This is a genomic window from Paenibacillus sp. 05T425 (assembly GCF_056396205.1).
Genome location: NZ_JBFTLA010000005.1, coordinates 1 through 115,343, shown reverse-complemented (window position 1 = coordinate 115,343; position 115,343 = coordinate 1). Strand labels below are relative to the sequence as shown.

The 115,343-nt window shown below is 39.4% G+C and carries 116 protein-coding genes and 1 pseudogene; 59 read left to right on the top strand and 58 right to left on the bottom strand.

What is annotated here, in order from left to right:
* Positions 1 to 5: 5 nt before the first annotated feature.
* The 30 genes from AC1DF0_RS11975 to AC1DF0_RS11830 all read right to left on the bottom strand — a co-directional run bounded on the left by AC1DF0_RS11975 (position 6) and on the right by AC1DF0_RS11830 (position 25,277).
* On the bottom strand, positions 6 to 230 hold the full coding sequence (locus AC1DF0_RS11975) for a hypothetical protein (protein ID WP_477574093.1): 225 nt from the start codon (positions 228 to 230) through the stop codon (positions 6 to 8).
* A 39-nt stretch (positions 231 to 269) separates the two neighbouring features.
* Complete coding sequence (locus AC1DF0_RS11970; protein WP_477574092.1) at positions 270 to 440, bottom strand: hypothetical protein; 171 nt, start codon at positions 438 to 440, stop codon at positions 270 to 272.
* A 390-nt stretch (positions 441 to 830) separates the two neighbouring features.
* Positions 831 to 1,025: a hypothetical protein gene (locus tag AC1DF0_RS11965; protein WP_477574091.1), complete on the bottom strand. Its 195-nt coding sequence runs from the start codon at positions 1,023 to 1,025 to the stop codon at positions 831 to 833.
* Positions 1,026 to 1,068: 43 nt separating this feature from the next.
* Positions 1,069 to 1,341 carry a hypothetical protein gene (locus tag AC1DF0_RS11960; RefSeq protein WP_477574090.1) on the bottom strand — a complete coding sequence of 91 codons (273 nt, stop codon included), beginning with the start codon at positions 1,339 to 1,341 and terminating at the stop codon, positions 1,069 to 1,071.
* A 258-nt stretch (positions 1,342 to 1,599) separates the two neighbouring features.
* The gene (locus tag AC1DF0_RS11955) at positions 1,600 to 1,857 is read right to left on the bottom strand and encodes a hypothetical protein (protein ID WP_477574089.1); all 258 of its coding nucleotides are present in this window, start codon (positions 1,855 to 1,857) and stop codon (positions 1,600 to 1,602) included.
* Between the two features lie 45 nt (positions 1,858 to 1,902).
* Positions 1,903 to 2,490, bottom strand: coding sequence for a helix-turn-helix domain-containing protein (locus AC1DF0_RS11950; protein ID WP_477574088.1), 588 nt, complete (start codon positions 2,488 to 2,490; stop codon positions 1,903 to 1,905).
* Positions 2,491 to 2,671: 181 nt separating this feature from the next.
* Positions 2,672 to 3,730: a DUF262 domain-containing protein gene (locus tag AC1DF0_RS11945; RefSeq protein WP_477574087.1), complete on the bottom strand. Its 1,059-nt coding sequence runs from the start codon at positions 3,728 to 3,730 to the stop codon at positions 2,672 to 2,674.
* 397 nt (positions 3,731 to 4,127) lie between these two features.
* Entirely contained in the window at positions 4,128 to 4,301 is a 174-nt protein-coding gene (locus tag AC1DF0_RS11940) for a hypothetical protein (protein WP_477574086.1), read from the bottom strand.
* An 80-nt stretch (positions 4,302 to 4,381) separates the two neighbouring features.
* A complete protein-coding gene (locus AC1DF0_RS11935) occupies positions 4,382 to 4,543 on the bottom strand; it encodes a hypothetical protein (RefSeq protein WP_477574085.1) in 162 nt (53 codons plus the stop codon).
* 141 nt (positions 4,544 to 4,684) lie between these two features.
* Positions 4,685 to 7,729 (bottom strand): N-6 DNA methylase, encoded by a 3,045-nt coding sequence (locus tag AC1DF0_RS11930; protein WP_477574084.1) that lies wholly within the window; start codon positions 7,727 to 7,729, stop codon positions 4,685 to 4,687.
* Between the two features lie 54 nt (positions 7,730 to 7,783).
* Positions 7,784 to 10,063 (bottom strand): hypothetical protein, encoded by a 2,280-nt coding sequence (locus AC1DF0_RS11925; protein ID WP_477574083.1) that lies wholly within the window; start codon positions 10,061 to 10,063, stop codon positions 7,784 to 7,786.
* Between the two features lie 198 nt (positions 10,064 to 10,261).
* Positions 10,262 to 10,570, bottom strand: coding sequence for a hypothetical protein (locus AC1DF0_RS11920; protein WP_477574082.1), 309 nt, complete (start codon positions 10,568 to 10,570; stop codon positions 10,262 to 10,264).
* A gap of 242 nt (positions 10,571 to 10,812) precedes the next feature.
* Positions 10,813 to 11,058 (bottom strand): hypothetical protein, encoded by a 246-nt coding sequence (locus AC1DF0_RS11915; RefSeq protein WP_477574081.1) that lies wholly within the window; start codon positions 11,056 to 11,058, stop codon positions 10,813 to 10,815.
* Between the two features lie 23 nt (positions 11,059 to 11,081).
* Complete coding sequence (locus tag AC1DF0_RS11910) at positions 11,082 to 11,246, bottom strand: hypothetical protein (protein ID WP_477574080.1); 165 nt, start codon at positions 11,244 to 11,246, stop codon at positions 11,082 to 11,084.
* A 39-nt stretch (positions 11,247 to 11,285) separates the two neighbouring features.
* Positions 11,286 to 11,513, bottom strand: a complete 228-nt coding sequence (locus tag AC1DF0_RS11905) for a hypothetical protein (RefSeq protein WP_477574079.1) — start codon at positions 11,511 to 11,513, stop codon at positions 11,286 to 11,288.
* A gap of 144 nt (positions 11,514 to 11,657) precedes the next feature.
* On the bottom strand, positions 11,658 to 11,861 hold the full coding sequence (locus AC1DF0_RS11900; RefSeq protein ID WP_477574078.1) for a hypothetical protein: 204 nt from the start codon (positions 11,859 to 11,861) through the stop codon (positions 11,658 to 11,660).
* Between the two features lie 191 nt (positions 11,862 to 12,052).
* Entirely contained in the window at positions 12,053 to 12,955 is a 903-nt protein-coding gene (locus AC1DF0_RS11895; protein WP_477574077.1) for a DNA cytosine methyltransferase, read from the bottom strand.
* A gap of 83 nt (positions 12,956 to 13,038) precedes the next feature.
* A complete protein-coding gene (locus tag AC1DF0_RS11890; protein ID WP_477574076.1) occupies positions 13,039 to 13,221 on the bottom strand; it encodes a hypothetical protein in 183 nt (60 codons plus the stop codon).
* Positions 13,222 to 13,317: 96 nt separating this feature from the next.
* On the bottom strand, positions 13,318 to 13,485 hold the full coding sequence (locus AC1DF0_RS11885) for a hypothetical protein (RefSeq protein WP_477574075.1): 168 nt from the start codon (positions 13,483 to 13,485) through the stop codon (positions 13,318 to 13,320).
* A 49-nt stretch (positions 13,486 to 13,534) separates the two neighbouring features.
* A complete protein-coding gene (locus AC1DF0_RS11880; protein WP_477574074.1) occupies positions 13,535 to 13,870 on the bottom strand; it encodes a hypothetical protein in 336 nt (111 codons plus the stop codon).
* A gap of 43 nt (positions 13,871 to 13,913) precedes the next feature.
* The gene (locus tag AC1DF0_RS11875) at positions 13,914 to 14,246 is read right to left on the bottom strand and encodes a hypothetical protein (RefSeq protein WP_477574073.1); all 333 of its coding nucleotides are present in this window, start codon (positions 14,244 to 14,246) and stop codon (positions 13,914 to 13,916) included.
* 42 nt (positions 14,247 to 14,288) lie between these two features.
* Positions 14,289 to 14,480, bottom strand: coding sequence for a hypothetical protein (locus AC1DF0_RS11870; RefSeq protein ID WP_477574072.1), 192 nt, complete (start codon positions 14,478 to 14,480; stop codon positions 14,289 to 14,291).
* 55 nt (positions 14,481 to 14,535) lie between these two features.
* Complete coding sequence (locus AC1DF0_RS11865; protein ID WP_477574071.1) at positions 14,536 to 14,835, bottom strand: hypothetical protein; 300 nt, start codon at positions 14,833 to 14,835, stop codon at positions 14,536 to 14,538.
* Between the two features lie 99 nt (positions 14,836 to 14,934).
* Positions 14,935 to 15,132 (bottom strand): hypothetical protein, encoded by a 198-nt coding sequence (locus AC1DF0_RS11860; RefSeq protein ID WP_477574070.1) that lies wholly within the window; start codon positions 15,130 to 15,132, stop codon positions 14,935 to 14,937.
* 542 nt (positions 15,133 to 15,674) lie between these two features.
* Positions 15,675 to 16,325, bottom strand: coding sequence for a hypothetical protein (locus tag AC1DF0_RS11855; RefSeq protein ID WP_477574069.1), 651 nt, complete (start codon positions 16,323 to 16,325; stop codon positions 15,675 to 15,677).
* A 231-nt stretch (positions 16,326 to 16,556) separates the two neighbouring features.
* Positions 16,557 to 17,180 carry a hypothetical protein gene (locus tag AC1DF0_RS11850; protein WP_477574068.1) on the bottom strand — a complete coding sequence of 208 codons (624 nt, stop codon included), beginning with the start codon at positions 17,178 to 17,180 and terminating at the stop codon, positions 16,557 to 16,559.
* Positions 17,181 to 17,213: 33 nt separating this feature from the next.
* On the bottom strand, positions 17,214 to 17,687 hold the full coding sequence (locus AC1DF0_RS11845; protein ID WP_477574067.1) for a hypothetical protein: 474 nt from the start codon (positions 17,685 to 17,687) through the stop codon (positions 17,214 to 17,216).
* 1,731 nt (positions 17,688 to 19,418) lie between these two features.
* Positions 19,419 to 20,390, bottom strand: a complete 972-nt coding sequence (locus AC1DF0_RS11840; RefSeq protein ID WP_477574066.1) for a hypothetical protein — start codon at positions 20,388 to 20,390, stop codon at positions 19,419 to 19,421.
* A 218-nt stretch (positions 20,391 to 20,608) separates the two neighbouring features.
* Positions 20,609 to 23,926 (bottom strand): AAA family ATPase, encoded by a 3,318-nt coding sequence (locus AC1DF0_RS11835; protein WP_477574065.1) that lies wholly within the window; start codon positions 23,924 to 23,926, stop codon positions 20,609 to 20,611.
* A gap of 295 nt (positions 23,927 to 24,221) precedes the next feature.
* The gene (locus AC1DF0_RS11830) at positions 24,222 to 25,277 is read right to left on the bottom strand and encodes a tyrosine-type recombinase/integrase (RefSeq protein WP_477574387.1); all 1,056 of its coding nucleotides are present in this window, start codon (positions 25,275 to 25,277) and stop codon (positions 24,222 to 24,224) included.
* A 649-nt stretch (positions 25,278 to 25,926) separates the two neighbouring features.
* Between AC1DF0_RS11830 and AC1DF0_RS11825 the strand changes: the two genes are divergently transcribed.
* The 34 genes from AC1DF0_RS11825 (at position 25,927) to AC1DF0_RS11660 (ending at position 56,512) form a co-directional block, all read left to right on the top strand.
* Positions 25,927 to 26,211 carry a hypothetical protein gene (locus AC1DF0_RS11825; protein ID WP_477574064.1) on the top strand — a complete coding sequence of 95 codons (285 nt, stop codon included), beginning with the start codon at positions 25,927 to 25,929 and terminating at the stop codon, positions 26,209 to 26,211.
* Complete coding sequence (locus AC1DF0_RS11820) at positions 26,211 to 27,299, top strand: FtsZ/tubulin family protein (RefSeq protein ID WP_477574063.1); 1,089 nt, start codon at positions 26,211 to 26,213, stop codon at positions 27,297 to 27,299. The genes AC1DF0_RS11825 and AC1DF0_RS11820 overlap by 1 nt, the downstream gene beginning before the upstream one ends.
* 25 nt (positions 27,300 to 27,324) lie before the next feature.
* Positions 27,325 to 27,474, top strand: coding sequence for a hypothetical protein (locus tag AC1DF0_RS11815; RefSeq protein ID WP_477574062.1), 150 nt, complete (start codon positions 27,325 to 27,327; stop codon positions 27,472 to 27,474).
* A gap of 291 nt (positions 27,475 to 27,765) precedes the next feature.
* Positions 27,766 to 28,158, top strand: a complete 393-nt coding sequence (locus tag AC1DF0_RS11810) for a hypothetical protein (protein ID WP_477574061.1) — start codon at positions 27,766 to 27,768, stop codon at positions 28,156 to 28,158.
* An 18-nt stretch (positions 28,159 to 28,176) separates the two neighbouring features.
* Complete coding sequence (locus tag AC1DF0_RS11805; protein WP_477574060.1) at positions 28,177 to 28,479, top strand: hypothetical protein; 303 nt, start codon at positions 28,177 to 28,179, stop codon at positions 28,477 to 28,479.
* Entirely contained in the window at positions 28,480 to 30,846 is a 2,367-nt protein-coding gene (locus tag AC1DF0_RS11800) for a type IV secretory system conjugative DNA transfer family protein (protein WP_477574059.1), read from the top strand.
* A 1-nt stretch (position 30,847) separates the two neighbouring features.
* Positions 30,848 to 31,078, top strand: a complete 231-nt coding sequence (locus AC1DF0_RS11795; RefSeq protein ID WP_477574058.1) for a hypothetical protein — start codon at positions 30,848 to 30,850, stop codon at positions 31,076 to 31,078.
* A 166-nt stretch (positions 31,079 to 31,244) separates the two neighbouring features.
* A complete protein-coding gene (locus AC1DF0_RS11790) occupies positions 31,245 to 31,409 on the top strand; it encodes a hypothetical protein (RefSeq protein ID WP_477574057.1) in 165 nt (54 codons plus the stop codon).
* 45 nt (positions 31,410 to 31,454) lie between these two features.
* Entirely contained in the window at positions 31,455 to 34,037 is a 2,583-nt protein-coding gene (locus AC1DF0_RS11785) for a hypothetical protein (protein ID WP_477574056.1), read from the top strand.
* A gap of 130 nt (positions 34,038 to 34,167) precedes the next feature.
* Positions 34,168 to 34,443: an HU family DNA-binding protein gene (locus AC1DF0_RS11780; protein WP_477574055.1), complete on the top strand. Its 276-nt coding sequence runs from the start codon at positions 34,168 to 34,170 to the stop codon at positions 34,441 to 34,443.
* A 94-nt stretch (positions 34,444 to 34,537) separates the two neighbouring features.
* Complete coding sequence (locus AC1DF0_RS11775) at positions 34,538 to 35,731, top strand: PhoH family protein (protein WP_477574054.1); 1,194 nt, start codon at positions 34,538 to 34,540, stop codon at positions 35,729 to 35,731.
* Positions 35,732 to 36,009: 278 nt separating this feature from the next.
* Positions 36,010 to 37,239: a hypothetical protein gene (locus tag AC1DF0_RS11770; protein ID WP_477574053.1), complete on the top strand. Its 1,230-nt coding sequence runs from the start codon at positions 36,010 to 36,012 to the stop codon at positions 37,237 to 37,239.
* Positions 37,240 to 37,281: 42 nt separating this feature from the next.
* The gene (locus AC1DF0_RS11765) at positions 37,282 to 37,521 is read left to right on the top strand and encodes a hypothetical protein (RefSeq protein ID WP_477574052.1); all 240 of its coding nucleotides are present in this window, start codon (positions 37,282 to 37,284) and stop codon (positions 37,519 to 37,521) included.
* A 73-nt stretch (positions 37,522 to 37,594) separates the two neighbouring features.
* A complete protein-coding gene (locus AC1DF0_RS11760) occupies positions 37,595 to 37,879 on the top strand; it encodes a hypothetical protein (protein WP_477574051.1) in 285 nt (94 codons plus the stop codon).
* 303 nt (positions 37,880 to 38,182) lie between these two features.
* On the top strand, positions 38,183 to 39,283 hold the full coding sequence (locus AC1DF0_RS11755) for a hypothetical protein (RefSeq protein WP_477574050.1): 1,101 nt from the start codon (positions 38,183 to 38,185) through the stop codon (positions 39,281 to 39,283).
* Positions 39,284 to 39,471: 188 nt separating this feature from the next.
* Positions 39,472 to 41,190, top strand: coding sequence for a terminase (locus tag AC1DF0_RS11750; protein ID WP_477574049.1), 1,719 nt, complete (start codon positions 39,472 to 39,474; stop codon positions 41,188 to 41,190).
* A gap of 27 nt (positions 41,191 to 41,217) precedes the next feature.
* Positions 41,218 to 42,810, top strand: coding sequence for a hypothetical protein (locus AC1DF0_RS11745; RefSeq protein ID WP_477574048.1), 1,593 nt, complete (start codon positions 41,218 to 41,220; stop codon positions 42,808 to 42,810).
* A 36-nt stretch (positions 42,811 to 42,846) separates the two neighbouring features.
* The gene (locus AC1DF0_RS11740; protein ID WP_477574047.1) at positions 42,847 to 44,307 is read left to right on the top strand and encodes a hypothetical protein; all 1,461 of its coding nucleotides are present in this window, start codon (positions 42,847 to 42,849) and stop codon (positions 44,305 to 44,307) included.
* Positions 44,308 to 44,332: 25 nt separating this feature from the next.
* Complete coding sequence (locus AC1DF0_RS11735) at positions 44,333 to 44,785, top strand: hypothetical protein (RefSeq protein ID WP_477574046.1); 453 nt, start codon at positions 44,333 to 44,335, stop codon at positions 44,783 to 44,785.
* A gap of 34 nt (positions 44,786 to 44,819) precedes the next feature.
* A complete protein-coding gene (locus AC1DF0_RS11730; RefSeq protein ID WP_477574045.1) occupies positions 44,820 to 45,809 on the top strand; it encodes a hypothetical protein in 990 nt (329 codons plus the stop codon).
* A gap of 62 nt (positions 45,810 to 45,871) precedes the next feature.
* Positions 45,872 to 46,573 (top strand): hypothetical protein, encoded by a 702-nt coding sequence (locus AC1DF0_RS11725; RefSeq protein ID WP_477574044.1) that lies wholly within the window; start codon positions 45,872 to 45,874, stop codon positions 46,571 to 46,573.
* A gap of 27 nt (positions 46,574 to 46,600) precedes the next feature.
* A complete protein-coding gene (locus tag AC1DF0_RS11720) occupies positions 46,601 to 47,089 on the top strand; it encodes a hypothetical protein (protein ID WP_477574043.1) in 489 nt (162 codons plus the stop codon).
* Positions 47,090 to 47,096: 7 nt separating this feature from the next.
* The gene (locus AC1DF0_RS11715; protein WP_477574042.1) at positions 47,097 to 48,065 is read left to right on the top strand and encodes a hypothetical protein; all 969 of its coding nucleotides are present in this window, start codon (positions 47,097 to 47,099) and stop codon (positions 48,063 to 48,065) included.
* A 534-nt stretch (positions 48,066 to 48,599) separates the two neighbouring features.
* Positions 48,600 to 49,346 (top strand): hypothetical protein, encoded by a 747-nt coding sequence (locus tag AC1DF0_RS11710; protein WP_477574041.1) that lies wholly within the window; start codon positions 48,600 to 48,602, stop codon positions 49,344 to 49,346.
* 18 nt (positions 49,347 to 49,364) lie between these two features.
* On the top strand, positions 49,365 to 50,159 hold the full coding sequence (locus AC1DF0_RS11705) for a hypothetical protein (protein WP_477574040.1): 795 nt from the start codon (positions 49,365 to 49,367) through the stop codon (positions 50,157 to 50,159).
* Between the two features lie 187 nt (positions 50,160 to 50,346).
* Entirely contained in the window at positions 50,347 to 51,027 is a 681-nt protein-coding gene (locus tag AC1DF0_RS11700) for a hypothetical protein (protein ID WP_477574039.1), read from the top strand.
* An 18-nt stretch (positions 51,028 to 51,045) separates the two neighbouring features.
* Positions 51,046 to 51,543 (top strand): hypothetical protein, encoded by a 498-nt coding sequence (locus AC1DF0_RS11695; protein ID WP_477574038.1) that lies wholly within the window; start codon positions 51,046 to 51,048, stop codon positions 51,541 to 51,543.
* Positions 51,543 to 51,851: a hypothetical protein gene (locus tag AC1DF0_RS11690; protein ID WP_477574037.1), complete on the top strand. Its 309-nt coding sequence runs from the start codon at positions 51,543 to 51,545 to the stop codon at positions 51,849 to 51,851. Before AC1DF0_RS11695 ends, AC1DF0_RS11690 begins: the two co-directional genes overlap by 1 nt.
* A gap of 7 nt (positions 51,852 to 51,858) precedes the next feature.
* Positions 51,859 to 53,283 carry a LamG-like jellyroll fold domain-containing protein gene (locus tag AC1DF0_RS11685; protein ID WP_477574036.1) on the top strand — a complete coding sequence of 475 codons (1,425 nt, stop codon included), beginning with the start codon at positions 51,859 to 51,861 and terminating at the stop codon, positions 53,281 to 53,283.
* Between the two features lie 19 nt (positions 53,284 to 53,302).
* Positions 53,303 to 53,854, top strand: coding sequence for a hypothetical protein (locus AC1DF0_RS11680; protein WP_477574035.1), 552 nt, complete (start codon positions 53,303 to 53,305; stop codon positions 53,852 to 53,854).
* Entirely contained in the window at positions 53,844 to 54,278 is a 435-nt protein-coding gene (locus tag AC1DF0_RS11675; RefSeq protein ID WP_477574034.1) for a hypothetical protein, read from the top strand. Before AC1DF0_RS11680 ends, AC1DF0_RS11675 begins: the two co-directional genes overlap by 11 nt.
* 21 nt (positions 54,279 to 54,299) lie before the next feature.
* Positions 54,300 to 55,301 carry a tyrosine-type recombinase/integrase gene (locus AC1DF0_RS11670; RefSeq protein WP_477574033.1) on the top strand — a complete coding sequence of 334 codons (1,002 nt, stop codon included), beginning with the start codon at positions 54,300 to 54,302 and terminating at the stop codon, positions 55,299 to 55,301.
* A 302-nt stretch (positions 55,302 to 55,603) separates the two neighbouring features.
* Positions 55,604 to 55,777 carry a hypothetical protein gene (locus AC1DF0_RS11665; protein ID WP_477574032.1) on the top strand — a complete coding sequence of 58 codons (174 nt, stop codon included), beginning with the start codon at positions 55,604 to 55,606 and terminating at the stop codon, positions 55,775 to 55,777.
* Between the two features lie 3 nt (positions 55,778 to 55,780).
* Positions 55,781 to 56,512 (top strand): type II toxin-antitoxin system VapC family toxin, encoded by a 732-nt coding sequence (locus AC1DF0_RS11660; protein WP_477574031.1) that lies wholly within the window; start codon positions 55,781 to 55,783, stop codon positions 56,510 to 56,512.
* 142 nt (positions 56,513 to 56,654) lie between these two features.
* Here the strand turns inward: AC1DF0_RS11660 and AC1DF0_RS11655 are convergent, their stop codons facing one another.
* The gene (locus AC1DF0_RS11655; RefSeq protein ID WP_477574030.1) at positions 56,655 to 56,813 is read right to left on the bottom strand and encodes a hypothetical protein; all 159 of its coding nucleotides are present in this window, start codon (positions 56,811 to 56,813) and stop codon (positions 56,655 to 56,657) included.
* A gap of 232 nt (positions 56,814 to 57,045) precedes the next feature.
* Positions 57,046 to 57,474 carry a hypothetical protein gene (locus AC1DF0_RS11650; RefSeq protein ID WP_477574029.1) on the bottom strand — a complete coding sequence of 143 codons (429 nt, stop codon included), beginning with the start codon at positions 57,472 to 57,474 and terminating at the stop codon, positions 57,046 to 57,048.
* A gap of 181 nt (positions 57,475 to 57,655) precedes the next feature.
* Between AC1DF0_RS11650 and AC1DF0_RS11645 the strand changes: the two genes are divergently transcribed.
* From AC1DF0_RS11645 to AC1DF0_RS11570, 16 genes are all read left to right on the top strand, one after another.
* Positions 57,656 to 58,090: a hypothetical protein gene (locus AC1DF0_RS11645; protein WP_477574028.1), complete on the top strand. Its 435-nt coding sequence runs from the start codon at positions 57,656 to 57,658 to the stop codon at positions 58,088 to 58,090.
* A gap of 127 nt (positions 58,091 to 58,217) precedes the next feature.
* A complete protein-coding gene (locus AC1DF0_RS11640; protein WP_477574027.1) occupies positions 58,218 to 60,017 on the top strand; it encodes a PDDEXK family nuclease in 1,800 nt (599 codons plus the stop codon).
* Positions 60,018 to 60,089: 72 nt separating this feature from the next.
* On the top strand, positions 60,090 to 60,446 hold the full coding sequence (locus tag AC1DF0_RS11635; RefSeq protein WP_477574026.1) for a hypothetical protein: 357 nt from the start codon (positions 60,090 to 60,092) through the stop codon (positions 60,444 to 60,446).
* 82 nt (positions 60,447 to 60,528) lie between these two features.
* Positions 60,529 to 66,354 (top strand): phage tail tape measure protein, encoded by a 5,826-nt coding sequence (locus AC1DF0_RS11630; RefSeq protein ID WP_477574025.1) that lies wholly within the window; start codon positions 60,529 to 60,531, stop codon positions 66,352 to 66,354.
* A 56-nt stretch (positions 66,355 to 66,410) separates the two neighbouring features.
* On the top strand, positions 66,411 to 67,427 hold the full coding sequence (locus AC1DF0_RS11625; RefSeq protein WP_477574024.1) for a hypothetical protein: 1,017 nt from the start codon (positions 66,411 to 66,413) through the stop codon (positions 67,425 to 67,427).
* 20 nt (positions 67,428 to 67,447) lie between these two features.
* Entirely contained in the window at positions 67,448 to 68,284 is an 837-nt protein-coding gene (locus tag AC1DF0_RS11620) for a hypothetical protein (protein ID WP_477574023.1), read from the top strand.
* Positions 68,281 to 69,396, top strand: coding sequence for a hypothetical protein (locus AC1DF0_RS11615; RefSeq protein ID WP_477574022.1), 1,116 nt, complete (start codon positions 68,281 to 68,283; stop codon positions 69,394 to 69,396). The genes AC1DF0_RS11620 and AC1DF0_RS11615 overlap by 4 nt, the downstream gene beginning before the upstream one ends.
* A 9-nt stretch (positions 69,397 to 69,405) precedes the next feature.
* The gene (locus tag AC1DF0_RS11610; RefSeq protein ID WP_477574021.1) at positions 69,406 to 70,890 is read left to right on the top strand and encodes a peptidase G2 autoproteolytic cleavage domain-containing protein; all 1,485 of its coding nucleotides are present in this window, start codon (positions 69,406 to 69,408) and stop codon (positions 70,888 to 70,890) included.
* Between the two features lie 22 nt (positions 70,891 to 70,912).
* On the top strand, positions 70,913 to 73,315 hold the full coding sequence (locus AC1DF0_RS11605) for an autotransporter outer membrane beta-barrel domain-containing protein (protein ID WP_477574020.1): 2,403 nt from the start codon (positions 70,913 to 70,915) through the stop codon (positions 73,313 to 73,315).
* A gap of 12 nt (positions 73,316 to 73,327) precedes the next feature.
* Positions 73,328 to 74,011, top strand: a complete 684-nt coding sequence (locus AC1DF0_RS11600) for a DUF4376 domain-containing protein (protein ID WP_477574019.1) — start codon at positions 73,328 to 73,330, stop codon at positions 74,009 to 74,011.
* A gap of 2 nt (positions 74,012 to 74,013) precedes the next feature.
* Entirely contained in the window at positions 74,014 to 74,478 is a 465-nt protein-coding gene (locus AC1DF0_RS11595) for a hypothetical protein (protein ID WP_477574018.1), read from the top strand.
* A 65-nt stretch (positions 74,479 to 74,543) separates the two neighbouring features.
* Complete coding sequence (locus AC1DF0_RS11590; protein WP_477574017.1) at positions 74,544 to 74,978, top strand: phage holin family protein; 435 nt, start codon at positions 74,544 to 74,546, stop codon at positions 74,976 to 74,978.
* Positions 74,979 to 75,041: 63 nt separating this feature from the next.
* Positions 75,042 to 76,487: an N-acetylmuramoyl-L-alanine amidase gene (locus AC1DF0_RS11585; protein ID WP_477574016.1), complete on the top strand. Its 1,446-nt coding sequence runs from the start codon at positions 75,042 to 75,044 to the stop codon at positions 76,485 to 76,487.
* Positions 76,488 to 76,504: 17 nt separating this feature from the next.
* Positions 76,505 to 76,903, top strand: a complete 399-nt coding sequence (locus AC1DF0_RS11580) for a hypothetical protein (RefSeq protein WP_477574015.1) — start codon at positions 76,505 to 76,507, stop codon at positions 76,901 to 76,903.
* Positions 76,904 to 76,975: 72 nt separating this feature from the next.
* On the top strand, positions 76,976 to 77,176 hold the full coding sequence (locus AC1DF0_RS11575; protein ID WP_477574014.1) for a DUF5659 domain-containing protein: 201 nt from the start codon (positions 76,976 to 76,978) through the stop codon (positions 77,174 to 77,176).
* 55 nt (positions 77,177 to 77,231) lie between these two features.
* Complete coding sequence (locus AC1DF0_RS11570) at positions 77,232 to 78,281, top strand: GIY-YIG nuclease family protein (protein ID WP_477574013.1); 1,050 nt, start codon at positions 77,232 to 77,234, stop codon at positions 78,279 to 78,281.
* Between the two features lie 228 nt (positions 78,282 to 78,509).
* Here AC1DF0_RS11570 and AC1DF0_RS11565 read toward each other — a convergent pair whose 3' ends face one another.
* The 4 genes from AC1DF0_RS11565 to AC1DF0_RS11550 form a co-directional block, all read right to left on the bottom strand.
* Positions 78,510 to 78,875 carry a recombinase zinc ribbon domain-containing protein gene (locus AC1DF0_RS11565; protein WP_477574012.1) on the bottom strand — a complete coding sequence of 122 codons (366 nt, stop codon included), beginning with the start codon at positions 78,873 to 78,875 and terminating at the stop codon, positions 78,510 to 78,512.
* Positions 78,876 to 78,901: 26 nt separating this feature from the next.
* On the bottom strand, positions 78,902 to 80,392 hold the full coding sequence (locus AC1DF0_RS11560; protein ID WP_477574011.1) for a recombinase family protein: 1,491 nt from the start codon (positions 80,390 to 80,392) through the stop codon (positions 78,902 to 78,904).
* Positions 80,393 to 80,899: 507 nt separating this feature from the next.
* Entirely contained in the window at positions 80,900 to 82,168 is a 1,269-nt protein-coding gene (locus AC1DF0_RS11555) for an ATP-binding protein (RefSeq protein ID WP_477574386.1), read from the bottom strand.
* A gap of 133 nt (positions 82,169 to 82,301) precedes the next feature.
* Positions 82,302 to 84,923: a GH116 family glycosyl-hydrolase gene (locus AC1DF0_RS11550; protein ID WP_477574010.1), complete on the bottom strand. Its 2,622-nt coding sequence runs from the start codon at positions 84,921 to 84,923 to the stop codon at positions 82,302 to 82,304.
* A 1,000-nt stretch (positions 84,924 to 85,923) separates the two neighbouring features.
* Here AC1DF0_RS11550 and AC1DF0_RS11545 point away from each other — a divergent pair.
* Positions 85,924 to 86,343 carry a hypothetical protein gene (locus AC1DF0_RS11545; RefSeq protein WP_477574009.1) on the top strand — a complete coding sequence of 140 codons (420 nt, stop codon included), beginning with the start codon at positions 85,924 to 85,926 and terminating at the stop codon, positions 86,341 to 86,343.
* Positions 86,344 to 86,812: 469 nt separating this feature from the next.
* Here AC1DF0_RS11545 and AC1DF0_RS11540 read toward each other — a convergent pair whose 3' ends face one another.
* The 6 genes and pseudogenes from AC1DF0_RS11540 to AC1DF0_RS11515 form a co-directional block, all read right to left on the bottom strand.
* A complete protein-coding gene (locus AC1DF0_RS11540; RefSeq protein ID WP_477574008.1) occupies positions 86,813 to 87,382 on the bottom strand; it encodes a manganese catalase family protein in 570 nt (189 codons plus the stop codon).
* 31 nt (positions 87,383 to 87,413) lie between these two features.
* The gene (locus AC1DF0_RS11535; RefSeq protein ID WP_442052919.1) at positions 87,414 to 87,677 is read right to left on the bottom strand and encodes a spore coat protein CotJB; all 264 of its coding nucleotides are present in this window, start codon (positions 87,675 to 87,677) and stop codon (positions 87,414 to 87,416) included.
* On the bottom strand, positions 87,658 to 87,906 hold the full coding sequence (locus AC1DF0_RS11530; RefSeq protein ID WP_442052903.1) for a spore coat associated protein CotJA: 249 nt from the start codon (positions 87,904 to 87,906) through the stop codon (positions 87,658 to 87,660). The genes AC1DF0_RS11535 and AC1DF0_RS11530 overlap by 20 nt, the downstream gene beginning before the upstream one ends.
* Before the next feature lie 124 nt (positions 87,907 to 88,030).
* Positions 88,031 to 88,198, bottom strand: a pseudogene (locus AC1DF0_RS11525) (L-arabinose isomerase); the annotation flags it as partial.
* 72 nt (positions 88,199 to 88,270) lie between these two features.
* Complete coding sequence (locus AC1DF0_RS11520) at positions 88,271 to 88,456, bottom strand: hypothetical protein (RefSeq protein ID WP_442052904.1); 186 nt, start codon at positions 88,454 to 88,456, stop codon at positions 88,271 to 88,273.
* Positions 88,457 to 88,472: 16 nt separating this feature from the next.
* Entirely contained in the window at positions 88,473 to 89,129 is a 657-nt protein-coding gene (locus tag AC1DF0_RS11515) for a phosphatase PAP2 family protein (protein ID WP_477574007.1), read from the bottom strand.
* 84 nt (positions 89,130 to 89,213) lie between these two features.
* Here AC1DF0_RS11515 and AC1DF0_RS11510 point away from each other — a divergent pair, with 84 nt between their 5' ends.
* Genes AC1DF0_RS11510 through AC1DF0_RS11500 form a run of 3 tightly spaced genes read left to right on the top strand, consistent with a single transcriptional unit; the run spans position 89,214 to position 92,054 of the window.
* Positions 89,214 to 90,080 (top strand): class I SAM-dependent methyltransferase, encoded by an 867-nt coding sequence (locus tag AC1DF0_RS11510; protein WP_475821638.1) that lies wholly within the window; start codon positions 89,214 to 89,216, stop codon positions 90,078 to 90,080.
* A complete protein-coding gene (locus AC1DF0_RS11505) occupies positions 90,080 to 90,796 on the top strand; it encodes an RluA family pseudouridine synthase (protein ID WP_442052907.1) in 717 nt (238 codons plus the stop codon). Before AC1DF0_RS11510 ends, AC1DF0_RS11505 begins: the two co-directional genes overlap by 1 nt.
* Positions 90,797 to 90,812: 16 nt before the next feature.
* Positions 90,813 to 92,054, top strand: coding sequence for a CapA family protein (locus AC1DF0_RS11500; protein ID WP_477574006.1), 1,242 nt, complete (start codon positions 90,813 to 90,815; stop codon positions 92,052 to 92,054).
* Between the two features lie 62 nt (positions 92,055 to 92,116).
* Here AC1DF0_RS11500 and AC1DF0_RS11495 read toward each other — a convergent pair whose 3' ends face one another.
* Both AC1DF0_RS11495 and AC1DF0_RS11490 read right to left on the bottom strand, forming a co-directional pair.
* A complete protein-coding gene (locus tag AC1DF0_RS11495; RefSeq protein ID WP_477574005.1) occupies positions 92,117 to 93,145 on the bottom strand; it encodes an NAD(P)-dependent alcohol dehydrogenase in 1,029 nt (342 codons plus the stop codon).
* 83 nt (positions 93,146 to 93,228) lie between these two features.
* Positions 93,229 to 93,633: a MarR family transcriptional regulator gene (locus tag AC1DF0_RS11490; RefSeq protein WP_475821634.1), complete on the bottom strand. Its 405-nt coding sequence runs from the start codon at positions 93,631 to 93,633 to the stop codon at positions 93,229 to 93,231.
* 234 nt (positions 93,634 to 93,867) lie between these two features.
* Between AC1DF0_RS11490 and AC1DF0_RS11485 the strand changes: the two genes are divergently transcribed.
* On the top strand, positions 93,868 to 94,035 hold the full coding sequence (locus tag AC1DF0_RS11485; RefSeq protein WP_477574004.1) for a hypothetical protein: 168 nt from the start codon (positions 93,868 to 93,870) through the stop codon (positions 94,033 to 94,035).
* On the opposite strand, the gene gyrA is transcribed toward AC1DF0_RS11485, so the two are convergent.
* The 10 genes from gyrA to AC1DF0_RS11435 form a co-directional block, all read right to left on the bottom strand.
* The gene (gene gyrA, locus AC1DF0_RS11480; RefSeq protein WP_442052912.1) at positions 94,016 to 96,478 is read right to left on the bottom strand and encodes a DNA gyrase subunit A; all 2,463 of its coding nucleotides are present in this window, start codon (positions 96,476 to 96,478) and stop codon (positions 94,016 to 94,018) included. The two genes, AC1DF0_RS11485 and gyrA, sit on opposite strands and share 20 nt — an antisense overlap.
* Positions 96,479 to 96,492: 14 nt before the next feature.
* Complete coding sequence (parE, locus tag AC1DF0_RS11475; RefSeq protein ID WP_477574003.1) at positions 96,493 to 98,463, bottom strand: DNA topoisomerase IV subunit B; 1,971 nt, start codon at positions 98,461 to 98,463, stop codon at positions 96,493 to 96,495.
* Between the two features lie 47 nt (positions 98,464 to 98,510).
* Positions 98,511 to 99,497 (bottom strand): ABC transporter permease, encoded by a 987-nt coding sequence (locus AC1DF0_RS11470; protein WP_477574002.1) that lies wholly within the window; start codon positions 99,495 to 99,497, stop codon positions 98,511 to 98,513.
* Complete coding sequence (locus AC1DF0_RS11465; RefSeq protein WP_477574001.1) at positions 99,490 to 100,443, bottom strand: ABC transporter ATP-binding protein; 954 nt, start codon at positions 100,441 to 100,443, stop codon at positions 99,490 to 99,492. The genes AC1DF0_RS11470 and AC1DF0_RS11465 overlap by 8 nt, the downstream gene beginning before the upstream one ends.
* Before the next feature lie 24 nt (positions 100,444 to 100,467).
* On the bottom strand, positions 100,468 to 101,292 hold the full coding sequence (locus AC1DF0_RS11460; protein ID WP_477574000.1) for a GDSL-type esterase/lipase family protein: 825 nt from the start codon (positions 101,290 to 101,292) through the stop codon (positions 100,468 to 100,470).
* 159 nt (positions 101,293 to 101,451) lie between these two features.
* On the bottom strand, positions 101,452 to 102,504 hold the full coding sequence (locus AC1DF0_RS11455) for an ABC transporter substrate-binding protein (RefSeq protein ID WP_477573999.1): 1,053 nt from the start codon (positions 102,502 to 102,504) through the stop codon (positions 101,452 to 101,454).
* 103 nt (positions 102,505 to 102,607) lie between these two features.
* The gene (gene yjfF, locus AC1DF0_RS11450) at positions 102,608 to 103,573 is read right to left on the bottom strand and encodes a galactofuranose ABC transporter, permease protein YjfF (protein ID WP_477573998.1); all 966 of its coding nucleotides are present in this window, start codon (positions 103,571 to 103,573) and stop codon (positions 102,608 to 102,610) included.
* Positions 103,566 to 104,594 (bottom strand): ABC transporter permease, encoded by a 1,029-nt coding sequence (locus AC1DF0_RS11445; RefSeq protein ID WP_442053396.1) that lies wholly within the window; start codon positions 104,592 to 104,594, stop codon positions 103,566 to 103,568. The genes yjfF and AC1DF0_RS11445 overlap by 8 nt, the downstream gene beginning before the upstream one ends.
* A 4-nt stretch (positions 104,595 to 104,598) precedes the next feature.
* On the bottom strand, positions 104,599 to 106,113 hold the full coding sequence (locus AC1DF0_RS11440; protein WP_477573997.1) for a sugar ABC transporter ATP-binding protein: 1,515 nt from the start codon (positions 106,111 to 106,113) through the stop codon (positions 104,599 to 104,601).
* Positions 106,114 to 106,200: 87 nt separating this feature from the next.
* A complete protein-coding gene (locus AC1DF0_RS11435; protein WP_477573996.1) occupies positions 106,201 to 107,211 on the bottom strand; it encodes an ABC transporter substrate-binding protein in 1,011 nt (336 codons plus the stop codon).
* A 283-nt stretch (positions 107,212 to 107,494) separates the two neighbouring features.
* Between AC1DF0_RS11435 and AC1DF0_RS11430 the strand changes: the two genes are divergently transcribed.
* Genes AC1DF0_RS11430 through AC1DF0_RS11420 form a run of 3 tightly spaced genes read left to right on the top strand, consistent with a single transcriptional unit; the run spans position 107,495 to position 111,924 of the window.
* Positions 107,495 to 109,294: a sensor histidine kinase gene (locus tag AC1DF0_RS11430; RefSeq protein WP_477573995.1), complete on the top strand. Its 1,800-nt coding sequence runs from the start codon at positions 107,495 to 107,497 to the stop codon at positions 109,292 to 109,294.
* A gap of 7 nt (positions 109,295 to 109,301) precedes the next feature.
* Entirely contained in the window at positions 109,302 to 110,945 is a 1,644-nt protein-coding gene (locus AC1DF0_RS11425) for a response regulator (RefSeq protein WP_477573994.1), read from the top strand.
* A complete protein-coding gene (locus AC1DF0_RS11420; RefSeq protein WP_477573993.1) occupies positions 110,926 to 111,924 on the top strand; it encodes a sugar ABC transporter substrate-binding protein in 999 nt (332 codons plus the stop codon). The genes AC1DF0_RS11425 and AC1DF0_RS11420 overlap by 20 nt, the downstream gene beginning before the upstream one ends.
* Before the next feature lie 143 nt (positions 111,925 to 112,067).
* On the opposite strand, the gene AC1DF0_RS11415 is transcribed toward AC1DF0_RS11420, so the two are convergent.
* From AC1DF0_RS11415 to AC1DF0_RS11405, 3 genes are all read right to left on the bottom strand, one after another.
* Positions 112,068 to 112,562: a DUF6933 domain-containing protein gene (locus tag AC1DF0_RS11415; protein ID WP_477573992.1), complete on the bottom strand. Its 495-nt coding sequence runs from the start codon at positions 112,560 to 112,562 to the stop codon at positions 112,068 to 112,070.
* Between the two features lie 108 nt (positions 112,563 to 112,670).
* Positions 112,671 to 113,321 carry a hypothetical protein gene (locus tag AC1DF0_RS11410; RefSeq protein WP_477573991.1) on the bottom strand — a complete coding sequence of 217 codons (651 nt, stop codon included), beginning with the start codon at positions 113,319 to 113,321 and terminating at the stop codon, positions 112,671 to 112,673.
* Positions 113,322 to 113,588: 267 nt separating this feature from the next.
* Entirely contained in the window at positions 113,589 to 114,068 is a 480-nt protein-coding gene (locus AC1DF0_RS11405; protein ID WP_477573990.1) for an AraC family transcriptional regulator, read from the bottom strand.
* Between AC1DF0_RS11405 and AC1DF0_RS11400 the strand changes: the two genes are divergently transcribed.
* Positions 114,061 to 114,288 carry a helix-turn-helix transcriptional regulator gene (locus AC1DF0_RS11400; RefSeq protein WP_477573989.1) on the top strand — a complete coding sequence of 76 codons (228 nt, stop codon included), beginning with the start codon at positions 114,061 to 114,063 and terminating at the stop codon, positions 114,286 to 114,288. The two genes, AC1DF0_RS11405 and AC1DF0_RS11400, sit on opposite strands and share 8 nt — an antisense overlap.
* A gap of 213 nt (positions 114,289 to 114,501) precedes the next feature.
* Here the strand turns inward: AC1DF0_RS11400 and AC1DF0_RS11395 are convergent, their stop codons facing one another.
* On the bottom strand, positions 114,502 to 115,146 hold the full coding sequence (locus AC1DF0_RS11395) for a DUF3885 domain-containing protein (RefSeq protein ID WP_477573988.1): 645 nt from the start codon (positions 115,144 to 115,146) through the stop codon (positions 114,502 to 114,504).
* Positions 115,147 to 115,343: the final 197 nt, after the last annotated feature.

Genomic DNA, 115,343 nt, shown 5'->3' with positions numbered 1-115,343 from the left:
TCAACTTATAGTAAGCTACCATCGTTAAGAAGAACACGCTTACCTTCATCGGTCAATTTTAGTGCACCATGTAGATAATTTTTGTAATGATACTTTTCTATAAGTTTATGCTTTATTAATGCTTCAACTGTTCTAGAATTGTATGCATCCATAGGATGATTCTTTTCATAGTCTTGGTAAGGCTTGCTTAATTGAAGTAAAAGTAAATGTTGGCTACTAGACAACTTCATATGATCTCACCCCTTAAAACATCCTTTTCAATAGCCTTGCTATTTCTTTCTGGTGTAAGTTTTCCAATAAAGTTTTCGATACAACTGAGCAGGAGAAAGCCATTTTGAATCAATCCCCTCTCGTTTCATCCAATTGCCATTTTGAGAAATTAAAATGACCACATTAGATTCTTCTGCCAACCTTAAAATAGCTTCCCTAGATGCACCCATGCAAATCATAACTCCTTTCAACCACCATCAGTTTTCGTTGGACTAGGGAGAAACAACTTCTTCGTGTTTTTCAAGCAGATTTACAAGCTTGCTTATACGTTCTCCACTTGAATATGAAACTATAACTTTTCTGCCAGCAGCTATGTAAATCTCTTGATTTTCTCTTTCATATTCCACCCAATAAAGTGTTCGAGGTTTTTAAACGTATCATCATTACATTCAATTATCAAACCACCCCAATCATCAACTTTATAGTTAAATCCACCAGAGTAGTAATTGTATTTCTCCTTGAGCATCGTTTTTTGAGCTGAATTAATTGTCTTTTTCCCCGAATATAATTCCTCGAATATCTACAAGATTTTTCATTAAAATGCCTCCTCATATTAGTGCTTACACTAAAACTATTTCAGCAGCAGAATACACATCTTCAAACTTACTTCTCATATTTACTGAGTACTTCTCTTTTATGTCCTCAATAGCATTGTTAATTGTCATAACTCGCCTACCATCTTCAGGCAGATTCCCTACAGGAACTCTTGCATCAACTGAAATCACTTCTTCATCAAGTTTAAATACAACTTTCATCTATACCGCGCTCCTTATAGGGTTGATGAAATCCAGTTTTCATCTACACTTCAGTTTTAAACTCAATTACCTTTGCTGAGTTTTCTACGATTTCAGATTCATCAAATTGAACAATGTCATGTTTCGCGTATTGTTTAATCCCTTTACTCACATTAATAATTTGCCCATAAAAATGTGTACCATCAAAGTACTCGATATTTACCTTAAGTCCGCTTGATAAGAATACTTGTTTATCAAGCCAGTGCTTACGCTTTACATCTGTCAATTCTTTTAGTGCGGTCAATCGATGCCATCCAATATCATATTTATTAATCATTTATATTTCTCCTCTCTTGTCTGTATAAAATGCCGTTTTTATTGCCACCTTACTTAGCTCATTCTTTTCAAAATCTCTTCACGTATTGCATGGATAGCAGCAAGAGAGTCTTCTGTATATTTCCCTGACATAGAAGCTTGTAAGTTTAACTTAAGAAAAGTCTTAAGAAGTTCCTCGTTGTTCATTTGAAGGTATTTTAACATTTCAGATCTGCCCCTTTAATTTATTATTTTCAGTAATGAAATACTTGTTTCATTGCTAAGTAATTCGATATCCATTCTCATCAAGTTTCACACCCATTTTTCGATATACATCTAAATTTCTTGGTATTGTGAATTGATCTCTATCGAATATTGGAGTGATATTGGGATTACTATCCAATGCGATTGATCCACCAGTTACATGAAAAACTTCTCCATCCCAATCAACAATAAAACCCCAATGTCTATAATAATTTGATTCTCTGTCTGATATACTTACCAACTTACCAATCAATTTCTCTGGTTGTTGTTTCATTTTTCCGTCTCTCCTTTCACAGCAATGGAACATGAAAGACTGGTTTTATTGTTCCTGATTCTTGAATTCATTCAAGGCCTTAAATAAATCGGAACTAACATCATTCTTTCTGAATTCAGCGTCGATAATGAACGAAAAGTCACTAAATTGTTTCCACTTTTCATCAGGCAAATCCTTGAAGAATACACCCTCATGTTTAAATTCATTAAAATAATAAGCATGGAGCGTCTTTAACCTTTTTGCCCCGTCCACTAGCCGATTATTAACGATTCGCATTCTCAAAAACTCATCATCAGTTTTATTCGAAAAAATGTCTTCGATCATCGGTGGCTCTATGTTTACTTTAGATTGTACTTTTTCAATTTCATCGACAAGTGCTATCAAATTTGTCCCGATAATATCTTTAATAGCTAAATTTATTTCCATTCTCCAATCGCCCTCCATCAGTGGTTTTCCAAATACCTTATTCATACCGCTCTCAGTAACTACCCATTGTTTCCCGAATTTTCGAATCGTACCTTTTGGGAAGTCATCAATCTTCTGTCTTAATCGTGAATCGTTTAATCCCCATCTCTTAGCTGCTTCAGATGCCGACATGATTTGAGGATTGTCTAAGTTGATGTCGTTCATCATGTATCACTAGCCTTTCTCTTTGCTTTTCATATTCCCATTATAATCCTAACGATATCGTTAGTCAAGCGCTGATTAGAATAAAATATAATAATTACTGTTAATATTCCGCAAAATGTAATATCTCTTTAAATACCCATTTAGAAGCCCTACAAAGCCATTTAAGACGTTGTAGGGCTTCTATTTAAAGATTCATTGTCACTTGGCCTTCTTGTTCCTCAGCTTCATTGATAATGAACTTATCAGCAACAGACTCAATAAGCAGATCTACACGTTTCTTCACTTTGTCAGGCTTACTTGTTCCACCGATCTTTGTATTTTTGTAATCACCGTTTGGCCTTACAACAATAAATCCAGTACGACCAGCGAACACTTTCGCATCAACTTTATTCACTCGTGCGACATTGGCTGCTCCTACAAGTGCCACGCAATCATTCTTCTTCAGGATTTTCTTTTTATCCTTTTCAGTGTACTCCTTAAATCCTTCTTGCATATAATCTATGGTCTCGTTCAAATTTATTTTCAATTCTTCTGATACACCGTTAATACGATATTTGAGTGCTAAATCTATTAAATCTGAACCACCCATCTTGCCATATTCCTTTTGAAGTATTGCAAGCATCTGTAGCACAATCTCAACGTCCAAGAACTTATCTCGACCATTTGCAGTTACGATATCGAAGAAGGGCTTAGAAGTAATTGTCCCAATCCACTTCAATATTTCTTCCCMCAGAATACTTCTTATTAATTCAATTTTCGTCAAAGGAGTACCGCTATTCAACTTCCTGAAAAATTTATCTCGCTGTGCTGCTGACAATTTTTCAAATTGATATACATTGATACGTTCTTCTTCTAAAATCTCTTGGAATTCTGGCGGCAAATCCTTAAAGTACATTCCATTTACGTCAACTCCGAAAACTGGTGACAAGCCGATTAACGGATAATCGTTATTCATATATGGAATAATTGCTCCTTCGACTCTCTGTTTCCCGTCTAATACCCACGTAATATTATCATCAGATTTTACAGCATAAATCGCTGGGATTGGATATCCCAATAGTGCTGATTCAATTAATTCTGACTTTTGTATCTCAGTCCAACGAAGATTCCGTTGAATTACCATTGAAAAATTAAGCGATTGTGGGTTGCGACCAAGTTGTTTAAAACTTCTAGGGTTTGCAGTTGCTTTTACAATGCGTTCAGCATCGATTCTTTCTTGCAATGTTTGATATTCACTCATCATTAACACGCTCCCATATAAAGTTTATTCGACAGTTCAATTTAGTTTCCTTTTCGTTCATTGAGCAATTCCATTGCTAACTCGAATGAAATCCAGTTCCCATTTCTTGTTTTTATGAACACCTTTCCATTCATGAATTTGGCTCGCATATAAACACCTTCCATCGATTCTATTTTTTATGTTTTATGTATTTGATGTTGAAACAATTATTTCATTACCACTTAAAATTGAAACTGTGAACGAAATTTCCTTCATGATCAAATGAGAAACCGAATTTATTAAATACTATTCTCTTCCCTTCATTATCACTTTTGATTGTGAATTCTTCTTTACCTTCGAGTACCGACATTAATTTTTCAAAATCAGTCATCCTTTTCACCCCTTAAAATAGATATTTTATTTACATTTTATTCATGCTCATATAAATTCGCAAATCCATCCAGTCATAAAAAACATCATCCCGTTCTTTGTCATACTTCCTTGCTAATTCATGCAATTCATCCTCATACACATAATTAACTGTTTGTTTCTCTCTTTCGTTTAATTCCATTAAATCCTTCTTATAATCGTCCATTTTCTCATTTCCTCCCTTTGAGATGGTCATTTAATTGGATTGCTCAGGCCGCAAGATTCTTTCCTTACGACCCGAACACATTACTTCTCTTCTGCATTTCTAAATGTTGAAGTTATTAGTTCGGCATGTTCGAAAGCTAAATCTTCACTCATGTTCATTTGTGAAACAAGTTCATTTTTCACTTTATTAAACAACTTATCGTAATTCAACTTTCCTTTATCAACGTTGCTTTGATTAACCATTCAACATCGCTCCGTTTCATCAACTATTTGATAATTTAACTTTATCACCGACCAATATAAAAGTCAATACTTTTTTATATTTTATTTATGATACTACATTGCCGTTAAAATCTTAGATTTATTGGATATGACAGAGGAGCATTAAGCCCCTCCTGATACCTTTTGATTGCCCCATGAAGATGTAACTAATTTAACTGAGCCGTTTTCATCATATTCTTTCGTTATGATCGAATTGAAGATATCCAGACTAATACCGAATTCATCAAATATGTCTGCATCCTCTTTATACTCACATTGTTTAACGAATTCATTAATCCTCTGTTTAGCCATCAACAAAGCTAAAATGTTCTGTTCTAATGTATTTAGATATGTTACAAAGTGGATCGTAGTTTTATTTTCGCTGTTTAAGCGCGTAAAACGACCGATGTACTGCATCATATTGGCGATATTGTATTGAAGTCCTTCGCAAATTACAACGTCACAGGATGGAATATTGACGCTCTCAGAAAGGCTTTGCTGAGTTGAGACCAAAATTCCGTTCTTAGTCGCCTCAAATTCTTCTATGATGCGTTCGCGTTTCTTAAAAGGAATATCTCCTAAGATCAAAAATACTTTTCGTTCAGGAAATTGTTTTCTTATTTTAATGTAATAATAATTCGCTGCTTCTATAAAAGTTGCACCTATCGCTATTTTATCATTATCCGATTTCTCTACTATATTAGCGATATGATTAAACTTGTTGGGTTCACTGTAACCTTTGTATTCCTTTAGCTTATGTGGGATCGATACACATTTCTGCATTAGTTGGATTTGTTGGATAATGCGCAACATTGCATCTTTTCTATAATTGCCAGTAGATCCGAAATACGTTCTAACCATCGAATGAAAATCTTCCATTATTAATTTATAAACATCAGATTCGTTGCTGCTCTGAGCTATTCTAAGAGTCTTAAACTCGACCATATCCTTGCTCAATACTTCAAACATACTTCGTACAATTATTGTCTTCTCAATGAGCCTTATAAGCTTAGATGCGTGTAAAATATCTTGGCTGGCCTTTTCCACGCCAAATACAGTTGCTTTCTTAGGAGAAAAACAAGAAGAAAACAAACTCTGCTTATATGCTGCAAAAGGTTTCATGTAATGTTTGTTATGCTCTTGCTTCCATTCACCAGTTTTCTTATCCTCTTTAAGAATTGTCTCACATTCACATAGTAAGTTCACGCTGCTGCCATACAGAATCATAAATTGCGAATACAATTCATTTGCATTATTCTTTGTAGGTGTTCCAGACGCTAATAATTTATATGGTACTTTCTGAAATACGCTTGTAACCGCTTTAGTCGTCTGTGTCGTAGGATATATACAACGGTGACTCTCATCGATTATTAAAGCAATTTTCCTTCCTTGTTGCCTGATATATTTTTTTATATGCTTTTGGTATTTCACCAGCATATTAAAAGACAGTATGACAATATCATCTACCTTAATCTTCGAAATATCGCTTAAACACTCAATCTTTATATACGGTATACCGTAAGAATCTAAACGATCTGTCCATGTCATCTTAATTGCAATGCTAGACGATACAATAAAGGTATTCCTAATGCTTTTGTGTTGTTGCATAAACCTAGCCCATGTTATCCCTGCTTCAGTCTTACCTAGCCCTACATTCCAAGCTAATAATGCCTTATCTTTTTGAAGTATCTTCTGTAAATCCTCTTTCTGAAATCCCTTTAACTTAATGACCTCATTTTTCTTGCTGTTATACAATTCAAATCCATCGAGCCATCGGGTTATATAATCATTTTGTTCCATTTCTTTAAATGGCTTAGATTGTAACTGAAATGAGTTATTCTTGCTGTTATATAGCCCTTTATATGACAAATCTTCAAATGGATATTCGCTCTTCATTACCATATCTGAAAATGGCATCTCTTTAACGCCTGTATATTTGGACAAATGTATTTTATTCTTTTGGGAATAGCCCTTAAGTTTCAAACCATGATTGGAATATACTAACCGAATTTCATCACGTTCAACTACGTTCTGACTGTTAAKAACACGTTTCAAAAAGGTCAATACTTTAGGCTTTGTTATACGAACCTTTTCCCATTCCTCATACTTCATTCCTTCAGGTTGCTTCTGATAATGAAATTTATTGATATACTCTAAGCACTTAGCGTATGACTTATTGATTTTTGGATTTCGCTTAATATCAAAAAGTAGTTTTTTAACCTTGCCTTGGAATTCTGTATCATCGCTGTTATCATGTAAATTCTCAAAAAACAATTTACCTTTAAGTTTATTCTTTTGTTCAATCACTGGTTGAATATATGTATTATAAATTTCATCGCTGTTCGCCTGCGTGAGTTCTGTTATAGTGGAAATTTCATGGCGATATTCAGAGGCTGTTGTTATATTTTCACTACGCTTTTGAAAAAACATGATTTTAGTTCGGAAATTTTCAACGCCGACATTCTCAAAACAATTTGAAGGCAATTCAACTTGATATATGAAGTTAAACATGGAGTTAATTTCTTTAATCATTCCACCATTTGAAAATCMATCAGCTAGGAATGAACAAGGAACGATAAGAGCCATTATTCCAGCAGGTTTCAGAACTTCATGAGTCTTAATGCAGTAGTATAACTGACTCAAGTAATCATCTTTTCCAATACGCCATGTTATATTGTAGGGTGGATTCCCTAAGATGAGATCAAAACGAACATCTGAATACCAGTTCCTAATATCATCGGCTGTTATAGTAACATCAGGATATAGAAACCTTGCAACCTTAACAGACTTCATATCTAATTCATTGCCGTACACATTTGAATGATTAGGAAGCCAATTAAAAAACGAACCATGCCCACATGTTAAGTCTGCAATTAAATCATGCTGAGAAGGCTTCAGACAGTCTACAATGAATTTAGATACATTAGAAGGCGTATAGAATTGACCGTTTTCTATTTGCTGCTTAGCTTTCGTGTAGGCATGGAATGAATCAAAGTCATCATATGAAAGACCGTGAAGCCCTCCGTCGCCTGTATAGCTGTTATATACGTCATTGGCTGTTATACCATAATTGATGCATTGGTTCGTTTCGATGAGGTGCAGGATCTTCTTGTTAATGTCTTCACGTTTATTCTGTGGTACTGTTATATTGTTAATTTGATATGTCACATTGTCACCTAGTTTCTGGGAGCTGGAATTTTGCCAGCTCCATTTTTATGCTGCTTATGCGCTAACTTTCTTAAAGCCTAGATATTCTTTTGCAAAAATTGTTGCTTGGTAATTAGATTTAAATTCAATTTCTAATTTTCCATTTTTGAAAAACTTTATTGATACAACTTTAGAAAGTGTAATAGGTTCGAATCTATCATAGTTATTAACATTTCTTTCATTCTGATAACCACAATATCTATTGTGTAGCTCAGTTTTTTCCTTCGGAATAGAACCAGTATCGAACAAGTATAAGGCCGAGAAAAGATCGTCAAAGCCTCCTCTTAATCTGTACTCATTCCAAATTGTATCTCTATAGGCAAATGATCCGTCAATAACAACTTTACTATTTTTAATGTCCATGTTAGAGTGTTTTCGATATTMGTTATAGTGATATGTATTTTTAGTTTTATTTAATAGTTCGCTAACCGCTTTTTCGGTAAAAGAAAATCCATCCAGCTGCAAGTATATATCATCAATAATATTTTCATATGTTATATTATAATCATGATTTTTGTGCATTCTTTCAGTTTTTATAGTGACATTATATTTATTCCTGAACCAATACACAATCTTATCTATAAAGCTCTCTTTCATTCCAACAGCAACTAATTTTATCTCCTTTAGCTTGTAATTATCTAGATATGGATTTGATGATTTTTCTCTGTGCCATTCTTTATTTAGGATATCCATGCCTGAAGCGATTTTTATTTCATTTGCAAGTTTGATTATTAATTCAATTGCTGCGTCATATTGTTCCTGTTCTCTTTTACAGAATTCGATATCTTCAACAGGGATTTTTGATTCAGTTGTAACTTCCACGTTATCAAACTTGCTTAGAATATCATCAAAGACCGTTGTCATAGGTTCGCTTTCCTCCTGTTCTATATTTACGTTGTTGTTAATGAAGTTGTGATAAATTACATTGTCTTGCGTTTCTGTTGGTTCGCTCATGCTGTCACTGCTATGGTTCGTTTCTTCTGTGTCTGTTATAGACTCTTGCATCATTTCCACTTCAGCTTTTTCTTGTGCTGGTGCTGGCTCTTCTGTTTTGATGCTGTTATATGCATCAACGAACATTTGAGCAAATTTTAGCCGATCCGCTGTCTGTTTAGTCCACCAAACTTTGGAGAATTTCGACCAGCGAAAACCGTTTTCTTTCAAAGCTTCAATAACATTTGTAGAAGGTTTAGAAGTGAATGCAATCTCAATTCCATTTTTATCATTGTTGATTGTCAATGTTGCCGTTCCTTCTGTTGTGCTTGTTACCGCTTCAGCGTTAACTGTTTCGCTTTTTACGGCTTCCGCTGCTTCTTCCGCATGTTCTTCTACTGGATCGTTAGATTCGATTTGCACAGCATTAGAAGCCTTTTGAGTGCGCTTAGTCTTTGTGAACACTGTTTTTTCTACATATTCCTTAACCTCTTGAATAGTGTATACTTTTACCTTACCTTCTGCCATTCCTGATTGGAGTTTATCCAGATATTGATAGTATCGCTTTCCGTTTTTGGTACGTTGATACCCTCTTTTTGCGCTGCCTAATTGCTCATAAACAACAGCTATTTTTCCGCTGCGGTCATAGACGGAATTAACGATCCAGAAACCGCCTTGATATGAGAAGGAAAGAATATCGCCCTCATTAATCGTGCTTTCTTCTTTTTGTACTGGCTTGACAACCGTTTTAGCAACTTTCACAACTTCCGCTTTAAGCGCGTCCGAATCAGTCAAAATCTTTTCAATTTTTGCAATAAACTTAGCAAGTTTTTCGGCCTTTTGTTCTGCTGCTGTTTTCTCTTCGTTTTCCCAGTCGTAAGAGTTAACCGCAAATGCTCCACTTCCTTTTGCTACGATTTGACCATCTTTCTCAATATGCCAATTGTTATGTTTAGGGTTTCCATGTGCGAATGTTGGATAAAATTCTTCAACTGTGTATGTTGGTGCAATACCCTGTTTTTGTTGTTCTTTCTTGATAAGTTCAGCGCAAGAAGCTTTTTCGTTTTCTGTGCTTGCTGCATCGTTCATCATTGCTTCTAATTTAACGATGCGGTCAGAAGCTTTATAAGATGTTTTGTTATAGTTATATTTTTTTACTTCATAACCGCTTAATCTTGTATTGTTATTATCAATAACGAGTACGTAACCGTTTTTAGAAGCGATCCCCTGCCAGCTCGACGGACTGAAATAATCGGTCATACTATCGGATTCATCAGCTTTGTATCCGAAAACCTTCCAACCTTTTTCAACAAGCTCAGACATAATCATAACTAAAGCTTCACGGTTTTGGTAGTAGCTCATTATTGATTCGCTCCCTTTGCGCGTTCTGCGCTATGTATTGTTGCTTCCTTCTTATTTTCTATTTTAATGTTTTATAGGTATAAAGTCAACATATGTTTTACCTTGTTTACATATTTACTTTTATTAATTACAGGCCATTGAAACCGCTATTTCATTATCCTAAGAAGAGAGAAAATCAAATCGGCTCTGCTTATTAATTTAATATGGGGTATTCATCCAATATTCTGCTTCTTCTTCCTCGGTCATTTCTTTTTTATTGTTTTTGATTTGTTTTCTTATTTCTTTGGGTAATTTGGTTACACCTTCCATACTATTCTGTTGGTTTGTTGCCGCTACTTTCTTCACGCATTCCGATCCAAGTTCTGATATTTGATCACCGTTTCTTATTTTGAATATATGTGTAAGAGTGTGACCGCATAATTTACAGGAGTGTCCACTTTGAACCATTTCATAATCGTATAACTTCCAGCCTTTCAATTCATCCAAGCGATTGAATGTAACTAACATATATATCAACCTCCACAAAATGAAATAACCTTATCTAAGTAATATTATACAGATAAGGTCGGCAGACTTCAAGTATGTTATTCTATTTTTCATTTATATAGTTGGTTCAAATTTAACGCTCTAGGATCGTCTATAGGGCTGTTTGTGTCGCCCTCCTCTGGTTGTGTCCTGCATCGCTTATAATCGATCCTGGAGGCATTCAACACCCAATTAAAACAGTATTTTAAGGGAAGTAATAAATATTAGGCTTCCCATATAATCCAACCTATAGAATCGGCATATGATGATTTCTTTTCTTTCCATTCCCATTGGATACCATCATTTTGCTTTGCAGGTTGTTTGTCTTTTGKGGTAGCACAATAATACTTTTCACCAATAGCATAAACCGCTTTATCTGTTCGTCCGTAATGATATCTATATTCTTCTAGTTCGCTTTGATCCCATCCCAATTGTGTAGCAATAACTTGCTTTGATGTGTATCTTTTCATATGTATCAACCTCCACTTTCTAATTAATAATCGCATCTATCGCAAACATAACTATTATCATCATGAAAACCTTTTTCTAATACTTCTTTAATGATTCTATCATTAACATGGTCTGGATGCATCATATTATCAGTGCTGCCACATACGCAACATTTAATCTTAATTCCGCTAACTTCTTTTTTAACCATTTTAACCGCCTCCTATGATATGGTAATGAAAGCAACCTTTTATTTGCTGCCCTTCTTATATTTCATCACAAACTTTTTCAATAATCGATATTGTGGACAGTCAGTGTCTTGATTAGCTTCTTTATAATGAATTATGTATTCTGCTTCTATTATAGCTATTGATAATGTAACTTTTGTACCTTCTTCGTCGTATCCTTCGAGTGAGTTTTCAAGCAACCTTGATCCGCTTGCATCTTTAAACCATTTAGTTTTTGTCCAAGGATACATGTAAATCCCTCCTATTTTAAATTGAACCAGACCAACATTCCCTTTTATATTTCTTATTATAACGATTTATATATGTAAAGTCAAACTATACTTTTAATTTTTTACTTTAACTCACCGCAAAACAAAAACCGCTTATTAGGCGGTTCAAGAGTACTTAGTAATAAACCTTTCACACTTTCTTTTTAATTTCAACAACTCATCTTTGGTTAAATGTTCAAAATGTGACGGCTCTTCTTTAATCAGATCTAATTCGTGCTGCACAAGATATATTAAATCTTCGATTGTTGTATGATTGAATGGATCATAAGTTATCCCATCAGGAAGTTTTTTAATGGCCTTTTCAAACATGAAATCATCTCCCTAGAGTCATTATATATTAATCTATTTGATAAAGTCCATGACATACCGTTTCTTGCTCACACACTGGACACGAGCATTCTTTATCGTCTGCATTCTCTTCTTGTATAAAAAATAATTGCCCACATTCAACATCTATACATTGAAATCCATATAAATTGTTCATAATCATATTACTACCTCTATGCATATATTTCATTTTTAACTTCTATGTATTTAAATATATGAGCTATTACATCAATTGTCCAGCCATTACCCAGCATTGACCATCTATGTGAGTCATTCACGCTTTCTGTGTATCCTTCTGGGACAGTCTGCATACGCTCATATTCAAGCGGTGTTAGTTTTCGTACTTTTCCTGTTTCGGGTATGTATACTTTCTTTTCTTGGTATCCTCCACTTACTGCCGTAAGTGTTCCACATTTGTTGTATGGATGGTATACCCTTTTTAATAAGTCTTGTGTATTTAATTGCAGTTTTCCACAAACCTTTTTATCGAGTCCATAAAATTCAAACGGTTTATCGTAATAGTACTTTTTATTTATTTCAATTTCTGACTGCATAATGTCCTTTATAACTATTCCTTTGTCTTCTGGTTGATCAATATTAGTAATATTAGTCCAATAATATCGTTTACGATCCGCTGCCGATACCCTTGCTGAATTAATCATAATTGGTTCGACATTTAAAAATTCTGTTATTATATCTTTATCTTCATCGTTCATACTTTCAACATTCTCAAGAAGGAAATTCTTAGGACAAACTATATTTTTCACTCTTATGTATTCATAAAATAGTCGAGATTCTGCACCGTCTAACCCTTGGTTATGTTCATCATTATTGATAACAATTCGGCTTAAATTCTTGCACGGACTTCCACCAATTAGCAAATCAATTTCACCAAGTTGTAAAAGCTGCTCATCGGTTAACTTCGTAACGTCTCCAAGTTGAATTGTTTTCGGATAGTTCTTTTGAGTTATTTTTATGCTATGTTCGTTTATTTCACTTGCATAATATGTATCAACTTTTATTCCTGCTCTTTCTAAAGCAATTTGACCGCACGACATTCCATCAAACAAACTCAATACTTTAATGAATAATCATCTCCCATTTTCATTTAATTTTATGTATTAAAAGGCAATGCGCTTACGCATCGCCTTAAAATAATTTACTTTTTAACTTTTTTGTTTATTTGGTTTTCCACTTTGGAATTGAATTTCATGTCAATATCTGTATCGAATTCTACCTCAGCTTCACCAATTGCCATGTAGAAAGCATCTTTAGTAGTAACTGTATTGTAAGATTGGAAGATGATTTGCGCTGCGCGTTCGATAACTTTAGTTTCTAACATATTTATCAATTCCCTTCGGTTTGTTTTCTTACTTTCATTATATGCGAAGTATACCTTAAATACAACTACTATTTAATATTTTGTTTATTTGATTTGTCAATATGACTCAATATTATCGATGGCCTCCTGTATATCTGTTCCACATTCGAATTCTGGATAACGAAAACCTTCCCCATAGTCCCATTCATCCTGTGTAAATACAAAATGATCACCCTTTTTATCTTTAGCAATTACAAAACTATTCATATCCTTTACCTTCTTCAATGCTCGTTCCTCCAGTCAATTAATATAATGAAAGTCGCATTTCAATGGCTTAATAAATGACAAGATGCCCTATTTCTGCTGCTCCATCTGCCTCATTGTCGATCCAATAGTGAATATCCATTTGACGGCCTAGAATGCCATTATTAAGCCTTTCAAGTGATATGTCTGCATCTTTATAGTCAACAACCCAGAAGCGACCAGAATCATCCTCATCAGTGTAGATGTAGTATGTATTATCTACCTCACTGTATGAAATTTCGCTAATGATTTCAGATGTTACATAAGTTTGATTATACGCTTCTTGGGCTGAATCTGGAGCATGGTCACCGAAAGCAAAGATAAAGATAAAGAGATAAACAATCGTAGCTGCACTTTTTATAATCATTTTTTTATCCTCCTTGTAGTTGAAAGTAACATTTCAACGGCTGCTAGGCCGTAAACCGTCTTACTACTACTTCACAATTAATTGAAGATACCTTTTTGCCTTTATCATTTCTATTCCATGCATTCGCCTGTTCATAATTTTTATCAATCAACATGCTGCCAGTTATCTTAATTACTGGATCTGCAACAATAGCAAGCGATGAAGCATAACGGATAATCGCATCTTTCAAGGATTCATAACCATAATTCCAATGCTCACCTTTACACTTAAAGCACCAACCATAATCCTCCTCTTTCCAAAATTCAACTTCTCCATTTTGCCATTTATCTTTTACCTTAATAACTTCTACAATAGCATGACAGTCAATATAATTCATTTTTCATTCCTCCATATCCGATAAAATTAAAATTTGATTGGGTTATTCTAATCCCCATACATAGTAACCAAAATTATTATTTAGCTCATTAAGGCCATTCTCGGTAACATCGCAATCATAAAACGTACAATCGTTTTCATTATAAAAACCTACTTTGATTCCATGCTGCTCTAGGTACTTTTGTTCCTCGTTTGTATCAACATCACATGGTACAGAAATCCACCCTTTTAGCATAACAGACACACTCCATTTTATTATTTAGGTTATAAAATCAATCTTTCAATGGCTTTCACAAGCCCATTTTGCTCCATTTAGCTTTTAGCTGCTCATAGCCTTTATCAATCTTTTGTGCAAACTTTTCAGATTCGCTCATTTTATTAATAACAGGCCACGAGAATTTAATAGGCTGGTTTTCCTCAACCTCATCGTAATTTACTAGGATACTGTCATAACTGGTAAAGTGTAAATGTTGCTCATGTTTACACTTTGGGCATTCAAGGAAATAAGAATTGATAATATCAGAATAAGAAGTTTCCACCATTTCATTATGCTTGCAACATTCACAAGTTATAGGGATAATTCTATTCATGATGACCTCTCCATCCAAAAATATGTATTTKATTTCCTAAGAACATCTTATCATTTACACATATAAAACGCAACATCTTTTTCCATATTTGATTTATATTTAGTTGCAACGGATCAAAGCATTGCACATCATATTCACTGTCAATGATCCGTCTTTTATTTCCTCTCTAACGTCCTCTATATCGCCTCCATAAGCGTCAGCATAATCAAGGTAACAGTCAATTAAATTAACTTCTGTTGGCTCTGAACCGTATCCTGCTGCGTTTAATGCACGTTTGATTTTCGATACATCAGCCATGATTAAAACACTCCTTTAGGTATATTGGATAATTCATTCATTATTGATTCATACGTACCACTGAAGTGCATTGCATCGGCCTGTAACGTGTAGTAAGCTGCTAACCGTTTTGGATACTTGATGTATTTATCGAACACCGCTGAACCCATTTTGAAGCCTCTGGATCGTGCAAACTCCTCCAGTGTGAATATGTCGACTGCTTGATCTGCTGGGAACAATTGAGCTGGATTAGTAGGTGTGTGAGTTACAATGTCCGTGTTACCTTCTGAATCGATAATATGAAGGTTAAACCATCCTGCGAAGTCCGAACCATTCACAGATTCACAGGACACAACAGAGACGATTCTGAGAGGTTTAGACGTGCATGGACATTTGATAAATTGATAAGGTTTGAACATTTGTATAGCCAACTTTCTATAAGTTATTTTAATTTAGGATTAGAGCACCATATACCAATTTATCCTTTAGTGCCTGTTTGCTTTTCCATTGTGACTGTAGAATGACTAGTTTAGATTTTGACATTTTATAAACCTCCGTTTTGGTTATTGGATGTAAACTAAAGGTTGTTGCTGAATGGCGTTTTTAATATCGATCATATAATTTTTATCGAAAGAGCAATATTTGCCTTGAGTAACTTTCATATGCTCATTCTCTTTTAGCGTTGTTTTCGTGATGTTATCTAAATCGATAACTAACCAACCATCATAAACCAAAATTTCGGCATATGGCATGATTCGATTCGAGTATAATGATTTTTTACGTTTAGGCTTATGAACAATGTAAAGTGTATCCTTATGTTGTGCATATGGTTTAATTTCGGCTGATTCAATGACAGTGTTAATGAGGACTGGGAAACCGAACTCAGATAGCTTGATTAGCGTTACTTTTAGGCCGTTTGTGAGTTGTTCAACGGCTGGATCGAATTTACTTGCTGGAGCTGGAACGTAGTAACCGTATTGACGAAGTAAGGAAGGCAATACAGAGTCTTGGTATTGCTGTTCCGCTTGATCGACAGTTTCTTTTGTTAGAATCACATTATTTTGTTTTAACAATTCGAAGAAGTTAACTTTTACTCTTGCTTGCTCAGACTCAGTTAGTTTTTGATAAGCAACCAAGCGAACCATTTCCACAGCTGTGAAAAAGTAATCTTCTACAGTATCCAGTTGAGTTAATTCGTAGTTTACATTTGTCATTTTAAAAATCTCCTTCGCGCGCTCATGCGCTATGTATTTTGTGTCCCTTTGTTACTTCTTATTCTAATGGTTTATATGTATAAAGTCAATAATAATTTTAGTAAATTTCCATATTTACTTTTAATTAATTTTGTTGTTTAATTGCTTCATATATTCTCAGAAACTAAAAAGTTGACTACTTGAATGTCCGTATATTATTTACATATACGAACTAATCAAGTGGTCAACTTTTTAATAATTTATTCTATTAGTTGCTCTTACATCCCAAACAATATTAGGAAACTCTATATTTATTAACGTATTTATTAACTGGTTATGTATTTCGGTATATTCTACTTGTGAGCGTCTAATTATGTTCTTATTCTCTTTCGAATTTTCTAAATCAATAATAGCTTTATCATGTCTATTGCTTGTATTTCTTTGAACCCTCTTTATGATTCCACTGTTTAAACTTCTTTGTTCTGCTTCTCTTTCTTCTTGCTTAAGATAATGCAATTTTAACTGTATATGTTCAATACTTGATCTTATTTTATAACATTCAAAATAGTATAATATGTTTCGCTCATCTTTAAGAATTTCAGCAACTCTTGCTTTGAATATGTGATACTTTCCGTATTTTATAAGAAGCTGCTTATCCTTATAGCCCATTTGATTCATGACTTCTCGTTCTGTCTTTCTTATATATTCGTCTTCATCATAGGAAGCCTCAACTATATGTTGAGTTGTATGATTGTTACTGATTGGTTTCATTACTCGTTCGCCGTATTCATTAAAATCATATTGAGTATCAACTTTTATTTTACCCTGCTTGTTTGTGTTAGTTGTTGCTTCACCATAGCAAATCATTCTAACCATTTTCCATCTGATCCAAGACTGTTTGTCTAATTTCTATAATGTTGCTTCTATGTTGCTTTCAAACATTTGCATGGAACGTTCATAAAACTCCCTTAATTCATCCTCATCTATATTCAAATAAGCACTTAGTTTTAATGTTTCGTATTTGCCATATTTATAATTATCATTAACCATTTTCAATAAAGCCAGCAACAACATTTTAGGTAAACACATTTCACCATTGAATTTTTTACTTGCTAACAAATCAAATAAAAGCTTTTCAATGTTAGGCAAATACTCTACAACGTTCCTATTCCCACCATGAGCAATAGTTTTCTCTTTTGGGATATCATAAATTTCTATGATAATAAATTTGTTTCCGTTTTTGTTCCATTTAAAAAACCTTTCCCATTCTGACAATTGAGCCTTTTTAGCTGATCCTCCTTTCACTGATTCGTTCAATAATCCGCACATGGCTTTATAATTATTTACGGTTAAGCCTTCTTTAATATTTGAGACATCAACCATTCATATGTTTATCCTCTCAATTAATTTTAATTCTCCCTGTTTCAACTGGTTCAATAACTTAATCTAAATTGTTATTTGCGTTTGTTCATGATTAGTCTGCTAGTGCCAATATAAACACATGCCAAGCCTGCAACAAGTAAGCCAACTAATGTTAGGCCATCGAATAGAAAAGCTGAGACGATGCTTAGAATGCCTACTATGCAGCATATGACGTTCATAAGGATTAGTTTAGTCATGGTTAATAACTCCTCTCTAATGGGATGTAATGGATTGTTAGACGTTGCATATAGTCAATATAAGCTGTATAATAGCGGATAAAGGAAGGTTGTGAGCCTTCCCTTATCCTTAGTGCATCAGCGTTTAGGACGTTTACTTCTTGGTGGGAGTGGAACGTCCTTTTTGCTGTCTTCCCTTAATTCCCTTTCGCGTCTCCGTTCGATCTCTTGTTTGTTCATTTTGTAAGTAAGATACGCTATGTATGCTGGAATCAAGGGTAGAAAGGTGGAGATTACCTTTAGATAATCCATTCTATGTTGACCTCCTTTCTATAATTTATTTTACCATTTTATATGTATAATGACAATAGGCTTGTACTCGAATTATAAAATAAATATTGAATTTTAGTATGTTTTTTTGTTGATTGAGTGAATTAGAGTGAGGATGGTTGAACATATGTTAACTTAGAAAGAAAGATGATCGGTTAACATTTTATTGATAAGAGTGGAATAGATTAGATGATTATTATAGCGAATAGGATTGAATAGGAAGATTGATTGTTAACCTAATGATGAACGGAAAAGTTAACATATAGAGTGAATAGAAATGATGTATCTAATAGTTAATGATTAACTTTAGATTTAACATATAACTCAGCGGCGTTATGTTACAATGGCGATTTTATCATAATGACAATATCAAATTTTTTTTTACAGGTCATCGACGTATTAGGTTGTACCGTCTCAGCTCGCTCGTTAGCCCCTCCTGCCTTATGAGCAGCTTAGTCTAGTTAGGTTGTCATGAGTGATGTTGATCCGCTTAGATGGTCACATAAAGGATAGAAACCGACTAATCGTTATTAGTTGGTGACTAATAAGCCAGTAGTAGCAAGGGTTTTAGGGTATAGGGGGGATAGTTTACATCAAGTTACTTACTAAAATATAGTAATGGGCGGCGAGGTGTTCATCTCCCACACTCGTCCTAATTTTCCACTCGATACTCTATCACCCTATTCCCACCTACATACTCACCTACCCTCTCCTCTCCACTCAATTTCACTCATAATTTCCAATTTTCCACTCACCTGCTATCGTAATTGTTATCGTACACGTATCGATCTATCTTCCCCAATATCCCTTATCACATCTAACTTTTCATCCTCCATCTTCCCTAACCTCTCAACTCACTTAATCAACTATTTGCCCATAATAATTTCCAATTTCACTCCGAATTCTTCAACTCTCCTTACCCATCAATCAAATTTTCCTTATTCTATCTATGTTTTTACGATACTCTACCTCTCTTAATACAACATCATTACTCAATCTTACCCTATATAATCGATAAATCCCTTATCACATCAACGTTTTAACATTATAGCAATGCCATCAATAAGCAACTCACGATACAACTTTTTATATCGATCGATAACAATTCTTTCTCACCCTAGAGGGGGTAGTTAAACATCAAAGAGCAGCCACCAATAATTTCAGATAGCTGCTCCTCATAATATTCTCATCCTTGTTTTTGTAAATTGTAATTTTTCTCGTACTCATCAAACTTGCTATTATATTCTGGATTGTATCTAAGTTTTTCTATGACTTCTTTAGTCTTGTATACTTTTTTCATACTAATACCATAATCCTCGCAAACTCTAAATATCTCATAGTCAGAATGATCGATTTCTAACCATAATCCATTGTTCTTCTTCCCCCAGTTTGAGTTATCAAATTGTTCCTTTATTTCCCACACTTGTAGTTCACCAATTACAGTATCTAAAACAGTCCCATTAGGATATTTTTTATCCTTCAGATTTGATTGAGGATTATCAAATGGAATCGTCCTATATGTATTTTTATCTTGATGCTGCGGATAAGCATATTCACCTGATTGTTTGTATAACATACCCTGATCAATCATCTCATTTGCATATTTCCTGAAAGTCGTCTTTGATACGCCTAGTAAATCAGCAAACTCTTTCTCGCTTATCCATCTTCCTTTACCTTTCCCTAACGTATCAACATTATTGTATCTCTCTACAGCTAATCTAATATATAGCTTATGTATATCGAGACTATTATCAAAATCATCATATGATAATTGAGTATATCCACTATTCTCAATAAACCTAACAAACTCAATTCTAAATGGAGTATTATTACCTTTCCTGCTCATCAGTTTATCCTCTAATAGCTCAAACGAAATAATCCCTCTATTCCTCAACTCAATTAAATATAATTTGATTACTTTCCTATTCTTACTCACCAACGAAGGATAATATTTTATCCTAGATTGGTAATGGATCATATCAACCGTAATCTCAGTTGTAAGATCAAACTTTCTACTCCTATATAGCAAACAATACATATACATCAATTCAGGAGTAAGTCGTAACTTATCATCACCATACAAGTCAGTAAATACATCATATACATAAATCATACTCTCACTATTTCTATTATCACTCAAATATTTCTCACCTCCCAATATCGACCCCTCCCCCTCCCATATGTAGTTATTGAATTATATGTGATTATTGTATATATGTTATTATTGTATATACTGGGCAAATTCTTATAGTTAAGTGATAACTTTTTACCCTACCCTAGGGTAATTTCTTATAGTTTAATTGAAACTTTTTACCCTAGGTAGGGTAAATTCTTTATGTTTAACTATAACGTTTTACCCTAGGGTAAATTCTTCTATTATCTCAGGTCAGTGTTGTTCCTTAAAAGATCACCCAAAAATGTATTTCGTCTCAAATTTTCAACCTTCTTCATTGCGCTGTTAATGACATCTGGTTGGCATATTACCACTACAAAGTCTGTTGCCCTTGTGATCGCAGTGTATAATAGGTTAGCACTAAGCTGCCATTTATGAGCCTTATCTGCTATCACCAAAACACTCTTCGCACTTCCTCCTTGACTCTTATGCATAGTCAAGCACCATGCGTGTAACAATTGAAATTTATCCTGTAATCCAATCTGGATATCGTCTAGATCAAATTTCACATAAATTCCATTGAGATCCTTTTCTTCTGAATCATCAACGCCACCATCCTCATCCCTGTATCTCTTACTCTTATCTTCTGGCTTCCAATCTGTAATCAGGTCATAAATAATTCCCTTATCACCATTTACAATTTCCGTATCGCAGTCATTAATATTTTTTATATTGTATGTATTTTTTATATTTATGATATAATCTCCAACACGTAAGTATCCATCTTCACCGAACTCAATTTCTTTCTTTATTCCATCGGCAGGATTAACAATACTCTGAATAACCTTATTAATCTCAACTGTTCCCAATTTACCTTTCTTAGTTGGACTGAGTACCATTATTTCTTCAGGTCTAAATTTCTTCAGGTATCCATTGTAATAATGCTTGTATCCGTCCTCCATCCATTCTTGTTCTACACAGTGAATAATCATATTGTCTCCAAATGTTATTCGCCCACTGGCTGAATTGTCGATGAATTTTTTATTCAAACGGATCTTCGTAGCTATATCTAGCACTCCGCCTTCACTCTGTCTGAAGACAATATCAAGCTTCGTAGTAGGTACGACTTCGCTTTCTAAAAGATCGTGTAGTAGTAGGCCGCTAGCGACACTCGGAATTTGAAACGAATCCCCTATGAATAAGATTCTGGTTGATGGATTTTTAATCTTTTGCAAGATAGAAGAAGCAATAAATACGTCCAACATCGACGTTTCATCAATGATAACGAAATCCTCATTAATCGTAATCAAATCCTTCTCTTCTTTTCTTTGACCATAACCAATTGCCCTGTGAGCAGTTAATGCTTTTTCGCCTATGTAACCACCTAATATCTTTGCAGCATTACCTGTTGGAGCCAACCATTTGGCCGTTAATCCTATTTCTAACAGCAGATCTCTGAGTAATTTTTGTAGCATTGATTTACCACAGTTTCCTGTAATACAAATCCTGTTTTCACGTCTCATTACCCACATACCTGAAGGAAGAGTAAAACAATACTTCAATCCATCTACAGGATAGTAGTCAACCATTTCAGTTCTTTTATCTGGATTTCTTGCAATTAGAGAGACAATATTCCCTTTAGAAATGATAACATTATACCCAACTGTCTTTCTGGTGTAATTGTTTTTTGTATACTTTTGTCCTACTCGATTATCAATCCCAATTGTTGCACGTTGACCAATTGATGAGAAAACGAATTGAATAAAATCAGCAGATTCTCTTTCATGAGTTGAAAAGGACAACCGCCCTCCCTTATGCACACATCCGTCCCAATAAAAAATTTCTTCAGCAATAATCTTTAGTTGCTTAGAATTACAGTTATACCAGTACGAATCAAATACCTTAGCTTTAATAGGCGAAATAAAATGATATGTATTATAACCATCATCTTTAACTTGTTTGGTAAAGTCTATATTGGCATTGTGGAGCAATATTTCCAAACGTTCCTTTTTTCTTTCCTTTTTTACATTTATTCTACATTTCTTAATTTTATCACTTTTCGGAAAATGTCCGTCTGCAATGACCATGACCATTACTCTGATCTCATCGTCTGTTAGTGCTATACCGTCACCACTATAATTAAAAGTGGTAATGAATCTCCCGTTAAATCCAGCAGCATTTGCTTGATGCCTTCTCTTTACTTCGTGGAAAGGCAATTCAGCCAAATGTCCTTTGCTTGTTCTATATATCACCCTATGTTCATCAGATAAACATTGATTTATCGAACCACTCTTATTTTTTATTAGTGTCATCTTATCTTCTTTTAGAACATGGTATCGCTCTGGGATTACAAGACTTGTTGATCCATCTCGGTTATATTGTAGTATTTTGTCTCCATCTTTATAATCAGATACTTTCTTCCACTCGAAACCATTGAAAAATTCGGTATCCTTGTCAACGCATCCAGCATAGCCAACTAGTAAATTAACATTGTGATCTTTAATGTTTACAAAAAATGATTTCTGTTGTTCAGAAAGTTTAATATCATGTTTTTTCTCCATACGTTCAATAAATTCATTAACATCGAACTTCAGCGTTGTTGTGCTACCTAGTCTTTCTTTAATCCATCTAGCTATGTTATCTTCAGTTTCAAATGTAGTCTTTAAAGCAATCTTAGTGTCTTCTATGTATAAGTCATCCATAGCATATACTTGTTTATTAATTAGGGACTCTTCGACCTGTAAAAGTTCAATACCATTTTTTATTAACTCGTCGTATTCTATGTATGTATGACCACTACCTTGTTCTAGTTCAATTATGTGTTTAATTCCACTTTGAATCCTAAATGGACTCTTGAACACCTTCTCAACAAACATCTTATTGGCTTCATCTCTTGTGATATCGCCTTGTTTAAGAAGTACTTCAATCTCTTCTTTAGCCATGTTTCTTGCTATCGCATCTGCTTTCTTAAACCCAACACCATGTATTTTGGTTAATGTGTACGGATTATTCTTTACCTTTTGAATGGCAAGTTCAGCAGATCCGAACTCCTCCATCAACTTTACAATTACTCCATATGTAACTCCATATTTCCCTAAGTTGCTAAATAGCTCTTGATAATCTAAATTGTCGATAATCTTTTTCCGTACTCTTTGATATGTGGCCTCACCAAATCCTTTAACCTTGCTGTAGTCAAAGGTGTTATTCTTAAACAGTTCAATTACGTCTTGATCTTTGTATGTATTGTATATTTCTTTTATTTGAGTTTCTGTGATGAGTGCTCTTAGAAAGTCCTTCTGGGCTTCTTGTGTCTTTGGCATTTCCTGATATATTGAAATCACATTATAGCTGACTCCGAATGTGGGGTGACTTTCACCAAATTCAATTTCCGCCGTATATTCTACATCGATGTCTAGCCGCTGCATTTTACCCTTGATTGTAAATGTACCGTACTTCGGATGAATCTCAACCTCTGGATTCTTTTCTGTAACACATGAATAGATGTAAAAATCATTTTCAGGGTTATAAACCTTTGGATGCACACACCTCTTTGGTGTCAGCTTTAGTTTAATTGTACTCATTCAACATCTCCTTTTAATAATCTGATCCATTTTTCATAAATATGAGTTGGGATAGACTGTCGCTCACTTTCAAGAATGCTTATGTATCCGTTTGTAACCCTAAGTTGCTCTGCTATGTATTTCGCTTTAATCTCTTTTGTCTGTCGTAGTAGTCTAAGTTGCTTTCCTTTCAGCATCACATTTCTCCCTTGTAGTTTTATAAATTTGTTTATAAGTTAAAAATAAAAAAAGCATCCGAAAGGACGCTTAAAATATAACATCAGTTTAATTACAGTGTCAAGATATATTAATTTGTTTATAAGCCAGCCATCTCTTGGATCTTCAAGGCCAATTGATCATAAGCGCTTTTATTGCTCTCTTTAAGTAATTGTAATAATTCTTCCTTACTAACTAAATCAAACGCCTCTTCTTTTACTTCACGATACATCTTAATGCCAGCCAATTCCTCAAAGTGTCTTGTTGGATCTACATAGTGCTCAATAAAGGTCTGTACGTCCTTGTGCCCTGTCTGCTTCATTCCAAGGTCAACATTACCTGTAGTCTTCATTTCATAGGTTGGAGCGACTTTCCTTAATGAGTGAGTAGTAATTCTTCCCTCAAAGCCTAATTCCTTCGCAGCTCGTGTGATTGCGTCATGCACATTGTCAGTAGATAAATTAGGGAACACTTTGTCTCCATTCCTACATTGGTGCAACTTATCCACCAACCATTGTTCAGCAGGCATCGAGTGTTTTTGATTTCTCTTACCTATGACAGTTATTGTATAGAACCTCGTGTCTTGTGGTTTCTTAATATTCTTTCGCCAATCTAGTTTTACCAATGTTTCTATTCGAAAACTGGTGACAGTAGCTGTATATATCAAGGCATTTAACTCTTGACCATTTTTATAGTTTAAGACATGGTTGGCAAGTTCTTCAACCTGTTCTTTACTCAAAACATCATAACTGTCTGGATTGTAGTCTAATGCTTTAACTGCAAAAATCAGAAAGTTTACTTCATATCCAACTGTTTGCAAATACTTGTATAAGTTTCGAACTCCAGCCATTTTTCTATTTACTGTGCCTCTATATCCTGTATAATCAGGATCTGAATTTTTCGCCTTAGCTTTATTGATTAGGTGTTTCCTGTACTCTATAGCATGAGACTTAGTTATCAAAGCGCCCGTTTTAGTTTTAATGATGTCATCATTAGTTAAAACGGATAGTGTTTTCCCATGCATGTATAGAAAAAACTCTTCAATGTCCCTTTTATATTCTTTTTTAGTTTTTTCATTTTCATATTCATTAAGAAACGCTTCGATATCTGTAAATGCAGATTCAACACCTATACGCTGCACATTTGCCATCGCCATTTCCAATCACCCTCTCCCCAACTAATTGATTTAATCATACATTAGTTGGTAAAACGAGTCAACTTGATTTAGCATGTTTTTCATAACTTATTTAATTGTGTCTCAAAAACGAAATATCTTTATAGTGTCTTAACCCTCACCATTTCCCATAATAGCCGTTTCCTATCTCCACTCATACAAATCAAAGCTCAAATTTGATTTTAGATCCTCACCAAAAGTCTCCAACACTTAAGTCGTCTACTACTTTCTGAAGAGCACTCACCACTTTAGACTTGGTACGCTCAGTTGGCCGATATTCGATGTCACCACACATCCTTCCAACTGTAGCTTCACCTAGCCCCGTATTCTTCTCCAGCCATCCTTGAGTGATTCCGTTTCTATCCAAGAATCTGCCTAACCTCGTTCTTTTCTTGCCCAAACCTAAGCCATGTGCTCCCATTTCTTATGCCCTCGCTTCCATTAGTGATTAATAGAAGTTTGGACAGGAATAGATAGATTTATACAAGCTTTTCGAAATTTATGTCGAAGTTGATGGAATATGGACAAATAACACCACCATATCCTTTATCATGCAGGAGCAAACAACGTAGAACAGCATCATTCAAGAACATCCACTACCATCTAGTATCTCGAAGGAGGTTATATGATAATGCAAGATTACTTCCAGCATGTCGCAAGCTGCTTAACTATGGATGATTTAAAAGTTTTAGGTGTTCTCTATGATAATGACGCTACTGCTGGATACAGCGCGATGAAAAATGCAGATGTTTTGTCGGCCACTAAATTGTCAGAAGCAACTTATCGTAGAATCGTCTACCGCCTTAGTGCCAATAAGTTTGTTGAAATTGTCACGCAACAAAAAATGCACATGTTATACATCACTCAATTCGGAACAAGTGCAATTAACACAACAATGAAGGGAATTGGTGCTTAGTGCTAGGAATAATCGGTTTAGGTCAGGCAGGTTCAAATCTTGCATCTGAAGCTGCTAAACGTGGAGTCTTAACTGGGGCTATTAACTTTAGTCAGAGGGACTTGGATGCAGTTGAAGTTAAACACAAACTTAGACTTCTTGGTTCAGAGGGGGTTGGAAAACAGCGCAACGAGGCCATTAGATTGTTTCAGGAACAATGGGAAACCGCTGTAGGTTTCGTTAGGGACAATTTTAGTAACTGTAAACTGATCGCCTTAACTTTCTCAAGTTCAGGTGGCTCAGGAAGTGGAATTGCACCAATATTACTAGACATGTTGATTCAGATGTTTCCAGAAAAAGTGTTCATTGCTTTAGTTATCATGCCAGAGATTAGCGAATCTGAAACAAGTCAAAAAAATTGTATTGCGACATTTGAGGAGTTATCTGGTCTAGATCTCGCAGTTTTCCCAGTAGATAACCAGCAAATACGCCTCCAGAACCCATCAATAGGTAAGAATCGTCTTTATGAAATATCAAATCTTCAATCCGTAGATACAATATGTAGACTCGTTGGATATACAGAAAAACACTCGAAAACAGGAAATTTCGATGAAAAAGATCTACTAACAACACTTAGAACAAGAGGAATTGCCATTATAACAGAAACCCCTATCTCTACTTCTCTGACTCAAGTAAACCTTACAGTTGACGGGATTTCGGAGAAGGTTAATAGCTCATGGGCTCACTCAGTCTTTGCTCCTCTCTCCTCTGACAGCATTCAAAGAGCAGCTATAGTATTTGACGGACAAGAAGAACTCATGAGCTTCCTTCAAGTGAGTAATTGGTTTAAAGATTTCAAGGTAAAACCACACGAAATTTTTGAGGGGTACTATCACGAACAAAGAGGAAATGTCATGACTCTCCTCACTGGTCTTAAATGGTCTTTCAGCCGCTTAAAAGATATTGAATCATCTTTGGAGCACAAGCATGATGAAAGTGAAGTTTCATTGGAGCAAGGCTATAAATCCAGTGTTTCGTTACGTCAGCCTATTAAGAAGCAAGAAAAGAAAGTATCAGTAATGGATATTTTGAACAAATACAATCGATAAAACAAATTATGAGGAGAGTGTAACTATGAGCAACAATCAAATTTTCGCATTATTGACTGGCCTACGAAAAAATGGTGTTCAGATTCATCTAACTGAGGACGGTTGGAGAGAGTTTATCAGAATTATTGAAGAGGATAATACTGAGGCTGAGGGGCAATCAAACCAAGCAGTTTGAGGTGGAGTTATGAAGAAAAGGAACGTATTGATAGCAATTGCAATGGTTACTGTATATGTAGCTCTTCCTGCTTATCGGTATTACGCTATTGGCAGCTACATCGGATACAAGATCCTAAGTGAAAAGCAATCATACAGGGTGGTAAAAAGAAGAGGAACAGGCTAAATTATCAGGGGTAGAGTATGGCCTATTCAGTAAGGGTGGTATTCCCTTACCTTATGCTAAGCCCTGCCCCAAATATTCCAAATATCCCTGTTTACCTAAAATATTTATTATGAGGTGGTTKGTTGTATGCAGGTTATGACCATAAGCGCTTTTTTGAATCGAGATTATGAATTGGAAACGAATATTAGACGAATAGCTCAGCACCTTAAGAAACACAGGATTAAGTATCAGATTATAGGGTTAACTCTCATCATTTTTGCTACAGGCGGATTAGATGGTTCGGTATTTGCAGCATCATCTGGTATAGATGCAGGAGCTAGTAAAATTTATCACAAACTGCTCTCAATAGGAAAATGGGTTATTGTAGTCAAAGGTGCGTTTGACACACTTCAGAACACCTTACAAGGCGATTTCGCATCTGCTAGAAAAGCTTTCCTCCAATATTTGATGGTATATGTACTCCTACTCGCCTTCCCTTTTGCTATGGATGAGGTTGATAAGCTTTTCGCTGAATTCTGATGGCGCGGAGGTTTTGTTATGCTCATTAAATTAAATCACATCCCTATACCTGTGTCTGAAATTGCAGAATCTATCTTCTTTCCCGATAAAGTCAAAATGACAGTTAAAGAATATGCTAAGGAAAAGGTTCAGGAGGCAATTATCGGATCACTTGAAGGCGTGGCTGAGATTCTTGTTGAGTTGATTGATTCAATTGCACTTGTTGGTGGCGGTCTTTGCATACTTTTCTGGGTAGCTGGATGGACTGATGCAAAGAAATGGCTTGGTGTATTAGTGTTGGCCGATGTGTTAGTAAAGTACCTGTTAGGTGGTGCTGCATAAGTGAAGATAAGTGAATATGTGAGGATTGTAAAGCCTGAGTATGTATATCTGAAGTTAAAGCCCAATAACTCTATACGAAATAATGGGACTCATAAGATATCAAGAGCTATTAGTGGCTTATACAAAAACATCCTAGAAAACATCAAGCGAGATGAGGAAAAACTGGTAAAGCTTTTTGGTAAGGAGTTCGTTATCCCAACTAAGTTAAGCATACACACGAGCAGCAAAGTATCATATTTCGTATACTTGGAAAAATCGAAAATCGAGTTTTACTTTATCGTCCCTACATCCCAACTACTCTTCTTGAAAGAGAAATTTAGTGATGCATGGTCGAATGTTACGATTGAACAGGTATCAGAACTCCCAACCTTTAGTAAGGAGGCAATGAAATATCAGCTTCATTATAAAAAGGAAGACGGTCTAAGCTTAGCAGTCGACAGGAGAAGTAACGATTTGCTAACCAGTCAGTTAAATGTTGTAGAAATGCTAGAAGATGATGATCGAGTCGGTATATTCTACAACTTCCTCCCTTCTACTCAGCATGGATGGCGTTTTAAGCATAAAGATACAATTGAAAAAGCGAAGAATGGTAAGCCTGTGGACAGAGACAAATTAGGGTGGGCATATTTGCTTAAATACGCTGTATCAGTAGTTGATGGTTTTCTAAATGTCTTTACCAGTACTCTAGTCGGAGAAGGAAAGAAGCAACCGTCATTAAGAGAAGACAGTGTATTGTCAAATTTACTATTTTCACTAAACGGAGGTAAAAGCATAACTGACTCGTCACTAAAGAAGGGTACTTCCATTCCCCTAGCTACTCAAATTGTCGTTATGAGTGAAAGCTCTAATAAAATACGTGAGCGTAATATTGCAAGAAGCATGAGCGCAAGTTTTGATACGGTAAGTGAAGATAATGAACTAATATTCAAACCCTTCAGACGTACATTTAGATACAACGATTATTCTATAGGATCTGACCGTAATATCATGGGCGACGAAGAAGTTCAAAATTTGATCTCGTTGGCTGGAAGGGACATTCTAGAGAAATACAATTTTATTGATCATGTTGAGACCAATGAGACTCAAGTAGCCGAAGATCTCCAACATGGGGTTTTATGTATCGGTGAAAGCACATATCGCGGTCACAAACAAAAAGCATATGTTAGTAATGATAGTGAGTTCAGGAATCTGATGTTGCTGCTCATAGCTCCTACAAGAGCAGGTAAGACAAACTTGCTATCAAATTTATCAATAGACGCAATATCTAACGGTGAATGTGTAATAATTTTTGATTACATTGAGAATTGTGAATTGAGTGATAGCGTAGCAGCTTGTTTTCCAAAAGATAAGGTTCTAGAGGTTCGATGTGATGATACAAACAGTATGCAGGGGTTGGGCTATAATGAAGTTGGCATTAGTTCTGATCCTTTCACCCAATATGATAATTCCAAAAAACAGACTGCAAATATGCTTGCACTGGTCAATTCTATTCATAATGATGAGAGCCGATTGAGTCCTAAGATGGAGCGCTATTTGGAGTCTGCCAGCCTTATCGTATTTGTTAATGGTGGAAGCATCAAGGATGTATTCGGAGTTCTTCAAAATCATACTCAGAGATTCGATTTTCTCAAACGCGTACAAAGAAATCAATATGAGTATTTAGAAGAATACATGGATAATTTGCGTGAGCTTGATGACTATGACGGGAAAACTGGAATATTAACAGGAACTAAAACGAATCTCATAACAGGAATCGTAGACAGATTAAATACTCTTAAACGAAATACGTTTATGGAGTTGATGCTCAAGAAAGATACAAGCATGAACTTCAATTTGTTTGAAGAAATGCAAAAATGCCAATTGATAACAGTAAAAATGCCTCAACACATGTTCCCTACTGAATTTGAAAAGGACACTTGTGTAACGTTTTGGCTAACAAAGCTTTGGATGGCCTTACAGATTAGAGCAAGTGAAATTAAAGATAAAACTAAACGTGTTAAAGTGAACCTGATTATTGATGAGCTGTATCAATGCCCTAATGCAGAGAAGTTTCTAACAACAAAACTATCGCAGATGGCTAAATTTATCGCGAAACCAATTGTAAGTTGCCATTACATTAATCAATTACGATTTATGAGGAATGAGCTCAGATCAGCAAACACCTCTTACATGCTAATCTCAGGCTGTGACAAAGCTAACTTTAATGAGTTAAAAAACGAACTTCATCCATTCACAGAAGAAGATCTAAAAAATTTGCCGAGATATCACTCATTGAACCTCATGAAAAGCAGCACTCAGGGATACTCAAAGTTTATTACCAAACTGCCTGAGAAAGTTGAAAGTAGAATTCGAAAAGGAGCGATTTGATATGTTACTTAAAATTAACAATCAACCTCTAAAAGAAATTCTTGAGGACGGTATTAATATCAAGCTCGATTTTATGGAGGCCTATGAAATAATTCAAACCCCTATCCATCTTGAAGTCGGATCTAATGCACACCACTGGTTCACTACTGACTTAAACATTTTCAATGTTCCTAATCATATCGTCGCTTTTGCAAAACCACATGCAGTTAAACTTCTTGATTTCATCTTCTAAAGGAGTCCAATAGGGCTTCTTTTTTATATCTAAAAAATAAATATTCATTGACAATAAATTGGATCTAATGTTACATTTGACTTGCAAACAAGAGTTGCTAATTCTTGGAGGCCGAATCTTTGTAGAGAGGGATGATAAATAATAAATATGAAAAAGGTGAGATATTATGGAGGATCAAGAGTTAAGTATCAGAGAGTTATTGTATGAGCATGGATACGATTTAGATGAGATTAACAATTTAATTTCTGAAGGCGGAAAGATGGGCAAGTTCATGTATCAGGTTAAAACAGAAATATTAAATGAGCTGTCAAGCTACATAGACATGGAGTAAAACAAATACATATGAAGTAGATCGATTTTGACTGGAGGATATTATTTGAATCTTAGTAGACCTGTATACATCCCCTCCATAGAGGGCTGTGACATATACAACAATATGTTCAGAGGTAGAGAGTTTGAAATTAAATACATAGGAATGATACCTTCAAGTTTAGAACTAAATAAATTAATTAATATCGGTCTAAAGACTGTTAAGAAAAAGACAAACAACAAACTTCTTTCGTTGGATATCATTAACGTGAAATTCAAACAAAAAGTTAATTCAGGCATTAGTATCATAACTAAATTAAAAGATAAAATTGAAAAATTGGATGATTCAAAGGACGAGTATCGAAAAAAACTTCAAGAATTCATTTGTCTTATCGAATCTGAAATTGAACAAGACAAATGGAACGAAGTAAAGAATAGTGAATTGCGTATGATGTTATATCAAGATGGATTCACCTATAACGGAAATGAATATGTAGTATATAAAAGATCAAGTGCGAAATCTAGAATTGGGCAATGCCTTTTTATTAAGAAGAGTCTTTATGAACCAATGATTAGATGGAGTCGAATGAATATTGATTTCAGGGAATGTAAAAGTGACTTAGAAGTTGATTTCCCTTCCCTACTTGCATATGAAAGCCTAGTTGGCTCTTCAATTGAAACTACCGTTAGAATAGACCCTAAAAATATCCTAATTATTGAAGATGTTGAAAGTGTTTTCACACAAATGGGCAATGTAGTGCGCACTGGCGAAAATGGATACTTAGACAGTTTTAAAGAAAAGACGGTTATTAGAAATAGTCTTTTTGACGGCGAATCGCTCTTAGATGCCAGTTACTTTCCCAAAGGAAAATCAATGATGCTTTTACGAAATCACATGTTTAAGAGTGCTGCTTTCAATTGCGAGATACAACAATTTCTACGAGATCACTGCCCAGAGAACACAGATTTCAATGACTGGCAGTTATCAAGCATGTTTAAACAAGAGAAGATTTTTGCCAAAGATATTCACCTAATTATCACACCAAGTAGCCTCAAAGCACTCAAGTTCTACAAAGTTATGGGTTCTGAATTAAAAATGTGGCGCTACTGGAAGAAGATCGTAACTAAGGATGGTTGTACATTCGGTGTTTGTAAAAGCGAGAAAAAATCAAAACTTGGATTCGACAAAGACGAAAAGGTAATACAACAGACTAGTTATCAAATGCTTAACTCATTGCCGATGACCAAAGAAGTAGTGTCAGAATTCACGCAGCTTGAGAAACAATTCATTGATAAATTAAAAAATGATGACAAGTTTTTTGTGAAGCACATCAGAGAAAACGCAAACGATATTAATTGCAATAATATGTTTGCCGATTTGTTTGATATCAATAATGATATCGCAAACACAAAACTCTTCAGGAAATTCAGGAAAGAAATTATAAGTGGACATGTAACGCATATTAAAAATGGGAAAGTCAGATTACGGGGCGATTATTGTGTAATGCTTGGAAACCCAATTGAATATTTGTATCATGCCATCGGTGAATTGAATACTAAAGATCCTTTAGAGCGCTCACTGATTAAAAATGAAGTTTACACTTCTATGTTCAAAGAGGTCGAACTTACAGGTTTTAGGAATCCACACACCAGTCCAAATAATGTGCTTTTAGCGAGAAACAAAAAGATCGTTGAGATTGATAAATACTTTAACCTCTCTGAGAATATTGTATGTGTAAATGCGATAAAGTTCCCTTTGCAAGACATTCTATCTGGGTGCGACTATGATAGCGATACCGTTCTCTTAATCGAGGATGACCGATTATTAAACATCACAAAAGGGATATTTGGCAGGTATGACGTTTGTATAAACCAAGTTAAGAGCAGTAAAAAGAAATACGTGGTCTGCAACGCTGATATGTCAGTTATTGACAACGAACTTTCCAATAGTCAAAAATACATAGGTAGAACAGTTAATACAGGCCAACTTTGTATGTCTCGATACTGGGACATGTATCATAACGGCAAAACTGAGGATCAACTCCAACACCTCATGCGAAAAATAGACGTTGTAACAGTACTTTCTGGGATATGTATCGATTTAGCCAAGAAAATGTTTGACATTAATATTAATAAAGAAATCGAGTTTATTGGAAAAACAAAAGAGTTAAAGAAAGAAAAGCCGCTATTTTGGAAGTATGTTAGCCAAGACAGTAATATCGTTACAGAAAGATATCAATGTCCAATGGATTTTCTATTTGAGGAAATGTCTGAGTTAAATTATGCCGCACCAAGAACAGATATCCCCTTCAACAACTTTCTTATTGAGTACAACTTGAAAGATAGTTCATACAGGCAAGAACAAAAAATTTTTAGTTATGTCGAAACTATGGTATCTAAAATCAATCATACATATTCGAGTAATTTAAATGATGAAGAAAGAGATAGGAGAATTGACGATCTAATTCAGTATTATGGATTCTACGTGGATAAATTGAAGATAAATAAAGAAACAATGTATGCATTACTTTATAAATTAACAAAAAACAAGAAAGATAAAATTGCCTCTAGGCTTCTAAATGTTATGTATTCTTCTCAAAAAACGTTGTTTTTACGAGCATTTTTAACCCAAAACGTCAGAAATCATTAAAATGAAACATGAAAAAACACAGTATTTATGTGGTTTTTTCCAATATCACAGAGTTCGCCATATGATAAGGGTTAATGAATCCTTATTTCTTCAAAAATATTAATCATTTTATCTAAGGGAGATTTAAATAATGAATAAAGAAAAACTTATTGCAAAAGTATTTGAAACGACAGACTTATCAAAGAGGGATGCTACTACTGCCGTTAACTCCGTGTTTGATTTGATCACTGAAACAATTGAATCTGGAGAAAAAGTTAAAATTATTGGATTTGGATCTTTTGAAGCTCGTGAGCGTAAGGAGCGTAATGGTCGTAATCCTCAAACTGGAGATCCAATTCATATTGAAGCAAGCAGGACGCCAGTATTTAAAGCTGCTAAAACCTTAAAAGAACGAATCAAACAGTAAAACTACACTCCTCTTACATATACTTATTAATCTGGGATGTGAACATGGTTCACCTCCCCTCCACTCTACCTTAAATGAGAAAGGTACATTGCCGATGAAAAAGGTTCTAGTCGATACTAATTGCCTACTAGATGGATTTGAGATACAAGACAATAATACATATATCCTACTCTCGTCCGTAAATAGAGAATTGGATAAGCATAAAGTTCACGGCGATAGTGAGTTAAAATTTAAAACTCGCAGAGCAGTACGGTTTATTGAAGATAATGTTGATTCATTCGAGTTTGATGTACGTGATTATAATGTTCAATTTGATAGTGGCTTTGATAATAATTATACCGACAACAAGATTATACAGGCTTGCTTAGATAATGTTTATTGTTTGATGACCAACGACTTGTTGTTGAAGCAAAAAGCTAAGATGTATGGAATAGAGTTGGTTAGCCCTAAAGAAGACAATTCAAAAAATAAAGATTATACAGGCATGATTGAAATTGAACTTACTGATTCCGAAATTTCTAAAATTTACGAAAATACAACAATAAATACATTCGAGTTACTATTGAATCAATTTCTTGTGATCAAGAACAAAAAAGGTGAATACATAGATAAACTTCGTTGGAATGGGAAAGAACTTATTAAGCCTCGATGGAAAAAGGTGTCTAGTCGCTATCTAGGTGAAACTAAACCTCGAAACCAAAAGCAAGAAATTCTATTCAATATTCTTCAAGACGACACGATTACGGTTAAGGCCTGCTTTGGGCGATATGGTAGCGGTAAAGACTATTGTATGATTTCACACGCCATTAGTTTTATTGAATCTCAGAAATTTGATAAAATTGTGTTTTGTCGAAATCAGATTCCTTTAAAAGAAGCACCTGAGAGTGGATTCAGAAAAGGTGATAATTTTGACAAGATGATTGAGTTTGCAATGCCACTTGCTGATGCAGTTGGTGGAATTGAAATGCTTCGTGTAATGGTCGAAAAAGGACAAGTTGAATTACAGGATCTTTCACGTATTAGAGGCAGAGACATTAAAAATGCGATTATTTATGTGACGGAATTTCAGAACAACACAAGTGAACACGCAAAACTTCTACTTGGTCGTGTTGGTGAAGGATCACAACTTTGGATCAATGGAGACCTACAACAAACCGATAAAGACATTTTCGCTGCAAATAGTGGAATTATTGCTATGACAAATTTAAGAGGTAACGAACTTTATGGTCAAGTTACCTTAGATAAGACAGAAAGAAGTAAAACTGCATCCCTATCTGAACTAATTTAAAAAAGCAATTCACAATCAATTTCAACCTCAAATGCATATATTCACTCATAGACAGGAGCCCTCTCCTGTCTATTTTGTTGTCTCAATACCAAATAATCATAGGGAGAAGATTCATATGTCTGATAATAAACAGAATGAATTAAACAAGATCAAAAACGACTTGTTCGCGTTGTATCCAAATGCTACTAGTATCGCAGTAACTGTCGAGGGAGACAAAATTCTTGTAAGTCCCAAAGAGAAGTACGTGGCCTCCTCTCCATCAGATGAGGAGTGATTGAATGGATCACTCCATACTCCTTCAGATAGGTATTCAAAAGCGCAACAAGCAGATAGATGCTAGTTGGCAGGAATTAGCTGATACTCATAGTAATGGACTCTTCCCTACTGGTGAATCGTTTCGTTGTTGGGTTAAGACTCGCTTGAAAAGTGATGATAAGATTTCTAATAGTAGTGAAAAGAAACTGACTTTAAAAGACGCTGCTGAGTTACCTAATTATAAAGCAACGACTGAAATACATAAAGATGGATCTCAAAGTAGTGACAAGTTAGTCAAAATGTCATTAGAGCAATGTATAGATGCAGACTATCTGCTTGAAGCTCATGGATATGACAGAGCCTCTTGGGAACTAATCACAGCCAAGAATAATATTTGGAACACATATTCCAAGACTGACGGTATTAGCACTCTTTATTCGAGTAAAATCAGTGTTCGCCMACTTAAAAGTATATTTAACTTTGAACGTTTTATTGAATCTATTAAAAATGTTAGTCCAGCTAAGATTTGTGTTGAAAAGCATCTTCTAAATGATAAGCGTTTACTGGAAATATCTCTCTTCGACACACATTTTGGTATTTCTGATTTCGAGTATTATACACCGACTCAGGAAAGAATTGCACTCAAGTTGGCGACTAGACATTGGGAAGAGGTTTTATTTGTTGTAGGACAAGATATGTTTCATAACGACAACTTCAGAGGACAAACATCCAACAACACTCCGATTGAAACAGTCAACATGGAAAAAGCTTGGGATGACAGCCTCAAGTTTTATCAGCCACTGATTAGTTTTGCGCTTGAGAACTCAAACAAGGTAAAGATTATGTATTCCAAGGGAAATCATGATGAATCTATGAGTTGGGCTTTTGTTCAACTATTGAAAGCACTGTATCCAAGCGCTGAGTTTGATGACTCTTTCATTGAACGCAAAGTACATACTTTTGGTGATAACTTTATAGGTATTACTCATGGCGACAAGGCCAGAAAAAATCTTCACAACATCTTCCCTATTGAATTCCCTATGGAATGGGCGAAAGCGAAGAACCGTGAAATACATATGGGGCATTTGCACGTTGAGGATGGCAAAGATCATTTTGGAATGATGGTTAGAACTCTTGCGACGAGGAACAAAACGGATGCTTGGCATAAAAATAACGGATTCGTGGGAGCACATAAACGTTTTATGTTGTTTGAGTTCAGCGCTACTGATTTAGAAAGTATCCATTATGTATAAGGTTAGACTAATCAAAGAAGTCAAATATTAACGGTGATGTGTATGAAGACGAAGGACAATGAACAAATCAATGTTATTATTCTCAGGAATCGTGTTCATCAATGCAAAGAAGAAGTTATCGAGGATTACATTGACATATTAAAGGGATGTAAGACAGCTCAAGATTTCTATGCCCTATTTGACCAGTTCTATGATGATGTATTTGAGTTGGCTGCTGAATTATTTATTGAAAAACAGATTCAGCAATCAGCAGAGACTCTTGAGAAAATTCGAAGATTTTAAAAGTTAAGAGTAAAATTGGTAAGCACACTCAATCGTGAGTAGGCCACTACCTCCATATTTAAGGAGGGATGTAATGGAATATGTAATCTTAKGACTAGCTGTTGGTTTTATTGTGGATCGGTATATTTTTCCAATGTTTGATATGCTATTAGAACTTCTTCAATACAAAATTACACAGAAATGCACTGAAGTGCAGATCGACACTAATCTACTGTCGTTAGAGTATGAGCAAATCATAAACAGCGGTAATGAATTAACTCCAGCGATTGGATTCGTCGCAGGAAGCAGCGCTGATGATTCTGAAGACTATGACGACGATGATGAAAACAGTAAGAAAATCGGATTTCAACTCACTTAAAAACCATTAAAAATCCAATTTCATTGTCTTAAACACCGCAATTTGCTCATGGCAATTGCTGCATTCAAGAGGCTCAATGCCTCAACCAACGATTTCCACGCTAAGTGGCGCAAGTTGAAGTGTTTGAATCCACTAACCTGAATTTCTAGAGTTCAGGTTATTTGGTTTGCGCATATTCATGTTGCAAAGACAGGTAAGTTGATGTCTGTTCTAAGACTCATAATGTTAACACGTAATTCTCCCTGAACCGTGTTTCTTACCTGTCCCCTTTCTGGGAGGAAAACTTTTTGGGAGAAGATAAATATGACTCAAAGACAAAAGTTTGCTAAGAAAATTGATGTTGAAGAATTGGCTGTCAAGCAAACTAAGAAAAAGTGCACCAGTTGTGAAAGAGAACAATATTCAGAGAAATCTTTTTATAAATMGAATAGTAAGTTTCATGCAGATGGTCGTGTAGGGATCTGTAAGAATTGCATCGGAGAAAATGTTGATTCAAATGACCTACAATCGGTAAAGGTGATGCTCCTACATCTGAACAGGCCTTTCCTTACTTCTTACTGGGATAGTGCAGTTATTGAAGGTGAAAAGAAAGGACAAGAACCTTTCGGATTATACCTAAAATCGATTCAACTAAATGCAGTAACTAAAGATTTAACATGGCTTGAAAGTGACCATGAATCTCATCAGAATAAACTACCAACAACATATTCAAGTTCAAATACCGATTTAAGAGTTTTAGGTAATTCGGAAGATGAGAAAAATCGTACTGATGTAATTAGAATGATCGGATACGATCCATTTTTATTTGAGAATGAGGATGATAAACGAGTCTTATACAATAAGCTCGTCGATTTTCTTGATGAATCAACTCTTGAAGACAGTTTTAAACTTCCCGTAGTTATCGAGATTGTAAAGGCATTTAGTCAAATTGAAAAGCTAAACTCCACTCTGGCACTCATGCTCACAGACACTAAATCGATGGCTACTAACACAGGTAGCATCAGTTCCCTTGTCGCCACCAAAGAAAAGATGCTTAAAACTGTCCTTGCTTTAGCCAAGGATAACGGCATATCAGTTAACCACAACAACAACAAGAGTAAAGGCGGCAACACTCTTAATGGAATTGTCAAAAAACTTAACGAGATTGGCTTAGAAGCAGCTACAGTAAATTTGTTTGATCTTGAAACTTGTGAAGCCATGAAGCAAATCGCAGACATTAGTCATAGGAGTATACTGGATCAGCTTGTGTTTGATGAAAATGATTATGCCGAAATGTTGAGTGAGCAAAGAGGCATGATTAAGAAGTTGGAAGATAAGGCCTCTTCATTTGAAGAAGACAACAGGCAGTTAAAAATAAAAATTAAAGTATTAGAGAATTCAATGCCAAGAACTGAATTGCTCTAAGCTTGGAGGTGATGACCCCCCAATGGATATTTATATGAAACAGACAGATTTACAAATCTCTCAGCGAAAACTTGAAGGTTATTTAAAGTTAGCAGAAATTATTCAATGGGGGCGTTAGCAAGTCTCCCATTAAATTTTGTGAAAGATTCTTCGGAATAGAATTTCTGGATGCACAGAAATACGCATTTATGAATACTTGGTTAAAACCTTATAATCTCTGGTGCATAACACGAAATGGTGGGAAAAGCACCCTGAGTGCCCCTTTCATTATGACTAAAGGGGTTTTGTTCAGTGGTCATAATTCTTACATCCTTTCCAACGTCTCAGCACAGTCACAAGATACATTCATGAAGATTGAGAAAATAGCTAAAAAGGAAATCAACAGTTTTACAGGACTAACTGATTTCTTTATTGGTGAGCTTGTTAAATCTGCTGCGAATACAGATGGTTTTACACATGCTCAGTCAGGTTTCAATTACAAACTTTATAATGGCAGTTCGGTAACTTCCCTTAGCGGTGACATCAATAACAACAGGGGTAAACGGAGTAGTCTCAATGTTTATGATGAATCTGGCTGGACAGATGAAGAATACGTAGTAGCAACAACCCCCTTCCTTCTTCAGAATTCAACTTTCAGGATGGGTGGAGATGTAGACGTAGACACTTTCCCCAAACAAGTTCCGAATCAACGATTATTTATCTCTTCCGCATCTAGCACAGATAGTTATTTCTATACCCTATACAAGGACTACTCTAAGCGTATGATGCTTGGCGATAAGGATTATTTCGTTTGTGATATTAACTGCGAAGTCATGATTAAACCTTTTTTCAATGGAAGGCTCTACCCTGTTCCTTTGATTGAACGTAATGAAATTGATGCAGAAATGAGAAAAAACAAAGAAAAAGCTCTACGCGAATTCTACAATAAGTTCTCAGTTGATGGTGGAGATAATCAGGTATTTAAACGAGCTACTGTCGTTAGAAACTCCAAAGTACGTTTGCCTATTATCAAGAAAAACACAGAAGGAAAACGTAGATTTGTTCTGGCATATGATCCAGCTCACCATTATGATAATTCCGTTTGTTTGGCTGCTGAAATTATTGATGATGAACGTGTTGGATTCAGGATGGAAATCGTTAATGGTGTAAGTTTCGTGGACATCGCCAAAAAAAAGAAGACTCCTATGAGAACTCCTGAACAAATGAAGGCTTTAAAAAAAATGATTCTTGATTACAATGGAAACAAAAGTCCCGACTATGAGAACATTGAATGTCTCTTGATAGATTCTGGTGCAGGCGGTCACGGAACTACATATTCTGACTACTTAATGGAAGATTGGGTTGATGAAGAAGGTATTACTCACAAAGGACTCATCGACAAAGAAGAAAATAAGGAATATGTATCACGTTTTCCTAATGCACTCGATAAGTTAAAACTAATGAGTCCACAAAAGTATAAGCGTGAGATGTATGACGCTCTTCTTGAGATGATGAATCTCGATCTCATCTCTTTTACAGCCGAATATGACGATAAAGGCTTTTTGATGCTTCCAAGAGAGACAGGTAAAGAAATCGAATTTGAGAATTCTGATGGAGAGAGTCAGAAAGAAAAAGAAATTTCCTATGCACAAGTTAAACTAGATTTCGAAGAGGAAATGGCCTTAAAGAATATTGATTTGGCTAAAGAAGAACTTGTAAATATCTACAGACACAAAGGTACTAATGATAATTACCGCTATGATCTTTCAACAGAAAAAGTGGGAAAAATGAATGATGACCGTGCCTACTGTCTCGCAATGCTAGGATGGTATTTGCAGCAAGTTCGTCGTGGATCAATAGTCAACAAGAAGAAAAATGATTTCGACTGGTCTACAGCCCCTCGCACAGTGTCTTCAGTATCGTTCTAATGTCATAAACGAAAGGATGGCGAACATGTGTCACATTCGGAAGATTTTCAAGTGATAATTGCTTCTAAGACTAAGGACGATGATACGATCATCTTAACTTCGCAGGAACAAACTCAAAAGTGGCTTGAAAATGCAATGTTCAATTTTAACAACAACTATCACCAGTATTCAACATACCTAAATGAAAATTCATTGGGAAAAGCCGTAATAACAAATGAAGAAATAGATTCTCTTGCAGACAATCCTCAGAATGATATACATAAAGTAAAAAGAATTAATGGTTTAGCTAAGTATTACATCAATAAGGACGATTTGATTGGAAAGATCTACGAGACTATTGAAAGTAATATTAATACAAACTTTAAATTGTCGTACAGTGATTTCAGTGGAAACAGAAACAAGTTAAGAACTCTTGAGAATGCCAAAAGTTTAATTAAAAATTTTAATCGTTCCATCAACCTTAAACAATTACTGAGAAAATCTATTCCAATTTCTTATGCAGAAGGAAACTTTATATCTTACCTTAGAACAAACACAAAAGGTAATTATGTAGTTGACCATTTTCCTCTAGGAGTAGCTGAGATAAGCGATTACGAAATTGACGGAGAGCCAATTGTATTAATAAACGTAAGCGAACTAGTGTCACGTTTAAAGAAAACGGTCAAAAAGAAGAAAAATGGTAGTAATCTATTCTTTGACAACATCGAGGATGAATTGAAGAATAACTATCCAATTGAAGTTTTTGATGCTTATAAAGCAAAAGATCAATATGCTAAATTAAACGTAGAAAACACAGGTGTTATAAGAGTAAATAACATAAACAGAAAATATGGTGTTACACCTATATTTAGAACATTTAAGTCAGCGGTAATGCTTGATACATTTGAAAACACTGATCGTATTAATGCAAAGGCAAAAGGAAAGAAAATAATCTTTCAGAAACTCAGGAAAGAACTACTTGGACAAGATGGTCAATCAAAGGCATTCGAAGAAATGGCATATGCTCACGATACTTTTATGCAAGCATGGAAAAGTGAGACTGTTATTTATACTGGAGCAGCTTTCGTTGAGGATATTAAATACATAGAGCCAACAGTAGAAACAACAAATATCAGTAACATTAGCCATTATAGAAGTAAAATTATGACTGCCCTTGGTATTGGATTTCTAAATCAAGATTCTAAACAGACATTCACTGTAGCTAATATAAGTATTCTAGAACTTATGAAAACAATTAATAAGATCTCAGAACAATTAGAAGACATTTTAGAAAAATGGTATTGTGTTCTACTACTTGAAAATGACATTCCTTTAGAATATTGCCCTGAAATTAATATTATAGATGCAGAAATGTTATCAAATGATATTAAACTTTCTTTAATTGATATTTTGTTTAGCAAAATGAATCTTAGCTACGAGACTTCGCTCGGTTTGTTTGGAATATCAGTAAGTGAAGAGAAACAACGTAGAATCAAAGAAAACAAAGAAGGATTTGAAGAGATATTTACACCACGTTTAACATCGTACACAAGCAATGGAGATTCAACAGGTGGAAGGCCTGTAGATAACAAAAATCCTGATAAACAAGTAGAAGATCAAGACCGTAGAGGATCAGAATAGAAATTCTACAGCGAGAGGTGGTGAGAAAACAAGAATATGGATGTTATTAAATTATTTAGTTCGCACAAAGTCATCATAAGTGAATCCGAGACTGACACTATAGATGCAAAGTTTATAATTTGTGATTTTGACCCTAACAAAAACGATGTTTCGCTCAATAGAGATACAATCGATAATTGGAAAAACACATTAGAAATTAAACCTCTCGTTGGAAAAGTAATAACAAAACGTAATGGTAAAAAAGACTTTTCAGGTCACAATGTCAAAATTGTTGAGAAACTTGATGAGAATGGCAAGAAATATCAAGATATTGAATTTGACACATCTGCATTTGGTAGTTTCTATAACGTAGCAATCGAAACAATTGATGATAAAGAACATATAGTTGCTTCGGCAAAAGTCTGGAAGAGATTTACTCAGGCGTATGAAGTCATTAAAAGTAGAGCAACTTCCGAGTCTGGAATCAAGACCTCGTGGGAAATACAAGTAATCGAAAGCCACTTGGAGACCATAAATGGTAAAGAAGTCAAGGTAATTGATAAAGGTATCTTCATCGGTCATGCATTATTAGGTGAAAATGTAGAACCTGCCTATGATAGTTCAGGGCTTCTCTCAGTTGCTACTAATCAGAATGAAGAGAGAGATGAACTTACGATAGCACTACTAAATGATATATATCAAATATCAACTAAAGAGGAGGATTCAAATATGGGAAAAGTAAACACTTCTGCACTTACTACTAGAGACCTGCATCAAAAAGTGCGTGAAGCGCTAAATCCAAAAGGTTGGAATAGTAATCCATACTATAGTGTGTGGGAGATATATCCTGAAGATCATAAGATTTTAGCCTACGACATCGAAAGAGATTCAGAGGACGATTATTTAGTTATTACATACTCTATTGCCGATGATGTTGTTTCTATTGGTGAAAGCACAGAAACAAAACTAAGTAAATTAATTTCGGAAAGAACAAATGTAAGCATTAGTCTTGATTTGAATGATACAGCAAAACTTCTTAGTGAAAAAGAAACTGAAATCAGACAAATCACAACTCAAAAAGAAACTGCCGAGAATGAACTTGCATCTAAAGTTGAAGCACTCTTGTCAGCAAGCGAGAAAATTGAGCAACTTCAATCAACAGTTGATGAACTCACTCCATTTAAGGAGCAAGTAGAGGCTGCACAACGTGTAGTGCAAGAGCAAGAAATTGCCGAGAAGAAAGAAAAATTAAAAGTGATCGCTTCTAAAGGTGGTTACATCACTTGCGATGAAATCGAAACCTCTGAGGAAATTAAAGAGATGATCGAATCTCTTGATGAAAAAGGCATTAAAGCGCTTATTGCTGAACGTTTCATTAAGAAACTTGAAGAGACCCCTGCTGTGATTGAAACTTCATCTAAAAACGAAGGTGAAGCAAGTAATGCTAAAAAAAATATAAACAATGACGAAACTACTTTTGATTATAAAGTTACCATGTCGTCATATCTAAAAAATTAAATTATTATAGGAGGATTTTATAATTATGTTGAGACGTTTACAAGTAGTATCTAATAAAAATGCTGATGCAGGTTTTAAAGCATCTGTTGCATCTGTTCGTGGTCGCCTTGTTCAAAAAGATTATACAAATGGTGTTGTTATTGTTCCAACTTCGCAGGTTGGTTTGTATTTGGTTGACAAAGGTCAATTCCCAACTGGATTAATGTCCCTTGAAGGTGAACTTAGCGACTATGATACACGCTACGAAACAATCAATGCTGGAGAATATGTAGTGCTTGAAACTCCATTGTCTGGTGAAAAATATGGCACTAATGAATATGTTTCTACAGGATTGGTTGTTGGAGATTATCTTGAGGTTGAAACTGATGCAGGTGCAAACCAAGGGAAATTGATTAAAGCTGCTGCTGCAACTGGTCTAAAATTTGCTGGCACAACTGTTGATAATGGAAAAACTCTTGCAATTGTTGAAGTAGTCTAATAAACACTAAAAATCGAAAGGAAGTATAAAATATATGTTGCATACAGAAGTTGCAAGTTTAATGAATGAAAAAGGTAGAGTTTATGAGTGGGCTACCAAAGTAGAAACCAAACGAGTTCTTGATACTGAAGATAAAGAAATCTCCTCGGTAATTGACGCATGGGCTAAGGAAATTGGTGAAAAGGGTTCTGACCCCAACCATGAAATCGCTAATTATATTATCAAAACGGTTCAACCAGAAGTTTATGACGTTCCAGATGAACTCTTGGACTCTCTCTTTGATCGAGGAGCAATTGGAGAGTTTGATGACAAAAAGAGTGTTGAAGCACCTAAGAACACACTTATTGCATACGATGCTGCAAAAGGCGGTTCGGTAAATAAATCTTATATCGATCCTAAAGCCACTACACCTGTATGGAAGCACAAACAGGTAGAAACAGAGATTACATACGTTGACCTTAGACGTAACGGATTTAAAACAATTGCAGGTCTTACTTTGTTCGCCAAAGAAGCACTTCAAAATAAAATGTTCTTTGATATTTTCAGTGCAATCGATACAGCAATTGCTGGAGGAGACCAATTGATTTCCGCAGGGGGTACTGCTCCGACACAAGCCGCTATGGATCAACTCGCGCTATACCTAATTGATCGTGGTGAAAATCCTATGACTGTTTCATTGTCTAAATACGCACAGGCAATTGCACGTATGTCTGGTCATTCGAATTTTATGAGTGACAGCATGAAAGACAAATACAATCGATATGGACTCGTAGACTTTTTCGGTGGAGTGAAAATTGGTACTATCTCTGGAGCAAAGCGCACTGGTGATGACAAAATGCTTCTGCCTGACAAACGCATTTTCGGTATTGCAGGTAAAATCGGTGAACTAGATATGCGTGGAGATTTGAGAGTTTATGAAACTCCAGACAACAAGCGTGAACTCATCGAGTTGAAAATCACAGGATTTGAGTTTGGTTATTCGCTCAGTCACATTGATAAAATCGCAAAAATCGTTCTTACATAGTCAATTTTTGAATTTGGAGAGGGAAACACCCTCTCCACTATAATATTAAGGGAGAGATTGTTATGGAAATTGTTGAAAGTACAATTATTAATGTTTTGAACTATTCGGATAGTTTTGCCTCGTTTCCCACTCAAATTAAGCCTGATGGATACCTTTTTGAACCTGCACTAGATTCTGATGGAGAACAACCATTTGCAATTCCAATCAGTTTTTCCGAGATTCGTGTAGCTAATAGCCAATCAAATATCTTTAGAGAAGGCATTCTTAGGTTTGATAAGGATTTCGAACAGGATGTGTATGTAAAACTGGGCATTCGAGATTGGGAAGAGATTTTATCAGATGCTGATATTCGTAAGATTCTACTCAAACCAACTAAATCAGGACTTGAAAAAGTAGTTAAGATTACAAGTTCTTCTCTACTAGAACGAGTACGTGGAATGCTTATTATGCTTGAGAACACAGGCATGTATGATATTTCTATTCGTGTAAAAGACGTTGTTAATAAAAGATATCAAGAGCTTTATAATAATCAAAAGAAATCCGATATCATCATTGCAGCAACTGTAGATGAACAAAATAATGAGCCTAAAAAACCATCTGAAGAAGAGATTGCAAAAATTAGAGAAGAAGTTTCTGCACAATTCAAAGACGAAATCGCTAAACAAATTCTTGAACTTGAACAAAAACATAAGGACGAGCTGAAAAAGGCCGTTAAAGAAGCTAAGCAACAAGCAAAAGCTGCTGCAAACAATACTGCGGAATAGTAATTTATATTCGAAAGGAGCGCACTCGTGTCTACGAGCTGGGAATTKATTTATGAACGATTCTTTAAAAAGATAGAGAAAGATAACAGCTTTTTCTCTTATTACAATGTATCTGACCAAGAGGCTATTGAATTAGCAACAATGAGAGCAAAGGATTACCTAATTGAATCTATTTCTAAACTGACATCTAGCTGCGCTCCTGATATAGATTTCAATGATTATGATGAAGAACAAGCTCTTTTTGCTGAGGATCTTACTAGGAATGAAGTTGACCTTCTTGCGAGCTTAATGAGAGAAAAATATTTTGAGAAAGATATGTCTCTCCTCAAGGCTTTCGAAACAAAGTTCTCACCTAAAGATCTGACTGTGTTCTCTCCAGCTAACGAACGTAAAACTTTCAAAGATATGTTAGACGGAGTAATAGATACGAATAACAGTCTGATTCGAGAGTATATGTCTAGGGATAGACTAACAGGAAAACTAAAGGGTATTGATTTCTCTAAATACCAAGTGTAGGTGTGAAATGGATATTAACTACTTTAGGAAGATAAACAATGTCCATGGTGTAAGTAGCAAAAGAGAAGCCGATCTCCTTAATGTTAAAAGACAGATAGAATCCGATTTTGATAGATATTCTGAAATTGTGTTTCTTAATGGTATTGAGCAAGAAATGATCATAATGGACGATTCTCTAAAAGAGGGAACAAAAAAAGCTATTTCTAGACCTAGTGAATCATTTAATTGCGGTGATATCCTTGAATTGAATAATAAGAATTGGATAGTTATAGCTCTTGATCCTAATGAATCTATCTATACCAAAGGCATAATTACACAATGCGTTGGTATTTTAAAATGGCAAAATCAAAATGGATTGCTAATTGAGATTCCTTTTACATTCAAATCAGACCCCGCTACAAATTTCGGAATTACAGACGGAAGAATCTTATCTTTTGGAAATGAAAGGCGAAATTTAATTATTCCACTGAATGAGGAATCGAAGCATATAGCTAAAGACAAACGTTTTATCTTTGACGGTAGAGCGTGGAAAGTGACTGCGATAGATCGTATCTCTGTCAGTGGGCTACTAATTTTAACCTTAGATGAAAATGAGATCGATAAGGCCAAGGATAATCTTGAACTTGGAATTGCCGACTACTTCTCTCCTGTTGTTCCAACTCCTGAGCCTGTAGAGGTTGGTTATTCAATAGTGATTGTAGGATCAGATTACATTAAAAAAGGGATGAGTCAAACCTATATTGCTTCAGTGTTTGCTGATGGGGTTATTGATCCACAAAAAATAGTCACATGGCAGCTTCTAGATGATTCTGAAAGCGGATCTACTACACTAGCCTCTATTACGAATCAGAGCTCTACAGAGGCTACAGTGAAGGCTGGAACAATCATAGGACAATACGTTGAATTGAGGGCTGTTCTGACTGAAGACGCTAGTGTAATAGGTGTAAAACGGATTCAGATTAAAGGTTTATATTAATCACAATGAAAGAGTACTTTTATCGCCAAGGGAGGTGCTCTAGATAGCACGTTTAGATGAAGTTTCCGAGTATAAGAATACTCTTATTTCTCGCATACTTGAAAATGAAGATTTAGTAAAAGCATTATACTATCCAGAAACAAATTATTTAGAGCAACCACCGCTTGATGATCCAAGTATTCTTGTTTATGAGAATATTTTTCCACACAGATTTATACCCAAAGTTAATGTTGAAAGAAAAACCTTTCTAACTGTCTCACTGAGAAAAGTCAGGAAATCAAATAATAATGCATCTATTAAAGTTGGTCATTTATATATTGAGGTCTTTACTAATACAAACCTGTTTAAAACGGATTATGGAAAAACAAGAGTAGATCATATTGTGAGTCTTATTGATGAATTGTTTAATTCTCAAAGAGGAATCGGGATTGGTGGACTTCAATTTTTTGAGATGGATGATTTGTTGATTAATACTGAGTATTCAGGCGCGTATCTCATTTACAGATCAATTGATTTTAATTAGGTGACTGATATATGAATATGGATGACATTGAATTAAAGCTATTAATGGGTATGCCTATACATATTGATGGTGTAGGTGACATATACAGTCCACTCTTAAACGATATAATCGAGTTGGGGTTTTCTAAGTATAATGAATTCCTTACATGCCTTTTAGTTGATAACAGTATTATCAAAAGAAAAACAGATAATGAAAAAGACGAGACAGTAGATACCTTTTCCGTCATCCTTTCATTAATGATTCACGATCAATCATTTTATGAAAAGTTTAAAAATGCTTTGGAATTAACATTTAGAGAAAAAGTCTCTTTTGGTCACACAGACGAAGAGGCTTTTTTCTATGTTGGGGATCTTTCTAAACAGAGGTTTATTACTGATAAAAACATAGAATTGATTCAAGCCATCGTCCGAATCGCTAATCAAGTAAAGACACAAAACGTAGAAGAAGAATACAACCCCGCTGACGAACAGACTCGAAAAATAATTGAGGAAATGCTAGCTCGGAGAAAGAAGAAACCTAAACCCAAATCTACAATGAATATGCATAGCATTATTTCTGGTTTAGCGAGTAAATCAAATTCTATTAACCATTTTAATATAGGTGGGTTATCTGTGTATCAATTATATGATAGCTTCCATAGACTCGAAGTAATAGAGAATTACCACTACACAATGGTTGGCATCTACACGGGGAATGTCGATTCCAAAAAAATAAATTATAACAAAATGCATTGGTCAAAAATAATTGATCACAGATAATAAGGAGATGTTTTAATAATGACTGCACCAAATACTTGGGTTATTCGTGACGTTCCAAAGGCTACATTCGTAAACGTTGTTACCCGTAAACCCTATTTCTGGCTTTCCGATTTGAAAACGAGTGGAATTGAGAACTCCGCTGAGACTGTTTATGCCCGAGGTGGAACAGGTAACCCAAAAATTGTTGGCTTCTCATCTAATCGTGAAGCGAAAACAAACCTTGAGAACGCCGTGTTCGACAATGCTGCACTAGCTATGATGACAGGTAATGAACTGTGGACAGGTGTCAAATCAGTTCAGCAACGTGACGTTCTAACTGTAACCAATGACACTGCTTCGCTTAAATTCACTCCTAATGGATCTGGTGCAATTGTAGCTGTATATGTAGCTAATCCAGATGGAACACATGGAGAAGAGTTGGATTATTCTGCAACGACTCTTACTGCTGGTGAATATGGTCGCACAGCTAAAATTCTCACATTCTTTGGTGATGAGTTTACTGATGGCACAAAGGTAATCGCTTACTATAACGCAAACACAGACGCAACAGCTAAGACAATTACCATTTCGTCTGATAAGTTCGCTGGTACATTCGGTCTAGTTCTTGATGCTATCGTTAAATCGCCATACGATAAGAAAGATTATGCAGCTCAAATCAATATTCCATCGGCTAAGATGGAAGACAACTGGTCTCTTACAATGGCAGCAGATGGAGATCCTTCCGTACATACTATGCCAATTGAGATCCTGAAGCCTGCTGACGGAACTGATATGTATACTATTACGCTATACGATGGAACATTGCTTACTTAATATTAATACATGAGAGGGAGAGGAATAGTTACTAATATTCTTTCTTCCTCTTTTTTAGCTAATGAAACCCAACTTTCATCGGCTTTTTTTCAATAATAACCATTATCATAAGCCAATTTTTCAGAGCGGTTAAAACCTAACTCTGTGAAAAGTTGGCTTATTTATATTAACAAAAGAGGTGAACTCATTGGCAAACTATTTTAACTTAACACTAGATACAACTCCTCCATCGTCAGTCACTATGGTCATCAACGGCAATGCAACTTATGCGACTTCACAGATTGTATCCTGTGATATTGCGACAACTGATCCCATTACAACAGGATATCAAATGAAGATATGGGGTTCAGGCATTGATGCATCTCATAACGCTAATATTCAAACCACAGAGGTTGCTTCAACATGGGTAACCTATTCCACCTCTCAGACAATTAAACTATCTTCTGGAGATGGTGCGAAGTCTGTAAGTATTAAGATTCGTGATGATGTCTACAATGAGTCTTCTGCTGTTACAGATACAATTAATCTAAACACAGTGATTCCTACAGTTAGTGTAGGCACTCCTGACGTTACTAAAGTTTCTAAGATTGCTGGCAAGAATACGAGTTCATTTACATTCTCAGGAGATAAAATCTTCACCGAATATAAAGTCAAAGTTGTCTCCTCGACGAATGCTGCTGAAAATACAGGTGTCCTTATTGGCATGGTAAATGGATCTACAAATATGTCTGCAACTGGTACGTTCCCATCTGAAACACCTATTTCATGTTCCATAAAAGGTTCAGACTTAGAGTTAGCTCAGTCTGGCGATGGATCGAAAATTATTAAAGTATTTATCAAGGATGAAGCTGGCCTGTGGAGTGCTTAAAATAGGGAGTGACTAGCAATGAGCAGTTTTTTCCTACTTGAATTAGATACCACCCCTCCAGTAACACAGATATATTGTCCACCTTATGTTGCAAGTACGTCTGTTTTTGATATTGAGATTATCTCAAATGAAAAACTTATGTCTTGTCAGGAGATTGTTTTAATAGATAGCCAAGGAATCGCACATCCCTTAACTTTCCTCCAAACAAGCGATACGACCTTAATAGGTGAAATTGCAACTGAAAACCTCCCACTAGGCGAGACTACCTTATCTGTAACACTAACAGATGAAGTGAAGAATGAATCGACCACCTATAAGAAGTTCAGGATAATCAATGCATCAACACTTAAAATAATCTCAACAACAACAGGGATGAAAACTGCTGACGATATTTCATATATGATGCTAAATGTGAGTTCAAACTCTCTTAATGCTAATTATGAGATATTATCACTGAGGAATGAGAATGAGATTAAGGTGATGAAATCAATATACGAAGTTAAGGAGGTGACTTAGTGAGTCGAGTGAGTAAAATATATTTGGCAGGTAGTACAGTAAAACTTTCAGCGACATTTTACAACTATGACAATCAGTTGGTGAATCCTGATTTCGTTAAGTTAATCTTCTATAATCATAAGTTTGAAATTGAACAGGAAATAGTGATTGATTCAAATAATCGGATATCAATTGGTAAATACGAATACGACTATACAACTGATTTCACAACAGGCAATGATCGTATTACTTTCGAATGGAATGCTGATATTGGAGGAAAAATCTCAATCATCAGAGATGAGATACATACTTCATTTATAGTAAGGTAGGTGCAACATGGCAATTGCAACAAGTGGGCTTGTTTACTACTACAACAGCAAACAGGGAGCTAGTTCGACGCAATGGCTGGACTTAAGCGGAAATGCTTATCACTTAAACTCAACCAATGTACTTATAGAAACAGATGGGGTTTATTATTCAGGTACGGATACCTCTAGATCAGCCTTATCTTTTACAACAAGCATTCCAATACAAACTGATTTCACAGTAGAAGTTTGTGTGAAACTTCCTGATTTAACTAACTCAGGTTACATATTATCTGGATATGTGTCTGGATCATCGGCAGCCTATAGGGCTGTAAGTTTTAATAGTGATCAAGTCTTCAGGGTTCAAGATGGTATTAGTTCAAAGGTGTCAGGTTATTACGGTAGAATTGGCGAACACACGACATATACCATCAAAAGAGTATCTGCAACAAGTGTTGCTTTGTACATTAATGGGATTTTCGAAAGAAATTTTGCAGTAGAACAGGATTATAAAGGCGTTTCTGGTGAACTCGTAATTGGAACAGATGATGGCGGTGGAAACTTTAAAGGCCATATTGCATTTGCACGTCAATATAATAGGTCTTTAACAGATGAGGAAATTTACAATAACAGTCTGTATGGAAGAGAAGTTGGATTAACTAACTACAACATAGTTACAACAACTCACTTTCCTAGCACATACTATACGACTTCAAATCATTGGGTAAATCCTACTGATTCCTATTCCGAGAATAATGTTAATGCGAGTATCCCTGTTCCGATCTCCACTACTTCGTATCTTGTATTGGGAGGCTTTAACTTCGCCATTCCTACAGATGCCACAATTACTTCGCTAGTAGCAGAGGTCAAATGGTATGTTGCAGGAACAGGTACAATTGTCAGTACAATGGGATTGCAGTCTTATTCCGAAGTTGATGAGTTAGAAAGAGGATATGAGCTTGTGAATCCGATCAGCCCAACAAGTGCTGTAGTTCAAAAATTTGCTGATCATGGTGTCTGGACAATTAGTGAGTTGAATAACACAACCTCAACAGAATTTAAGATGGCAGTTAGAGCTTCTAGAACAACCTCAACTGTAAACTATACGATGTATGTGGACTATGTGAAGATGATAGTGACATATATACTAACTTCTTCAAGTGACCCACCTATAGTTACAGTTAGTAATATGACTAGATCTAAGATAGGAAAAGCAACTGGTTCAGATAGATCTACCGTTACTTTCAAGTTTGATATTGCTGTAACTGAGTGGGTTGTAAGAGTTATGGGAAGTTCACATGACACTGGGGCAATAGCTGATTCTGGTGGGGCTTTGGCAGCTAACACGAACGCAACAGCAGAGATTGACTGGACAGAGTGTTATCAAGAGGGAAATAACAGAGTGAATATATATGGAAAGTCAGCTAGTGGTGTTTGGACTCAATATGCTAATTAAATAATAGGGAGAGATTACATTGGCAAAAGCAACTAAAAGTAAAACAAGAATTTCACTCAATACAATTATTGATGAAAATAAAAAATATGATGAACTAGTTAAAGTATCATTAGATGGCGTTGGATTCACTGAGGTTTATAGGCGTTTTAGTCCTCAGAAAATTGAGGCATTGCTTGAAGACTTTTCAGATTTCATTGGTGAGTATGAAAGTAAAATAGACTCGTTTACTGAAAAAGAAGTTTTGAACTTCCTAAATGTGTTTATTCTTTTGCACTTCTCTACGCTAGTTGAGGAAATACCTAAATCACTTGAAGAAAAGCTGGATATCTTTGAAAAAATTCTGAATAGCGAGATTGCGGAGAATGTGGCTGAAGCTTTTGACAAAAACGAAGTAGCTAAGATTACAGATCGATTAACGAAGAAATTTGAAGCTCTCAAAGAGATTGCTAAAACAGATATTGAGACAAAGAATAAGATAAGAGAATACGTCAAAAATTCGAAAATGGAAAACAAAGAGATTATTTTGAGTACTATGTTCCCTTCTATTGGAGATGTCGGTAATGGCGAATAAAGATTTCACTTCGATTGAGGCAGCTCTTAAATTTATTGAGAAGCAATCACTGTCAGTTCTAAAACAAGAAATAGCAAAAGCCACTGTGAAGACGATGCAAAAGCATATTCAAACTGATGTATACGATGTTTATGATCCAAAACAATATGAGAGAAAAAGTTACCAAGGTGGATTAATCGATCAAGACAATATTGAAGTGGCTGTTGTCGATGATAACACAATTTCAGTAGAGAATATCAGATTTGATGGGGATAGAGAAGTCGCGCAGATCGTAGAAAGTGGCGAGGGGTATATTTATGACTTCCCTTTTAATGGTGTCCCTCGTCCATTTACTGAAAATACGATTGAAGAGCTGAAGGAAACTGGATTGTTGGAGCAAGAAATGAAAAAGGGATTAGCTCGAAGAGGATTTAATGTTCAATAATTCGTTGTAAGGAATGAGCAGATGAGTAAAATAATAAATAAAAATATGTTACGAGAAAGAGCACCAAGAATTCCAGACATCACCGACGAACAATATTTACAATGCAATGATGAAAACAGAAGATTAGTTGAAGAGTTTTTGACGGAGTCGACTCATTTATCACCTAATAGTGTATCACAGTATCGCTCTGCTCTAAGGATATTCTTATGTTGGATACATGACACATATGGTTCGGAGAAACAGATACATCAAATCAAGAAAAAAGATTACCTTCGTTTTCAGAACAGCTTAATTAGACGAGGAATGGCTTCAGGCGGAATCAAATTAAAACGTAGCGCTTGCTCTTCTTTTTGTAAATACATAATCAACTTTTACGAAGAAGAGGATGACTACCTAACATTCAGAAACTTCGTTGAAGGTGTTCCTAATCCTACCCTCAACAAGGTTTATGAAAAAGTCCCTGTTTCTGAAGATGAATCTGAGTTAATCATAAAGACACTTATCGAAGATGAGAATTGGCGACTTCTTGCTCTCTATTATTTCATGTACACATCTGGTTGTCGTAGAGGTGAGGTAATTCAAATCAGGAAAGAGATTATGGATTACGCTCCTGTCGAGGGTAAAAATTACTATTGGACTCATAAGGTGCGCTGCAAAGGAAAAGGCGTTGAAGGTGAAGTAAGAGCTCTTATGTTTGATGATAAAGCTAAAGAATATATTCAGAAGTGGCTGGATATTCGTGGAGAAGATGATAACCCTTATCTTTTCACTACTATATACAACAAAGAGATCCATCAAATTAAAACATCAACTGTAAACGACTGGTTTAAAGAGATCATCTCGGATATTGTAGGTCGTCGTGTTAACCCTCATATCACTAGAGCGAGTCGTAGTACTGATATTCTTAAAAGTGGCCGCGATATTAAATTTGCTCAGAAACTGTTGGGACACAAAGATTCATCCACCACTGAGAAGTTTTATGATTTACGTGAGGATCAAGAAGACATGGGTGATATTTTCTAGCCAATGAATCACCCATTTCATGAGGAATTTTTCTTGGCTATTTTATCTTAAATTAAGGGTTAATTTCTCACACATTTTCTCTCCTATTTTTTATCATGATTTAGACTCCCTTTTTGAGTCCATATATTTATCTATTTTCAGCTCATTTTTTGTTGGTAATAGTTTACTTCTACCATGTATATTGTTAGAATATTAGTGAGGGTAATATTGGCGCTTATATTATACCCACCTTTTAAGCGTTTATACATATTTCCTGATATTATATCATATCTATCCTAGACTATGATTTCTAGGAGGTAGGTATGATTAAAAGAGGAGGAAATAAAATGTCACCAGCAACTTTAGCAAAAATTGCAGAAAAAAAGAAACAACTAACTCCAGAAAGAAAACGTGAAATGATTAAATCTGGTGGATCAATTAAGACAAAGCATGCTATTAATGCAAATGCTATTTCTAGGGAAGTAAGAGGTAAATAGTCTATGTCTGCTCATCCACAGAAACTTGACTTTGGAGAAAGCATCGTTCCATTAACAGGGACAGATGCTTTCTTTCTTGATACAAACATGTTAATTGCATATTTGTATGAAAAAGATGAGAAACATTTACCTTGTTTTTGTTTTATTACATACTTGATAAAAAATGAAGTAATATTATGCGTATCAGAAATAGTTATTGTGGAACTACTTAACACTTTCGCTCGTGTTTTATATATTGATGATAAGATTCAAGAGCATATTATTAATCAAGGACAAATTACAAGCAATAGAGAATATAAGAGACTATTTAACAAATTCAAAGGTATGTGGAGTAGTCAGATAATTAAGATGCAGCCACAAATATTGATGCATTATAATAACATAGCTTCCAAGGAAATTCAATCTTTCATTAAAAACACATTACTGATAGAATCAAGTGACCAAATCATTGATGATATGTTGCAATATGTTTCATCGTTTCCGCAAGCATCAGCAGATGCAACAATTGTGTCTACAGCTATTAATTTTGGATGTCAGTATCTAATATCAATTGATAAAGATATGAATCAAGTTCAAAATATTGATGTGATTTCAACGGTTCATAAAAATGATCAGTTTACATTAGAAGATATGATGAAAAAATTAGGTATAGTGGAATATTTATTTAGTGAAATGGGAGAATCTGATTTCAAATCGAAATTCCCAGACATTACTGTTCCAGTGAGCCAATCATAATTTGTTTGTGTMACTCTCCAGCAGAGTGGCTTTTTTGTTGTCTAAAAACAATAGCCACTGATCTAATACGAATCAGTGGCTAAGCTACTCAGGTACAAGTTGAATTACCCGCAGTATGTACATTTGTTGTAATCACATCCTACTACTCATAGAACTCTTTCTTTTGTTGCGCTTTGTTTACAGCCCAGTAGATCGCTCCGAGAGTTGCAAGAGTTGCCATAGTGTAGACAACACCTTTTCCCATTCCATCTTTGTGTCCAGTGTGATATCCCTTACCATATGATCTTTGATATGATGTCATGGCCTGTCCTCCTTTCTAATTTGAATTAGCACTTGAAAAGCAAGAGTGCTACAAGATTAGTATATTCTGGCTTGGAATAAATAGCAAGATAAAAATTCTATATGTAGTTTTACATGTATACTTTCGACAAAATTCGACTCTATATATAGATATGTATAGTCTGATGTATAAGTATATATAACAATACAACAAAGACCCCTAACACTTAGTTGGAGGTCTTTGTTGTGATTGGTTATTCTTTTGGTTTACTTCTATCATTCTCTAGGTTCTTATTTAAACGAGCAACTTCACCTGAAGCTGCATTCAAAATATTGTTCGAAACTTTATATTCAGCTATCAATTCCTTTAACATTGCCAACTCTTCAAAGCTAAATGCAGTAAAACTCTCGCCTGTAGTCTTTAAATACATATCATTAGAATCTGTCAATTCTTCAGGTGGGATGTAGCCATTATTCTTAGGCATCCATAAAATTTCATAATCAAGAGCATCTGCTATTTCCATTACTTCTGAATATCTAATAGTCCCCTTGGTTAACTTATTGTTCAAGTTTTGAATTGAGTCACTTCGATTGAACTTATCATTTAGTCTTTGGACTAATTGAGTCATAGTAATTTTGTTTTCTAAAAGTATCATTTTTAACTGATCTTTAAACGAATCCATTTAACCACCTCTTAATTTAGTATTATACCACGCAGTTTATTTCTATACAAAATAAAAAATTGAATTTCATATATGATTTAATATTACACTAATTAATGTAGTTTTACATTGACAAAATTACACCGTTTGTGATAGCATTACATCATACAATTTAACATTAAATTGAATGGAGTTGAGTGAAATGCAACAATCACAAGCTATTAACCTGATTCAACTTTCAGACAACATGACTAACTCGAAAACTGATTTACTGGCATACATAGAATTTTATTATGGAGTACTTTCTGATGAATACGAAGAGTCCAACTTTCTTATTAAGACACAATCTGACCTCTCTAAATGGTTCGAGCTATGGAGCGGTAATCCAGATGAATTCAAGGAAGCCAATCGTGAGCTGCGTCAATGGAAAATTGAGCAGAATCAAATGAGCAAAGAGGAGTTTGTAGATCTAATTGTACTCGACATTCAGGATGCTATTGAAACGAAATTCGTCCAATATGCGGGGAATAGGGTGTTGTTTGATCTGGATAAGGCTTTAGGAGAGGATCTGACTCCTGAGATGCTTTACGAGAGGCATATGGAGAGGCCAGAGAGTCGCGTAGAATGTTTGATTTAGTTATTTATAAGTTTGCTGCGGATAGGTATTGATTAGCTACCAATACTGACAAGAAGAGATACACTCCACTCCTCTTCCGCAGAATTGATTTAGGGAGTCAATACTGAAACAAGTAGGAGTGATCGAAGTGCCTAAAGCAAGTCCAAAAGTCATGGTGAATTGTGAGAACACAAGTTGTAATAAAGAATATCAATCAACGCTTTACAAAGTTAGTAAAGGCATTAATCGCTTTTGTTGCAGGAAATGTTGTGATATAAGCCAAACCACAAGTGTAGACATAGAATGTTACAATTGTTCTAAACTTACGAAAGTAATACCATCAAAATTAAAAAAGCAGAAAACATTTTTTTGTTGTCATAAATGCTCAACGGATTACAATGCAAAAAAACCGAAGAATAGAATCCAAAGAGAGTGCGAGTTTTGCCAAAAAGAGTATGAAATAAAGCCCTATCAAGAACAAACAGCTAGATTCTGTTCCAAAGTATGTCTTGCTGCTTGGCAAAGCATAGCATTTAAAGGTGAAAGTAGTTCTGTTTATGTAGATAGGTTTGAAGTTGAATGTGATTGGTGTAAGGAAACATTACTGAGGACAAAGTATAAGATTAATAATAATAAAAAGTATAACTTTTGTAACATCATTTGTAAAAGGGAACATCATAGAAATGTATTTTCTCAGAGTGAAGAATTTAAAGGTTTAATGAGAATCAAAATGCTAGAAATGCTTCAGAATGGAACAATAAATACAGACACATCTCCACAAAGAGTTATAAATAAATTGCTCAAAAAAATGAAAATAGATTATGAGAATGAGTACGTAATGGATTTCTATGCCTTTGACAACTATTTAATAAAGCATAATCTTTTCATAGAAGTAATGGGTACATACTGGCATTGTGATAGAAGGCTTTATGATTTGATCGAGTATAATATTCAAATGAATCGTATTGTGTGCGATAAAGCCAAAAGCACTTTAATGAAGAATAAATATAATCAAAACACACTGTATTTGTGGGAGTTTGATATTGAGAATAATCCTAGTCTATGTGAAGCATTAATTAAAAAATTTGTTGAGAACAAGGGAATCATTGACGATTATCACAGTTCAGGATATGCCTTAAATCGAGAAGGGGAATTGAAAATATTAAATAGAAAAGTGATTCCCTATATGGATATGAGCAGAGAGGAAATAAGTAAATATATAGAAACAACTTTAAAAGAGCAACGAAGTCAGAGGCAAGAAGAAAAGCACATAAAATTCCACTGCGAGTACTGTCAAAAGGAGACTGACCAACTTCTAATTCATTACGAAAGAAATAACAGACACTTTTGCAGTAACGATTGTAAGAAAATATTCTTTAACCATGGAAAAAGATTTGAATATTCATGCGAAATATGCAATAAACAAGTGCGATTGACGGCATATAGGCACAAGCTAATACTACAAGGAAAGCAGACTAACGTATTTTGCTCAAGTTCATGTTTAGGAAAACACAATAAATCAAAAGTTAAAGAAAATAATCCAATGTACAGTCAAGTTCAGAAGAAATGTAATCATTGCAATAAATACTATATGGTTCGTAAAGGCAGATCTGTTTCGAGTAAATTTTGCTCTCCTGCTTGCAGACAAAATGGAAGTCGTCAAAGGATTATATTTAATTGTGAAGAATGTGGTGAAACGAATGAATGTAACACCACACAATACAATAGGTCTAAAAACCATTTTTGCAGTCATGAGTGTGCAAATAAATATAGAAAAAAGGAGCAAAACAAAATTAAATATTGTGAGATGTGTAATAAAGAAATGATATTACCTAATAGCAGTACAAAAAGGTTTTGCTCAATTGCATGTCAAGGTGTATGGCAATCAGAAGAATTAAGAGGGGAAAAATCGAATCGAATTAAGAATCGAATTAATCATCAATCTTAGCAAACAAATGCCCCATCGTTCCACATTATATTGTATAATTAATCCAATACAATGTTATGGGGCGGTGTTAACTTGCGATTTAGTTTGTTTATGATATCAGTGATTGTGTTTCTCTTTCTTGTCGGATGCTCCGCTAGCGAATCAGATAAAATGGAAAAACAAGCTAATGAAATTTACGATATCTTAGTCGCTAATATGGTAGATGGTAAAGAGATTTCAGAGTCCAACAAAAAAAAGTTAAACGATTTTAACATTAAGGTGGACACCAATATTGAAGCATACGACGAAGATATTCAAGGTTTATTACAAAGTATATTAGAAATGAGTCAATATGCAGAATACTATAAATTAAGTGATGAAACTGATAAACCAAAATACAAACAAGATTTTCTTGAAGTAAAAAGTTCAATCAGCCATTACATGAACTAATAATTGCATATAATTTTGTCCAAAGAGTAKGTAACTTACCTGCTCTTTTTTGCTGTCTACAAAGGAGGTAAGACTTACAAAGATGAATGATATTCGTATTTTAATATCAAGTGCACTTAATCAAGGAAAAGCAATTAAAGACCTCAACGAGTCAATTCGTGCAATAGAAAAACACCCTTCGCTTCAAAAGATAAAACTAAAAATTGATATTGATCAAAAGTTTACGCAGTCAATTAATCAATTCATTTCTGCTGCTGGAAAGCTAAAAAAAATTGCTGATGATCAAAGTAAAGCAGTTAATCAAACTCAAGAGGTTTTTAAGAATCTTGATGGTACAGTAAAAACTGTTACTACTACCATTCAAAAGAATGGCGAAATATTAACAAAAACAAAAATTACACATGACGCAAATAAAAAGGCCATGCAAGATGAGACTTTAGCTGCAACTAAATTAAAGGATAGTGTACAGAAACTCAATAGTGTCGAGTTAGATTCGATTAAGGTATTAAAAAACAAAGCAGGGGCAATTTCTGGTTTTAATATTAAACAATCAAAAGGTTATACTGTAACAAATACTAAGCTTGAATCTGATGGAAAAACATTAGTAAACTCTTCTACTACTACCAACTTGAAGCGAGAGCGCGAAGAAACTGAAAAATTAAAAGTTGCAAAAGAGGATTTAAGAAAAAAGATTCTCGAATTAGCACAAGTAGGGCAACTGTCTACCAGTAAACTTCAAGAACTAGCCAAAGCAACCAATAATTCAAAGAGTCTTTCTGATATTCAAAAAGTAATTGATAAATACAATGAAATGAAAAAAGTCTCAAATGATTTAACAGCCAATCAGACTAGACAATATCAAAATAATAAAAGAAATCTAGAAAGTCAAAAAAAAGATACTGAGAATCTGATTAAAATACAAAGATCCGCTGAAGTTCAAGTTGCGAATCTCATGAGAAGATATGGGGCTAATATTGATTCAAATGGTTTAAAGAGTCTCTTGAGTCAATTAAATAATCTAAGCACCTCAACTTCTAACTATCGAGCAGAAGCATCAAGGATACAACATGAGATAAGTAGAATTGGAGCTAGCGCTCAAACAGCCGCAAGCCATACTTTGTCATTTGGTGCAGCGTTGAAAACTGCATTCCAGAAATTCCCGATTTGGATGGTTGCTACTACAGCATTCTATGCCCCACTACGTGCTATCCAATCAGGTATAAGAGATATCTATGATCTAGATACAGCATTGACGAACTTAATGAAAGTTACAGACGCAACGGCTGAACAATATCAAGAATTTCTTATTGAGGCCAATAGAACTGGTTCTTCATTAGGTGCATTAACTAAGGATGTAGTTACTGCTACTACAGAGTGGGCGAGACTAGGATACTCAATGCAACAAGCAAAATCGCTTGCTGCTGAAACTACAATTTATGCTAACGTTGGGGACATGGGAGCAGAAGATGCCAGTAAAGCACTCATCTCTGCTATTAAAGGTTTTAGTATTGAGGTGGATGCTGAAGGAAAGAATATCCGAAAAATAGTTGACATATACAACGAAGTAGGTAACAACTTCGCAATTAGTTCGGCGGGTATTGGAGAAGCTTTGCGGCGTTCGGCTTCAAGCTTAAGCGCATCTGGTAATACGATTGAAGAAGCTGTAGCACTCGTCACAGCGGCGAATTCCACGCTTCAAGACCCAGTTTCTGTGGGTACAGCCTTAAAAACAGTTTCTATGCGTATAAGGGGTATCAGCGAAGACGGAGAAGATTTGGGAGGACTTATTCCATCGCTTGAGGAAAAGTTTAATAGTCTAGGTTTGTCACTTAAGAAGAACGATAATACCTTTAAATCCACATATCAAATCATGAAGGATTTATCGACAGTATGGAGTTCTACTCTAACTGATTTTGAAAAAGCTGATATTACTGAGCTTATTGCGGGCAAGAGGCAAGGTAATATCGTTACTTCCCTGCTCGACAACTGGGCTGATGCTGAGAAATCATTAGCATATGCATTGGATGCATCGGGCTCTGCTGCTATTGAGAATGCCGTATATATGGACTCAATGGCTGCAAAAATATCGGTCTTCCGTAATAGCGTTACTGCATTCTGGCAAAAAGCAATTGATTCAAGCACATTAAAGTCATTAATTGACACTGGCACAACTATAGTTAGAGTGTTTGATGGTATTACATACACTATTGGCCTTCTACCTACTACAATAGGAGTGCTTACTGCATCGTTCTTAATTCTCTCTAGAACTGGATTTACACCTTTGTATACAAGCATCCGCGGCCTTACACTTTCCTTTCATACGCTGTATTCTTCTTCAGGTATGGCGGCTGTAGGTATGAGAGTACTTTCAGTGAGCACAAAAGCACTTACAGCTTCATTTATTTCATTAGGGACTGCAATCATTCCTATTGCTGTGATCACTGGCCTTACTTGGGCGATTACTTCGTTCTTCGGAGCAGTTGGAAAGTCAAATGACGTCCTTAAGGACTCGGCTAAAGCACACAAAGAACAATCAGAAGAATTAAGACAATCAATTAAGTATTATAATCAAAACTACTTGGCTGTTAAGACAGATTCCGATGTAAAAGAGAAACTTTACGAAATACAAAACAATTTGATAGATACATACGGAAAAGAAGCAGCAGGAATAGATCTAGTCAACGGTAAATATGACGAGCAGATTAAAAAACTTGACGAAATTAAACTTAAGCAACTTGATAATCAAATAGCCGATTCACAATTTAGTGTGGATGTTTTAAATGAAAGAAAATATAGTAATCCATCACTTGGATACAAATCCTCTGTTCAATCGGAAATTGGTGTAAAAGGGAATCAGCAATACTCAATCGGCGGAGATGCAGGATTTGGTGATTTAAATATCACTGAGTACTATAAAGAACTCAACGAGATATACGAACAAATACAAAAAAGAAGTTCAGAAGTATTTGCTGGTCAAAAGTTGATTCCTGAAACATCTCAAGAATGGGCAAACGCTTTAGATTCAGTTAAGAAAAAAATTGATGATATAAAACCGTTAGTTGACAATATTAATGATCTTGAGAGTTTAAAAAAACAAAGAATTCATGATTCTACAATAGCTCAAGCACAATTTAACCAAGAACAAACAGATACTTTTACTAAAATAAGCGACCTATTTAATTCGCAGCCGTTAGATAAGTACACTGAAGCCATGAATGGTGTTACTGAAATCCTAAAGGGTGCTGATAGTAAAAATTTCTCTGATGTAATCAATGAAATTAAGCAACTGCCCTCAATTAAATTTGACGGAAGCCTGCTTTCATCTCTTAATCAATTACAAACCGAATTCGAAGATAATGCTATATCAACTGAAGGTGCACGGGTATCACAAGAAGAGTTGAATAAATCAGTTGAAGACACAATTTCATCACTGGGTTCTCTTTCTTCTTCTTACGATACTTTATCAAAAGGTGAACAACTATCATCTGATGCAGTTTATGATTTAATTTCTAAATATCCTACATTGTCAAAATATCTATCCGAGACAAATGATTTCACTTTTAAAAAAGGTGAACTCTTAAAGGAAGTTGCTGAAATTGAAAAAAGTACTCGCATTGCTGAACTTCAAAATTCTCTTGATGCAGTAGAAAACACAAGATCAGAGTTAGAAGCTAAAAGGTTATTGTATAAGGATTATTACGAGAAACTTAATCAAGGTGGATCTTTTTCTACTCAAGATATTTTGCTAGGAAATGTATATGCAAAAGAAATTGAGGCAGCGGAACAAGAAGCGAACAGAATCAAAGCTTTGATCACTGCACTTTCTCAACCTCTTAGTTCGTTTGGAGGTGGAAGTAATAAGAAGGATAAAACTGAAAAAAAAGACGATCCAAAACTCCAAGATGCCACAGAAGCACGTATCAACGCCATCAATGCTCAAGCTGTTGCCCAATCTAAGCTAAACGAAACTCTATCTAGCTCAATCGATTCAAACTCATCCCTTGCCACTCAGATGAAGCATACGACTTCACTCATTGCTTCACAAAAGAAAGAAGTCACTCTTCTTGAAGAGGCAAACACCACTCTGCTTAAAGAGCGCAGTAAACTCATGTCTGGCAAGTATGACATGTCTAATTGGATTGATGCTAATGGAGAAGCTACACAGTCGTTTATCAATCTGAAAAATTCCTTATCTACTGGTTCTGCTCAAGAATCACTACAGGCACTTTACGATCAATTATCTCAGTACACCAATGCCATTCGAGAAAATAAGTCTGCTATTGTCGATCTAGGTAACTCAAATAAACAACTTTCTTACGAAAATGAGGTCAGGAAGCTTGAAGCGTTAGCTGAATCCTACGATAAGTTCCAAAATGACATCACCAAGTCTGAACGTTCCCAAATGCGATACACCGAAGAAGGAACTAAGGCGTACATTGCTGAGACAGAAAAGCAAATCGATATTCGTAAGGATTGGCAAGATCAGCTTCATAGTGACAATGACGCACTTAGGAAGCAACGTAGTGGCCTAAAAGAAACTGATCCACTCTATGCTAAACTTACCACTATGATCAACGAAAACTCTGACTCATGGTGGGAACTTGAAACTTGGATTGTTAATACTACTAAGGCACTCAAGGATAACCAGAAAGCTGTAATTGACTCAGCAAAGACTACAGCAGATGAAGTCATCGAAGCTMAGAAAAAGGTTGCCCAATTTTATCTAGATCAGCATGAGGAAACGTTAAAGAAACTCAAAAAGGAAAGACAAATAGAATTAGATGCAATCGATGAGCAAATTGAGTTGCTTCGTAGAAAATGGGAACTAGAGGATCAAATTGCTGAGCGTAATGAATACATCAATGAAATTTCTCGTCTCAATCAAGTCGCAGCTATACTGCAAAATGGGACACTATCCTCCATTAGTAATGAAATGGCTAAGCAGCTTGGAATTGAAGAACTCAAGAAACGTGAAATTGAGTATCAGAATGAACTCCTAAAGAAACAACAAGAACTTCAAACTGTTCAATCTGAGAAAAACGTTCGTATATTCCAAGATAGTAATGGTGATGGTGTAGGTGAATGGGAATGGGTTGCTGATCCTCGTAAAATTCAAGACCTCCAAGAAGAAATTGCAGATATGGAAAAGGATTTTGAACAGGAACGTAAAGATAATCTCGAATCCGTACTAGATGATCTTAAGAGTCAAGAAGAGTCTTACCTTGAGTGGCAGAAACAACGCAATCGTGAAGCTCAGATAGAGAAGCTAGAGCAGCGTAAGAAGGAAATTGAAGATGAGATTAAGCATCGTGAAGCAATCTTTACTCAAGAGCAGGAAGACTTTGAACTTCACTATAAGAACATGGATTTGCTTGCTGCCACTTATCTTGACACCTTGAAAACTACTTATGGTAACAAGTGGGATGAAATCTTAGTGGTGCTTCGAGCTAAGCTCGCTGAGGCAGAAAAGATGTACAATAGTCTTCGTGGTTACTCTGAGGCTGAAGTTACTGTTAAAGCTTCTACAAGTACAACTAAGAGTGCTTCTTCATCTTCATCCAAAAGCAGTGTGAGTTTACCTAAGTTCCATACTGGCTTAAATGAAGGGATCGTCGGTGATAATCAATCCATTTCATCTTGGCTTTCATCGAAATTCGGCCTGAAGAACAACGAGAAAATTGCAAAGCTGCTTAATGGTGAGGCAGTAATAAAGAATCCAGAAAATATGGTTCATAACTTCTTGAACGCTATGACACCTAGACAGCCTAACTTTGCTGGACTATCACCTGCGACTTCCTCTGTCGATTCATCACAGCATCTAACCATTCATGGTGACGTTTTAGTAAAAGCGAATGATGCACAAGGTTTCGTTAAGAATCTTTGGCTTCAGTACAAAAATAAATACTAATAATATTGAGGGTGAATTAATGTCACCCTCTTTCTATTGGAGAAAGGAGAATTCAAATGCTGTTCTCTCCAGCACAATTAAAACCAGATACTATTGCGCTCGATGCAACGAAAGCCTTTGATTTCACTTGGTTAAATCGCGGAGATAGTCAATCTCACTACAGACTGAAAATTTATCTAAATACTACTTCTGCCCAAGTGTACGATTCAACTAAACTTACCTCTACTGTATCAAAGCACACTCTACCTGCTAACACCTTAACAAATCCAAACGAATACAAATATCAGCTTGAAGTATTCAGTGGTAGCCAGAGTGTTTTAAGTGAATTCTATTTCTTTAAGACGAATACGACACCAGTTATCACGATGACAGTTGCATCAACAATAACTACTACGTCTGCAACTTTCAATGCAACCTATACTCAGGCTCAGAATATTCCATACTTTAAATATAAGTTTATCCTTTATAACAGTGCTGATATTATTTTGGATTCAACAGACTGGTTATATGGATACGACCTTTCCTACAAGTTCGATGGCTTTAATAACAATACATCATACAAGGTTGAATGTATCACTGAAAGCCAATATGGACTTATAGGGACTTCAGGTAAGAAGTCGTTTAGCGTTGTGTTTGTTGCTCCTGACGCGCTAAACATATTGCAAACAGAGCCTAACAATAACGATGGAACAGTAAATCTGTCTTGGTCAACTGTAGATGAAACACAAGCTGAAGTTTCCGGGTCATATTCATATGTAACAGGCAAGTTCAATAAAGGTGTACAACTCTACAGTGATAGTAAGATTACATACAGAAAATATGTACCTGAAGGTTTTACGCTAAACCTATGGTGTAAATTTGATCCACCATTCTCAGGAGACATTGTAACTCTTGGAAATGATGAATTTGCTGTCGGATATCTATTTAGTTCTGCTCGCTTCTATATCCGAAGCAATGGGGAGACTGTTTATTCCATTCCAGTGGGTGGCGTTTTCGCAGGATTCCTCAAGCTTGCAATTGTCTCAAACAGAGTGATTATCAAAACGGTCACCGATACTGCTTACATTCAATAAATGAAAGGGGGTTATAGCTCATGTTCTTATCTGACATTCTCACAACAACTCCTGTTACGAAATTTGTTCAATTCCCCAAAAGAACATATGACCGAGTAAACATAAAAGGTGTAGTTGCGTTTGATGGTTTACACCTCAGAAATAAGGAGCTAACGAATCAGGAAGTTCTAGATATTGTTACAGAAGAGACATTTGGTTCATTTACAATCTTCCTTGCAAACTTCGAGGATACCCTAGCAGCAGGTAACTATGCATCCGTAAATGATCCTATTGTTAAGTGGAAGGTCATGCGTAGACCTGTTTCTAGTTTTGCTCCAATCTTACTTAACGAATTGGGTGCTGATCAAACAACTTATGTGGATTACACTCAAGCAAATCATAAGAATTACGAGTATCAGGTTATTCCTATTACCACTACAGGCAAAGAAGGCAGTCCTCTTACCAGTATCGCACAGTCTGATTTTTATGGATGGTTTTTAACTGATGAAGACAGTACAAAAATATATAAATTCGACATGGAAATTGAAAGTGAAAGTATCGCACTGAATGTTGACATCAAGCTGTTCGAAGGGTATTCTCAATTCCCGATTCAAAGAACAGGGAAGAGGAAATATAGAACTGGTGGCTTAAGTACTATTCCATATACCTATAATGGCGCATCTGTACATTTTACCAGTGATACATTGCGTGAAATCGAGGCGTTCATTTCAGATGGTACAACAAAAATTCTTAAGAATACTTCTGGGGATTTGTTTAGAGTTCAGACATCTGATTTCTCATACAAGTACATGGATAATGTTCAGGTTCAGCCATATACAATCAGCTTCAAATGGACTCAAGTTGGTGATGTTGATTGACGTATTCCAATTACTTAAGTCAATTAAGATCCGACAATTCCAAAGTGGTCATTAAGCTTGAATTACTTGATAAAAATGAAAATGTTATCAGGGATATCACAGAAGATATGCTAGATGGATCAATAAATATTAACCTTCAAAATGGTGCAAGACGTAGCGCAAGTATCACGCTTCAGAACTTTGACAACAAATACACACCTAAAAAGAACGGACTCATTTGGCTTAATAGTAAATTCAGAATTTCAAGCGGACTAGTGGTAAATGAAGAGCCTTATTTGTTTTCGAACGGTGTGTTTTGTCTTAGTCAGCCTGAAACAGCAAGTTTCATGACGGAGACAACAACAACGCTCAGTTTAGAGGATAAATGGAGCTATGTTGATGGCACATTACTAGGTACTCTTCCTGCCGACTACATAATCCCAGTCGGAACAAACATTGGGGAAGCTGTACGAGCAATTATTGTCTCCGTCATGATCGATGTAAAAGCCCCTATTATTGTTCCCACAACCATTACATCTCCGTATACTCTCACATTAAACAGGGGAGATAACATTGGAGATATGCTAATCAAACTAGCTGAAATGATATCGTATGAATGCTACTTTGATAAGAATGGTCATTTCCGTTTTCAGCCTGTTTATGATGATCAGAAGAAGGAATCTTCATGGGATTATTCAACCAACGAATCAACTTATTTGGGTTCAAGTAGAAAGTTTGATTACACAAAGGTCAGAAACAGCATTTATGTCTATGGAGACAATATCAACGGATCTCAGGTAACAGGCATTGCAAATGACACTTACTTATTTTCATCCACAAATGTCAACCTTATTGGCAACAGAGTAGCAGTCATTGAGGATGATATAATTTTCAGTTCTAGTTTGGCAACACAAAGAGCAGAGTATGAATTAAAGAAGCAAACGATGATTCAAGAATCAACCAGTTTAACTTCTGTCCCACTCTACCACTTAGATTGCGGAGACATTATAACGATTGAAGACGAAGGTAACGATTTGAAAAGAGATAGATATATTGTGAGCGGAATAAACCTTACACTTGATGCAGGATCAGAAATGCAATTAGACGTGTGGAAAACAAGACCACTCGAATAGAGGTGAATAATGAGCGAACTTGATTTTACAAGTCCAGAAACAGTGAAAAACATGCTTGAGATTATAGATGAGCGAGTCCAACTAAAAATGAGCGAGTTGAAGAATAGTAAGAACTATTCGGCCACAGTCACTAGTGTTGGAGTCGGTGTAGTATCTGTACAACTGCAAGGTGCAAATAATGTCATACCAAACGTGCTAAATAAATCAGGTCAGCCACTAGCTGTTGGTAATCAAGTAATTCTAGAGGCTATTAATGGCTCAATGAGTAACTTGGTCGTCAAATTTAAGAAGGGTAAAGATATGTTTACTAATGGTAACGCAACGGGAGACTATTCCTTTGTAGGTGGACGAAATACTCTAGCCACAAATACAACATCTATGGCGATAGGTAATAACACTTACTCTCATGGTTATGCCTCTTTCTCAGCAGGAGAGTGGTCTATTGGCACAGGGACATATGCATTTGCTTTAGGAAGATTAGCCTTCGTTGGATACTTCGAGGTGATCACAAGTGTAAATGCCACAACTAGAGAAGTATTGCTTCCTACATCTTCACATAGTTTTGTCGTTGGGGATCAACTAATGTGGAATGGAACAAATCTAGGAAATGTTCAATCTGTGAGTGGAGCTACCATAGTTCTTAGTAATGTAGCAAATCTGAGCAATAATATGCCAGTTATGTTGATTAGTCGTAATAATGGCTTTAGTGGATACGCATCAAACGCTCAGAATGACTCTACTCTTGTAAGTGGCTGGTATTCGTATGCTATGGGTCAATCAACTCGTTCTATTCATAGTGGAGCGGTCATTATGGGTAGAAATGGAGCTACCACTGATGACTACGCTTGGCATCTAGGAAATGGAACTTCTCCCACTTCGTTAGGTCTTGCTGCGAAGATACTCTCAAGTGGTCAAATGTACGCTGATGGTGCTTATAATAGTACAGGAGCAGACTATGCAGAGCTATTCGAATGGGAAGATGGAAACATGGACGATGAAGATAGAGTTGGCTATTTCGTTACTCTTGAAGGAAACAAAATTAGGAAAGCTACATCGTCTGATTCGTATCTCCTTGGAATCGTATCTGCCAATCCTTCTATCATAGGAGATGTAAGTGGACTACGATGGAATCAAAAATATATGACTGATAATTGGGGAAGAATTCAGTATCATTATGTCACAATTCCCGCCGTGATTGAATCAGTTGAAGTGGATGGCGAATCTATCGAAAAAACCATTCTTCCTGAACATTTAGAGTGGCAACCTATTCTAAATCCTGAGTGGAATCCCAATGAACCCTATGTTGAACGAATTGTGAGGCCAGAATGGGATGCTATTGGATTGATGGGGAAATTGCTATGCAGAGATGATGGTACTTGTGAGGTAAATGGATATTGCTCTCCAAATGATGAAGGGATTGCAACCTCAGACACCACAGGGTACAGAGTGATGAGACGTGTTTCCGAGAACATAATCGAGGTTTTTATAAAATAAATTATGGAAGTGAATATAATATATGAAGTACGATTTGCCACAAACAACACAATTCAGAACTGATGCAGCAAGGTATCAAGTACTAATCACCAAAAACGATAGAACCACAGTGGAAAATACTGAACTAGCAACATTAACATCGAGTTTAACTGAATACATGATTACAGCAAGTGATTGGAATACAATGTCTACTGATGTAAGTTCATTGCTCACGAATATCCTTCTCAAAGCTCCATCAGCATCGCCAGCATTTACTGGAACTCCAACTGCTCCAACACCAACTGCAACTGTAAATACAACTCAAATTGCAAATATGAATGTCCTACACACCGTTGCAAATAATCGCTATGCAACTACGAGTGGAACAGCAAATGCATATACAGTTGTCTTTTCACCTGCTCCAACATCTTATTCAGATGGGCTTTGCATAACAGTTAAGATCCATGCTGCAAATACAGGTAATTGTACGATTAATGTAAACAGCATGGGAGCACGAGCTATTAGGAGAGCCAATGGTGCTGAATTAAAAGTAGGCGCTCTTGTTACAGGGGCAATATATACTTTGCGATACAACACGACTACGGGAAATTTTCAATTACAGGGTGAAGGAGGTGATCAATCAGAACCTTCATTTTCAGGCTATTACCCTATAGCTAGTGGAAGCACTTTGAATCCTAATGATTTAGTAGAGTTTACAACTGATGGCAAAGCAAAGAAGACGGTTGCAACTTTTATATCAGGCTCACCACAAGGAACTAATTTGGGGACAATGCTCAATAGCGCAAATTATAGTCGCGTATATAGGATTTCAGATGATAGAGGAATCTTAGCCTATGCCCAAAGCAGCTCAGTTTTTAATGTACTATATTTTGAGATTATAGGTGCAAACGTCTACACATCCACACCAATTGCCATAACCACAACTACAACAGCTCAATATCCTGCAATAGAATTCATCAATCAAACCCAGTTTGTTGTTGTTTATAGAGATGGGGGCACATCACAAGGAATAAAAGGTAGTCTATTTAACTATTCTAATGGCTCTATCAGTTTTGTCACTACAGCACTACTTGCTTCGTACTCTACTTCTATTTCAACACGAGATTTTAGGATACTATCTTTGGACACTAATAAGTTTGTAATTGGATTTGAATACGGAACTTCTACTCCTGTTTACACCAATCGAGCTTTTACCTGTATTAAGAACTCCGATAATACATTTACAAGTACTGCTACAACGAATCTAGGTAGTGGCTATGCATCTGGATTCGAAGGATTAAGGTTATTTAAAATTGATGCATCAAACTTTGTCGCAACATTTATTGCAATCACAGGCTCAACATTGTTTGTATATAAGTATAGTATCGGTGTAGATAATCTTATTACTTTGACTAGTGCTGGTGGAAATTTAGGCTCTATTGCTTCGGGTGCACGAGGAATGGACGCAATGATATTAGATTCCAATCGATTTTTGTTAACGACTTCTGGATCGCTATCTTCTGTAGTTGGAACACACGCATACGTAATAAATTACAATACGAATACAATTGAGTCAACTACCACAATGTATAACTCCAGTAGCATTTCAGACACATATTTGGAGCTTATTGATCCCATAAATCCAAATCGATTTTTAGTAGTTTCAAGACTATCATATACTTTACTAGTAGGGACTGTAATAGATGTTTCTGGCACAACTGTGTCGGTAGTTTCTCAAAATTCAGCACCTTTCATTGCAAATACAAACAGCATGAGCGATGTTGTCAGAATCGCAGCAGGTAAATTTATTGTACCGCAGGCCATAACAGGGAATATTGGTTACTTAACTTTTTATTCAGTCGTTAATGGGGCATTTGGTGGTGGAATGACGGATGTTCAAGATGCTCAAGGTATTGTTGTGGCCGTTGGAACTGACACTGTTAAAGTTGCATTGAATAATAGTATTGTCGGAGGGTTTACAGGGCTTATACCAACAACCTTATTTTACTGTGATGAATATGGAAATCTGACTTCAAATGTTAAGGAAGGTTATAAAGTAGGTGTTGCGATTAGTGCGACCGAGGTATTCTTCTATGGACTACGAAGTCTTAAAAATTTCAGAATCCCATACCTTGATCAAGAGTTTAGGACGCACAGTGTAACAGGAACAGCTACAACAGGAAGAATCGTTAAGCTGAATAGCAACGGAACAATATCAAACTATGATGGTTCTGGTTTCATTTACGGAATTTATCAGGGAAGTAATAAGGTACTTCTGAGTGGAATTTCGAAAGTACATTCGGGTTTGAAATTTGATTCACAATATTATTTTGATAACACAGGGCTAATCGGATTAGTCGATATGGGAACTAATCGTTTGGCTGGAGTTCCAATTTCAACAACCGAATTGTACACTGATGGCTTTATTATGTCACACAATAATTAAGGAAGTGAAAATATGATTTTGGTTGAAAATGATGTAATTGTATATATTGCAAATACAGCAGAAATTGTTGAATCGGGAATCCTAGTCGACAGAGGAACACAAACAGAGACACTTTTTGTTCAGGTGGAGAATGTTACTGTATATGATGTAGAGCTTCCAGAGGATATTGTTGAGGGTAAGTATTGTTACGAGCCATTTCAAGGCTTCTTTATGAATCCTAATTACATTCCACCATTGCCATCAGCAGAGGAGAGAATGGATCTAATTGAATCTATTATCAACAGGCCAAACCCCAATGAAATATTCMTTTCATTGGACACAGAAAATGTAGATTTAGAGGAATTGAGAACTAAAAAATTAGAACAGATAAATTATCTTTGCAATCAAGAAATCCTTAATGGGTTCTATTCAAGTGCTCTTGGTGAACCACACTACTATAACTTTGACGAAGAAGCCCAAAGTAATTTGAGTGGAACACTTATCCTTGTGAATGGTGGTCAGATCTCATCAGAAACAATAATCTCATGGAAAACAGATGGCGTACCTCAAAATCATACTGTTTCTGAATTCATTCAGGTTTGCGTAGACAGCTTTACACATAAGCAATCTAAGATTACAAAGTATTGGTCAAAGAAATACGCCATCTTAGCTATGACAACAAGGGAAGACATTCTGACTGTAAATTGGATTGATTAATTATGGCGCTTGGTAGTTTGATATTTGTTAAATCGTCTTCACCAATTTCCGTATTAATCAGATGGATATCAAAAGGAGATTACTCCCACATATGCTTATCTATGAATGATAACCATTCCATCATAATAGAATCTGACGTATGGAAACGTCTAAAAGTGCGTAAAAATCAGTATAAAAAATATAAAGTTGTAGATGTTGAATTGAATGATGAGCAACGTCTGCAACTTTTATATTTTGTTATGAGTAAATACCATGCGAAATATGACTATTTCTACGTGTTAGGGCTTGGTTTAAAGATGATTGGACTGATTAAAAATAGCATTGGATTTGATAGGCGCAACAGATTTATGTGTTCAGAGATTATTGATGAAGGCTATAGTTATATTGGAGTCGATTTAATTCCCGACAAACTCGATGGAGACATTAGCCCATCAGATTTAGCAAAAGCTCTACTAAAAGGTACTTAAAATATGGGGAGTGCTCAAACACTCTCCTTTTAGAACTATGTAAGAAATTAAAAGGAGTCATGACAGTGGAGAGAATTGACGTTTTCGTAAAAGTAGTAATTGGTTTTTTGACTGGAATATTCTCAATTATAACTGAGAATTTCGGAGTATTTTTTGCTGTGTTGATAATCATGAACATTCTAGACTTTATCAGTGGTCTAATGACTGCTGTATACACAGGAGAAAAATTGAATAGCAAGAAGGGCTATAAGGGTTTATTCAAGAAAATCCACACACTTATTTTAATAGGCTGCGTGGCTCTAATTGAGATTTATGTTTTAAAAAGTAATGGCGTATTCACAGACGGCATCTCAGGAGCATTCATTTTAATGGAATTCGTCAGTATTGTTGAGAATGGACGGAAGATGGGCAAACTCCCTGCCTACTTCGATAAGTTCATAGCAACTATGAAGAACAAAGTTGGGGAAGCAGATGAAGAACAGAAAAAGACAACTCCGTAGTCACTAGGATGCGCACGAGGTTGTCTCAAAAATATTGTACTACTTAAGAAAGGAAATATCAATATGGCATACAAATATGTTGTGAATCACATTCCTAAAACTACGGCCAATAATCGTCGTCCTGCTCAAGCTATGAGTGCGACAACTATTACGATTCATAACACTGGAAATACGTCCAGCACATCTCAGAATGAACGTGATTGGCTCACAAATCCGACTAACAACCGAACGGCATCTTATCACATTGTCATAGATGAAATTCAAGCTATTGAGTGTTTGCCACTAACTGAAAATGCTTGGCATTCTGGTGACGGTAGTACATTAACTAGCGGTAACAGGACTTCTATTGGAATTGAAATCTGTGAAAGTGGCAACTACCAGAAAACTCTAGAGAATGCTGTCCAGTTGGTTGCAAAAATGCTAAAGGAACGTGGTTGGGGTGTAGATCGACTGAGACGACATTTTGATTGGTCAGGAAAGATATGCCCAAGACTCATGTATGACTCAGGTAAATGGACTGGATGGGATGACTTTAAAAAAAGAGTGCAAAACGTATTGACTCCAGTTGTAATTGTTAAACCAACAAAAACTATTCCTCAAGTTGCAAAAGAACGTATATATGCTGAAAATGGTGTGCTAAAACGATGTGATGGCAACTATAAAATMTCAGCTACCGATGTTCGCCATGTTAAGTTTGAAACTGGAAAGGTTCGCTATAAATTCGTTTATGAAAAGGGAGCAAAGGTTTCTGGACTGGTTAAGAAATATGGTGCTGATTTCGGGTTTAATGCTCCATTTTTCTATAACGGCATACCTCTTGGTGACACAGAAGATAATGATAGTGTCATAAGTGCAGCATATGGAAAGATGCTTAAATGGCAAGAATTTGCTGTGATAGATGGAAAGCCAATCATAGGACAAATCAATAAAAGTGATAAGCAAGATTTTTTAGTTCAAGGTGCTCCCCTGTTAATCGAAAATGGTCAACTTGTTTACAACATGTATTCTGCAATTCAAGAAGTAAATGACGATATCGCAAAAAGTCAATGTCAACGAACTTTTGTCTGGATAGATTCTGTAGGTGATTTGCATTTAGGGATAGCAGATGGTAGGGTTCTGAACTCCGATAAAGGTTTAACCTTACAGGAGATGGCTCTTTACGCTAAATCACACGATGCTGTATGGGCATTAAATTTTGATGGTGGTGGCAGCACAATTCTTGCAGATCAATCTGGCGGCCTAAATCAGAAATTAAATACTGGAGCAAATGAACGTGTAGTCCATCATGCCATTTTAGTATTTGTTAAAGATGAAAGTGATTCACAGAAGGGGGATTTTGAATTGGCTGAAAAAATTAAAGTTGATGCTTATAACGGAGATAAGACAAAAGAAATAGATGCTTATCTGTCCAATGGTGTTACATGGGTTGAGTTAAGAAAACTCTCTGAGTTCTTTGGAGCTGCCGTTGGTTGGGATCAATCCAAAAAAAGAGCAAGTGTTAAAAAATAAAAAATGGAGTTGATATTATGGGAAATGTTTATGTAATTGGCAGCGTAGTAATTGCAATTATTGGTCTGTTCGCAGTTATTAAATATGTTCGAAGTCAAGGTAAACTCAATACTCAATTGGCAGACAAAATTGAAGATGGCACATCGAAAGCCATTCATATAGTAGAGGCATTTTTAAATGTTGCCGATCTTGGAAGCGCAGAAAAATCCATCCAAAGTATACTTGATATAGCCGACAGTGTTTCTGAATATGTTGCTGACATCTTAGATGAAAGTGACGATAAAACTTCCGTTTCATTGGCTGCAATCGATAAGATTTTGAAGGTTCTAGATGTACAGCCTTCAGAATCCGAGCAAAACTTGATTCAAATCGTCGTAGATGAATCGATAAAATTCGTAGAAAAGCAAAATAAATAAAATAAAAAATAGCCCCTAATTCATCTTAATTGATGAGTTAGGGGCTATTAAACTTTTTAAAGGGAGATTTCAATGAGGAAATTTGTGGTATTTAATCAGAAAGTCTGTGGCTTTCTATTACTACATGGGTTTGTATTAAAAGGAATTGAAAAATCGAATAAACCTAACTCAGAAATGAATGTATTTATTTTCAATGACTCACAAGAGTTGAGAACTAAAATAGGTGAATTTGATAATTTCATATGGGAACATAAGAACTATCTTTATCGGTAGTTCTTTTTTATTTCTTTCATTCAAATAATAATCATTCAATATGGAGGCAAAATCAATGAAATTATGCGGCATATATCAAATTCAAAATAAAGTAAATAATAAAATATACATAGGAAGTTCCATAGATATTGAGCAAAGATGGAAAACACATAGAAGCGAATTAAAATCAAAACATCATCATAATAGCAATCTTCAAAATGCTTGGCATGAATATGGAGAAGAAAACTTTGTGTTTGAAATTATTGAGATTGTTGAAGATAAAAACAATCTCATCGATAGAGAGCAACACTATATGGATTTAACGACATGCTATGATATTAATATTGGATATAATATTAACCCAACGGCTGGTAACTGTCTAGGAGTAAAGCGTACTGAGAAAGAAAAAATTTGGCTGAGTAGGATTAGTTCTGGCGAGAAATCACACTTTGCCAAGATAACAGAAAAAGACGCAATAAGTATCTGTAAAAGAATCGTCAGCGGAGAAACTATCAGATCAATTGCAAAAGACTATTCGATTGGCATCGTCTCAGCTATTAAGTCAGGGTCAACGTGGAAACATATATCTAAAAATTATATTAATTATTTTCCCGACAAAGAAATGGCTGCAAGAAGAAAAAGTAAAGCAATGTCATCAGAAGAGGAAGAAATTACTGCGGAATACATATTTGATTTATATACACAGTTTATAAGAAATGTTTCGAAACAATTTAATGTAGAAAAATCATTTATTAAGCAAAGCATTGACCAATATTACAATGAGGAATTTTACACAGAAAATATGCAAATAGTAAAAACAAAAGATACTAACAGTAAAAAAGATAAACCATACCTACTCAGTGGACTTATTCGATGTCTCGATTGTTCACAAAATTACAGGGGTATAAATGAAAGAGGAAAGAATAAATATATCTGTTCGGGTTATAACAACAAGTCATCAGATTGTGAGCGATTCATTATTCATGAAAAAGCAATTTTAGATGCTATCGAAAAACACTTTAATAGTAATATTATTGATATGAATCTAGTTGATTTCATTGAGGTTAGATCGAAGACAGTAAAAATATACTACACTGATGATACTTATAGCATATTGTCATCATAGTATTTCTTATTATTTGGCACTATAAGTAGACGGACTAATCCCCCTACCAATAGTGCCATTTTTTTCAAATTTAGGCATATTCATCATAGTATTTTGTAGTTTAATAATCGATTTATCTTGATAAACTGTCATCCTAAAATTACTCAAAAATCATGAAAAATGAATTTTTCAGAAATCGCAGTCATCCTAAATTGGAGTTGTCAGAAAATTCACTAGAGGGAGGCTTTTTTATTCTATATAATACGCATCATGGTTAGGTGATAACATAGAAGCTGTGCCGTCTTTAAATTGAATTCTAAGCACTTTATCCTTTGCACTGGCCTCTACTCTATCCACACGACCCAAAAGCGTTTCCAAGGTGATTTGAGGGCTTTGGGATAGCTTTCTCTTCTCCACTGTGATGATGCCACTTTTAATTAGCTCAATTTCGTAATGATTCCTTGCAAGTTCCAAAAGTAGATCTTCGTCAATTTTCCATCGAGTGCAAATACGGTAATTATGATACCCTGAGCAAATATATCGCTTAGTTCCCCGTTCTGTGACTCCTCTAAAGTTTTTCCCACAATCTGTACATTTTATTTTCTTAGTAAACAAGTATATGTTAATCACCTCGCTAAATCTTATTCATGGAGTTTTGGAGCAATCATTATACTTATATTGTCAGACTCCCTTTGGTAAAAAATGCGCTCAATGATGAGTTTCAATAAACGATTGATTTCCTTAATGTCAGTAGAATTCTTTATTTTTTCTAGTGTTTCGAACCTTGTTTCTATTTGAGATTTTAATGACTCAGTATCTTGTGCAGCCAATTGTGATTTAACCTCTGAAATAGCCTTGTCAATTTTCTCAATTTCATCAGCAATCGCCGTTTTATTTTCTAGAAACTCCTCTTTTTCAAAAATTCCATCAAGGAAACTTTCTGATAATTTTTTTAGTCTAGCTGAGTGTTTAATCTTACTTGATTCCAAATCGATCAATTTCTCATCTAGACTATTTGTGTTTGAAGTTTTATTCCCATTTAGGACTTTATCCCATTCTTCTCTCCAATATTTCTCAACGAGAGTTAATTCTTTATTAAAGCTCTCTGCAAGAGTGGATTCTAGCACCCCCCTATTGCCACATTCACATTTTTTAACCACAAGAACATTTTGTCGTCTTGCACTGGATGTGTATCCCATCTTTCTATTACACACATTACAGTAAACCAAGTCCTTCAGTATTGTTCTAGTCATACCCCTTGAACGTGTTCTAGTTTCCATGTCGCCACTCAGACGACCTTTAATTGCAAGTTGCACTCGAATAAATTGTTCTACCGATACTAAAGCTGGAAATGCGTTATGTGTTTCAATAATTTCTGAAACTTTCTTTGTGTACTTATCTGTTAGCGATACAACTAATATACCTAGATACTGTTTGTTGTTTAATATGTGTTGTATCGTTCTGATATACCATTTGTTGCCGAATACAGACCTGATACCTCTGTCATCAAGTTCCTGTTTTATATCACGAAGCGAATACCCCTCGTCTGCTAATTGAAACATTAGTTGTGCATACTTCGCCTTATCATTTGGTACAAGCGTTCTATGTTTCCTTTTGATAAGATCATCCCACACAGCATCATAGCCGTATGGTGCTTGAGCAGATACGTAATGTCCACCTTTGGCTTTGGTTATATAACCTTCTCGCATACGATTGTCGGTAGTTTTAAGCTCATAAACACCAAGTGAAGAAACCATGTCATACATCAATCTATGTTCCTTGTTGCGTAGGTCATATGTTTGAGTTGGAGTTATAATTAAGCAATTTGCATTTTCGAGTGTATCTGCTATCATTTGTGATAGATGCCCAGATCTTGCTAAGCGTTGTAATTCTACTACAACGACAGCATGATACATACCAGCCTCAATGTCGCGGAGCATACGCAGTAATTCTGTTCTCTCTTCAAACTTTGTACCACCAGAGAGTATTTCTTCGTAAATTGATTCCTTTGTATATCTAACTCCGATATTCTTACATAGCTTGGTTGTAATGGTGCGATGATTTAATAATGTAGTATCTGTATCACCATCAGATCTAGATTTCCTATTGAATATACATACTAACTCATCCACTATATTTTCACCTCATTTTCTATGATAACATAAGAGCTTCTGTAATTGAATATGGTGGAGCAAATTGTACGGCAGCTTGCGCGATCGCTTCGGCATCGAATGGCAATTCAACCTGGATAGCGGCGAACACTTTGGCTAAACACCGCTCAACGTTTGTGAAGCGCTCAGCATAATAAGGTACAACCGTCATGTCGTGACAGTTGCCATACCGTCATATGCCTCCCCGCCAAACACCCAAGCACTTCCCGCTGAGTATGCATAAGATATGGTGTACTCAAAACGCAAGGAGGTGCATGAATAATGTCCGGTTTTGTTGGCGGTGCCTTCACGAACACGGGTACGATCCTGGTTCTCTTCATTCTGTTAGTAATCATAGCTTGCAGTTGTGGAGTATTCGGCAGATACTAAGACGAATACCTGAATAAGAGACAATTAGAACCACACCAAAATGAAAACAGTCCGATCCCTTGAGGAACGGACTGTTTTTTTTCATGAGAGCTTGCTTGCTTATGAAAAGGTGTGTCTTAATAAATGAAAAGATAAAGTGACCTTCGTCCCCGCCCCAGGGCTGCTCGCGAATTTGATTTTCCCGCTCATTGCCTCTACAAGTCTGATGGAGATGAGCGTTCCTAGACCTGTACCGCTTTCCTTCGTTGTGAAGAACGGTGTGCCGATATTCGCGATCATCTCCTCCGACATACCAATGCCTGTATCGACAATTTCGATCAGACCCAAATCGCCATCCTTCTTGCCTCTGATCGTCACAGTTCCCGATTCCGCAATTGCTTCCACGCCGTTCTTGATCAAATTAATGATAACCTGCGACAGCTTTGTCTTATCAGCCATGATGTATAGCTCTTCCTCGACTATTACGAGTTTAAGCTCTACATTTTTGATGAGGCCGTAGGAATACATCATTTCCACCGTATGCTGAAGAAAGTTAGGCACATGTATTTTCTCCATATGTTCGACATGCGGCTTGGCAAGATTTAAGTAATCGGTAATAATGAACTCGGCACGCTCAAGCTCTGAAAGAGCGATTTGCAAAAATCTCTTTTTGTTATCGTCGGCGGTTTCCTTGAACAATTGAAGAAAACCTTTCACCACGGTTAGCGGATTCCTTACCTCATGAGCTACGGACGCTGCCAATTGGCTGACGATCTTCAGCTTCTCGCTTTGCTCCAATTCATGACGCATGGCATTCCTCTCGATCATATTCTCATAGAGCAGCGAAGAAACAACGATGCTGAGCAGTGCGAGCACGCCAATAATAAGGAAATATAAAACCCCATCCGACTTCCAGGTTAGCTCAATCTGATTAGCAGACGTGTAATAAAGTAATATCGCGCTAATCATTCCGTTGGAATTGAGCGTTAGGGCAATACTCGTGTATACCCTTTTCTTAGGAGAGTAATTAAGGAAAGACTTCGCAATCAAAAAACACGGCACTGCGAACCAAAGAAAACAAACAAGAGCGATGACGATATCATCTCCGCCGACAGTGACACGGTAGAGGAGCATGACAATCGAAGCCGATATGCCCGTCAAGTAATTGCGTCCGCCATATAATATCGCTACCAAGATAGGAATCAATCGTAAATCCCATTCGAAACCTTCGGTTATCGTTATCGTCAATGACATACATAGCACGGATGATAGGCCGAATAATAAACCATTTAATATGTAATAGATATTGCGATTAGTAAAACGTCTGTTCGTATAAAAGAAGGAGTTTATAAAGATCGGAAACAAAATGATAATAACATGGATAAACATTTCGTTCATCATAGTAAGAAGATAAATCCTCCCCTACATCTTTTCTATATACGAACGATTAAAAAATTAGAACTAAAGTCCTATGACTACTAACGCTATAATATCACATTTGTACAAGATAGAAATCATACTTTTACAAATTAATTGGATCCCACTCCATCCTGAATGACATCCCTGTCTGTATGATGATCGGTTCGTGCAATGTCAACACGCCTTTAGGCGCGTCATACGATTGTTCCACTTCGTTCCATATCACTTTGCAGTTCACTGACTCGTTCATGTTAGGCAGCGTGAAGCTTTGCAGGACAAGCTTCCCGGCAGCAACACTCAGCACAGCTAAGGATTTGTCCAAATGGAAATCTCCCCATCCACTGTCAACGGACCAAAATGTTCGGAACTCGCCGTTATCGATCTGGACAGGATGAAATCCAATCCTATTTAGCCTTAAGTCGTATTGAAATCCGCTATATGACAATAACAACGAATAGCTGGCCATCGCTCGCGCGTAGTTGCTTCCGCACTCCATTTCATTCCACGGATTACGCTTCTCCCCGTCATATCGATGTCTAATTGATGCGACGATCGCAATTCCTTCATCAATTAAGCCAACCTGTATCATATGCGAAGCAGCCTGGTATTCGAAGCCGGTCATCGTTTCCGTTGAATACGTTAAAGGAACCACAGGGCGCTTCTTTTCATCGGGCCACGTACAAATGACTAATCCCGCTTCGTCATTAAGTGAGAATAAGCGCCACGGGTTGGCAATATCGCGCATCGATTTGAAATTATGATGAAAAAGTGATTTAAGGGCGGATTTTGTTTGTCCTCCATCGAATATTTCGCCAAGGCCGCATAAGTTCGCATGCCATTGCGCGACGACCTGATCAATGCCGCAGCCTTCTCCGATTTGATATTTGATCTCGCCTACTTCATCGTTCCAGTAAGCAGCAGTCGCGCTTTCTTGGAAGAGGGATTGTCCGCTATCGAATTTGTCCAACAATGTACGCTCTCTCAAGTCGATCTGCTGCATATAGTAGCTGCCGTTAAACAAATGTTGGTCGACCCATGCTTTGCCCTGTTGGAACAAATCCAAGTATTCCTTCGCTTTCGCCTCTTCGCCAAAATACTCCGCCATTTCAGCGCCGGCTTTCAATGCGGCAAGATAGAAGCCGTTCAGCCATGCGCTTGGCCCGAACAATTCCATATCGAGGGTATGATGCTGTCTTCCCTCCAGCACTCCGTCCTTATTGGCGTCCCAGCCGTCCGGATTATGCTCCGACCATGCGAATTCTATCGATTGCTTGATCGCGCTCCAATGAGATGCCAGCCAATCATTATCGCCGGATAGCTTCCAATCGCGGTATGCTTTGATTACGCCTCCCATTTGTCCATCGACGCACGCGCGGAACATCTCAGCAGGACGACCCAGTGGAAGCATAAGACGAAACGCCATATTGCCGTCGTTTCGGTTATTGTAACGGAAGTCCAATGAACGCATGCTGCGCTCGAGAGATGGAAACAAGAAAGGGAGCGCATAAGCGTAATTCCATACATGCGTGCAAGAACCTTCGCAGCAGCCAACGTCCTCTATGCAGCCTTCGAAGCCGTAAAATGCTCCGTCCGTCAACCTAAGGCAAGTTGGCGATTTCAATACGGATAAATTAGCCTCTACTGCCTCTAGAATGACAGGCGGAAGTGTTGACGATGACAGCGCTTTCCGGAAAAGCAGCGTATCACCTAGCAACCGTTCCCAATTACGGAGCACGTAATCGGCGCTGGCAAGAGAGTCTTCAAATATAGTGGCGTAATAATTTTTCCAAACGGTGCGATTGACCGGCTCTTCATTCCAATGATTGTATATATTCGGGAAGTTCCAGGTCAGGACGAAACGAATTTTGCGTGTCTCCCCCGGACGTAGCTCTACATGAGCCGAAAGCGTAGCATTGTCCTTGTGACGGGGATGAGGCGATTGCTCAGGTGCATAATTCCGGTTAATGAACGGACCGGGCTTGGCGAAATCCCGCCAATACATTTCGAGATTGTCGCTCCAGCCTCCCCGGTACCAAAACTCCTGATAGCTGACATTGGTCTCGTCGGTGGCCATCGTAAGGTCGCCAAACAACGGATCATCTTGACCGTATTGCTCCGAGCCTAATTGCAGATGATGGATACCTTCCTTGGAATGATAACGGTTAACGATCTGCTCTGTAGGCTTCGGATTGGAGATCGTGAGTGCAGCTGTGTAGGTCACATCATAAGGCAATGGATTAGTGAATTCAATCTCGAACATGGCACATGGAATGCTGGAATCCTTATCGTTCAGAGGAATGAACGGGTTGAAAGCTTGAAGGATTACGTTTCCCGGAAATCGTTGATCATTGAACGAGAGTCGCGCTAGAGGGAATCCGCCTTCGAATACCATATCCTCGAAATGCGGCATTCCCCCCATTGTATGGCTCTCCGGGCCGAAGCCGTATCCGCTGTGAAACGCGCCTCCGCGAACAGGCTCTCCCATATATGGAGATTGAAGATCTCCATTCAATATTCTCGCGTCTATCAACTTGCCGTCATGCTCTGCTTTCACCGCAAAGTGACTGAAGCCGTTGAAGCTTCGTTTATTGGGGCGATTGAATATCTCCCAGTCGATCAGTCTTCCGTTCCCGCCAAGGCCGATGCTCCCCGTGCCGATTCCGCCGAGCGGGAACGATATTTCCTTCGTATAGTTACCGCGATATGACTTGCCGCTAAAGTTCATATTATGACCTCCTGCGTTACGTTTAGATTCTTCAATCTCGAAGATAATCGTTGCATGGTCTCCTATGGTGCAAGCATACTTCAAAGCATTGGCCGTTGTGAAGTGGAATTACAAGCCTCGAGGAAACATCGACCATTTATAATTACAATGGAGCAACTTATGTTCTGACGATGCGCAAAATAAATGCCCGTCAAGAGGTAGACCTGTCTTCCATTCAATCCGTTCCTTCAGAAAGGACGAAGGATGTTAAGCTTGAGAAGACAATCTCAACCTTTTACGGACTTGCGCAAGGTGTAGATTAGTTGAATTACTACTACAACCGCATCGACCTCGATGGCGATCAGGTGCCTGAAGTCATTGTCTAATTGAAGGGGTCTACGTTATGCGGATCGGGCGGCTGCAGCGCCGTTATACTCAAACAAGACAATCCTGACGGCGATTACGTCGTTGTCTCCAAATTCACGTTCAGCCGCCGATCATCAGTAGTAGTCTCATGTCCAATGGCTGGCATGACATCATCATGCCAGTATTCGGGGGTGGCAGCGGTCAGCCTGCCTATCATGTCGCGCAGTTTAACGGAAACGGCTATCCAATGAATCCCTCAATAGCCCCTCTTGTTCCTAGCGGCAGCAGGATAGCTGGAATGTCTCTCTTTGCTGAAGCAGTGAACGGGAGCTTCCAGGGCATTCCACTTACAACTTTCTAGCTTATTTCATATATTGAAAATGTTAGGGAAAGCATATGAGCTTGCCCCAACATCTTCTATTGATCCAACATTTCGGCAGGCTCGTTTGTGTGCCACGCTTGATACCGGACGACATGGGAAATACCCGGCAGCAATAAAATGGATTAAGTTGACAATTTTTTAATATTATATATACACCCTCGTTCATCTTCCTCTAATGTTTATCCCCTTTATGCTGGACGATTATTTACTGGATCGCGGTGGAAGGGGTTATCGGATCCAATCTGATGCAGCCTTCGGCTGTTTTCCAAGGCGATGACATCGTTCCGGGAACGTCTGCTCCCTCATCCGGAAGTGAGATCCTTCCACCGGGTTGCATGGGCTTCCATGGCGCTCGTGCTGATGTACGGCGCGCTATTGTGGCTGTCCTATTACAAAATGCCAGGCTGGGCCGCTTCGACAGGCGGTTTTTGGGCGGGGGTAATCACGTACCGCTCTTATTATCGCGTTGATTACGTTTGCATTGGTTGTGGCAGGCGCGATCGGTTTGACCAGTCTGCTAGAAAAGCTGCCGTTTGGGAAATGGCTGGTCGGACCGACGGGCCGACGAAGGTACATGATTTTGAATTACTACGCTTTAATTGGTCCAAACAGCAGATGGAAGAGCTTGGACTTGAAAAGAAAGTAAATGATTTGGCCGGCGAGACGGGATCTTTTTTCAAGGAGATGAAGTGACGCACTTTACGATCTATCTGATTGGAAGTGATTGAAGTGATTGATATTGAATAGCAAGAGTTTGAGACCACACTTAAAAGTTGCTTTTATTCTTATCCTTGTTTTGATCTTAAGTGCTTGTACCAAAACTATCACTGATACTGAGACAGAAGAAAAAATAATGCTGATTGAAAAGCCTGATTCATCATTAACAAAGATGAAGGTCTTAACTGACGGCATGTTATACAACGAAGTATTGGCCGACATGAAATACTATGATTAACACGCCATCTCTCGAGGAGTTATTGTGGTTTCTATTGACCTGCGATAATGCTGATTCATTTAATTACTCGCGTAACTCAGTGATTTGTTAAACTTACGGGAAACGGTAGTTTTATCAAAAGAGGGCTGCCGTAGGAATATCAAGGCACCCCTCTCACTCTTACCTCTCTGACTTCATCTCTAATAACTTTGATCACAATTGTACGGCCTAATAGAAGATTTTCTCGTCCCGCTTCTCTTTCAAAATCTCCACCGCTTCGCGGAATCGGAGCGAATGTATAATCTCACGCTCACGCAAAAACTTCAAGCTGTCCTGCAAGTCAACGTCGTCGGTCATATCAATCAGCCATTGATAAGTAGCTCTCGCCTTCTCTTCGGCCGCGATATCCTCGTAGAGGTCAGCGATCGGGTCTCCTTTTGCTTGGATGTAAGAAGCAGTAAATGGCACGCCCGATGCGTTCTGGTAGAACAAAGCGTTATCATGAGCGGCATAGTGATCGCCGAGCCCCGCTGCTTTCATCTGCTCCGGTGTGGCGTCCTTCGTAAGCTTGTAGATCATGGTGGCGATCATCTCAAGGTGCGCGAATTCCTCGGTTCCGATGTCTGTCAGCAATCCGATTACCTTATCCGGTATCGTATAGCGTTGATTCAAATAACGCAGCGCTGCGGCAAGCTCCCCGTCTGCCCCGCCATACTGCTCCATCAGATACTTCGCCATCATCGGATCACATTTGCTCACTCGAACCGGGTACTGCAGTTTTTTCTCATACACCCACATCGACTATTTCCCTCCCCAGCATCGATCCGAATTACACCTGCCAAGGCCATGGCGTGTCATTCCATTGCCATGGCGCACCGGAATAGCTATGTCCAAAATTCATTAACGGACCGTACTTGGATTCGAAAAGCTGGGCAACCTGACGCCTATTTTGGGCACAGTGGTTGTATTGCTGTATGGCGGCCGTATCCCAAGGATGCGTATCTAAATATAAGTTAAGCTCAACTAGGACAAAATCGATAACTTGCAGCTCGTGGAGCAGCCTATAGTACTCATCATCCAACTGCTTGTGCATCGCTGTCACCTACTTCGCCTCTCATTTGCTTTGAGCTGTATGGACTGTACAGTGCCGGCCACAACGTCCCGTGTTTTAAAGCATCGAAGGGATGGAATTGCTGCAGATTGGGAGGCTGAAATGGGATGAATAACTGCGGGGGGACACTGTAACTTTTGATCCGAATCGGCGGGCACGGGTCGGTAGGACTTATAAATGGCGCATAGTATCGCACTTGGTCATTGCTCACGTTCGCAATCTCCTCTCTTGCATAGGACTTCGCATCAATATATGACCTACTGCTTGGCAGAAATGACCAAAAAAACCGCCTGCGGCGCTGAAGCCGCAGACGGTTGGGATAAACGGAAGTATTGACGCAGACGGTAGCTAAGATCGTTCCAACGAAGCTCGTTGCGGAACTGGCGAAGCGTTGTGTCTTTGCCGATCACGACGCATTCGACGCCGACCATTTCGGCCCAGTCCACAAGCTGCTCTGTCGTAACGACATATGAAAACACAGTGTGATGCACTCCGCCAGCATAGTTCGATGTTTATCATGCTCCGAAAGGAGAAGTTTTCAATTTCGCTCGCGTATAAAGTTGTATCATTCTGCTTTAAAATTTTTGCAATCTGTATGTATAGTTGCAAAACATGCAACGAAACAGCACGCTGTCATCCCCGAATATAACCGTTAGCCGATCCTCGTCCTCCACCTCGATATACTCCCGTCCCTGCTCGTCACGATCCCCTGTCGCGAAGAAACGGGTCGTATTGCCGCATTCACATTCAAAGCTCATCATTGGTACTTACACCTCTTTACTTTTTGTTGGCTAACAGTAAAACCGTTTGTACACATGATAGGACGGCAATTCCAGCCGCGAAGCCGCCGATTATATCCGATGCGTAATGGACGTGAAAATAAACCCGGCTGAGGCCCATCATTGCTATGACTAGCACCGCCGCTATGCAAACCACCCATTTGATCCCCTTGCCTGCGGTACGAGACTGTGCAATCGATAATGCGATCATGCCGAACATGACGATAGCCAGCATCGCGTTTCCGCTTGGGAAGCTTGCTCCGTCAGAGGTGATCCCCCAGGCTTCCTCGGGCCTTACTCGGTCAAACCAATGTTTCAATAATGAATTCGTAATAAAGGCAATGAGTACGGAACCAATGATCGATACGCCTCTCCATATCCCTTGTTTCCAGGCAATCAGTATCGAAGCGAGCAGCGTAATGCCTGCAATGGCCGCCGTCGATCCCACATAGGAGAACAGCTTGAACAGCGCCGTTGCTCCATCCCCTTTCCAATTCGCCATAGCGCGCTGAACGCTCTGATCCATGGCGCTTCCCCCGCTGCTTGGCAGCGTTACTGCGAGCAGAGCGAAAACAATAATGGCTGCCGCTAGAACGGCAATCCAACCTTTCATTTGCTTCTGAATAAATACCAGCCTCCAAATCGTTCGTTTCATTGATTCATAAGTGATGCTTCGATATAATAATCGATGACATGATTATAATACAAATTTGAAGTCAGGGAAGGGTTACGAACAAACATGTATGTTGCAGATCAATGGAGAGACTATGAAGTTATAGATACAGGCGGCGGCGAGAAGCTCGAGCGCTGGGGCAGCCATATATTGCGCAGGCCCGATCCGCAGATCATTTGGCCGATTGCCGATGAGAGCGGACTATGGAAGAAGCCGGATGGACATTATCACCGCAGCAACTCCGGCGGCGGACAATGGGTCATGAGCCCAGGGCTTCCTGAACGTTGGACGATCTCTTATGGGGAGCTGTCATTCCATATCAAGCCTACCAACTTCAAGCACACCGGACTATTTCCGGAGCAAGCCGTTAACTGGAGCTGGATGATGGATAAGATCCGTTCTGCAGGCCGTCCTATCCGCGTGCTTAACCTATTCGCCTATTCCGGCGGAGCAACTGTAGCAGCTGCTGCTGCAGGCGCTGACGTATGCCATGTAGACGCAGCCAAAGGCATGGTGCAATGGGCGAAAGATAATGCACAGCTATCTGGCCTGGAGTCCGCGCCGATACGTTACATAACGGACGATGTGTTCAAATTCGTACAACGCGAGCAGCGTCGAGGCCGCCAATACGATGCCATCATCATGGACCCACCATCCTATGGCCGCGGCCCGAACGGCGAGACATGGAAGCTGGAAGAGAATTTATTCCCGTTCCTCCAATCCTGCATGTCGATCTTGTCGGACAAGCCGTTGTTCATGCTGATTAATTCCTATACGACGGGACTGTCTCCTTCTGTCCTGCATAACCTGCTGCACATTACGATGAAATCCAAGTTTGGCGGCGAGATCAACTGCGGCGAGATTGGCTTGCCGATAACAAAGTCCGGCCTTAACTTGCCATGCGGCATATTGGGACGCTGGGAGTCCAACTGATGTCTATTCCAGTATTATTCGAAGACAATCATCTGCTTGTCGTTGTGAAGCCTCCCGGCATCCCTTCGCAGGAGGATGAGACGGGTGATCCGGATATGCTTACGCTGCTGAAGCAGGACTTGAAGGAACGCTACAATAAGCCTGGCAACGTGTTTCTTGGCCTCGTCCACCGTTTGGACCGACCGGTTGGCGGCGCTATGCTGTTCGCCAAGACATCGAAGGCTGCTTCGAGACTATCGGAGAGCATTCGGAGCCGCAGCTTCGGAAAGACGTACGTATGCATCGTGCAGGGTACGCCTTCCGAGCAGCAGGCTACGCTTAAGCACTACATTCGCAAAGACACGAAGCGAAATCAAGTAACGGTGTATAACCAACCTGCAGAGGACGCTAAGGAAGCGATCCTCTCCTACCAGGTCGCCGCTTCATCCGGCAAACATGCGCTTGTCGCTATTCGGCTGCACACCGGTCGACCTCATCAAATCAGAGCACAAATGTCGCATATCGGCTGCCCGCTCGTAGGCGATCTGAAGTACGGGGCAGCCAAGACAGCCGGCATAAGCGATATCGCGTTATGGTCTACCTCCATATCCGTAGAGCACCCGGTTACGAAAGAAGAGTTGTTATTCACTTCCTCCCCTAGCGGTTCTGCTTGCTGGGACTGGTGGTCTACCGATCAGTTGGTGCGTGCCTCTACTCTTCTCATTACGCCTGAATAGGAAGGACTAGCCTACTATGCGACGTAAGCGATCACGACAGCGGCTTATTATTTTTCAATCGATTTTGCTTGTATTAGCGATAGCAGGAATTGTTTTTATTTATTGGAGCTATACGAGCGGAGACACCGACACGACCGAACAGCCAAGCCCATCTCCAACCGCCGTTCATKAACCAACGCCAGAACCTACCGAACCTCCGACGACCGAGCCGCCGCAGCCCGTATTTTCGGAGGCTGTATGGATGGCAGTAGGCGATATCATGATGCACTCGCCGCAGCTACCGGGCTCTTACGATCAAGCGACGAAGCTGTACAACTTCAATCCGTACTTCACTGAAGTGAAGCCTTTATTTGCAGAAGGAGATTGGGTCATTGCGAACTTGGAGACACCTGTCGCAGGCAAAAAATACGGCTACACCGGCTATCCAAGCTTCAATGCGCCTTCAGAACTGATTGAGGCCCTCCAAAACGCTGGTTTCAACCTGCTGACGACTGCTAACAACCATTCCCTTGATAAAGGCGAAGGCGGCGTGCTAGGGACGTTAGAAACGCTAAAGGATTACGGGATAGAGCATTCGGGAACAGCCTCTTCACAGCAGGAAGCCGATCAGTTGCTCATCGCTGAGCGCAACGGGATCAAGATGGGACTGCTCGCTTATACGTACGGCACGAACGGTATTCCAATTCCGACTGGCAAAGACTACTTGGTCAATATGATTGATGAACAGAAGATCATAGCCGATATGAAGCGTCTGCGTGAAGCGGGTGCTGACTTCGTTACCGTGTCGCTCCACTTCGGCAATGAATATCAGACGCAGCCAAGCGAGGAGCAGAAGCAGCTTGCCAGGTCGCTCGTTGCAGCCGGAGCGGACATTATTGCAGGCTCACACCCGCATGTGGTGCAGCCATACGAAGTTATCGAAACGACCGCCGAGAACGGCCAACCAAGAAAAGCACTTATTATATATTCCATGGGCAATTTCATTTCGAACCAGCGCGGCGATTCCAAAGATTACGGCGTCATTTATAAAGTTCATATTCGCAAAAATATGACCGACGGCTCCATCGAGCTATCTGAAGTCGAGTCGATCCCGACCTGGGTTCACCGCTATAAGCCTGACAATGCGTTCCGTTATCGTATATTGCCCCTCGAGCAGACGGTTACCGCCGCATCTGATCCGATGTTAACAAAAACCGATTTCGCGACCCTGAGGAAAGATTACGAAATGCTTCGCAAACGACTGGACTCTATGAAATAAGTATCAATAAACAGCGGCAACCAGGGACGGGAAATAATGTCCGTGATTGCCGCTCTTTTCGTTTATTCGTTTTTCATGCTTATGATAACTTTCCCTTTCGCATGGCCTTCTCCAAAATATCGGAGTGCCTGAGCCGCGTCGGATAGCGGATATTGCCGATCAATGACAGGCACGACTTGGCCCGCTTCGCCAAGAGCGTTCCAAATCATTTGGTCGTCGTGATTCGGCTTATGCACGAGGACCGCTGCTTTCTTCCTTCCAAGCCAAGCAGACAGCGGTGTTGCTAATAGAGTCAGGAGAATGCGAGGCATTGGACCGCCGATCATCACATACGTGCCGTCTGTCGTAAGCGTGTGCCTCATCGCGAAGACTGAACGGTTCCCGACGACATCGAGGATCAGATCGTATCGAAGACCGCTTGCGGTGAAGTCGTCTTTCATATAGTCCAACACATAATCCGCCCCGATGGAAAGTAGCATATCCAGTTTCTCGGTTCTATCGACACAGGTCACTTCTGCCCCGAGCAATTTGGCATACTGGACGGCAAACGTACCGACTCCTCCACCAGCCCCATTGATCAGCACCCGATGACCCTTTCGCAAATTTCCTTTATCGCGCATGCCCTGCAAAGCTAGAACGGCAGCCTGAGGAATAGCCGCTGCCTGATTGAAGCTTAGCCTCGCAGACTTTAGCGTCAAAGCCTCCTCGTTGGCACTTACATACTCGGCAAATCCGCCCCAGCCGCAGCCGGAAAGGTCTCCGAATACTTCGTCCCCCGGTCGGAATCGCTTGGCAGCGGCACCTACGGCGATTACACGCCCCGCGATGTCCGCTCCAAGAATACGGTAACGAGGTTTGCGCAGCCCGCCAAGCCGGGTAATGTACGGTTGCCCGCGGAGGAGATCAAAGTCCCAGGAATTTACCGAAGCCGCATGAACCTCGATCAATACTTCGTGGTCCTTCGGCACAGGGACATCTACTTCTTCCAATCGGAGCACTTCCGGTGATCCGTAGGATTCATAGACCAACGCTTTCATTGTACGTGTTCCTCGTATGCCGGGAAAGCTTGCAGCTTCTATCTCAACGCTCATGGCCGTCCTCCTTAAATCCATTTAATAGGAACATGAAATAAGCTGCCCAAGCAGGGGCAGCTTATATGTACATCTTGATTCATCTATGCGTTAGCGACTTTCCCCAGCAAGTAGACAAGCAGCTGTTGATTATGCGCAGATATGCGGTCCAACGATTGCCCGATCATTTCGCCGCGCAGAGCAGAACCTCTCCCCGCCTCGGCTTGTCCCTTCTCCGATACGTTTACCCACACAATTCTACGGTCATTGTCGTCTCTAGTACGTACGATCAATTCATTGCGCTCCATCCGATCCAGCAGCGTCGTAATTGCAGCTGGCGTTGTAGCCAAATATTGCAGCAGGTCAGATGGCTTCATCGGCTGATGCTGCATTAGCAGCTCCAGCACATTCAACTGGCCTTCCGTTAAAGGAGCAAGCGATTCTTCCAAACTGGTTTTCCACTCGCGCGACAGCTTCGTCCACAACTTGGTAAATTCATCAGATACCATTATCTCACACCCTCCTGGCAATTTTCACCTATTCGTAGTTTTATTATAGCAGTGTTCAATGTCGAATAAAAGATTAATCTAATTAATAATTTGCGAGATTAATCGATAAAATGCCGAACGTTTTGACAGCATTAGACATACAATGTGACGAAGGCCCAGTACTGTGTGAATGCCTCTAGTTCCTTAGTAGGCGAAGGCAAAATCGATGGATGATTATGAGGAGCGTGATCCAACGTGGACCAGAAAATTGCGGAAATTATCCGAAAGGCAAAGGCTCAAGGCATAATAAAAGACCCGCAATGGCTGGATAAACCGGATGAACCGGTGCCATTGTGGGTCATGTTAGAGGCTTTATTGGAAGTGATCGAGAAGCTCGACCCTCCTAATCGGCCTTTTGATTGATTTCGATCGTCGTCCGAACGAAAGTGGAAACGATAACATCGTTTTTGTCTACCGGGATCATAAGTCTGCCGATCGACTTGCGATCCTCGATTGGCGCTTGCTCGGAATTGACTTGCAGCTTCGCTCCTGAAGTCGTAATCGCAACGATATCAAGCGGATTGCGGCAGTAGAACGCAGCCGCAATCGTTGCGCCATTCGGACGAACACGCTTGCCTTCCTTGAACTCGAACGTTTGTACGCCTTTGCCGCCCCGTCCTTGAATCGGATAATCGAGCAACAGCGAACGTTTCGCATAACCTATATCGGAGATGACCAGCACTTCGCCTTCATCGTCGGCAACCCACTCGGCGGCAACAAGCTCATCGTCGTCCTTGAGCTGGATCCCTCTTACGCCAGTTGCTACTCTGCCCATCGGATTTACTTCCGCCTCGACGAATCGGATACTCATGCCGTTTTTCGTTACCAGCAATAGTTGCTTCTCTCCGTCGCTCAACGCGACCTTGATCAGCTCATCGCCCTCGGCAACCTTACAAGCCGCGACCGCTGTAGACCTTGTTGTTGCATATTCCTTCAGCTCGGTACGCTTTACTTGTCCCCGCTTCGTCACGAAGACGAGCGACACATTCGCCGCATTCATGTCCTTCACCGGAATGACGCTTATAATCGAATCATCCTTCGGAATCGGTACGATGTTGACGATCGCCGTGCCGGCATCCTTCCACTTGAACTCAGGAATTTGATGGACAGGCAGCAAGTAATATTGACCCTTGCGCGTGAACAGCAGCAGATTGTCAATGGTGTTAACCGGCAACAGCTCACGAATGACGTCGCCATCCTTGACTCCAGCATTGTCAATCTCGCCGCCGGATCTCGTATACGACAGCATGCTAGTCCGCTTAATGTAGCCCTGCTGGCTAAGCGTCACTAGCACATCCTCAGGAGTTACGAGAACTTCAAGGTTAACTTTAAGCTCCTCTACTTCGCCGCGGATATCGGAGCGACGATCGATGCCGTATTTATCACGGATCTCTATCAATTCATCCTTAATGACCCCGATCAGCTTCTTCTCGCTGTCGAGAATGGAACGCAAGTAAGCGATTTTCTTCTGCGCTTCCTTAAGCTCCTTCTCAAGCGACGTAATCTCTAGATTCGTCAGTCTATAGAGCTGCAACGTCAGGATCGCGTCTGCTTGACGCTCGGTGAAGCCGAACTTAGCAACGAGATTCTCTTGTGCATTGGCACGATTTTTCGACGCTTTGATTGTCGCAATTACTTCATCGAGCAGATTAAGCGCTTTAACGAGACCTTCTACGACATGCGCGCGATCTTCAGCCTTCTCAAGCTCGTATTTCGTCCGATAAGTAACCACTTCTTTTTGGTGAGCAATATAAGCGTCCAGCATTTGCTTGATACCAAGCTGCTGCGGCGTCTTATTCACGATTGCAACCATATTAAAGCTATAAGCCACCTGAAGGTCTGTCTTCTTCAGCAGATAGGCAAGAATGCCTTGCGCATCGGCATCCTTCTTGAACTCGACAACAATACGCAGGCCGTTCCGGCCGCTCTCGTCGCGAACTTCGGCAATGCCCTCCACTTTTTTCTCAAGCCGGATGTTCTCCATCGCCGTTACAAGACGCGACTTCACGACTTGATACGGAATTTCGGTAATGACAAGCTGCTGCTTGCCGCCTCTCATATCCTCAATGACTGTTTTCGAACGAAGATAGATTTTGCCTTTGCCCGTCGCATAAGCGTCACGTATACCTTCTTCGCCCATGATGATACCGCCGGTAGGAAAGTCAGGTCCCTTGACGATTGTCATCAGCTCTTCTAGCGTCGTGTCTGGACGAGCCATGACGGCGATACAGGCATCGATAATTTCCCGAAGGTTATGAGGCGGGATTTCCGTAGCGAAGCCGGAGGAGATGCCGCTAACCCCGTTAACGAGCAAATTCGGATACCTCGAAGGCAGCACGACCGGCTCCTTCGTCGTATTATCGAAGTTGTCCTTGAACATGACCGTTCGCTTATCGATATCACGCAGCAATTCCATCGCGATAGGCGATAGTCTTGCTTCCGTATAACGCATAGCCGCCGGCGGGTCATCATCCTGAGAGCCCCAGTTGCCATGTCCGTCGACGAGCGTATGCGCCATTTTCCACGGCTGAGCCATCCGCACCATTCCATCGTAGATAGATGAGTCGCCATGGGGATGATAGTTGCCCATTACGTCGCCGACCGTCTTGGCCGACTTGCGATATTGCTTGTCCGGCGTATTGCCGGAATCGTACATCGCGTATAAAATACGGCGTTGTACCGGCTTCAAGCCATCGCGCACGTCGGGAATTGCACGATCTTGAATAATATATTTCGAATAGCGACCGAATCGGTCGCCTACGACTTCTTCCAGAAACGCCGGCAAAAACTGTTCCAGCATACTCATACGTCAATTTCCCCCTACTCTTCGTATTCCGTAAAGTCGACATTCTCGATAATCCAGCGCTTGCGCGGATCGACCTTGTCTCCCATTAACGTCGATACGCGGCGCTCCGCCTTCGCGGCGTCTTCGATCTGCACTTGAAGCAGCGTGCGCGATTCCGGGTCCATCGTCGTTTCCCAAAGCTGATCGGGGTTCATCTCGCCGAGTCCTTTGTAACGCTGAAGATCATAATTTTTGCCGTATTCCTTCAAGTAATTTTGCAGCTGCTCATCCGTCCAAGCGTATCTAACAGTCTCCAACTTGCCTGATTTGCGAGTAATCTTGTAGAGCGGAGGCTGAGCGATATAGATGCGGCCAGTGTCGATAAGCGGCTTCATATAACGATAGAAGAACGTAAGCAGCAGCACCTGAATATGCGCGCCGTCCGTATCGGCATCGGTCATTATAATGATTTTGTTGTAATTGCTCTCTTCGGCTTCGAACTCCGGTCCGACGCCTGCGCCAATCGCCGCAATAATCGCCTTGTACTCGTCGTTCTTCAAGATGTCGACAAGCTTCGCCTTCTCCGGATTCATCGGCTTGCCTTTGAGCGGCAATATCGCTTGATGCTTCGAGTCGCGGCCTTGCTTAGCCGAACCGCCAGCCGAGTCGCCTTCGACGATAAACAGCTCATTGCGAGTGACGTCCTTCGATTGCGCCGGTGTCAGCTTGCCGCCTAGATTGGAGCTCTCGCTCTTCTTCTTGCCGCTGCGAATTTCTTCACGCGCTTTGCGGGCTGCTTCGCGGGCTCTTGACGCTTGTACCGCTTTCTTCAGCAGCATCTGCGCAACCTGCGGATTTTCCTCAAGGAACACCTGCATCTTATCCGAGACAACCGCGTCAACCGCGCTTCGAGCCGATGCGCTGCCGAGCTGATCCTTCGTCTGACCGACGAATTCAACCTCGGACATCTTGATGTTGATGACTGCCATCATGCCTTCGCGCAGATCATTGCCTTCTAAGTTCTTATCCTTCTCTTTCAAGAGCGCTGCTTTGCGCGCATAATCGTTCATTACGCGGGTATAGGCCGTCTTGAAGCCGGTCTCATGCGTACCGCCGCCGCGTGTCGGGATCGAGTTAACGAAGGAAGCGATCGTCTCGGTGTACCCGTCGTTATATTGCAGCGCTACTTCCACTTCAATCTCGTCGCGTTCACCCGCGAAATGAATGACTTCATGCAGCACCGTCTTGTCATCGTTCAAAAATTGCACGAATTGGCGCGCTCCGCCCTCATAATGGAAGACATCCTGCTTGCCGCTTCGATCATCCTTAATCGATACTTTGAGCCCTGAGTTCAGAAAGGCAATTTCTTGCAAGCGCTCCGACAATGTGTCGTAGCTGACGGATGTTCCGCTTTGGAATACGCGGGCATCTGGCTTGAACGTTACCTTCGTTCCTGTCCGGTTCGTCGTTCCAGTCACTTCTAGACCGGAAACAGGCTCGCCTACATGCTCTTTGCCTTTATCGTCGACCCAATATTCGAACCGCATCTTATGTACTTTGCCATCGCGGAAAATTTCCACCTCAAGCCACTCAGACAATGCATTCGTAACCGATGCGCCTACACCGTGCAAGCCGCCCGACTTCTTATATCCCCCGCCGCCGAACTTGCCTCCCGCATGCAAGATCGTGAACACGACCTGTGGCGTCGGAATACCGGTCTTATGCATGCCGGTCGGAATGCCGCGCCCGTTGTCTTGTACCGTAATCGAACCGTTCTTATGCAGTGTCACATCAATCGCCGAGCAGAACTTGGCGAGATGCTCGTCCACCGCGTTGTCGACGATTTCCCAGACGAGATGGTGAAGACCGGAACTGCTCGTACTGCCTATGTACATGCCCGGACGCTTGCGGACTGCCGTCAAGCCTTCCAGGACTTGTATATCATCGGCCTCATAATTACGGTCTTGGGCCGTCGTATTTGTGAAGAGATCTATTTGCTCTGACATGAGCGTCCCCCAATCCAAAATCACGTTTCTCGTATCTTCAAGCTATTTTAATTCAAGATGTCCTGTTTCGTAAAGACGCCAAAGGAAACGACCAATCCGCAAATCCCCCAAATCGCAAGCACGACGAGGGAAAACGGGAGCGACATTCCTTCAATCGGCGGCGGCGACCCTTCAAGGTAACCCGTTAGATTCAAGTTAACAGCGAACAAATATTTCGCGCTCGTCCACGAGGAAGACATATTAGAAAGAATCGTGCCAGTGATGATCGCTGCCATCATCGTCAGCATGCTTGCCGCCGTACTGCGTATAAGTACCGACACCATGAGTGCTAGAACCGCTATGATTATCGCGGAATACCAGACAAGTCCAGCTTGCATCAGCATATATTGCCATTGCGGAACGGCATGCGCCCCGCTGCTGTCAATCGTTCCGTGAGCCATTCGAAACCCGGTGAAGATTGGCAAGCCCCAGCCCTCATAACCAAAGAACAAGCCTGAAATACCATAGCACAACAATGCCGTTACGACAACTGTCAACGATGCATATAGGACTAAGGCGCATAGCTTGCTGAACAGCACCTTCCATCGCCGAACCGGCCTTGTGAGCAGCAGCTTGATCGTCCCGCTCGTCCTCTCGCCGGATATTAAATCCGATCCAAGCGCGAGTATGAGCAGCGGAATAAAAAGCGTTACCGAATTGTTCAGAAATCCTCTTGTGAACGTAACCGCATTGGGAGCGCTTGGGTCAACATCATGATCCAAATAATATTGGAGCTGTCCGAGAAGAACGCGTCTGCCGCGCTTCCATTCCTCGGGAATGCGGTCGCTGGACAGCGTATTCTCAATATCGGTCATCCGCTGCAGCACTTGACTTCGCCAATCCGTAAATTTATCGGCATTATTCTGAGCAACCTTAAGCTCAGCATAGGTGAAAATAGGAATTAAAGCTAACAATATCGCGATAATGACGTAAAATCTTTTTTTCTTCCAAATCTTCAATGTCTCATTCTGGATGAGAGGCAACAGTTTATGCAAGCGTTTCGCCCCCTGTCATGCTAAGGAACAGCTCTTCAAGTGTCGGTGCGATTGGCAGCGCCGCAAGCACGCCGACTTGATGCTGAACGAGTGTTTCTATCATCGGTGCTATAAGCTCCTTGGACATCACTGTAACAATAGCGCCGGGCAGCGAAGCCAGGATTGCCTCATCCAACCGATGCTCATGCTCAGAAACGAACTGTACCTGTCCCGTCTCCTCAAGCAATTCCCGTCCTGCCTCCGGCTTTTCCAACTGCCACACCACATAACTTTCTGCCTTCTCCATAAGCTCCTCTACTGAACCTTCAGCGATGACACGTCCTTCGCTAATGATAGCTACACGGTCGCAAAGGAGTTGAATCTCGCTTAACAAATGGCTGGAGATCATTACGCTTAATCCATCTGCGGCAAGCTGCCTAATAAATTCGCGAAGCTCCTTAATCCCTTTCGGATCGAGACCGTTCGTCGGCTCATCGAGAATGAGCAGCTGAGGCTGTCCCAGCAGCGCTTGCGCGATACCTAATCGTTGGCGCATGCCAAGCGAATACGTTTTCACTTTATGATGAATGCGAGCATCAAGCTGGACGATCCGGGCAACCTCTCTAATACGCTCCTCAGTAACGTTATCCAACATACGAGCGGAGAAGAGCAAGTTGTCCCAGCCTGTTAAATAAGTATAGACCTCGGGATTTTCTACAATACATCCGACATGACTAAGCGCTTGCTCAGGATGCCCCGCTATATCATGACCGCAGATTCGCACCATTCCCGACGTAGGCTTAATGAGTCCGACAAGCATCCTTATCGTTGTTGTCTTGCCGGATCCGTTCGGACCTAGAAAACCGAATATTTCGCCCTCCCTGATCTCGAAGCTGACATCCTCAATAATCGTCCTGTCTCTAATCTTCTTGTGAAGTCGATGTACCGCCAGTACTGCATCCTTCATTTCTCTCTCCGTCCTCTTCGAGCCTTATTCCAATCCGCTCACAATACGTTCGGCGATCTGCTTGTACCCTTCATGATTCGGGTGAAAATGATCCTCTGACAGCCGCTTCCCAATTTGACGTTCGAATAGGTCGAACGTTGGAATCATCATCATATTAGGATGCTTATGCAGAATGGTATAGGCGTTCATATTCCATTGCTGCACTTCGAGGCTGCCATTCCTAAGCTGCTCTACATCGTAAAAGGGATTGTATAAGCCGATATATACGATTATCGCATCCGGATTTATCGTTCCTACTGCATTCACGATCTTCTCGAAGTCGTCCATTGTCTTCGTTAACGCAGTCATTATGGATGCAATTTGCAGCGCAGACATCGGTCGCCCCTTGTTAGCTGCTCTGGCAGATTGAAACAGATCGTTGCCCCCAATCGTGAACAGGATGAGATTCGCACCTTTTATAGCTTGCCGATATCCGCTGCCAGGCTCCAGCTTCTTGCTCAGCTCGCTGGTTAACATGCCGTTAATCGCCAAATTATTGATAATGCGAACCGGCTTGCCCAGCTTTTCTTGCAGAGCGGCTGCCGTCAGCTTCACATAACCTTCACCTGACATATCCCCGGTTCCCTTCGTTAACGAGTCGCCAAAAGCGACAATCCTTATTTCCTTTGCTTTCTCAAGCGGCAGCGCTCCGCTTGCTTCCGGTTGTTCGGTTCGTCCAGGCGTTACCGCTGCTGTTGACGGGTAGAGCATGTCCTTGACCGCCCAACCGAAGCCAAGCAGGAGACAGGCAGTCGAAGCCGCAGTCAACACTGCGATTATCGGCCATAATAATCGTGAACGAGTCTTCATCAACCATGCACCTCAGCTTCTCATTTGTTCTTTGAGTCAACCTGCCTCTGTTACCATGTTTTACAAAAAAGCTGGAATTATGTGATCGCGCGCAAAAAAAGAAGAGCACATCTACCGCGCTCTCCTGTCCATTCGAGTCATATAAGTCATCCTCGACCCTCAATATTTGCGATTCCCGACTTCCTTCTCCGCCATCTGCTCCGTAAATACGCTCTCGGACGAGACGATCCGCTTCGGCAGCGTTCGGCCTGCAGCAAGCTCCTGAACGGCCTGCATCACATTCGGTCCGAGCAGCGGATTACACTCGACAACGCAGTTAATTTGGCCTAATACCAGCTTCTCGAACGCCTTTCGCGTGCCATCAACCGAGATGATAACGATGTCTTTGCCCGGACGAAGTCCGTATTCCTCAATTGCTTCGATTGCCCCTAGCGCCATATCGTCATTATGGGCGAACAATACTCGAATCTCGCTTCCATGCTCCTGCAGGAAACCTTTCATGACCTCCTTGCCCTTCTCCATCGTAAAGTCGGCCGCTTTGCTGTCCAGCAGCTTATATTCATCGTGGCCCGTAATCGTGTCCTGAAATCCTTTGCCTCGCTGGATCGATGGCGATGAGCCCTCTGTCCCGCGCAGCTCCACAAAACCGATCGGCGCTTGTTGGTCGCGCATCTTATCGAGCAAGTATTTGCCTGCCTTCACGCCTTCCTCGTACAAATCCGCTCCGATATGTGTAACATACAAGGACGGATCGTCAATATCGATAGAGCGATCGGTTATAATGACGGGAATGCCCGCTTGTTTCGCTTCCTTCAATATTTCGTCCCATCCCGAATGAACGACCGGTGCAACAGCAATGACGTCAACGCGCTTCTCGATAAAAGAGCGGATAGCCTCGAACTGCTTCTCTTGTGACTGCTCGGCATTCTCGAACAGCAGCTCGATGCCCGCTTCTTCGGCCGCTTCCTTAATGGAGGTCGTGTTCGCTTCTCTCCAATCGCTTTCCGAACCCAACTGAGAGAAGCCCATTACCAACGGACGGGCGGGCGGATATGCCTCGGCTGAAGGCTCTTCAGTATGATTTTGACTTTGCCATTCAGCTTCTAGCGCTTGTTCATTGGAAGGGTTATTGTCTCCCGCCAAGCAACCCGAAGCTGCTAGCAGAATAACGATTGCAAGACCAAATATGTACCATCGCAGCCTACGCTTCAACCATGTCCCCCGCTTCCGCAACCTTAGTTCCCATGCTGCATCTTTTTTAGCTCCATTGTACATTAGATCTAACCTATCCGCGAGACAGCGCGAACTCGTTTTCTTAAATTTTGTGAATGGAGCGTCTAGCGCTAAGCAGCCGCTGGAACACGATGAACAGAAACAGCAGCAGCCCGATGACGATCTTCGTCCACCAAGAGCTTAACGTTCCTTCGAAGCTGATAATCGTCTGAATGACGCCTTGAATCATGACGCCGAAGAACGTCCCTAGGACATAGCCGAAACCGCCCGTAAGCAGCGTTCCGCCGATGACGACGGCAGCGATGGCATCGAGTTCCAGACCAACCGCATGCAGGCCATAGCCCGATAGCATATAGAACGTGAATACGACACCTGCAAGCGCCGAGCAGAAACCGCTGAACGTATACACAAGAATTTTGGTCCGCGCGACAGGAAGACCCATGAGCAAAGCCGATTGCTCACTGCCGCCAATCGCATACGTATTGCGTCCGAATCGCGTATAATGCGCCAAGTAGATTGCACCAGCAACTACGAGCAAAGCAATAATAACGCTGATCGAGATGAAATGTCCGCCGGGCATCTTAATCTTCGTCTGCGCAACGCTTGTATAGAAGCTGTTGTCAATCGTAATCGTATTGATACTGATGACATAACAAAGTCCCCGCGCGAGAAACATGCCTGCAAGCGTGGCGATGAACGGCTGGATTTTGAAATAATGAATGATTGCGCCCATAGCGCTTCCGAACAAGCTGCCGATCAGCAGCACTAGCGGAATAACGACCGCCGGAGGCCAGCCTTGCTGCTGGACGAGCGTTGCCGAAATCATCGTCGTTAGCGCAATCATCGATCCGACAGACAAGTCGATGCCCCCGGATACGATGACGAAGGTCATTCCTACCGCCGCGACAATCAAGAACGCGTTGTCGATGAGCAGATTATAGAGCACTTGCATGGAGAAAAAGTCCGTGTATCGGAACGATCCCGCGGCGAACATAAGCCCCAGCAAGCAGACGGTTATCACAATCGGCAAATATTGTTTCTTAAGCATGGCGCTTCACCTCCTGTTCGAGCGGATACTTGCGCATTTTGAACCGCTGCACGAGCGATTTGCGGAATGCCTCCGATTGAACTAGGCAAACGATTAGAACGACGATTGCTTTCACGACTAACGTAATCTCTGGACGAACGCCAATAATATAGATCGTTGTCGTGAGCGTCTGAATAATGAGAGCGCCGATGACGGTGCCCATCAAGTAGAAACGTCCGCCGTTCAGCGATGTGCCGCCAATAACGACGGCAAGAATGGCATCAAGCTCATACCATAACCCTGCATTATTGCCGTCCGCGCTGGATACGTTCGAGCTTAGCAGCAGCCCGGCAACCCCTGCGCATAATCCGCAAAATACATACACGGCGAACATGACTGCGCGTGAGCGAATGCCCGCCAGACGGCTGGCAGTCGGATTGCCGCCGACCGATTCAATGAACATGCCAAGCGCCGTACGCCTGGTGAGCAGCGCGGCCGCAAGCAGAACGATGAGGACAACATAGATGGAGAATGGTAAAGATCCTAATGCTCCTGCACCAATGTAGTTATACGTGCTGCTATTCACGGTAATAATCTGTCCGCCCGATATGAGCTGCGCAACACCGCGTCCCGCAACCATCAGAATCAACGTGGCAATAATAGGCTGAATGCCGAATACAGAGACGAGCAAGCCGTTCCAAAGGCCTAGCACAACCGAAACGAGCAGCGCAAGAGCTACCGCAAGCATGACAAGACTGAGCCCATTCTGATCCGATCCTTTGCTGATTAACAAACAAGCGATTGCTCCTGATATGGCGACGACAGAACCAACGGACAAATCAATGCCTTTGGTTGCGATAACAAGCGTCATTCCGATTGCAACCAATATAAGCGGCGCGCCGAAATTCAGAATGTCAATTAAGCTGCCGTACATCTGCCCATTCCTCAGCTCGATTCGGAAAAATGCCGGCGAATACAACAAATTGAACAGCAACAATGCACCGAGTACGGTCAGCGGCCAGAATAAGTGATGCTTTACCATTCTCTTAACCTCCTGCGATGGCCTGCATCACTTGCTGCTGGCTCATTTCATCATCTGTCATTACTTTTACGACATGCCGATCGCGCAATACCGCGATTTTATCGCTGACGCGCAGCACCTCCTCAAGCTCCGAGGAAATGAACAGCACCGACATTCCCTTCTCTGCTAGGGAGAGCACAAGCTTCTGAATTTCAGCCTTAGCTCCAACATCAATGCCTCTCGTTGGTTCATCCAGAATAAGCAGCTTCGGCTCGGTTAGCAGCCATCTAGCTAGAATGACCTTCTGCTGATTGCCGCCGCTTAAGTTTTTGACGAGATGCTCCGGATTGGGAGGGTTAATGTTAATCACCTTGATATATTCGTCCGCAATCTCATCCTGCTTCTTGCGGCTAATGGTCTTAAACCATCCACGGCTCGCCTGCATAGCCAATATAATGTTTTCTCTTACGGACAGCTCTTCTATGATGCCTTCCGTCTTCCGATTCTCCGAGCAAAATGCAATCCCGTGATCGATCGCTTGTCTAGGCGAAGCAATGGCCTTCGTTGCGCCTTGCACCGACAGCATGCCCTGATCGGAGCGATCCGCGCCGAACAACAGCCTTGCAAGCTCCGTTCGGCCAGAGCCGAGCAGCCCGGCTAGCCCGACCACCTCGCCATTGTGAATACGCAAATCAAACGGTTCAATCGCTCCTTTTCGACCTAGCCTCAGCGCTTCTGCCGTTACTTGTGACAGCTCTTTGCTTGCAGAACCGTGGGCCTTCGGCAATTGCTCAAGCTCGATGAACGCCTTGCCAATCATCTTCGATACGAGCTCTATACGGCTCAGCTCGGAGGCTGCATATTCACCGATAAACTCCCCGCCGCGGAGAATGGTAATGCGATCTGATATTTCATACACTTGATCAAGGAAATGCGTGACGAACAAGATGGCGAGCCCTTCGGACTTCAACTTGTTCATGACCTGGAACAGCTGCTTTACCTCATTGCGATCAAGGCTTGAGGTTGGCTCATCCAGAATAAGCACTTTCGCCGATATATTAAGCGAACGCGCGATAGCGATAAGCTGCTGCACKGCTACCGAATACGCATTCAGCGGCTTTGTTACGTCGATATGAAGATGCAATCGTTCCTCCAGCAGCTTTTGGGCTTCCGCGTGCATCTGACTCCACCTGATTTTCCCGAAACGCCGCGGCTCTCTGCCGATGTAAATATTTTCCGATACAGATAAGTTAGGGCATAGATTGACTTCTTGATAGACGGTGCTAATGCCAGCAAGCTGCGCTTCCAACGGACTGTTGATATGCACGGATTTGCCTGCAAGCTGGATTTCTCCATTGTCTATGGAATAGACGCCTGTAAGCACTTTGATCAGCGTCGACTTGCCAGCTCCGTTCTCCCCCATTAATGCGTGAACCTCGCCGGGAAACAATCGAAAGCTTACGTCCGAAAGCGCCTTGACCCCTGGAAACTGTTTGTGTATGCCGCTCATGGCCAGAATCGGCTCTTGTACCTTCTTCATCGTTGCTTCCCCCTTCTATGGAGAAAAAAGCCACCCGCATCCGTCCAGCATGAGAGTGGCTTATCTCTAATCTCTATCCCGTAACGGTTAGTATTTGCGGTCAGGCAATGCTGCCTTCGCTTCCTCGGATGTGAATACGCCTTCTTCTGTCACAATGCGTTTGTCAATTTCCTTGCCTGCAAGAACGTCGTTAACCGCTTGCATCAGTTGTGGTCCAAGCAGCGGGTTGCACTCGACGATGAAGTTGATCTTTCCTTCGCTCGCCGCAATGAAGCCGTCCTTCACGCCGTCAACGGAGATGATAATAATGTCTTCGCCCGGTTTAAGTCCTGCAGCTTCGATCGCTTGGATAGCGCCCAGTGCCATATCATCATTGTGTGCATATAACACGTCGATATCTTTATGCGCTTTCAGGAACGATTGCATAACCTCTTTCCCTTTGGCACGAGTGAAGTCGCCTGTTTGCGAAGCGATCACTTTCAACTTGGAGTTGCCTTTAATGATCTCTTCGAAGCCAGCTTTACGGTCGATCGCAGGCGCTGAACCCGTCGTGCCTTGCAATTCAACGATGTTCACATCTTCAGTCGCATCCTTGAACTTATCGGACAGCCATTGACCAGCGCGGCGTCCTTCCTCAACGAAGTCCGAACCGATGAACGTTACGTACAACGAAGTATCCTTCGAATCAACGGCGCGGTCCGTTAGAAATACGGGGATGCCAGCATCCTTCGCTTCCTTAAGCACCGTATCCCAGCCCGATTCGACGACCGGCGAGAACGCGATGGCGTCTACCTTCTGCTGAATATAAGAACGGATTGCTTTAATTTGATTTTCTTGCTTTTGCTGAGCGTCGGAGAACTTCAGATCGAAGCCCGCTTCCGTTGCCGATGCTTTGATCGATTCCGTATTCGCTGTCCGCCAGCCGCTCTCTGCTCCTACTTGCGCGAAGCCGAGCGTAACTTTTTTGTCCGAACCGCTTGCCGGCTTGTTCTCCCCTTTGTTGTTCGTCCCCTCATTCGAACCGCCTCCGCATGCTGCCGCGAACAACATAAGACCCGTCAGCGCGATGGCCGTTCCAAGCTTGCTTGCTTTCTTCATAGTTGTGTAACCTCCCTTTATCATTCACCGTTCTTGCGGTGTGAGGTCATTATAAAACGCTTTCAATCGTGCGAGATACGGAGTTCTATAGGAGTTAGGTTTGATTTATTTGGCAGTTTGCAAGCGGTCACAAAGCATGGTTTGTTTTTATGTTCAAAAAGTGGAATTTTTGGTCATTACTCCTTGAAGCGTAGCTGATCAAGCAGCAATTTGTTATAGTAATGATGAATATCATTTGTAAACGCCTTCATTTAAGCCAATATGAAAGGTTAACACACATACGATGAAGCTGATCCGATGGATCTCATCCAGTCTATGGGCAAAGCTATTGCTTATGTTCATAGCCTTAACGTCCATTCCGCTCATAGTGGTCGGTTTGGTCTCTTATCAGAAGTCTTACAACGCCGTATCCGGCCATAGCAAAGCAGCTACGATGCTTGTGGCAGACCAGCTCGGCCGCGATATCGACGTTTTATTCGAAGATACAGGCAAGCTGCTCGAGCTTGAGCAAAATCCGCAGGTGCTCCATTACCTGTTCTCGCAAAGCGATACATACGAGGACGCGAAATCAATATTGAAGACGTTCGAGCTGTATCGCGAGACGAACAATTTCGAAAGCGTACTCAATATTACAATGGTCAATCTATACGGCCGGGGAATCAGCGAACGCAGAGGCGTATTTCAGGTCAATGTCAATCCGCTACGAAATCCGCATCTCCAGCATCTATTCAACAATTCCGGTGCGGTACTCATTATTCCGCCCACCGATGCCGATCCGCTCGATCGACTTGACGGCTTCCAATATCCGCAATCGAATGTCATATCGATCATGGCAACCGTCAAGCAAAGAATAACCCATGAGATTATCGGTTTTATCATTATTGATATTAACGATTCCGTCGTCGAGCAATTCTGCAACGATGTTCGCATTGGCAAGACCGGTTTCTTCTACGTCGTCGATCATTCCGGAACGCCTATTTTCAAGCCTTCTACTTTAAATCAAGCAGAAAGCGCGTTGAACACGGTTAACCTGCAGCCCTATATGAATGCGAAGAGTCATCAATTCGTTGATTCGAATAACGGCAAGCCGAAGTTTATCGTCTTCACCACCTCCGAACAGACCGGTTGGAAGATCGTCGGTCTTGTCCCGCTCCAAGAAATTGTCGAAGAAGCGAATGCGATTCGCAGACTTATTATTGTGAGCGTGCTTCTGAGCATCATCTTTGCCTTCACCCTTCATTTCTTCATTACGGCTCGCCTGACGAAGCCCGTGCAAGTGCTCAAGAACAAGATGCGATTAGCGGCTTCGGGATACCTTGAGGTGAAGGTCAGCACGAGCGGAAGAGATGAGATCGCCGATCTTGGCACGAGCTTCAACATTATGCTTGGCAAAATCAAGGCGCTGCTCGATCAAAGCATCCGTGAGCAGAAGCAGATTCGCAAAGCCGAGCTGCGTGCGCTGCAAGCTCAGATCAATCCGCATTTTCTATACAATACACTCGATTCGATCGTATGGATGGCAGAAGCCGGCAAGAACAGCCAAGTTATCCAGCTCGTACAGGCGTTGTCCCGCTTCTTCCGCATCAGCTTGAACAAAGGTCGCGATTGGATCACATTACGTGATGAGCTTGAGCATGTGCGCAGTTATTTGATCATCCAACAAATGCGTTACCGCGATATTTTGGACTATGCCATAGAAGTTGACGAAGAGCTGGTAGACTACTCGATTCTCAAAATGACGCTCCAGCCCATCGTCGAGAACGCACTCTACCATGGGATCAAAAATAAACGCGGCAAAGGTTTCATTAAGGTTACGGTAACAGCAGACTCGTCGTTATTGCTTATTACCGTAGAAGATAACGGTATCGGCATGAGCGCTGAGCGTTTGTCCACGCTGAGAGAGCAGCTTAGCTTGCAGCGGCAGCCGGATGAATCGGGGACGCAAGTATCGGGCGGTTTCGGTCTGCATAATGTCCATCAACGCATTAAGCTCTATTACGGGGAAGCCTTCTCTGTTCACATTGATAGTGTCGACCATGAAGGCACGAAAGTAACCATCTCTATTCCGAAGAAACGAGGATGACGCCGTTATGAAAAAAATTATGCTCGTCGACGACGAAATACTCGTAAGGGAAAGCATACGCGATTGCATTAATTGGGAGAAAGAAGGCTTCATTTATTGCGGAGACGCCTCCGACGGCGAAGTCGCATTGCCGCTCATTGAACAGCTTGAGCCTGATATCCTCATTACCGATATCAAGATGCCGTTCATGAATGGCATCGAGCTTTGTGAAATCGTACGTACCCGAATGCCTGACGTGAAGATCATTATATTAAGCGGGCATGACGAGTTCGAATATGCGAGAGCCGCCCTTCGCGTCGGTGCAATGGAATATTGCCTGAAGCCGGTAAGCGCTGCCGATATCATTAGGCTGCTGCAGGAAACGAGCAAAGTGATCGATAAGGAACGGCAAGAGCGAGAGCAGCGGCTATTGCTCCTTCAGATGCAAAGCAATAACGCAGTCAAGTCGCAGCAAAAGCTGCTAAATGACTTATGCTGCGGTCTCATTGCTACAGCAGAAGCGATGCATACGGCAGCTCAGCTTAACGTAACGTTGCATGCCAAGCATTACGTAACAGCTATTACCGATATTCGAGGCATGGATGGGCGTGAACGGTTAAACGCCGACCTCATTCAAGAAGCGGAACAGTTTATGCTGAGCGAGTTTTCATCACTGCCCATAAAGCTATTGACCTACAAAAGAAGCCAAACGGAGACCGTCTGGCTTCTTAAGGGAAATTCGATTCCGCAGCTTGAAGAGGCGCTCCATTATTTGCAAACGAACCTGAAAGATCAGCTTGAGCATTCATTTCCATGCGCCCTTGGTCTTGGCATAGGCAGCATCCAAGAACGGCTGCAAGGCTTGCATGCCTCCTATCTCGACGCCGAGGACGATAAGCATTGGCGCAGACTTTCGCAGCATAATCGACTGGCGCTATTCCATGCTGCTAGCCGGACGCAACAAGGACAATCGTCAATGCCCGACCGGCAGCGCTTCATCGATTTCCTAAAGCTGGGCTCCGAGCATGAAGCGGCAGAGCTACTTGCTTCACTTACCGACAGCTTGCGTCTTGTCGATTGGAAGGATTCCTTCTATGGCTATTATTTGTTGAATGATTATACGATTGAAGTACTTCAAACCGCGCATGGACTACATTTCGCCTCTTCCTCCCCTGCCGAGACAATGAAGCAATTCGAGCAGAAGATGAGCATGGTTAGGAGCGCCAATGAAGCATACGCATATTTGCAATGGCTGCTCTCGCAGTACTGGCAATGGCGTTCGGGTGCTGCAGATAAATACTCGGAAATGCTCGAGCAAGTGAAAAGCTATATTGTCAAAAACTACGGCAACGACCAGTTGACGCTGCAGGATGTCGCAGACCATGCGATGGTAAGCCCCAGCCATCTAAGCAAAGTGTTCAGCCAGGAATGCGGCCAAACCTTTATTGAATTTCTAACCCAGACGCGCATTCGCAAAGCGATGGAGCTATTACTGTCGACGAGCTCCAAATCCTACGAAATTGCCCATCGTGTGGGCTATAACGATGCGCACTACTTTTCTAACTTATTCAAGCGGGTTACAGGATTAACGACAACGCAATATCGCAAGCAGCAGTTGCAGGGCAGCGGCTTGCACGCTGAAGGAGCATTACATGAGTTTAGCAGCCTGTAACGTGAAACGGATCAGTATCGTCGGTTTTTGCATGGTCATGCTCCTGCTATTTGCATCGGCTTGTACGGAGGATAACGTGCAGCCCAACAAAGATCTAACACCAAAACCGACTGCGTCCGCAGAAGCTACATCGCATCAATTCGGAATTATCTATCCTATGGCTCATCCTTACTATGAGACGGTAACACAAGCTGCGCTGGAGGCGGCGGAGAAATATAAAACGAGGTTGATCGTTAAAGCACCGGATGAAGCTAATCTAGAGCAGCAAATTCGAATGATGGAGACGATGGTTGCTCAGGATGTAGATGGCATTGCCATAGATCCAATCGACGCCGAAGCGCTTACTCCCATCATTGACAAAGCGATTATGGCTGGTATTCCTGTCATTACTTTCGAGTCGGACTCCCCTGCCAGCAAACGTCTGGCGTTCATCGGTACGGACAATTATAAGGCTGGCGAGCAGATGGGTCAGATGGTCGATCAGCTGTTGAAGGGCCGAGGAATGATTATTGTCGAGACCGGCATTACGAAGATGAGGAACGAGCAAGAGCGACTAAGCGGAATGCTTGCTTATTTGGAAGCGCAGACGGATATTCAAGTGCTGGAAGTGAAGTACAACGAAGGCAACGAAACTGTCGCATTGACGGAGCTAGAGGCGATGATTGATGCTCATCCGCATTTCGACGGCTTCGTTGCCATCGATGTCATATCCGGATCAACATCTGTCCTCGTATGGAAAGCACAAGGCCTGAATCGTTACGCGCTTACCTTCGGCATGATGCCCGAGATTGCCGAAGCTTTGCGCAATGGGCAGCTAACAGCAGCGCTCTCACAGAACGAGCATATGTGGGGGACGCGTATTATCGAGATACTGGAGCAAGCCGCTAACGGCGACGAAATTCCGGGTTGGATCGAGACGGGAACGAGCGAAGTGACGATTGAGGATGTAACGGATGTATCTCCGTCTCCGTCGCAGTAGTCGAGGCAATGGAAATGCTGGGGTCGATTAGCGGTATATATGAGGTGAATCTGCTGAATACCGCAAATTGTATGCGAAATATCATACAAAATTTGCGGTATTCCTATCGTTCTCATTCATTTGTTCGAAATCTGCCCAAACTTTCACTCTGTAGTGTAGTTCCTATGATCCTTAATTAATTCTTTAAATAAGACAATCGGCTCCTTGTAATCAATAGGTTTATGAATCATTCTATTCAACMATTTCAATCGTTCAATATTATCGATAAAATCATCTTCAATAAACCATGTAACTTCCTTCATTGTTCCAAGCACACTTCTGTTATTTGTTTTTGATATAAATACTTCTGTGCCATTCGCTATATATGTATTTATCAAACTCTCATTCACTCCTTCTCGGAGTAAATATTCTCGAAGGGTCAGCATGAATTTGTCTTTCAATCGATCTATTTGTCCTGTCCTTATTCCATCTATGATAATAGCTAATCTAGTTAAATCATTCACAAAGACGATGTGTTTTCGTTTGTTCAAGTTATAAATATTTACGTGCCAGCTTAATAACGAAGCTGCATGAACATCTTCAACTGGAATTGTTTTCATGTCTTTCATTAAATCTTTAGTAAGTCTTAAAATAATCATTTAGGTTGTCCCTTTCTCATCCTAGTTTCGTATATCGTTGTCGTGTTCTCGTCTTCCCACCGACTTAAAGCTCCGAAAGATCTGAGAACGATGCATTTAAGTTAAATGCTATTCAAACCGCTTCTTTACTCCACCGACCTCAAGTTCTATACCGACTCTATCCAGTGACCCTGTGAGTTCAATTCCGTTTCTTTGTATACCATCGAATTGGACACTAAATAAATGTTTTCTATGCGGAGCTATGCTAACGATATGTGCTTGAACATCAATATCCATATCAGAATAGCTATGAATTAATATAGGTTTTATCAATACGTTCTCTTCATTTCCATAATTATAAATTGTAAATGAACAATCAGCTTTCACCACTGATTCCACAGTTTGAAAGTAGCATTTACTATCTTTAATTGAATAATCAAAAGAATGGATTCCCTTAGAATTATGCTTAAGAAGAAACATGGCTTTTTCGCTTGCTATTGGGCTTATCAATACAAATGCAATGCAACCTATAATAAGGCTACTAAATATTCTAGGAAATCGGTGACGATACGTTCTCGCTGTTCCTGACACGCCAAACAATATTAGCAAAAAACCAAGTATAGCTGGCATATTCAGTCCTGTTTTATCCATATCTGTCCATGGAGACAAACCAATAAACTTAAATAGATATTCTCCAAAAGAATTATCCAAATGATCTTTAGATATCATCAGTAGACCGAGTAGTAAAATAACTATGTTAATTATACCTTTACTCTTCAAAAGCTTCTCCTCCAAAATTGGTTTCCCTGTATTTCACCCAGAACGAACTTGCATCGATTTCAGATAACGTTTTTGTATTCACGACGTTGATCCCCCTTAGATAGCTCCTATCTTAAGGGGATCTATGTGTCCGGTTGATTCCGCTTCCCTGCTGCTGAAATGCCTCTTCGAATCCACTTCTAACTCCGGCCGGACCGAGGGCCGAATGGCCCGATGCGAGAATATGGTGTTATAAGATGTCGGCGACTTCCTGAAATACGTTCAAGATTAACTTGTTCTTGGTTTAATTGGAATGTATAAATCGACTTTTGCTTTTCCTTCCGGGTCATCATAAGGGTTATTCATACAAAATTCAAGACAATTTCTTTCATCAGGGTCATATTCACTATTTGGTAGCCATTGACCAAATATACTTTGATAAGCAATTGCCAGTTTATCTATTGTGTCATAGAAATTATATAATCCATAAAGTCCGCCAGGTAATATCCTAAATTGTACTTCTGAATGATTTTCTTTTTTGAAGGCTTGTGGGATTGTTACACAAGCGTCATACCGACATTCGGTTTCTTCCGTTGAATTTGGATCATCCAATGAAATTCCAATAAAATATTGTTCTGGCGGAAATAATCCATTCTTCCCTGCCCATACCCCTAAGCTCTCCCACGCTTTAAATGTATCCAAATAGCTCCCGAAATGCCTTACAAACGCAACTTCATAATCAGGTAATTCTTTAATTGAAATGTTCATTTTCCAAATAGAAAACAACTTATCTGAAAAGATTACTCTCAATTCAATGGCAGAAATCTCCCATTTTTCTAAATATCATTTTTCAAGAATTTTCACATCAATCGTTAGTGTGACTCCATTAGCTTATTTGACCAAGGAAAGATTAAAAAAATCTGTCTCACTTTTGGCCAATTCTAACAAATCAATACTTGAAATATCGACTTTGTGTGGCTATGATTGATTACCTTGTCAATCCGATCTGTGTAATTATTCTTACTCATTGTTGATCTTAAGTCCCTTCGCCGATTTCTTATAACGTTTGTGTATTCACGACGTCCGACAAAGTCGGATGTGTCCGGCTGCAACTTCTTCCCTACCAATATTTCCTGCCGAACCGAGGGCAAATGTCCGATGCGTGAATATGATGTTATATGCTGTGGCTGACTTCTCTGAGTTATCCCAGAAATACTCTGTTAATTCTTTCTCGATCATAATCTAAAATCCAATCATTAAATCCTTTGTAAATCTCCATCAATTCTTCTCTAGACGATGCGATAACATCACAACCTCTATCATCATATATATGAAATATTGTTTTCTTGGTTATATTGATAAAGTACACCCTATGGTAGATCATAGGCTTGATTCCAACATCATGATTACAAATAGCTTTGATCAACTGACTATATCTCAAATCCTCAACCCTACATTTAGTCCAGTACCTATACATATTGTTCCTTAGGTCTGGGGTCTCATCCGGATCACATTCAATATCAGGAAGTATATCKAGTCTTAGCGCTTTGATCGACTCTTTCTTCTTGATATATTTCCTATATAAATTTAGCTTCTTCACTTTGTTTTTAGGTTTGTCTGCAAAATATGCGTTCGTAATTAATAAGACTTCATCTTCCTTAACATGAAGAGCTTTAAACAATTCAATTGATCGATAATAGACTCGTTCCATGTAATCTTCTTTATTTAATCTATAGATTGGAGGATCTCCGAGTTCAAATCTTATTGAAACATTCCAACCATAAAAAAGAGGCGGTCTTAAAGTTAAGTTATGAAAATGTTCCTCTAAGTACATCTTCAGATCCATTATTGTTTTCCCCACTCTAGCTTATTTGAATTCCAGCCATTGCATATAACGTTATTGTATTCACGACGTCCCACCACCTTAAGCCCGAAGGGCGGCCGCGACGCGGTTAGGTGGTGCGGATGTGTCCGGCTGCTACTACTTCATTGAAACTGAAATGCCTCTCCGAACCCTCTTCTAACTTCGTGCCGGACCCGGAC

Bases quoted from the DNA above. Each gene is read 5' to 3' on its own strand.
- AC1DF0_RS11655 (WP_477574030.1), bottom strand. From the start codon at position 56,813: ATGACATCATATCAAAGATCATATGGTAAGGGATATCACACTGGACAC.
- AC1DF0_RS11490 (WP_475821634.1), bottom strand. From the start codon at position 93,633: ATGGTATCTGATGAATTTACCAAGTTGTGGACGAAGCTGTCGCGCGAG.
- AC1DF0_RS11645 (WP_477574028.1), top strand. From the start codon at position 57,656: ATGCAACAATCACAAGCTATTAACCTGATTCAACTTTCAGACAACATG.
- AC1DF0_RS11900 (WP_477574078.1), bottom strand. From the start codon at position 11,861: ATGTTTGAAAAGGCCATTAAAAAACTTCCTGATGGGATAACTTATGAT.
- AC1DF0_RS11710 (WP_477574041.1), top strand. From the start codon at position 48,600: ATGAATATGGATGACATTGAATTAAAGCTATTAATGGGTATGCCTATA.
- AC1DF0_RS11550 (WP_477574010.1), bottom strand. From the start codon at position 84,923: ATGAACTTTAGCGGCAAGTCATATCGCGGTAACTATACGAAGGAAATA.
- AC1DF0_RS11975 (WP_477574093.1), bottom strand. From the start codon at position 230: ATGAAGTTGTCTAGTAGCCAACATTTACTTTTACTTCAATTAAGCAAG.
- AC1DF0_RS11675 (WP_477574034.1), top strand. From the start codon at position 53,844: ATGGCGAATAAAGATTTCACTTCGATTGAGGCAGCTCTTAAATTTATT.
- parE (WP_477574003.1), bottom strand. From the start codon at position 98,463: ATGTCAGAGCAAATAGATCTCTTCACAAATACGACGGCCCAAGACCGT.
- AC1DF0_RS11830 (WP_477574387.1), bottom strand. From the start codon at position 25,277: ATGGCGATGGCAAATGTGCAGCGTATAGGTGTTGAATCTGCATTTACA.
- AC1DF0_RS11855 (WP_477574069.1), bottom strand. From the start codon at position 16,325: ATGACAAATGTAAACTACGAATTAACTCAACTGGATACTGTAGAAGAT.
- AC1DF0_RS11790 (WP_477574057.1), top strand. From the start codon at position 31,245: ATGGAGGATCAAGAGTTAAGTATCAGAGAGTTATTGTATGAGCATGGA.
- AC1DF0_RS11715 (WP_477574042.1), top strand. From the start codon at position 47,097: ATGGATATTAACTACTTTAGGAAGATAAACAATGTCCATGGTGTAAGT.
- AC1DF0_RS11430 (WP_477573995.1), top strand. From the start codon at position 107,495: ATGAAGCTGATCCGATGGATCTCATCCAGTCTATGGGCAAAGCTATTG.
- AC1DF0_RS11950 (WP_477574088.1), bottom strand. From the start codon at position 2,490: ATGATGAACGACATCAACTTAGACAATCCTCAAATCATGTCGGCATCT.
- AC1DF0_RS11520 (WP_442052904.1), bottom strand. From the start codon at position 88,456: ATGATGAGCTTTGAATGTGAATGCGGCAATACGACCCGTTTCTTCGCG.
- AC1DF0_RS11750 (WP_477574049.1), top strand. From the start codon at position 39,472: ATGAATACTTGGTTAAAACCTTATAATCTCTGGTGCATAACACGAAAT.
- AC1DF0_RS11570 (WP_477574013.1), top strand. From the start codon at position 77,232: ATGAAATTATGCGGCATATATCAAATTCAAAATAAAGTAAATAATAAA.
- AC1DF0_RS11425 (WP_477573994.1), top strand. From the start codon at position 109,302: ATGAAAAAAATTATGCTCGTCGACGACGAAATACTCGTAAGGGAAAGC.
- AC1DF0_RS11890 (WP_477574076.1), bottom strand. From the start codon at position 13,221: ATGTTAGAAACTAAAGTTATCGAACGCGCAGCGCAAATCATCTTCCAA.
- gyrA (WP_442052912.1), bottom strand. From the start codon at position 96,478: ATGAGTATGCTGGAACAGTTTTTGCCGGCGTTTCTGGAAGAAGTCGTA.
- AC1DF0_RS11555 (WP_477574386.1), bottom strand. From the start codon at position 82,168: ATGTTTATCCATGTTATTATCATTTTGTTTCCGATCTTTATAAACTCC.
- AC1DF0_RS11740 (WP_477574047.1), top strand. From the start codon at position 42,847: ATGGATGTTATTAAATTATTTAGTTCGCACAAAGTCATCATAAGTGAA.
- AC1DF0_RS11875 (WP_477574073.1), bottom strand. From the start codon at position 14,246: ATGAATTATATTGACTGTCATGCTATTGTAGAAGTTATTAAGGTAAAA.
- AC1DF0_RS11505 (WP_442052907.1), top strand. From the start codon at position 90,080: ATGTCTATTCCAGTATTATTCGAAGACAATCATCTGCTTGTCGTTGTG.
- AC1DF0_RS11825 (WP_477574064.1), top strand. From the start codon at position 25,927: ATGCAAGATTACTTCCAGCATGTCGCAAGCTGCTTAACTATGGATGAT.
- AC1DF0_RS11435 (WP_477573996.1), bottom strand. From the start codon at position 107,211: ATGAAGAAAGCAAGCAAGCTTGGAACGGCCATCGCGCTGACGGGTCTT.
- AC1DF0_RS11730 (WP_477574045.1), top strand. From the start codon at position 44,820: ATGTTGCATACAGAAGTTGCAAGTTTAATGAATGAAAAAGGTAGAGTT.
- AC1DF0_RS11815 (WP_477574062.1), top strand. From the start codon at position 27,325: ATGAGCAACAATCAAATTTTCGCATTATTGACTGGCCTACGAAAAAAT.
- AC1DF0_RS11955 (WP_477574089.1), bottom strand. From the start codon at position 1,857: ATGAAACAACAACCAGAGAAATTGATTGGTAAGTTGGTAAGTATATCA.
- AC1DF0_RS11515 (WP_477574007.1), bottom strand. From the start codon at position 89,129: ATGAAACGAACGATTTGGAGGCTGGTATTTATTCAGAAGCAAATGAAA.
- AC1DF0_RS11405 (WP_477573990.1), bottom strand. From the start codon at position 114,068: ATGAACATTTCAATTAAAGAATTACCTGATTATGAAGTTGCGTTTGTA.
- AC1DF0_RS11660 (WP_477574031.1), top strand. From the start codon at position 55,781: ATGTCTGCTCATCCACAGAAACTTGACTTTGGAGAAAGCATCGTTCCA.
- AC1DF0_RS11510 (WP_475821638.1), top strand. From the start codon at position 89,214: ATGTATGTTGCAGATCAATGGAGAGACTATGAAGTTATAGATACAGGC.
- AC1DF0_RS11850 (WP_477574068.1), bottom strand. From the start codon at position 17,180: ATGGTTAGAATGATTTGCTATGGTGAAGCAACAACTAACACAAACAAG.
- AC1DF0_RS11965 (WP_477574091.1), bottom strand. From the start codon at position 1,025: ATGAAAGTTGTATTTAAACTTGATGAAGAAGTGATTTCAGTTGATGCA.
- AC1DF0_RS11725 (WP_477574044.1), top strand. From the start codon at position 45,872: ATGGAAATTGTTGAAAGTACAATTATTAATGTTTTGAACTATTCGGAT.
- yjfF (WP_477573998.1), bottom strand. From the start codon at position 103,573: ATGCTTAAGAAACAATATTTGCCGATTGTGATAACCGTCTGCTTGCTG.
- AC1DF0_RS11940 (WP_477574086.1), bottom strand. From the start codon at position 4,301: ATGGACGATTATAAGAAGGATTTAATGGAATTAAACGAAAGAGAGAAA.
- AC1DF0_RS11810 (WP_477574061.1), top strand. From the start codon at position 27,766: ATGCAGGTTATGACCATAAGCGCTTTTTTGAATCGAGATTATGAATTG.
- AC1DF0_RS11870 (WP_477574072.1), bottom strand. From the start codon at position 14,480: ATGCTAAAAGGGTGGATTTCTGTACCATGTGATGTTGATACAAACGAG.
- AC1DF0_RS11665 (WP_477574032.1), top strand. From the start codon at position 55,604: ATGATTAAAAGAGGAGGAAATAAAATGTCACCAGCAACTTTAGCAAAA.
- AC1DF0_RS11805 (WP_477574060.1), top strand. From the start codon at position 28,177: ATGCTCATTAAATTAAATCACATCCCTATACCTGTGTCTGAAATTGCA.
- AC1DF0_RS11795 (WP_477574058.1), top strand. From the start codon at position 30,848: ATGTTACTTAAAATTAACAATCAACCTCTAAAAGAAATTCTTGAGGAC.
- AC1DF0_RS11705 (WP_477574040.1), top strand. From the start codon at position 49,365: ATGACTGCACCAAATACTTGGGTTATTCGTGACGTTCCAAAGGCTACA.
- AC1DF0_RS11545 (WP_477574009.1), top strand. From the start codon at position 85,924: ATGACATCGTTCCGGGAACGTCTGCTCCCTCATCCGGAAGTGAGATCC.
- AC1DF0_RS11420 (WP_477573993.1), top strand. From the start codon at position 110,926: ATGAGTTTAGCAGCCTGTAACGTGAAACGGATCAGTATCGTCGGTTTT.
- AC1DF0_RS11920 (WP_477574082.1), bottom strand. From the start codon at position 10,570: ATGTTAGTTACATTCAATCGCTTGGATGAATTGAAAGGCTGGAAGTTA.
- AC1DF0_RS11910 (WP_477574080.1), bottom strand. From the start codon at position 11,246: ATGGTTAAAAAAGAAGTTAGCGGAATTAAGATTAAATGTTGCGTATGT.
- AC1DF0_RS11650 (WP_477574029.1), bottom strand. From the start codon at position 57,474: ATGGATTCGTTTAAAGATCAGTTAAAAATGATACTTTTAGAAAACAAA.
- AC1DF0_RS11835 (WP_477574065.1), bottom strand. From the start codon at position 23,926: ATGAGTACAATTAAACTAAAGCTGACACCAAAGAGGTGTGTGCATCCA.
- AC1DF0_RS11580 (WP_477574015.1), top strand. From the start codon at position 76,505: ATGGGAAATGTTTATGTAATTGGCAGCGTAGTAATTGCAATTATTGGT.
- AC1DF0_RS11735 (WP_477574046.1), top strand. From the start codon at position 44,333: ATGTTGAGACGTTTACAAGTAGTATCTAATAAAAATGCTGATGCAGGT.
- AC1DF0_RS11865 (WP_477574071.1), bottom strand. From the start codon at position 14,835: ATGAATAGAATTATCCCTATAACTTGTGAATGTTGCAAGCATAATGAA.
- AC1DF0_RS11935 (WP_477574085.1), bottom strand. From the start codon at position 4,543: ATGGTTAATCAAAGCAACGTTGATAAAGGAAAGTTGAATTACGATAAG.
- AC1DF0_RS11625 (WP_477574024.1), top strand. From the start codon at position 66,411: ATGCTGTTCTCTCCAGCACAATTAAAACCAGATACTATTGCGCTCGAT.
- AC1DF0_RS11860 (WP_477574070.1), bottom strand. From the start codon at position 15,132: ATGGCTGATGTATCGAAAATCAAACGTGCATTAAACGCAGCAGGATAC.
- AC1DF0_RS11880 (WP_477574074.1), bottom strand. From the start codon at position 13,870: ATGATTATAAAAAGTGCAGCTACGATTGTTTATCTCTTTATCTTTATC.
- AC1DF0_RS11445 (WP_442053396.1), bottom strand. From the start codon at position 104,594: ATGGTAAAGCATCACTTATTCTGGCCGCTGACCGTACTCGGTGCATTG.
- AC1DF0_RS11540 (WP_477574008.1), bottom strand. From the start codon at position 87,382: ATGTGGGTGTATGAGAAAAAACTGCAGTACCCGGTTCGAGTGAGCAAA.
- AC1DF0_RS11610 (WP_477574021.1), top strand. From the start codon at position 69,406: ATGAGCGAACTTGATTTTACAAGTCCAGAAACAGTGAAAAACATGCTT.
- AC1DF0_RS11605 (WP_477574020.1), top strand. From the start codon at position 70,913: ATGAAGTACGATTTGCCACAAACAACACAATTCAGAACTGATGCAGCA.
- AC1DF0_RS11695 (WP_477574038.1), top strand. From the start codon at position 51,046: ATGAGCAGTTTTTTCCTACTTGAATTAGATACCACCCCTCCAGTAACA.
- AC1DF0_RS11595 (WP_477574018.1), top strand. From the start codon at position 74,014: ATGGCGCTTGGTAGTTTGATATTTGTTAAATCGTCTTCACCAATTTCC.
- AC1DF0_RS11960 (WP_477574090.1), bottom strand. From the start codon at position 1,341: ATGATTAATAAATATGATATTGGATGGCATCGATTGACCGCACTAAAA.
- AC1DF0_RS11670 (WP_477574033.1), top strand. From the start codon at position 54,300: ATGAGTAAAATAATAAATAAAAATATGTTACGAGAAAGAGCACCAAGA.
- AC1DF0_RS11685 (WP_477574036.1), top strand. From the start codon at position 51,859: ATGGCAATTGCAACAAGTGGGCTTGTTTACTACTACAACAGCAAACAG.
- AC1DF0_RS11575 (WP_477574014.1), top strand. From the start codon at position 76,976: ATGAGGAAATTTGTGGTATTTAATCAGAAAGTCTGTGGCTTTCTATTA.
- AC1DF0_RS11465 (WP_477574001.1), bottom strand. From the start codon at position 100,443: ATGAAGGATGCAGTACTGGCGGTACATCGACTTCACAAGAAGATTAGA.
- AC1DF0_RS11400 (WP_477573989.1), top strand. From the start codon at position 114,061: ATGTTCATTTTCCAAATAGAAAACAACTTATCTGAAAAGATTACTCTC.
- AC1DF0_RS11495 (WP_477574005.1), bottom strand. From the start codon at position 93,145: ATGAGCGTTGAGATAGAAGCTGCAAGCTTTCCCGGCATACGAGGAACA.
- AC1DF0_RS11620 (WP_477574023.1), top strand. From the start codon at position 67,448: ATGTTCTTATCTGACATTCTCACAACAACTCCTGTTACGAAATTTGTT.
- AC1DF0_RS11970 (WP_477574092.1), bottom strand. From the start codon at position 440: ATGGGTGCATCTAGGGAAGCTATTTTAAGGTTGGCAGAAGAATCTAAT.
- AC1DF0_RS11765 (WP_477574052.1), top strand. From the start codon at position 37,282: ATGAAGACGAAGGACAATGAACAAATCAATGTTATTATTCTCAGGAAT.
- AC1DF0_RS11460 (WP_477574000.1), bottom strand. From the start codon at position 101,292: ATGAAGACTCGTTCACGATTATTATGGCCGATAATCGCAGTGTTGACT.
- AC1DF0_RS11905 (WP_477574079.1), bottom strand. From the start codon at position 11,513: ATGTATCCTTGGACAAAAACTAAATGGTTTAAAGATGCAAGCGGATCA.
- AC1DF0_RS11775 (WP_477574054.1), top strand. From the start codon at position 34,538: ATGAAAAAGGTTCTAGTCGATACTAATTGCCTACTAGATGGATTTGAG.
- AC1DF0_RS11780 (WP_477574055.1), top strand. From the start codon at position 34,168: ATGAATAAAGAAAAACTTATTGCAAAAGTATTTGAAACGACAGACTTA.
- AC1DF0_RS11845 (WP_477574067.1), bottom strand. From the start codon at position 17,687: ATGGTTGATGTCTCAAATATTAAAGAAGGCTTAACCGTAAATAATTAT.
- AC1DF0_RS11535 (WP_442052919.1), bottom strand. From the start codon at position 87,677: ATGCACAAGCAGTTGGATGATGAGTACTATAGGCTGCTCCACGAGCTG.